112 protein-coding genes, 1 tRNA gene, 1 pseudogene and 1 riboswitch (1 of these 115 running past the window's edge) are annotated in these 112,547 nt (G+C 72.0%); of the genes and pseudogenes, 65 read left to right on the forward strand and 49 right to left on the reverse strand.

What is annotated here, in order from left to right:
• Positions 1–48: 48 nt before the first annotated feature.
• A complete protein-coding gene (locus RB614_RS19045) occupies positions 49–1,140 on the reverse strand; it encodes an ABC transporter ATP-binding protein (protein ID WP_308713898.1) in 1,092 nt (363 codons plus the stop codon).
• 311 nt (positions 1,141–1,451) lie between these two features.
• Here RB614_RS19045 and RB614_RS19050 point away from each other — a divergent pair.
• Both RB614_RS19050 and RB614_RS19055 read left to right on the forward strand, forming a co-directional pair.
• Positions 1,452–1,525: transfer RNA gene (locus tag RB614_RS19050), tRNA-Thr, on the forward strand.
• Between the two features lie 319 nt (positions 1,526–1,844).
• Positions 1,845–2,546 (forward strand): DUF4352 domain-containing protein, encoded by a 702-nt coding sequence (locus RB614_RS19055; protein WP_308713899.1) that lies wholly within the window; start codon positions 1,845–1,847, stop codon positions 2,544–2,546.
• Between the two features lie 22 nt (positions 2,547–2,568).
• Here RB614_RS19055 and RB614_RS19060 read toward each other — a convergent pair whose 3' ends face one another.
• The 4 genes from RB614_RS19060 to RB614_RS19075 all read right to left on the reverse strand — a co-directional run bounded on the left by RB614_RS19060 (position 2,569) and on the right by RB614_RS19075 (position 5,916).
• Positions 2,569–2,958, reverse strand: coding sequence for a DUF3263 domain-containing protein (locus RB614_RS19060; RefSeq protein WP_308713900.1), 390 nt, complete (start codon positions 2,956–2,958; stop codon positions 2,569–2,571).
• A gap of 50 nt (positions 2,959–3,008) precedes the next feature.
• On the reverse strand, positions 3,009–4,034 hold the full coding sequence (locus RB614_RS19065; RefSeq protein ID WP_308713901.1) for an ABC transporter permease subunit: 1,026 nt from the start codon (positions 4,032–4,034) through the stop codon (positions 3,009–3,011).
• Positions 4,035–4,101: 67 nt separating this feature from the next.
• Positions 4,102–5,073, reverse strand: coding sequence for an ATP-binding cassette domain-containing protein (locus RB614_RS19070; RefSeq protein WP_308713902.1), 972 nt, complete (start codon positions 5,071–5,073; stop codon positions 4,102–4,104).
• A gap of 57 nt (positions 5,074–5,130) precedes the next feature.
• Positions 5,131–5,916: a DeoR/GlpR family DNA-binding transcription regulator gene (locus RB614_RS19075; RefSeq protein WP_308713903.1), complete on the reverse strand. Its 786-nt coding sequence runs from the start codon at positions 5,914–5,916 to the stop codon at positions 5,131–5,133.
• A gap of 152 nt (positions 5,917–6,068) precedes the next feature.
• Here RB614_RS19075 and RB614_RS19080 point away from each other — a divergent pair, with 152 nt between their 5' ends.
• Genes RB614_RS19080 through RB614_RS19100 form a run of 5 tightly spaced genes read left to right on the forward strand, consistent with a single transcriptional unit; the run spans position 6,069 to position 10,162 of the window.
• Entirely contained in the window at positions 6,069–6,989 is a 921-nt protein-coding gene (locus RB614_RS19080) for an SIS domain-containing protein (protein ID WP_308713904.1), read from the forward strand.
• Positions 6,986–7,897 carry an ROK family protein gene (locus RB614_RS19085; RefSeq protein ID WP_308713905.1) on the forward strand — a complete coding sequence of 304 codons (912 nt, stop codon included), beginning with the start codon at positions 6,986–6,988 and terminating at the stop codon, positions 7,895–7,897. The genes RB614_RS19080 and RB614_RS19085 overlap by 4 nt, the downstream gene beginning before the upstream one ends.
• Positions 7,894–8,988 carry an N-acetylglucosamine-6-phosphate deacetylase gene (gene nagA / locus RB614_RS19090; RefSeq protein WP_308713906.1) on the forward strand — a complete coding sequence of 365 codons (1,095 nt, stop codon included), beginning with the start codon at positions 7,894–7,896 and terminating at the stop codon, positions 8,986–8,988. Before RB614_RS19085 ends, nagA begins: the two co-directional genes overlap by 4 nt.
• A gap of 50 nt (positions 8,989–9,038) precedes the next feature.
• Positions 9,039–9,725 (forward strand): DUF433 domain-containing protein, encoded by a 687-nt coding sequence (locus RB614_RS19095; RefSeq protein WP_308713907.1) that lies wholly within the window; start codon positions 9,039–9,041, stop codon positions 9,723–9,725.
• A 2-nt stretch (positions 9,726–9,727) separates the two neighbouring features.
• Positions 9,728–10,162, forward strand: a complete 435-nt coding sequence (locus RB614_RS19100; protein ID WP_308713908.1) for a PIN-like domain-containing protein — start codon at positions 9,728–9,730, stop codon at positions 10,160–10,162.
• A 49-nt stretch (positions 10,163–10,211) separates the two neighbouring features.
• Here the strand turns inward: RB614_RS19100 and RB614_RS19105 are convergent, their stop codons facing one another.
• Both RB614_RS19105 and RB614_RS19110 read right to left on the reverse strand, forming a co-directional pair.
• Complete coding sequence (locus RB614_RS19105) at positions 10,212–10,979, reverse strand: phosphatase PAP2 family protein (protein WP_308713909.1); 768 nt, start codon at positions 10,977–10,979, stop codon at positions 10,212–10,214.
• Positions 10,980–10,989: 10 nt separating this feature from the next.
• On the reverse strand, positions 10,990–12,294 hold the full coding sequence (locus tag RB614_RS19110) for a trypsin-like serine peptidase (protein WP_308713910.1): 1,305 nt from the start codon (positions 12,292–12,294) through the stop codon (positions 10,990–10,992).
• Between the two features lie 89 nt (positions 12,295–12,383).
• On the opposite strand from RB614_RS19110, the gene RB614_RS19115 reads away from it, so the two are divergent.
• Positions 12,384–13,610 carry a DUF4032 domain-containing protein gene (locus tag RB614_RS19115; RefSeq protein ID WP_308713911.1) on the forward strand — a complete coding sequence of 409 codons (1,227 nt, stop codon included), beginning with the start codon at positions 12,384–12,386 and terminating at the stop codon, positions 13,608–13,610.
• Here RB614_RS19115 and RB614_RS19120 read toward each other — a convergent pair whose 3' ends face one another.
• Entirely contained in the window at positions 13,611–15,374 is a 1,764-nt protein-coding gene (locus tag RB614_RS19120) for a potassium channel protein (RefSeq protein WP_308713912.1), read from the reverse strand. It lies immediately after the preceding gene.
• Between the two features lie 155 nt (positions 15,375–15,529).
• On the opposite strand from RB614_RS19120, the gene RB614_RS19125 reads away from it, so the two are divergent.
• Positions 15,530–16,744, forward strand: a complete 1,215-nt coding sequence (locus tag RB614_RS19125) for a hypothetical protein (protein WP_308713913.1) — start codon at positions 15,530–15,532, stop codon at positions 16,742–16,744.
• 23 nt (positions 16,745–16,767) lie between these two features.
• Here the strand turns inward: RB614_RS19125 and RB614_RS19130 are convergent, their stop codons facing one another.
• On the reverse strand, positions 16,768–17,175 hold the full coding sequence (locus RB614_RS19130; RefSeq protein ID WP_308713914.1) for a YkvA family protein: 408 nt from the start codon (positions 17,173–17,175) through the stop codon (positions 16,768–16,770).
• Between the two features lie 158 nt (positions 17,176–17,333).
• Here RB614_RS19130 and RB614_RS19135 point away from each other — a divergent pair, with 158 nt between their 5' ends.
• Both RB614_RS19135 and RB614_RS19140 read left to right on the forward strand, forming a co-directional pair.
• A complete protein-coding gene (locus RB614_RS19135; protein ID WP_308713915.1) occupies positions 17,334–17,645 on the forward strand; it encodes a type II toxin-antitoxin system Phd/YefM family antitoxin in 312 nt (103 codons plus the stop codon).
• The gene (locus tag RB614_RS19140; protein ID WP_308713916.1) at positions 17,642–18,034 is read left to right on the forward strand and encodes a type II toxin-antitoxin system VapC family toxin; all 393 of its coding nucleotides are present in this window, start codon (positions 17,642–17,644) and stop codon (positions 18,032–18,034) included. Before RB614_RS19135 ends, RB614_RS19140 begins: the two co-directional genes overlap by 4 nt.
• 13 nt (positions 18,035–18,047) lie before the next feature.
• Here RB614_RS19140 and RB614_RS19145 read toward each other — a convergent pair whose 3' ends face one another.
• Positions 18,048–20,225 (reverse strand): AAA family ATPase, encoded by a 2,178-nt coding sequence (locus RB614_RS19145; protein WP_428983062.1) that lies wholly within the window; start codon positions 20,223–20,225, stop codon positions 18,048–18,050.
• A gap of 211 nt (positions 20,226–20,436) precedes the next feature.
• Here RB614_RS19145 and RB614_RS19150 point away from each other — a divergent pair, with 211 nt between their 5' ends.
• The 4 genes from RB614_RS19150 to RB614_RS19165 all read left to right on the forward strand — a co-directional run bounded on the left by RB614_RS19150 (position 20,437) and on the right by RB614_RS19165 (position 26,923).
• Positions 20,437–23,160, forward strand: a complete 2,724-nt coding sequence (locus RB614_RS19150) for an alpha/beta fold hydrolase (protein ID WP_308713918.1) — start codon at positions 20,437–20,439, stop codon at positions 23,158–23,160.
• Entirely contained in the window at positions 23,157–24,026 is an 870-nt protein-coding gene (locus tag RB614_RS19155) for an ABC transporter permease (protein ID WP_308713919.1), read from the forward strand. Before RB614_RS19150 ends, RB614_RS19155 begins: the two co-directional genes overlap by 4 nt.
• Positions 24,027–24,108: 82 nt before the next feature.
• Positions 24,109–24,246: riboswitch (SAM riboswitch) on the forward strand.
• A gap of 9 nt (positions 24,247–24,255) precedes the next feature.
• Positions 24,256–25,557, forward strand: coding sequence for a threonine synthase (gene thrC, locus RB614_RS19160; protein ID WP_308713920.1), 1,302 nt, complete (start codon positions 24,256–24,258; stop codon positions 25,555–25,557).
• A gap of 346 nt (positions 25,558–25,903) precedes the next feature.
• The gene (locus tag RB614_RS19165; RefSeq protein ID WP_308713921.1) at positions 25,904–26,923 is read left to right on the forward strand and encodes a GNAT family N-acetyltransferase; all 1,020 of its coding nucleotides are present in this window, start codon (positions 25,904–25,906) and stop codon (positions 26,921–26,923) included.
• On the opposite strand, the gene RB614_RS19170 is transcribed toward RB614_RS19165, so the two are convergent.
• On the reverse strand, positions 26,862–27,341 hold the full coding sequence (locus RB614_RS19170) for a hypothetical protein (RefSeq protein WP_308713922.1): 480 nt from the start codon (positions 27,339–27,341) through the stop codon (positions 26,862–26,864). The genes RB614_RS19165 and RB614_RS19170 overlap by 62 nt on opposite strands.
• A 58-nt stretch (positions 27,342–27,399) precedes the next feature.
• On the opposite strand from RB614_RS19170, the gene paaN reads away from it, so the two are divergent.
• On the forward strand, positions 27,400–29,076 hold the full coding sequence (gene paaN, locus RB614_RS19175; RefSeq protein WP_308713923.1) for a phenylacetic acid degradation protein PaaN: 1,677 nt from the start codon (positions 27,400–27,402) through the stop codon (positions 29,074–29,076).
• Positions 29,077–29,143: 67 nt separating this feature from the next.
• On the opposite strand, the gene RB614_RS19180 is transcribed toward paaN, so the two are convergent.
• Together RB614_RS19180 and RB614_RS19185 are read right to left on the reverse strand one after the other, a co-directional pair.
• Positions 29,144–29,650 (reverse strand): GNAT family N-acetyltransferase, encoded by a 507-nt coding sequence (locus RB614_RS19180; protein WP_308713924.1) that lies wholly within the window; start codon positions 29,648–29,650, stop codon positions 29,144–29,146.
• A gap of 181 nt (positions 29,651–29,831) precedes the next feature.
• Positions 29,832–30,581 carry a serine hydrolase gene (locus tag RB614_RS19185; RefSeq protein ID WP_308713925.1) on the reverse strand — a complete coding sequence of 250 codons (750 nt, stop codon included), beginning with the start codon at positions 30,579–30,581 and terminating at the stop codon, positions 29,832–29,834.
• 338 nt (positions 30,582–30,919) lie between these two features.
• Between RB614_RS19185 and RB614_RS19190 the strand changes: the two genes are divergently transcribed.
• Together RB614_RS19190 and groL are read left to right on the forward strand one after the other, a co-directional pair.
• Positions 30,920–31,123 (forward strand): cold-shock protein, encoded by a 204-nt coding sequence (locus RB614_RS19190; protein WP_033342363.1) that lies wholly within the window; start codon positions 30,920–30,922, stop codon positions 31,121–31,123.
• A 323-nt stretch (positions 31,124–31,446) separates the two neighbouring features.
• Positions 31,447–33,069 carry a chaperonin GroEL gene (groL, locus tag RB614_RS19195; protein ID WP_308713926.1) on the forward strand — a complete coding sequence of 541 codons (1,623 nt, stop codon included), beginning with the start codon at positions 31,447–31,449 and terminating at the stop codon, positions 33,067–33,069.
• Between the two features lie 129 nt (positions 33,070–33,198).
• Here groL and RB614_RS19200 read toward each other — a convergent pair whose 3' ends face one another.
• Positions 33,199–33,552 (reverse strand): hypothetical protein, encoded by a 354-nt coding sequence (locus RB614_RS19200; protein ID WP_308713927.1) that lies wholly within the window; start codon positions 33,550–33,552, stop codon positions 33,199–33,201.
• Between the two features lie 201 nt (positions 33,553–33,753).
• On the opposite strand from RB614_RS19200, the gene RB614_RS19205 reads away from it, so the two are divergent.
• Entirely contained in the window at positions 33,754–34,365 is a 612-nt protein-coding gene (locus tag RB614_RS19205) for a dihydrofolate reductase family protein (protein WP_308713928.1), read from the forward strand.
• A 3-nt stretch (positions 34,366–34,368) separates the two neighbouring features.
• Here RB614_RS19205 and RB614_RS19210 read toward each other — a convergent pair whose 3' ends face one another.
• Positions 34,369–35,259: a GNAT family N-acetyltransferase gene (locus RB614_RS19210; RefSeq protein WP_308713930.1), complete on the reverse strand. Its 891-nt coding sequence runs from the start codon at positions 35,257–35,259 to the stop codon at positions 34,369–34,371.
• Positions 35,260–35,281: 22 nt separating this feature from the next.
• Positions 35,282–37,540, reverse strand: coding sequence for a S8 family serine peptidase (locus tag RB614_RS19215; RefSeq protein ID WP_308713931.1), 2,259 nt, complete (start codon positions 37,538–37,540; stop codon positions 35,282–35,284).
• Between the two features lie 40 nt (positions 37,541–37,580).
• On the opposite strand from RB614_RS19215, the gene RB614_RS19220 reads away from it, so the two are divergent.
• Both RB614_RS19220 and RB614_RS19225 read left to right on the forward strand, forming a co-directional pair.
• On the forward strand, positions 37,581–39,362 hold the full coding sequence (locus RB614_RS19220) for a glycerol-3-phosphate dehydrogenase/oxidase (protein WP_428983047.1): 1,782 nt from the start codon (positions 37,581–37,583) through the stop codon (positions 39,360–39,362).
• Between the two features lie 29 nt (positions 39,363–39,391).
• Positions 39,392–39,919 carry a hypothetical protein gene (locus RB614_RS19225; RefSeq protein ID WP_308713934.1) on the forward strand — a complete coding sequence of 176 codons (528 nt, stop codon included), beginning with the start codon at positions 39,392–39,394 and terminating at the stop codon, positions 39,917–39,919.
• A 505-nt stretch (positions 39,920–40,424) separates the two neighbouring features.
• Here the strand turns inward: RB614_RS19225 and RB614_RS19230 are convergent.
• A complete protein-coding gene (locus RB614_RS19230) occupies positions 40,425–41,819 on the reverse strand; it encodes an FAD-binding oxidoreductase (protein WP_308713935.1) in 1,395 nt (464 codons plus the stop codon).
• A 79-nt stretch (positions 41,820–41,898) separates the two neighbouring features.
• Between RB614_RS19230 and RB614_RS19235 the strand changes: the two genes are divergently transcribed.
• A complete protein-coding gene (locus RB614_RS19235; protein ID WP_428983063.1) occupies positions 41,899–42,174 on the forward strand; it encodes a DUF4031 domain-containing protein in 276 nt (91 codons plus the stop codon).
• 20 nt (positions 42,175–42,194) lie between these two features.
• On the opposite strand, the gene RB614_RS19240 is transcribed toward RB614_RS19235, so the two are convergent.
• Positions 42,195–42,818 (reverse strand): HD domain-containing protein, encoded by a 624-nt coding sequence (locus tag RB614_RS19240; RefSeq protein ID WP_308713937.1) that lies wholly within the window; start codon positions 42,816–42,818, stop codon positions 42,195–42,197.
• A gap of 29 nt (positions 42,819–42,847) precedes the next feature.
• On the opposite strand from RB614_RS19240, the gene RB614_RS19245 reads away from it, so the two are divergent.
• Both RB614_RS19245 and RB614_RS19250 read left to right on the forward strand, forming a co-directional pair.
• Positions 42,848–43,981, forward strand: a complete 1,134-nt coding sequence (locus RB614_RS19245) for an FUSC family protein (RefSeq protein WP_308713938.1) — start codon at positions 42,848–42,850, stop codon at positions 43,979–43,981.
• 17 nt (positions 43,982–43,998) lie between these two features.
• Positions 43,999–45,342: a PrsW family intramembrane metalloprotease gene (locus RB614_RS19250; protein WP_428983048.1), complete on the forward strand. Its 1,344-nt coding sequence runs from the start codon at positions 43,999–44,001 to the stop codon at positions 45,340–45,342.
• Here RB614_RS19250 and RB614_RS19255 read toward each other — a convergent pair.
• Positions 45,333–45,671 carry a GroES family chaperonin gene (locus RB614_RS19255; RefSeq protein WP_308713939.1) on the reverse strand — a complete coding sequence of 113 codons (339 nt, stop codon included), beginning with the start codon at positions 45,669–45,671 and terminating at the stop codon, positions 45,333–45,335. The genes RB614_RS19250 and RB614_RS19255 overlap by 10 nt on opposite strands.
• A gap of 113 nt (positions 45,672–45,784) precedes the next feature.
• Between RB614_RS19255 and RB614_RS19260 the strand changes: the two genes are divergently transcribed.
• Positions 45,785–47,062 (forward strand): AI-2E family transporter, encoded by a 1,278-nt coding sequence (locus tag RB614_RS19260; protein ID WP_308713940.1) that lies wholly within the window; start codon positions 45,785–45,787, stop codon positions 47,060–47,062.
• Between the two features lie 755 nt (positions 47,063–47,817).
• Here RB614_RS19260 and RB614_RS19265 read toward each other — a convergent pair.
• The gene (locus RB614_RS19265) at positions 47,818–49,851 is read right to left on the reverse strand and encodes an ATP-dependent DNA helicase (protein WP_428983049.1); all 2,034 of its coding nucleotides are present in this window, start codon (positions 49,849–49,851) and stop codon (positions 47,818–47,820) included.
• 440 nt (positions 49,852–50,291) lie between these two features.
• Complete coding sequence (locus RB614_RS19270) at positions 50,292–51,017, reverse strand: hypothetical protein (protein ID WP_308713941.1); 726 nt, start codon at positions 51,015–51,017, stop codon at positions 50,292–50,294.
• Between the two features lie 158 nt (positions 51,018–51,175).
• On the opposite strand from RB614_RS19270, the gene RB614_RS19275 reads away from it, so the two are divergent.
• On the forward strand, positions 51,176–51,679 hold the full coding sequence (locus tag RB614_RS19275; RefSeq protein WP_308713942.1) for a DUF402 domain-containing protein: 504 nt from the start codon (positions 51,176–51,178) through the stop codon (positions 51,677–51,679).
• 493 nt (positions 51,680–52,172) lie between these two features.
• Here RB614_RS19275 and sigJ read toward each other — a convergent pair whose 3' ends face one another.
• Positions 52,173–53,120, reverse strand: a complete 948-nt coding sequence (gene sigJ / locus RB614_RS19280) for an RNA polymerase sigma factor SigJ (protein ID WP_308713943.1) — start codon at positions 53,118–53,120, stop codon at positions 52,173–52,175.
• A 60-nt stretch (positions 53,121–53,180) separates the two neighbouring features.
• Between sigJ and RB614_RS19285 the strand changes: the two genes are divergently transcribed.
• Genes RB614_RS19285 through RB614_RS19295 form a run of 3 tightly spaced genes read left to right on the forward strand, consistent with a single transcriptional unit; the run spans position 53,181 to position 55,687 of the window.
• Complete coding sequence (locus RB614_RS19285; protein WP_308713944.1) at positions 53,181–54,059, forward strand: PPK2 family polyphosphate kinase; 879 nt, start codon at positions 53,181–53,183, stop codon at positions 54,057–54,059.
• Positions 54,056–54,682 (forward strand): DUF47 domain-containing protein, encoded by a 627-nt coding sequence (locus tag RB614_RS19290; protein WP_308713945.1) that lies wholly within the window; start codon positions 54,056–54,058, stop codon positions 54,680–54,682. The genes RB614_RS19285 and RB614_RS19290 overlap by 4 nt, the downstream gene beginning before the upstream one ends.
• 3 nt (positions 54,683–54,685) lie before the next feature.
• Positions 54,686–55,687 (forward strand): inorganic phosphate transporter, encoded by a 1,002-nt coding sequence (locus tag RB614_RS19295; protein ID WP_308713946.1) that lies wholly within the window; start codon positions 54,686–54,688, stop codon positions 55,685–55,687.
• Between the two features lie 6 nt (positions 55,688–55,693).
• On the opposite strand, the gene RB614_RS19300 is transcribed toward RB614_RS19295, so the two are convergent.
• Positions 55,694–56,671 carry a Gfo/Idh/MocA family protein gene (locus RB614_RS19300; protein ID WP_308713948.1) on the reverse strand — a complete coding sequence of 326 codons (978 nt, stop codon included), beginning with the start codon at positions 56,669–56,671 and terminating at the stop codon, positions 55,694–55,696.
• Positions 56,672–56,702: 31 nt separating this feature from the next.
• Between RB614_RS19300 and RB614_RS19305 the strand changes: the two genes are divergently transcribed.
• A complete protein-coding gene (locus tag RB614_RS19305) occupies positions 56,703–57,689 on the forward strand; it encodes an NUDIX hydrolase (protein WP_308713949.1) in 987 nt (328 codons plus the stop codon).
• Positions 57,690–57,801: 112 nt separating this feature from the next.
• Here the strand turns inward: RB614_RS19305 and pstB are convergent, their stop codons facing one another.
• The 7 genes from pstB to RB614_RS19340 form a co-directional block, all read right to left on the reverse strand.
• Positions 57,802–58,695, reverse strand: coding sequence for a phosphate ABC transporter ATP-binding protein PstB (gene pstB / locus RB614_RS19310; protein ID WP_308713950.1), 894 nt, complete (start codon positions 58,693–58,695; stop codon positions 57,802–57,804).
• A gap of 3 nt (positions 58,696–58,698) precedes the next feature.
• Positions 58,699–59,616 carry a phosphate ABC transporter permease PstA gene (pstA, locus tag RB614_RS19315; RefSeq protein ID WP_308713951.1) on the reverse strand — a complete coding sequence of 306 codons (918 nt, stop codon included), beginning with the start codon at positions 59,614–59,616 and terminating at the stop codon, positions 58,699–58,701.
• Complete coding sequence (gene pstC / locus RB614_RS19320) at positions 59,613–60,599, reverse strand: phosphate ABC transporter permease subunit PstC (protein WP_308713952.1); 987 nt, start codon at positions 60,597–60,599, stop codon at positions 59,613–59,615. The genes pstA and pstC overlap by 4 nt, the downstream gene beginning before the upstream one ends.
• 95 nt (positions 60,600–60,694) lie before the next feature.
• Positions 60,695–61,786 carry a phosphate ABC transporter substrate-binding protein PstS gene (gene pstS, locus RB614_RS19325; RefSeq protein ID WP_308713953.1) on the reverse strand — a complete coding sequence of 364 codons (1,092 nt, stop codon included), beginning with the start codon at positions 61,784–61,786 and terminating at the stop codon, positions 60,695–60,697.
• Positions 61,787–62,011: 225 nt separating this feature from the next.
• Complete coding sequence (gene mshD, locus RB614_RS19330; RefSeq protein WP_308713955.1) at positions 62,012–62,989, reverse strand: mycothiol synthase; 978 nt, start codon at positions 62,987–62,989, stop codon at positions 62,012–62,014.
• A 20-nt stretch (positions 62,990–63,009) separates the two neighbouring features.
• Complete coding sequence (locus RB614_RS19335) at positions 63,010–63,912, reverse strand: polysaccharide deacetylase family protein (RefSeq protein ID WP_308714083.1); 903 nt, start codon at positions 63,910–63,912, stop codon at positions 63,010–63,012.
• 174 nt (positions 63,913–64,086) lie between these two features.
• Positions 64,087–64,800 carry a winged helix-turn-helix transcriptional regulator gene (locus RB614_RS19340; RefSeq protein WP_173057698.1) on the reverse strand — a complete coding sequence of 238 codons (714 nt, stop codon included), beginning with the start codon at positions 64,798–64,800 and terminating at the stop codon, positions 64,087–64,089.
• A 177-nt stretch (positions 64,801–64,977) separates the two neighbouring features.
• Here RB614_RS19340 and RB614_RS19345 point away from each other — a divergent pair, with 177 nt between their 5' ends.
• The 7 genes from RB614_RS19345 to RB614_RS19370 all read left to right on the forward strand — a co-directional run bounded on the left by RB614_RS19345 (position 64,978) and on the right by RB614_RS19370 (position 69,879).
• Positions 64,978–65,967: a hypothetical protein gene (locus RB614_RS19345; protein WP_428983050.1), complete on the forward strand. Its 990-nt coding sequence runs from the start codon at positions 64,978–64,980 to the stop codon at positions 65,965–65,967.
• A 41-nt stretch (positions 65,968–66,008) separates the two neighbouring features.
• Complete coding sequence (locus tag RB614_RS19350; RefSeq protein WP_308713957.1) at positions 66,009–66,803, forward strand: LmeA family phospholipid-binding protein; 795 nt, start codon at positions 66,009–66,011, stop codon at positions 66,801–66,803.
• A gap of 67 nt (positions 66,804–66,870) precedes the next feature.
• Positions 66,871–66,948, forward strand: coding sequence for an Ms5788A family Cys-rich leader peptide (locus tag RB614_RS44165; protein ID WP_311202345.1), 78 nt, complete (start codon positions 66,871–66,873; stop codon positions 66,946–66,948).
• Positions 66,949–67,108: 160 nt separating this feature from the next.
• Positions 67,109–67,957, forward strand: a complete 849-nt coding sequence (locus RB614_RS19355) for a sulfurtransferase (RefSeq protein ID WP_308713958.1) — start codon at positions 67,109–67,111, stop codon at positions 67,955–67,957.
• A gap of 2 nt (positions 67,958–67,959) precedes the next feature.
• Positions 67,960–68,292, forward strand: a complete 333-nt coding sequence (locus tag RB614_RS19360) for a DUF1416 domain-containing protein (protein WP_308713959.1) — start codon at positions 67,960–67,962, stop codon at positions 68,290–68,292.
• Between the two features lie 187 nt (positions 68,293–68,479).
• Positions 68,480–68,911: a winged helix-turn-helix domain-containing protein gene (locus RB614_RS19365; protein ID WP_308714084.1), complete on the forward strand. Its 432-nt coding sequence runs from the start codon at positions 68,480–68,482 to the stop codon at positions 68,909–68,911.
• Positions 68,912–69,030: 119 nt separating this feature from the next.
• Entirely contained in the window at positions 69,031–69,879 is an 849-nt protein-coding gene (locus RB614_RS19370) for a hypothetical protein (protein WP_308713960.1), read from the forward strand.
• 76 nt (positions 69,880–69,955) lie between these two features.
• Here the strand turns inward: RB614_RS19370 and RB614_RS19375 are convergent, their stop codons facing one another.
• Genes RB614_RS19375 through RB614_RS19390 form a run of 4 tightly spaced genes read right to left on the reverse strand, consistent with a single transcriptional unit; the run spans position 69,956 to position 73,215 of the window.
• On the reverse strand, positions 69,956–70,900 hold the full coding sequence (locus RB614_RS19375) for an asparaginase (RefSeq protein WP_308713961.1): 945 nt from the start codon (positions 70,898–70,900) through the stop codon (positions 69,956–69,958).
• A complete protein-coding gene (locus tag RB614_RS19380) occupies positions 70,897–71,733 on the reverse strand; it encodes a beta-keto acid cleavage family enzyme (protein ID WP_308713962.1) in 837 nt (278 codons plus the stop codon). The genes RB614_RS19375 and RB614_RS19380 overlap by 4 nt, the downstream gene beginning before the upstream one ends.
• Before the next feature lie 4 nt (positions 71,734–71,737).
• The gene (gene ygfZ, locus RB614_RS19385) at positions 71,738–72,796 is read right to left on the reverse strand and encodes a CAF17-like 4Fe-4S cluster assembly/insertion protein YgfZ (RefSeq protein ID WP_308713963.1); all 1,059 of its coding nucleotides are present in this window, start codon (positions 72,794–72,796) and stop codon (positions 71,738–71,740) included.
• Positions 72,793–73,215, reverse strand: a complete 423-nt coding sequence (locus tag RB614_RS19390; RefSeq protein WP_308713964.1) for a Fur family transcriptional regulator — start codon at positions 73,213–73,215, stop codon at positions 72,793–72,795. The genes ygfZ and RB614_RS19390 overlap by 4 nt, the downstream gene beginning before the upstream one ends.
• A 38-nt stretch (positions 73,216–73,253) precedes the next feature.
• Here RB614_RS19390 and RB614_RS19395 point away from each other — a divergent pair, with 38 nt between their 5' ends.
• Positions 73,254–74,000, forward strand: a complete 747-nt coding sequence (locus tag RB614_RS19395) for an aminotransferase class IV (RefSeq protein WP_428983064.1) — start codon at positions 73,254–73,256, stop codon at positions 73,998–74,000.
• Here the strand turns inward: RB614_RS19395 and RB614_RS19400 are convergent.
• Together RB614_RS19400 and mtfM are read right to left on the reverse strand one after the other, a co-directional pair.
• Entirely contained in the window at positions 73,981–74,574 is a 594-nt protein-coding gene (locus tag RB614_RS19400; RefSeq protein WP_308714085.1) for a heme-binding beta-barrel domain-containing protein, read from the reverse strand. The genes RB614_RS19395 and RB614_RS19400 overlap by 20 nt on opposite strands.
• A complete protein-coding gene (mtfM, locus tag RB614_RS19405; RefSeq protein WP_308714086.1) occupies positions 74,568–74,672 on the reverse strand; it encodes a small membrane protein MtfM in 105 nt (34 codons plus the stop codon). Before mtfM ends, RB614_RS19400 begins: the two co-directional genes overlap by 7 nt.
• Before the next feature lie 30 nt (positions 74,673–74,702).
• Between mtfM and RB614_RS19410 the strand changes: the two genes are divergently transcribed.
• The 8 genes from RB614_RS19410 (at position 74,703) to RB614_RS19445 (ending at position 79,495) form a co-directional block, all read left to right on the forward strand.
• Complete coding sequence (locus tag RB614_RS19410; protein WP_308713966.1) at positions 74,703–75,077, forward strand: DsrE family protein; 375 nt, start codon at positions 74,703–74,705, stop codon at positions 75,075–75,077.
• An 81-nt stretch (positions 75,078–75,158) separates the two neighbouring features.
• A complete protein-coding gene (locus tag RB614_RS19415) occupies positions 75,159–75,689 on the forward strand; it encodes a helix-turn-helix domain-containing protein (RefSeq protein ID WP_308713967.1) in 531 nt (176 codons plus the stop codon).
• On the forward strand, positions 75,686–76,210 hold the full coding sequence (locus RB614_RS19420) for a hypothetical protein (protein WP_308713968.1): 525 nt from the start codon (positions 75,686–75,688) through the stop codon (positions 76,208–76,210). The genes RB614_RS19415 and RB614_RS19420 overlap by 4 nt, the downstream gene beginning before the upstream one ends.
• A 69-nt stretch (positions 76,211–76,279) precedes the next feature.
• A complete protein-coding gene (locus RB614_RS19425) occupies positions 76,280–76,594 on the forward strand; it encodes a DUF2516 family protein (protein WP_173040357.1) in 315 nt (104 codons plus the stop codon).
• Positions 76,591–77,478: an alpha/beta fold hydrolase gene (locus RB614_RS19430; RefSeq protein ID WP_308713969.1), complete on the forward strand. Its 888-nt coding sequence runs from the start codon at positions 76,591–76,593 to the stop codon at positions 77,476–77,478. Before RB614_RS19425 ends, RB614_RS19430 begins: the two co-directional genes overlap by 4 nt.
• A gap of 26 nt (positions 77,479–77,504) precedes the next feature.
• Positions 77,505–78,242: an alanyl-tRNA editing protein gene (locus RB614_RS19435; RefSeq protein WP_308713970.1), complete on the forward strand. Its 738-nt coding sequence runs from the start codon at positions 77,505–77,507 to the stop codon at positions 78,240–78,242.
• Positions 78,243–78,334: 92 nt separating this feature from the next.
• Positions 78,335–78,658 carry a hypothetical protein gene (locus tag RB614_RS19440; RefSeq protein ID WP_308713971.1) on the forward strand — a complete coding sequence of 108 codons (324 nt, stop codon included), beginning with the start codon at positions 78,335–78,337 and terminating at the stop codon, positions 78,656–78,658.
• Positions 78,659–78,673: 15 nt separating this feature from the next.
• Complete coding sequence (locus tag RB614_RS19445; protein ID WP_428983065.1) at positions 78,674–79,495, forward strand: EI24 domain-containing protein; 822 nt, start codon at positions 78,674–78,676, stop codon at positions 79,493–79,495.
• A 1,263-nt stretch (positions 79,496–80,758) separates the two neighbouring features.
• On the opposite strand, the gene RB614_RS19450 is transcribed toward RB614_RS19445, so the two are convergent.
• The 3 genes from RB614_RS19450 to RB614_RS19460 form a co-directional block, all read right to left on the reverse strand.
• Positions 80,759–81,775 carry a LacI family DNA-binding transcriptional regulator gene (locus RB614_RS19450; protein WP_308713973.1) on the reverse strand — a complete coding sequence of 339 codons (1,017 nt, stop codon included), beginning with the start codon at positions 81,773–81,775 and terminating at the stop codon, positions 80,759–80,761.
• A 76-nt stretch (positions 81,776–81,851) separates the two neighbouring features.
• Entirely contained in the window at positions 81,852–83,225 is a 1,374-nt protein-coding gene (locus RB614_RS19455) for a GH1 family beta-glucosidase (protein ID WP_308713974.1), read from the reverse strand.
• Between the two features lie 67 nt (positions 83,226–83,292).
• Complete coding sequence (locus RB614_RS19460; protein ID WP_308713975.1) at positions 83,293–84,063, reverse strand: maleylpyruvate isomerase family mycothiol-dependent enzyme; 771 nt, start codon at positions 84,061–84,063, stop codon at positions 83,293–83,295.
• 148 nt (positions 84,064–84,211) lie between these two features.
• On the opposite strand from RB614_RS19460, the gene RB614_RS19465 reads away from it, so the two are divergent.
• The gene (locus RB614_RS19465) at positions 84,212–85,276 is read left to right on the forward strand and encodes a UDP-N-acetylmuramate dehydrogenase (protein WP_428983055.1); all 1,065 of its coding nucleotides are present in this window, start codon (positions 84,212–84,214) and stop codon (positions 85,274–85,276) included.
• Here RB614_RS19465 and RB614_RS19470 read toward each other — a convergent pair.
• Positions 85,260–86,054, reverse strand: coding sequence for a class I SAM-dependent methyltransferase (locus tag RB614_RS19470; RefSeq protein WP_308713976.1), 795 nt, complete (start codon positions 86,052–86,054; stop codon positions 85,260–85,262). The two genes, RB614_RS19465 and RB614_RS19470, sit on opposite strands and share 17 nt — an antisense overlap.
• Positions 86,054–86,821: an SDR family oxidoreductase gene (locus tag RB614_RS19475; protein WP_308713977.1), complete on the reverse strand. Its 768-nt coding sequence runs from the start codon at positions 86,819–86,821 to the stop codon at positions 86,054–86,056. Before RB614_RS19475 ends, RB614_RS19470 begins: the two co-directional genes overlap by 1 nt.
• Before the next feature lie 245 nt (positions 86,822–87,066).
• Between RB614_RS19475 and mshA the strand changes: the two genes are divergently transcribed.
• From mshA to RB614_RS19490, 3 genes are all read left to right on the forward strand, one after another.
• Entirely contained in the window at positions 87,067–88,383 is a 1,317-nt protein-coding gene (mshA, locus tag RB614_RS19480; protein ID WP_428983057.1) for a D-inositol-3-phosphate glycosyltransferase, read from the forward strand.
• Entirely contained in the window at positions 88,380–88,916 is a 537-nt protein-coding gene (locus tag RB614_RS19485; protein ID WP_308713979.1) for a type III secretion system chaperone family protein, read from the forward strand. Before mshA ends, RB614_RS19485 begins: the two co-directional genes overlap by 4 nt.
• 268 nt (positions 88,917–89,184) lie before the next feature.
• A complete protein-coding gene (locus tag RB614_RS19490; protein WP_308713981.1) occupies positions 89,185–90,342 on the forward strand; it encodes a CaiB/BaiF CoA transferase family protein in 1,158 nt (385 codons plus the stop codon).
• A 430-nt stretch (positions 90,343–90,772) separates the two neighbouring features.
• Here the strand turns inward: RB614_RS19490 and RB614_RS19495 are convergent, their stop codons facing one another.
• The gene (locus tag RB614_RS19495) at positions 90,773–92,068 is read right to left on the reverse strand and encodes an MDR family MFS transporter (protein WP_308713982.1); all 1,296 of its coding nucleotides are present in this window, start codon (positions 92,066–92,068) and stop codon (positions 90,773–90,775) included.
• Between the two features lie 111 nt (positions 92,069–92,179).
• On the opposite strand from RB614_RS19495, the gene RB614_RS19500 reads away from it, so the two are divergent.
• Positions 92,180–92,938: a phosphoglyceromutase gene (locus RB614_RS19500; protein WP_428983058.1), complete on the forward strand. Its 759-nt coding sequence runs from the start codon at positions 92,180–92,182 to the stop codon at positions 92,936–92,938.
• 3 nt (positions 92,939–92,941) lie between these two features.
• Here the strand turns inward: RB614_RS19500 and phoU are convergent, their stop codons facing one another.
• Positions 92,942–93,601: a phosphate signaling complex protein PhoU gene (phoU, locus tag RB614_RS19505; protein ID WP_308713984.1), complete on the reverse strand. Its 660-nt coding sequence runs from the start codon at positions 93,599–93,601 to the stop codon at positions 92,942–92,944.
• A 143-nt stretch (positions 93,602–93,744) separates the two neighbouring features.
• Here phoU and RB614_RS19510 point away from each other — a divergent pair, with 143 nt between their 5' ends.
• Positions 93,745–95,079, forward strand: a complete 1,335-nt coding sequence (locus tag RB614_RS19510) for a sensor histidine kinase (RefSeq protein WP_308713985.1) — start codon at positions 93,745–93,747, stop codon at positions 95,077–95,079.
• A gap of 23 nt (positions 95,080–95,102) precedes the next feature.
• Positions 95,103–95,786, forward strand: a complete 684-nt coding sequence (locus tag RB614_RS19515) for a response regulator transcription factor (RefSeq protein WP_173040329.1) — start codon at positions 95,103–95,105, stop codon at positions 95,784–95,786.
• On the opposite strand, the gene RB614_RS19520 is transcribed toward RB614_RS19515, so the two are convergent.
• Complete coding sequence (locus tag RB614_RS19520) at positions 95,783–96,625, reverse strand: DUF3109 family protein (protein WP_308713986.1); 843 nt, start codon at positions 96,623–96,625, stop codon at positions 95,783–95,785. The two genes, RB614_RS19515 and RB614_RS19520, sit on opposite strands and share 4 nt — an antisense overlap.
• Before the next feature lie 104 nt (positions 96,626–96,729).
• Between RB614_RS19520 and RB614_RS19525 the strand changes: the two genes are divergently transcribed.
• Together RB614_RS19525 and RB614_RS19530 are read left to right on the forward strand one after the other, a co-directional pair.
• The gene (locus RB614_RS19525) at positions 96,730–97,674 is read left to right on the forward strand and encodes a Ppx/GppA phosphatase family protein (protein WP_308713987.1); all 945 of its coding nucleotides are present in this window, start codon (positions 96,730–96,732) and stop codon (positions 97,672–97,674) included.
• A 41-nt stretch (positions 97,675–97,715) separates the two neighbouring features.
• Positions 97,716–98,525: a sugar phosphate isomerase/epimerase family protein gene (locus RB614_RS19530; protein ID WP_308713988.1), complete on the forward strand. Its 810-nt coding sequence runs from the start codon at positions 97,716–97,718 to the stop codon at positions 98,523–98,525.
• On the opposite strand, the gene RB614_RS19535 is transcribed toward RB614_RS19530, so the two are convergent.
• Positions 98,512–99,048, reverse strand: a complete 537-nt coding sequence (locus tag RB614_RS19535; protein ID WP_308713989.1) for a CGNR zinc finger domain-containing protein — start codon at positions 99,046–99,048, stop codon at positions 98,512–98,514. The genes RB614_RS19530 and RB614_RS19535 overlap by 14 nt on opposite strands.
• Before the next feature lie 95 nt (positions 99,049–99,143).
• Between RB614_RS19535 and RB614_RS19540 the strand changes: the two genes are divergently transcribed.
• The 9 genes and pseudogenes from RB614_RS19540 (at position 99,144) to RB614_RS19580 (ending at position 107,398) form a co-directional block, all read left to right on the forward strand.
• The gene (locus RB614_RS19540) at positions 99,144–100,064 is read left to right on the forward strand and encodes a proline dehydrogenase family protein (protein WP_308713990.1); all 921 of its coding nucleotides are present in this window, start codon (positions 99,144–99,146) and stop codon (positions 100,062–100,064) included.
• Between the two features lie 24 nt (positions 100,065–100,088).
• Positions 100,089–101,372 (forward strand): hypothetical protein, encoded by a 1,284-nt coding sequence (locus RB614_RS19545; RefSeq protein WP_308713991.1) that lies wholly within the window; start codon positions 100,089–100,091, stop codon positions 101,370–101,372.
• A gap of 9 nt (positions 101,373–101,381) precedes the next feature.
• Complete coding sequence (locus tag RB614_RS19550) at positions 101,382–102,755, forward strand: efflux RND transporter periplasmic adaptor subunit (RefSeq protein WP_308713992.1); 1,374 nt, start codon at positions 101,382–101,384, stop codon at positions 102,753–102,755.
• Positions 102,752–103,480 carry an ABC transporter ATP-binding protein gene (locus RB614_RS19555; RefSeq protein ID WP_308713993.1) on the forward strand — a complete coding sequence of 243 codons (729 nt, stop codon included), beginning with the start codon at positions 102,752–102,754 and terminating at the stop codon, positions 103,478–103,480. The genes RB614_RS19550 and RB614_RS19555 overlap by 4 nt, the downstream gene beginning before the upstream one ends.
• On the forward strand, positions 103,477–104,661 hold the full coding sequence (locus RB614_RS19560; RefSeq protein WP_308713994.1) for an ABC transporter permease: 1,185 nt from the start codon (positions 103,477–103,479) through the stop codon (positions 104,659–104,661). Before RB614_RS19555 ends, RB614_RS19560 begins: the two co-directional genes overlap by 4 nt.
• A 223-nt stretch (positions 104,662–104,884) precedes the next feature.
• On the forward strand, positions 104,885–105,097 hold the full coding sequence (locus RB614_RS19565; RefSeq protein WP_173040309.1) for a helix-turn-helix domain-containing protein: 213 nt from the start codon (positions 104,885–104,887) through the stop codon (positions 105,095–105,097).
• Positions 105,098–105,231: 134 nt separating this feature from the next.
• A complete protein-coding gene (locus tag RB614_RS19570) occupies positions 105,232–105,333 on the forward strand; it encodes a 30S ribosomal protein bS22 (RefSeq protein WP_007465623.1) in 102 nt (33 codons plus the stop codon).
• Between the two features lie 48 nt (positions 105,334–105,381).
• Positions 105,382–106,428 (forward strand): annotated as a pseudogene (locus RB614_RS19575) (NAD-dependent epimerase/dehydratase family protein); the annotation flags it as partial.
• Between the two features lie 97 nt (positions 106,429–106,525).
• A complete protein-coding gene (locus RB614_RS19580) occupies positions 106,526–107,398 on the forward strand; it encodes a lysophospholipid acyltransferase family protein (RefSeq protein ID WP_308713995.1) in 873 nt (290 codons plus the stop codon).
• Positions 107,399–107,648: 250 nt separating this feature from the next.
• Here the strand turns inward: RB614_RS19580 and RB614_RS19585 are convergent, their stop codons facing one another.
• From RB614_RS19585 to RB614_RS19600, 4 genes are all read right to left on the reverse strand, one after another.
• Positions 107,649–108,809: a hypothetical protein gene (locus RB614_RS19585; RefSeq protein ID WP_308713996.1), complete on the reverse strand. Its 1,161-nt coding sequence runs from the start codon at positions 108,807–108,809 to the stop codon at positions 107,649–107,651.
• Positions 108,806–109,702, reverse strand: coding sequence for an HAD family hydrolase (locus RB614_RS19590; RefSeq protein WP_308713997.1), 897 nt, complete (start codon positions 109,700–109,702; stop codon positions 108,806–108,808). The genes RB614_RS19585 and RB614_RS19590 overlap by 4 nt, the downstream gene beginning before the upstream one ends.
• 114 nt (positions 109,703–109,816) lie before the next feature.
• Positions 109,817–110,917: a DUF5667 domain-containing protein gene (locus RB614_RS19595; RefSeq protein ID WP_308713998.1), complete on the reverse strand. Its 1,101-nt coding sequence runs from the start codon at positions 110,915–110,917 to the stop codon at positions 109,817–109,819.
• A 190-nt stretch (positions 110,918–111,107) separates the two neighbouring features.
• Entirely contained in the window at positions 111,108–111,986 is an 879-nt protein-coding gene (locus RB614_RS19600) for an ECF subfamily RNA polymerase sigma factor, BldN family (protein ID WP_428983066.1), read from the reverse strand.
• 549 nt (positions 111,987–112,535) lie between these two features.
• Here RB614_RS19600 and RB614_RS19605 point away from each other — a divergent pair.
• Positions 112,536–112,547: the 5' end (the start) of an AMP-binding protein gene (locus tag RB614_RS19605; RefSeq protein ID WP_308713999.1), read on the forward strand. 1,557 nt of this gene lie beyond the right edge of the window; 12 of the gene's 1,569 nt are visible here — the first part of the coding sequence; it begins with the start codon at positions 112,536–112,538; the stop codon falls past the right edge of the window.

A 112,547-nucleotide genomic window follows, 5' to 3' on the forward strand; every position in this document is an offset into this window, starting at 1 on the left:
GGGGGCGGCCCCCCCGGCCCCCCCCCCTCGATTGCCTGGCTGCGCGCGTCAGAGGCGCTGGCCGGTCACCGCGTGGAACGCGTGGTTTTGGCCGGTGCGCGGCTTGACGAAGACCGTGTCACCCATGTTGGGCATGTGGCGGCGGTCGGTGCGGACGACGAAGCGCTCGGAACCACCGTCGAGGGCCGCGTGGCCGTACACGTTGGCGTCGGAGCCGAGGTCTTCGACCAGCTCGACGACGACGGGCAGGCCGCCCTCGGTCGGGCTGACCAGGTCACAGTCCTCCGGGCGGAAGCCGACCGTGATCTTGCCGTTGCCGCCGTTGGCCTGGGCGGCCGCCACCTGCTCGCGGCTCAGCGGCACGATCATCTGGGCGAAGACGGCACCCTGCTCGGTGAGCGGCACGGTCTTGATGTTCATCGCCGGCGAGCCGATGAAGCCGGCCACGAAGACGTTGCCCGGGCTGTCGTACAGGGCGCGCGGGGTGTCCACCTGCTGCAGCACGCCGTCGAGGAGGACCGCCACGCGGTGGCCCATCGTCATGGCCTCGATCTGGTCGTGGGTCACGTAGACGGTGGTGATGCCGAGCTTGGCCTGGAGGGTCGCGATCTGCGTACGGGTCTGCACGCGGAGCTTGGCGTCCAGGTTGGACAGCGGCTCGTCCATGAGGAAGACCTGCGGCTCACGCACGATCGCGCGGCCCATCGCGACGCGCTGGCGCTGGCCACCGGAGAGCGCCTTCGGCTTGCGGCTGAGGTACTCCTCCAGCTGGAGCAGCGCGGCCGCCTCCTTGACCCGCCGGTCGATCTCCGACTTGGGGGTCTTGCGGAGCTTGAGGGCGAACGCCATGTTCTCGTACACCGTCATGTGCGGGTAGAGGGCGTAGTTTTGGAAGACCATCGCGATGTCGCGGGCCTTGGGCGGCAGGTGGGTGACGTCGCGACTGTCGATGTGGATCGAGCCCTCGTCGACGTCCTCCAAGCCGGCGAGCATCCGCAGGCTGGTGGACTTTCCGCAGCCGGACGGGCCGACCAGGACGAGGAACTCCCCGTCGCCGATCTCCAGGTCCAGGTGGTCGACCGCGGGACGCTCGGTGCCCGGGTAGATCCGGGTCGCCTTGGAGTACGTGACCGTAGCCATGGTGAAGCGCTTCCTTTCACCGGCAGGAACGTGCCGGACGATCCGAGTGAAAGAGCGACCGGCACACTTCGCACCGGTCAACGGGCGCGCACCAGGGTGTCGCCCGTGTCACGCAACGGTAAACGGTTTCCGCCTGCCTGCCAAGGTGGGAGCGGTTCCGCGCCCTCGCTGGAACGGATCATTCGGTCACCGGGGCACGAACGGCGCCGACGTCGCATGCTTACCCAGCGGGGGCCTTTCAACACGCCGCGTACGCTGCCCAAACGCGGATCACCAGGCATGCCCGTCGGTCGTTATGCTGGCGTCGACACGCCCCTGTAGCTCAGCTGGCCAGAGCACTCGCCTTGTAAGCGAGTGGTCGTCGGTTCGAATCCGACCGGGGGCTCAACCCAACACCCTATCTGCGCGTATGCCGCTGAGCCTCCACGGGAGGCGGGCCGCGCCGTGCTCCGACCACCCGGCGCCGCCGGTTTCGCGCCGCGGTCCCGGAATGCCTTGACGTGTGTCCGAGGCGAAGCGTCGAGAGCGCTCGAATCCACCCGTACGAACGGCCGCGGTGACCTGAATCCGACAGCGCCTCGCACGACGGCGTCGTTAGCGTGACCGCCTTCCCCAAGGCACGGCGGCCGGCCTCCGGCAGGGTCTGGCCGGCCGCCGTCTATCCAATTCGACCCTGCCGAAGACCCTGCATTGGAGAGATCACCGTGTCATACCCGAACGCGCCGGCTGGCCATGGCCCGCAGCAGCCGTACCAGGTCGGCCACGCCATGCCGCCGTCGAAGAAGAAGAGCAACGTCGGCCTGATCATCGGGATCGTCGTCGGGGGCTTCGTGGTGCTGTGCCTGGGCGGCGGCGTCATCGCCGCGGTCGCCGGCAATCCCGAGACCACCAACACCGCCGACAGCTCGAACGAGCAGCCCGCCGAAGGGGCTGCGCCGTCCGAGCGGGCGGCCGCCGCTGCGGAGGACAAGCAGGAGACGAAGCCCGAGGAGGGACCGAAGACATACCGGGTGGGCCAGACGGTCCGCGGTGGCGACTTCGAGTTCGTCGTGCACGGCTTCAAGTGCGGTATCGCCCAGGTCGGCAACGAGTTCCTCAACCGCAAGGCGCAGGGCACCTTCTGCCGGGTCGACGTCTCCGCCAAGAACGTCACCAAGAAGGCCCACTACTTCCACGCCGACGGCACGGTGACCGCCAAGGACACGGCCGGCCGGGAGTTCGACGCGGACGGCGAGGCCAACATCTACGGAAACAAGGACGGCGAAGGGTTTCTGGACGAGATCAACCCGGGCAACCAGGTGCGCGCCTTCGTCTACTTCGACATCCCCAAGGGTGCGAAGCTGACCACCATCATGTTTGACGCCGGACTCTTCACCCTCGCGGAAGACGCGGTGGTCAAGCTGTAAGCCGGCCGGCCGGCCGGGGCGGTCAGCGGCGGCGGGTGCGGGCGCGGGTCGAGCGGATGCGGCGCAGGCGACCGATCAGGACGGGGTCGTGGGCGAGCGCCGCCGGGTTGTCGAGCAGGCCGTTGAGGAGCTGGTAGTAGCGGGTCGCGGAGAGGTCGAACTCGTCGCGGATCGCCTGCTCCTTGGCCCCGGCGTGCTTCCACCACTTGCCCTCGAAGGCCAGGATCTGCCGCTCCCGCTCGGAGAGGGCCGGCGGCTCCTCGACGGCCGTCGCGGCGGGGCGGTCCTCGACCTCGACGTCGAGTGTGGCGTCCGAATCCAGGTCGGCGTCGGGCTCGACGTCGAGGTCGTCCTCCACAGTGGGGGATGCCTCGGCGTCGAGCTCACGAGCGTCTGCGGCGGGGTGCTTCATGAGGCGCCTCGCGAAGATATCGATTAGCACGGAAGTGCTAAGAGACTATCTCACGTGATGTCCCGGCTGCGCATCAGCCAGATCGCCGCGGCCAGTACCACCGCCGTCCCCAGGCCGAAGACCAGGGCGGACTGCTGCCAGGTGATGACGAACGTATCCGGCTCGCACTGGCCGCTGAAGCTGATGTTGCAGGCTCGCCAGTCCTGCAGCTCCCACCGCTTCTCAAACCAGGCCAGCGCGTACGTGGACAGTACCCAGCGCTCGGCGAAGCGGACCTGCGCGATGGCCAGCGCGATCCGCATGCCGATCTCGCTGACCACGCCCACGCCGATCGCCACGCCCAGCGCCATCGCCGTGTGGCGGCCGACCGACGCCAGGCCGAACGCGACCGCGGTGACCGCGAGCACCAGGCCGGCACCGCGCGCGCCACTGAGCGCGAACGACTCCCACGCTCCCTGCGTCATCTCGCCGGTCTGGCCGTCGAACGTGCCGATCAGCCAGAAGCCGACGGTCCACAGTGCACCCAGCACCACCGTGACCGCGAGTACCCCGCCGAGCAGCACGCCCAGCTTCGTGAAGAGCACCGAGAGCCGGCGGGGGCGCCAGAGCAGGAGGTTCATCATGCCGCCGCTGTGCCACTCGGCGCCCACGTAGGACGCACCGACGATGAAGCCGAACAGCGCCACGATCCCCGCGAACACCGAGATGAAGACGCCGAACTGGTCGCGGAAGTGGAACTCGTACGGCAGGTTCCACGTGGCGTCGAACTGCTCGCGCTGCGGCGCGTACCCGGGCTCGTTGCCGCAGTCGGGTGGGAAGCGCTGGGTGATGTCCTCGCCGCGCGCCTTGGCCGCCTCGCAGTCGGCCACCATCTGCTGGTGCCAGCGCAGCGCCTCCTCGTACTGCCGCTGTGCCTCCGCCTCGGCGGCGGCGACCTGGGCCGGCCCGACCTTCTGGCTGGCGACCGTGAACGCGACGCCGATCGCGCCGAGCCCCAGTACCAGCAGGATCACCATCAGGCGGGTGACGCGGCGCTTGGCGAGCCGGCGTACCTCCGCGCGGATCAGCCCGCTCATGCCCGTCCTCGCTTCGCTGCGGGCGGGCACGAGGCTCCAAGCCCGCTGCGTTTGATGATTCGCTCGCTCATGCCGGCACCTCCACGGACTGGTCGACCTGGCGGTGCTGCCCGGTCACCGGTGCGGTGCCGGTCAGCTCCAGGAACACGCTCTCGAGGTCGACGGTGACCGGGGCGAGCTCGCTCACGTAGAGGTCGTGGCCGGCCAGCGTACGGGTGACCCAGGCGGGCTTTTCGACGCCGGTGACGAGCAGGTGGTCGGGCTTGAGGTCGACCCGCGCGCCGGCCGCGACCAACACCTGCGCCGCCTTCGGGAGGTCGGCGGCGGACTCCAGCCGCACCACGACCCCGCCGCCGGAGTGCTGGGCGAGCACCTCGGCGACCGGACCGGAGGCCACTCGCCGGCCCAGCGAGATGATCGTGACCGAGTCGCAGATCTGCTGCACCTCGCCGAGGATGTGGCTGGAGAGCACCACCGTCATGCCGGAGGCGGAGAGCTGCCGCATCAGGTCGCGCATCTCCCGGATGCCGCCCGGGTCGAGACCGTTGGCCGGCTCGTCGAGGATCAGCAGCTGCGGGCTCTTGAGCAGCGCCGACGCCACCGCGAGGCGCTGCTTCATGCCAAGCGAGTACGTCTTGACCCGCTCTTTGGCCCGGTCGCGCAGCCCCACCAGCTCCAGCACCTCGGTCACCCGCGCCTGCGGCACCTCGCCGGCGTCGGCCAGGAGCGAGAGCGTGTCCTGCGCCGAGAAGTGCGGGAAGAACTGCGGACTCTCCACGATGGCCCCGACCTGGCCGGCGACCGCCGGCAGCCGGGCCGGCACCTCCTCCCCGAGGATCGCCATCCGGCCGCCGTTGGGGCGGATCAGGCCCAGCAACGTACGCAACGTCGTGGTCTTGCCGGACCCGTTCGGCCCGAGGAAGCCGTGCACCTGGCCGGCCTCCACCACCATGTCGAAGCCGTCGAGCGCCCGCCGGGCACCCTTTCGGCGGCTTCGGTAGGTCTTTCGCAGACCTTCGATCTCCAGTACCGCTGTCACGCCGACAACATACTGGGTATGCACAATGGTCCGCTGCCCCGTCGATCCTGACCTGAATTAGGCGGAGATGACCCGCACCCCGATCGCTTCGAACGCCGCCACGATCTCCGGCGGCGCGCCCGAGTCGGTCACCAGCATCTCGATCCGCTCGATCGGGCAGATCCGCGCGAACGCGTGCCCGCCCAGCTTGGACGAGTCCGCGATGATGACCACCCGCTTCGCCCGCGCGACCATCAGGTTGTTCATCGAGGCCTCGCCCTCGTGGTGTGCCGCGGCGCCGAGCTGCACGTCGATCGCGTCGACGCCGAGCAGCGCCACGTCGAGCGTGACCTCGCGCAGCAGCGCCCCGCCGAGCGGACCCACCAGCTCGTACGACTGCGGCCGCACCACCCCGCCGGCCACCACGATCTTCATCCGGGAACGGACGAGCAGCTCGTTCGCGATGTTCAGCGCGTTGGTCACGACGGTGAGCTGGGCGCCGTCGTTGCCGCTGTTGAGGTCGGGGCGGACCGCCAGCGCGCGGGCCACCTCGGTCATCGTGGTGCCGCCGTTGAGCCCGACCACCATGCCCGGCGACACCAGCGAGGCGGCGGCGGCGCCGATCCGCTGCTTTTCGGCCGAGTGCTTCGCGGTCTTGTACCGCAGGGGCAGGTCGTACGACACGCCGTTGGCCACCGCGCCACCGCGCGTGCGCGTAATCATCTGCTGCTGGGCGAGCTGGTCGAAGTCGCGCCGGATCGTGGCCTGCGAGACGTCCAGGCGGGTGGCGGCCTCTTCCACGCTGACCCGCCCGGTCTCGGTCAGGAGCTCGAGCAGGGAATTCCAGCGTGCATAGCGATCCACGTAGCCTCCGTTGCGTGCACAATAGTGCGCGAAACACTGGCACGCAAAACAGGCCGCTGCGCGAAGTTGCGCGCGGTTGCCACCAAGCGGCCGGACCGCGCACAATGACGCTCGAAAGCCGGCCAGTCCGAACCGTTACGCGCAGGAGAGTCATGGCTTACGTTGACGGGGAGATAGCCAGCCAGCCCGACTGCTGGCGCCAAGCGGCCGACCTCGCCGGCCGATCGGGAGGGCTGCCACGTCCGGGGGAGCGGGTCGCCGTCGTCGGTTGCGGCACGTCGTGGTTCATGGCGATGGCGTACGCGGCGCTGCGCGAGCGCGCCGGCCACGGCGAGACCGACGCGTTCCAGGCCTCCGAGTTTCTCACCACCCGGCGCTACGACCGGGTGGTAGCGATCACCCGTTCGGGTACCACCACTGAGGTGATCGACCTCCTCGGCGCCATCGACACGCCCACGACCGCGATCGTGGGTGACCCGGCCGCGCCCGCCGTGCACCTGGCGAGCGACGCGGTGCTGCTCCCGTTCGCGGACGAGCGTTCGGTGGTGCAGACCCGCTTCGCCACCAGCGTGCTCGCCCTGCTCCGCGCCCACCTGGGCGAAGACCTCGGGCCGATCGCGGTCGACGCCGAGGTGGCCGTGCGCGCACCACTCCCGGTCGACCCGACGACGACCGAGCAGGCCACCTTCCTGGGGCGGGGCTGGACCGTCGGCCTCGCCCAGGAGGCGGCGCTGAAGTGTCGCGAGGCGGCCACGCTCTGGGCCGAGGCGTACCCGGCCATGGACTACCGCCACGGCCCCATCTCGATCGCGGCGGTCGGCCGGGTGGTCTGGGCGTTCGGCGACGTGCCGGAAGGGCTGGCTGAAGACGTGGCGGCGACCGGCGCGTCGTTCGTGCACGGCAGCCTCGGCGGCGGCTACTCGGCGCTGGGCCGGTGGGGCGGCGGACGCAAGCCGCTCGACCCGATGGCCGACCTCATCCTCGCCCAGCGCTTCGCGGTGGCGATCGCCGCCAGCCGCGGCCTCGACCCGGACGCGCCCCGCCACCTGACCAGATCGGTCGTGCTGGCATGAACGAGGCGGTGGTGGCGCTCGACGTGGGCGGCACGGCCATCAAGTGCGCGCTGGTCTCCGCGGCCGGCGAGGTGCTGCGCACCGAGCGCCACGCCACCGGCGCCGCCCGGGGTCCGGACGCCGTCGTGGAGACCATCCTCGACCTGGCCGCGAGCCTGGCCGGCAAGGCGCGCGCCGACGGCCTCACCCCGGTCGCCGTCGGCGTGACCGTGCCCGGTGTCGTGGACGAGACGGCGGGCGTCGCGGCCTGGTCGGCGAATGTGGGCTTCCGCGGCGTACCCCTGCGTGATCTTGTGTCGGCGCGGCTCGGACTCCCCGCGGCGCTCGGCCACGACGTGCGTGCGGGTGGCCTGGCCGAGGCCAGGCTGGGGTCCGGGCGCGACTTCCGGCACGTGCTCTTCGTCGCGATCGGCACCGGCATCGCGGCCGCGCACGTGGTCGACGGGCAGGGCTTCGCGGGCGCGCACGGCGCCGCTGGCGAGCTCGGGCACATCGTGGTACGCCCCGGCGGTACCCCGTGCGGTTGCGGTGCCCGCGGGTGTCTGGAGGCCGAGGCCTCCGCGGCGGGGGTGAGCCGCCGCTACGCCGCCCTGGCCGGAAGCGAGGCGACGGCCGCGGAGGTCGTCGCCCGCGCGGCCGCCGGCGACCCCGTCGCCAGCCAGGTCTGGACCGAGACGATCGAGGTACTGGCGGACGGGCTGGTAACCGCACAGACGCTCTACGACACGGAGGCGATGGTGCTCGGTGGTGGCCTGGCCGAGGCCGGGGACGCGCTGCTCGAACCGCTGCGGCTGGCGATCCGCGAACGGCTCCGCTTCCAGCGCGAACCGGTCCTGGTGCGCGCCGCCCTCGGTGACGAGGCCGGCTGCGTCGGCGCCGCCCTGCTCGCCCTGGACGGCCGGGCATGAGGGTCGAAGGCCGGGTGGTGACGCCGACCGGCGTGGTCGACGGGTACGTGGAGGTGGCCGGCGACACCATCGTCACGGTCGGCACCGGCACGCCGGCGAGCGGCCGGTGGGTGGTGCCCGGGTTCGTCGACATGCACACGCACGGCGGCGGTGGGCACACCTTTACGACCGGTGACGCGGCGGACGCCCGCGAGGCCGCCGCGTTCCACCTGCGGCACGGCACGACCACGCTGCTGGCCAGCCTGGTCAGCTCGCCGTACGAGCTGATGCGCGACGCCACCGCCGCCTTCGCCCCGCTGGTGGCCGAGGGGGTGCTGGCCGGAATCCACTACGAGGGGCCGTACCTGTCGCAGTTGCGGTGCGGTGCGCAAAACCCGGCGTACCTGCGCGACCCCTCCGTCGAGGAGCTCGAGGCGCTGGTCGAGCTGGGTGGCGGTGCGGTCCGGATGGTCACCATCGCCCCCGAGCGGCCGGGCGCGCTGGAGGCCGTCAAGCTGCTGGTGTCGCACGGTGTGGTGGCCGCGCTGGGGCACACCGACGCCACGTACGAGCAGACGCTCGCCGGGATCGAGGCCGGGGCCACGGTCGGCACCCACGTCTTCAACGGCATGCGCCCACCCCACCACCGCGAGCCCGGCCCGGTCTTCGCGCTGCTCGGCGCCGACTCCGTGGTGTGCGAGCTGATCCCGGACGGCATCCACCTGCACGACGGCACGCTGGCGTTCGCGGCGCAGGTCACCGGCCCCGACCGCGCCGCCCTCATCACCGACGCGATGGCCGCGGCCGGCATGCCCGACGGCGAGTACGAGCTGGGTGGCCAGGCCGTCGTCGTCGCCGACCGCGCGGCCCGGCTGGCCCGCGACGGCGCGATCGCCGGCAGCACGCTGACGATGGACGCGGGACTGCGCCAGGCCGTACACGCCGGCGTCGCCATGGTGGACGCCGTCCGCATGGCGGCGACGACACCCGCACGGGCGATCGGCCTCGCCGGCGAGGTAGGCGCCCTGGCTCCGGGTCTACACGCCAACCTGGTGGTACTGACCGAGGATCTGCGGGTGGAAAGCGTGATGCGCGCCGGCTCCTGGCTCTAGCAGGTGGTTGTGGGACCGTTTCCGCCTCCCGGCAATGCGACACTGGCGAGGTGGTGACCGTCCTTGAACGCGAGATGTACACGGAGGCTGAAGCCGCCCGCCTGCTGAATGTGGCCCAGGGGACCTTGCACTATTGGCTTGAGGGCGGGACATCCCGGCGCAAGGCATACAAGCCGGTCCTACGGACAGAGCCCACCGGTAAGCGCACCGTGACCTGGGCTGAGTTCGTGGAGGCTGGGTTGCTCCGGCAGTACCGTCGCCACCACAAGGTGCCGATGGCGGAGCTTCGTGCCTTCATCGACCGGATGCGCGAAGACCTCGGTGTGCCGTATCCGTTGGCCGACCGCCGTCCATACGTGGTCAACAAGGACCTCGTGCTGAAGGCGCAGGTCTCCTCAGGCCTGGATCCGGAGTTTCACCTGGTCGCCGCGATCAGCGGGCAGTTGGTGCTGACCCCGCCGTCCCAGAACTTCTTCGACCGCGTCGACTGGGAGGGCGACCAGGCGGCTGGATGGCTACCGATCGCGGAAGAAGGCTCCACGGTGCGAATCCGCCCCGATGTCCGATTCGGTCGGCCGGCGGTCAAGGGCATCAGCACAGCGGCGATCTGGGAGCAAGAGGACGCCGGCGAAGACGTCGAAGACCTAGCAGCCTTGTACAGCTTGACGGTGGCCGACGTTCGATGGGCGCTCGCTTATGAGAACGCCGAGCGGGCGAAGAACTCGCGCACCGCGTAGTCATGCGTCCTGCCGAGGTCCGTTTCTACATCGACGCAGACATCTTGGGACTGGCGCGCGTCCTTGCCGGCCTTCGCGACGACGTCACATACCCCGGTGATCCGGGAGCAACGATCCGGAAGCGGCAACGGCCGCCTTGCCCGATCGAATCACCAGCGGTTAAGGATGTCGAATGGATCGGTCCAGTCGCGTCGCGCGGGTGGCTGATTCTCACGCGTGACGGCCAGATTCAGGCGCACACGCGGGAGCTGGCAGAGGTGCGAGATCATGGCGCCAAGATGGTGGCTCTCGACACCTCGCAGGCCCACGGCACCTTTGATCAGCTCGAGATAGTCATGTGCCGCTGGCGCCAGTTGGTCGATCTCCTGCAGCAGCCCGGTCCCTACATATACGTCGCCTCTCGTACGAGGCTGCGGCGAGTCGACCTCGGATCCTAGGCCCTGTTTCGAAAATCCTTGCCGGGCTGCGCCGGGTCCAGACGACGACCTACGCCCGACTTGCCGGCGAGCTTGCCGAGTCGCCGGCGCCGCGCGAGCATGAAGCCCGTACGGACGTGCCGGGGCGGGGGAGGGCCGGCCAGGGTACGCGGGTGAGCAGGCGGTCGAGCAGTAGCCCGAGCAGCAGGCCGGCCACCGAGTCGGTGACCCAGTGGAAGTTCAGGTAGACGGTCGTGCAGAAGACGATCGTCGGCGGGGCGATGCGGAGCCAGTGGCGCGCCGTGCGGCCGAGCCACGGAGCCAGCAGCAGCGCGAGTACGCCGTACCAGACGATCGTGTTGACCAGGTGGCCGGAGGGGTAGGAGAGGCTGTACTCGCCCGCCGGCAGGTGGTTGAAGATCTCGACCGCGTCGGGGAGGGTCGAGCGGGGCGCGGCGCGGTCGGTCCAGAGCTTGAGCGGCATGATGGCGAAGCCCGTGGCCAGAAACGCCGCCACCACCAGTGCGAACGGCCACGCCGACCGGCGCCGTACGCCCAGCCAGATCGCGATGAGGGCGCAGATGATGGTGAGCGGGCTGCCGCTGCCCAGGAAGTTGAGCGTGCGGGTGATCCAGTAGGCCGGGTCCCACTGGTGGCCGGAGACCCAGTCGGCGACCGCCTGGTCGAGGTCGAGGAGCCACCCGGCCGCGAGCGCGGCGGTCAGGGCGGCGAACCCGACCAGCAGCAGGCCGTCGAACCACCAACCGGCCGGCCACACGTGCCCGAGGCGGCGCCGGCCCGCCTTCGAGGTGGTCTCCTGGGCGCGAGTCTCCTGCACGACCCCCAAGCTACAGTCGAGACTTGATCTTGTTGTAGATCAGGTCGATGCGGACGCCGGAGTTGGGGCAGCCGCCGAAGTGGTGCAGCGCGAGCACCTTGTCCGTGCGCTTGGAGATGACCGGCGAGCCGGACGAGCCGCCCTCGGTGTCGCAGTAGTACGAAATGTCGGACGCGGCGGCGTACCCGGTGTAGCTGGGGTCGTCGACCGCGCAGTTGCCGTTGGCGTCCTCGTCGCTGGTCATGGCGATCTCGGTGGGGTCGCCGCCGGGGTGCTGCGGGATGTAGAGCTCCTCGCCCTTCGCCGGCCGCCGCACGTCGAACTCCAGGTAGCCGAACTTCTCCACCTGATCGAAGTCCTCGACCGTGAAGAGCGTGTAGTCCAGTTCTTCGTCGGTGCTGAGCACCTTGTCGCCCCAGACCTTCGTGGACCGGAAGACCGCGTGCCCCTCGCACTCGGCGCACTGGTAGTTGAACCACACCTCGGTCTCGTAGGCGTCCGCCGAGGTCACGATGCAGTGGTTGTTGGTCATCATCCGGTTGTTGGGGCCGACCCGCCACGCGGTGCACAGCTCGTTGCCGTTGATGAGCAGGCGGGCGACGGCCTTGGAGCGCTCGTACGCCACCGGGTCCTTCGACTTGTAGCAGACCGCGTCCGCCTTCTGGTCGCCGCCGCAGACGCTCTCCGGCGTGTTTCGCGGCTGCCGGGCCCGCTCGTCCGCGCTGAAGCCGTGGGCCACCTTGTCCACGCCGACGCCCAGGTTGGCGATCGTCGACTCCAGGCCGAGCAGGTCGGGGCGGAGCGAGTGGAGCTCGACCACGGCGGTGTCGCCGGAGATCGACATGCCCCACCGGCCGGGGCCGGGGAGCAGGCCGGACTCGACCCGGTGCACCTCGGCGCCGCTCGGGTCGGAGATGGTCAGGTAGTCGCCGGGCAGCAGCAGGACGCGGCTGAAGTGCGGCTTCACGTAGGCGGCGCCCGGGTACCGGAGGGTCATCTTCCGCTGGCCGTCCAGGTACCCGATGACCTTGTCGACCTGCTCGACGGAGCCGATCTGCTCGCGCCCGACGAGCCTGCGGCTCCGGTCGGCGCGTTCCTCGGTCCGGGGGGTGTCCGCCGCCTTCCGGGGCGGCGCGGCCTTGCCGGGCGCGCCAGCCGCGCCGGCCGGGCCGACCTCCGCGCGATCGACCGTGCGCGCGCTCACCGCGGCCGGTGCCGGCTCTTCTCCGGTACGCGCGTACGCCGTCGCACCGGCCACCCCCGCGAGCGCGACGACCGTGCAGGCCCCCACCGCCAGCGCCACAGTTCGCCGCATGGCACTACCTCACAGACACATTCCGTGACAATCCGTTCCGACTCTGTGTAACGAGCCACGGTTAGCGGCGACGCGCACGCCAACCCGTCATGCTTGTGTGCGTGCGGATCACATCGGCCCTCGTAGACCCGGCGCTGCTCGACCTTCCTTGGTCGACGCCGCTGGAGGAGTGGCCTGCCGACCACCTGGTGGCGCTTCCCCAGGGCATCTCGCGGCACGTGGTGCGATTCGTCAAGCTCGCCGGCACCGTCTACGCGGTGAAGGAGACCGGCGAGCGGGTAGCCGAGCGGGAGTACGACCTGCTGCGCGCCCTGGAGCGGATCGACTTCCCGGCGGTACAGGCGGTGGCGATCGTGGCCGACCGGGCGGCGCCGGACGGTGAGCCGCTCGACCCGGTGCTGATCACCCGGCACCTCCAGTTCTCGCTGCCGTACCGGGCGCTCTTTTCCCACACCCTCCGGCCGGAGACGATGAACCGGCTGCTCGACGCGCTGGCCGCGCTGATCGTGCGGATGCACCTCACCGGCTTCTTCTGGGGCGACTGCTCGCTCTCCAACACGCTCTTCCGGCGCGACGCGGGCGCGTTCGCCGCGTACCTGGTGGACGCCGAGACCGGTGCGCTGCGCCCCTCGCTCTCCAAGGGGCAGCGCGGCGAAGACCTGGAGATCGCCCGGGTCAACATCTTCGGCGAGGCGCTCGACCTGCAGGCCGCGGGGCTGCTGCACGAGTCGATCGACCCCGAGGTGGTGGCCGAGGAGGTCGTCGAGCGGTACGACCGGCTGTGGCACGAGATCACGTACGAGCAGGAGATCAAGCGGGAGGACCGGCACGACATCGAGGGGCGCATCCGCCGCCTCAACGAGCTCGGCTTCGACGTGGCCGAGGTGGCGATGTCGCTGGTGGACGGCGACGGCGGCTACCGGGTCCGGCCGAAGGTCGTGGACGCCGGCTACCACACCCGCCGGCTGCTCCGCCTGACCGGCCTGGACGCGGAGGAAAACCAGGCCCGCCGGCTGCTCAACGACCTCGACACGTACCGGGCGGAGAGCGACCTCTCCGACGAGCAGCAGGCGGCGCACCGCTGGCTGACCGAGGTGTTCGAGCCGGTGGTCCGCGCGGTCCCCACCCACCTGCGGCGCAAGCTGGAGCCGTCGGAGCTCTTCGTGCAGATCATCGAGCACCGGTGGCGGCTCTCCGAGGAGGCCGGCCGCGATGTGGGCCTCGCGCCGGCCGTGCAGTCGTTCCTCGCCGACGTCCTGGTGCACCGCCCCGACGAGCAGGCGGTACTCGGTGTCGAGCTGATGCCGTCGCTCTGATCAGGGAGCGTCCGGTGAGGGCTCCGGCTGCTCCTCCGTGCGTTTGAGCAGCCAGCCCAGGCCGGAGCGGCGGGCGACGACGGTGAGGCGATCACCGCCGCCCACCCGGTACGCCTCCGGCGGCGTCCAGATCGGGCGTGGCTCGCCGAACTTGGCGAGCGCGATGACCCGTACCTCGCCGGCCCGGCTGGCGTCCGCGACCGTAGCGCCGTCGAGGAGCGAGCCGCGCGCGACCACCACCTCGGAGACGAGCAGCACGTGGCGGTCGACCGGGATGGTGGCGATCACGTCGCGGTTCATCAGCGCGGCCACGAACGCCGGCGCGGCCAGGTACGACACGCTCCGCGAGGTGCCGATGTTGAACGCCCGCTGGATCCGGTAGGCCAGGTCGCCGTCGAAAAGGCGCATCACCACGCGTACGTCGAGGCGGATCGAGCGGCCGTTGAGCGCGGCCTGGAGGTTGCTCACGTCGTCGGTCGAGACCACGACCAGCGCCTGGCAGGTGCCGACCGAGGCGGCGCGGAGCACCGTCTCCTGCGAGGCGTCCCCGATGATCAGCGGGATGTTGAGCTGCCGCGCGACCGGAGCGCCGCGGGCGGCCGGGTCCTTGTCGATCGCCACGACCTCGATGCCGAGCTCGTACAGCTGGCGGATGATCCGGGTGCCGACGTTGCCGACGCCGACGACGACAACGTGGTTTTCCCGGGGCATCCGCAGGCGGCCGGCGTTGAGCGCGAGGCGGGCGTTGACGATCGCGTCGACCACGACGGCCGTGATCAGCGGCACCAGCGCGAGCCCGGCCAGCGTCAGCACGATCTGGATCAGCTGTACGCCGAGCGACTCGTTGAGGTCCACATCGGACCCGGTGATCGTGGTGAGCAGCGTGGAGTAGAGCGCCTGCCACGGTGACAGCCCCTGCGACCGGGCCAGCAGCGCCCCGAAGGTCGTCGACACCAGCAGTACCGCGATCGTGGCGATGCCCAGCTTGCGGCTGACGAACCACCGCAACCCCCGGAAGAGCACCGCGAACGGCCGGCGCCGCCGCCGCTTCTGGATGATCCGGCGGGCCGCGATGATCGTGCCGGCCTGCTGGCCGCGCACCTCGGCGAGCACCAGGTCGGCCCGGCTCTGGTCGGCCGGCAGTACGCGCGGGTTGTTGCGCTCGCGGGTGTCGGCGAGCCCGCAGACGATGCTGTCCGGCCGCACCTCCGATCGCCGGGCCACGTAGAAGTTGCGCCCAGCGTGGTGGAAGTCGGTCGGCGCCGGCTCGCCCAGCGCGGCGGCCACGAAGGCGGGTGCCGCCATCGCCGAGTCGGACATCACCTCGCAGTCGGCGAAGAGGCGCTTGACCCCCTCGGCCAGCCGCGGGGTGAACATCCGGATCACCAGGCGCACCCGGGGCTCGACCTCCTGCGCGCAGAGGGCGGCGTGGATGTTGCCCACGTCGTTCTGGTGCAGGAGTGCGAGCCCGTCCGCCCCGGCCAGGCCCGCACGCCGGAACGTGTCTTCGTCGAGCCGGTCGGAGCGGATCAGGTGGATGCCCTTGATGTCGGCGATGTCCGGCCCGTCGGTGCGGCGGCGGCTGGGCACGATGACGGTGATCCGCGCCTCGTACGACTGCGTCAGCTCGGTGACGACCCGGTAGGCCAGTGGGTCGTTGCCACAGATGACGTAGTGGGGCGCGTCGCCGTTGGTCCGAAGCCCTTCCCGCAGGCGGGATACCACCGCACGCCGGGCCCGGTTGCGCCACGGATCTAGCGACATGACCGGGATGGTAGCCAGACCGTTCACCCCGCCGCAGCCCTGGCGATCATGAAACTGCGTCCTGCCAGGAACCGTTTAGCCTGCGGCTCGTTGGAGGTTTTAGCGTACTTAGCACCAATTGCTCGGTGCTACCGGTAAGCACTGAATGGATGGACATGAACAAGTGGTTCTATCGCGCGGTGGGGACGGTCGGCATCGCTGGCGGCTTCCTGCTGCTCGGCGGCGGCGCGGCGCAGGCCGAGGATGTCGACGCCACCCCGCCCAGCGACCCGCAGCAGCTGCAGGGCCTGCTCGACGGCTTCTTCACCCCGCTCGGGGGTAAGGACTTCTCGCAGGTCAACCTCGGCTCGAACGGCAAGGGTGCCAGCTCGGACCTGGTGCTGGGTGGGCGGCTCGACTCGCTCGTCGGCGACGTCGCCCCGACCCGCGACCTCGGCTTCGTGGGCTCGGCGCCGTCGTCGCCCACCGCCTCGGTCAGCAGCGACGCGCTGGGCCACGGTTCACTCGACCGCGCGCTGGGACACGGTTCGCTGGACCGCGGGGTCGCTCGCGACTCGCTCGGCCGTTCGCTCGGCGCGGATGGCGAGGCGCACGCCGGTAAGCCGAGCCTGATCTCGGACCTGCCGGTCGCCGGTACGTTCACCGACACCGTGGGCGCGACCCGCGCGGTCGACTCGCTCGGCCTGGGCGGCACCACCGACACGCTGCTCAACGGTGCCAACGGGATGAGCGCGAACGCCGGCAAGATGGACGACCTGGTGCCCGCGACGTCCGACGTGGACACTTCCCGCGCCGGTGCGGCCGTCCCCGCCTCGCTCGGCCTGGTGCCGGCCGGCGCGATCCCGACCGTGGACACCGGCAAGGCGGTGCGCGGCAACACCAACGGGGTCACCCGCTCCACCCGCTCGCAGGCGCAGGACCTGGTACCCGCCCTGATCGGCGACGCCATGACCGCGCAGAACCCGGAGCTGTTCACCCGCTCCTTCGAGTTCGGCGAGCCGGAGGCCCTGCCGCCGGTCGCCACGCTTCCGCTGCTGGGCGACCTGAACCTCAAGGGTGTCCCCGGCGCCGCGGACAACCCGACGAACGACCTGCCGATCCTGAGCTCGCTGCGTGACCTGGGGCTGCCCGGCGCCGGCGCACCCGCCACGACGCTGCCGGCCCCCGCCGCGGACGACGCGGACGCCAAGGCGCCGTCGCACCGGCGGCACAGCACGAACGAGCGTCCGGTGGCCGGCGAGGACGCCGATTTCGCCGAGGGCGCCCAGGTCGGGCTCCCGCTGGTCGGTGACGTCGGCAACGTCACCCGCGTGCTGCCCACCAACGGCAGCCTGGCGGGCGCGCCCGGTCTGGCGTACCTGCCGTTCTGAGCGTTCCCTCCGAGGGGCGCGGGTCAATCCGATCCGCGCCCCTCCGCTTTTCCGAGTAGGCGCTCCAGCAGCCGTGGCTCGCCCGGCCAGGCGGCGAGGAGGACCTCCCGCGGCACCTGGCGACCCGCGTACCGGAGGGCGAGCGCGACCACGACGATGTCGTCGAGCGGGCCGATGACCGGCAGAAACTCCGGGATCAGGTCGATCGGGCTGGCCACCCAGAGCCCCGCCACGACGATCGCCACCCTGGCCCGGCGCGGCACGCGCGGGTCCTTGCGCAGCCGCCGCACGGTGGTCACACAGTCCGGGACGAAGGCGGCCAGGTCACGCAGGACCCCAGGCGGCAGCCGCCGGGCCAGCAGCACGAGCAACGCCCAGCTGGCGAGGAGACACCCGGCCGCGACAGCGAGCCCGAGCAGCCAGCTCCGCACGATCACAGGCTAGCGAACTTTCTTGACCCCAATTTCCCGGCAACCTCTGGCTTTCGGCTGCCGTAAGTCGTAGCTTTCCGGCGCACAAGACGAGGAGGACGCGATGACTGTGACGAGACCGCTTCCGGATCTACTAGATTTCTACTAAGATTTCTCCCGTGCCTGCATCGCCACTGCCCGCCGGTGACGCCGTGACCGTCACCGAGCTAAACCAACAGACCACCTCTGTGCTGCGACGAGTCAAGGAGGGCCAGGTGCTTCCCATCACCGAGCGCGGCAAGGTCATCGCTTTCCTCACTCCACCCCCACCTACCGTGACCGGCAACCCGACGATCGACCGTTGGATCGCCGAGGGCCGGCTGGTCCCGCAGGCCGTTCCGGGCACCGTGCTCGATCTGCTCCCGCTCGCCGAGAGCACCGGCACCAGCCTCGCCGACGCGGTCATCGCGGAGCGGGACATCGAGCGGTGATCTATCTCGACACGTCGGCCGCGGCCAAGCTCATCCACACCGAGCCGGAGTCGCTGGCGCTGACGACCTTCCTCGCGGAGCGCATCGACGTTCCGCTGGTCTCGTCGGCGTTGCTCTATCCCGAGCTGGTCCGCGCCGCCACCCGCCACCATCCCGACCAGGTCGGCCGCGTCATGGCCCTCACCCAGAGGGTCATGACGGTGCCGCTGGCCAGCGACATCGTCACGAGCGCCGCCACGATCGGGGGCCCGCTGGTCCGCACCCTCGACGCCCTGCACCTGGCGACGGCCAAGGCGATCGAGCCGGGCCTGCACGCCTTCGTGACGTACGACAAACGCCAGGCCGACGCCGCGACGGTCGAGGGCCTCCCGGTCACCATCCCCGCTTGACCGGGGGCCTCGGTCAGCGGGCGGCCTGTTGCTCGGCGTACGTCTCGAGCCAGGCGACCTGGCCCGGGTCGAGCGACGGGCGCACGCGTTCCCGCGCGGTCGTCACGTGAGCCGCCGTCACCGAGGAGGCCTCCAGCGACTCGCGCATCGCGGCCAGCGCGGCCTCGCGGATCAGCGCCGCGCAGTCGGCGGCGGAGAAGCCGTCGAGCGACGCCGCCAGCGCCTGCAGGTCGACGTCGTCGGCGAGGGGGACGGTGCGGGACGACGCGCGCAGGATCTCGCCGCGCGCCTCGGCGTCCGGCGGGGGGACGTAGACCAGGCGTTCCAGGCGGCCGGGGCGCAGCAGCGCGGCGTCGACCAGGTCGGGGCGGTTGGTGGCGCCCACCACGACCACGTTGCGCAGCTCTTCGACGCCGTCGAGCTCGGTGAGGAGCGCGGCGACCACGCGGTCGGTGGTGCCGCCGTCCGTGGCCTGGCCGCGTATCGGGGCGAGCGCGTCCACCTCGTCCAGGAAGACGAGCGTCGGGGCGGCCTCGCGGGCCCGGCGGAAGAGTTCACGGACGGCGCGCTCGCTGTCGCCGACCCACTTTGAGAGCAGCTCGGCACCCTTGACCGAGAGCACGTTGGCCTTGCCGGTGCCCGCGATCGCCTTGACCAGGTAGGTCTTGCCGCAGCCGGGCGGGCCGTAGAGCAGTACGCCGCGGGGCGGCTGCACGCCCAGCCGGGCGAACGTGTCGGGGTACGTCAGCGGCCAGAGCACGGACTCGGTCAGCACCTGCTTGACCTCGACCATGTCGCCGACGTCGTCGAGCGTGACGGCGGCCAGCTCCAGTGTGGACTGTGCCATCGAGGTGGGGCGGACGACCTCCAGCGCGGCCTCGAAGTCGGCCATCGAGACCGTCGGCGGGGCACTGTCCGGCGCGCCGGAGGAGCGGATGCGCAGCGCCGCCCGTACGCCGGCCTCGCGGGCCAGCGCGGCCAGGTCGGCGGCGACGAAGCCCGGGGTACGGCCGGCTACGTCGTCCAGCCGCACGTCTTCGGCCAGGGGCATGCCGCGGGTGAGCACGGCCAGCTGCTCGCGGCGCATCGCGGCGTCGGGGAGGGCCACCGCCAGCTGCACCGCCAGCAGGTCCGGGCCGCGCAGCGTGGGGTCGACCGATTCGGGGCGGCTTGTCGTGCAGACGACGGCGGCGCCGGCGCGGACCAGCTCGGCGATCAACTGGCGAAAGACCGTCGACAGTGGACCGGGCTGGTCACGCGGGGCGAGCGCCTCCACATCGGAGACGAGAAGCACGGCGGGGCCGCCCGAGCGCAGGCCGGCCGCCGCCGAGCGGAGGCGAGCCGCCGCGTCGTTGTTGGTGAGCGCGGCCACCTCGGGCGCCCATACGGTGGTGACGGTCGCGCCGACCGCGGCCGCGACCGCGCGTACCAGCGCCGACTTGCCCGAGCCGGCCGGACCGGTGACGAGCACGCCGAGCGCGACGGTGGTGCCGAGCTTGGTGAGCACCTCGCGGTGGTGGAAGCCGAGGTCGAGCAGCTCGGTCAGCTCCTGCGCCTGGGTGCGCAGGCCGGGCAGGTCGTCGACCGAGGGCGGCTCCTCGACGACGGCGGCGGGTGCCTGCACGGTCACCGACCCGGGCTCGTGGGTGGCCTGCCCACCCTCCCAGGCGACCACCGTGTCCATCGTGACCAGTGCGGAACCCGCCGGTTCCAGAGCGGTGACCGTGAGGAGGGTGCTCGTCCACGCGTACCCGACGGTGTTGGCGAGGCTGAGCCGCGCGGCCTGGATGAGCGCGCGGACGCCGGTCTCGGTCACCACGTCCTGGGGTAGGAGCGAGACGTTGTCACCGGCGGTGACCACCTTGCCGAGCAGCGCGAGGCGAAGCATCTCGGGGGAGACGGCCGCGACGATCTCGACCGGCCCGGCCAGCGTGACCTGGCGGGCGCCGACGACCGGCGCGGGCGCCACGGTGATCTGGCCGCCGTCGCGGACGCCGAGGTTGCCGAGGATGAGGTCGTCGGCGTAAAGCAGGGCGCGGCTGGCACCGGGCTCGGCGCGGGCCGCGATGCCGGCGGTGGCGCGCCGGCCGGTCAGCCGCACCGGGTCGCCGGGGTTGAGGTCGAGCGCGGTCAGCACCTCGGGATGGAGCCGCACCACGCCGCGGCGGGCGTCGAGTGCCGCCGGACGCATGCTGGCGGTCAGCGTGAGATCGCGTTCGGCCACCCGCCGAGAGTAGCCCGGGACCCTGCCGGTCCGCGCTCGCTCCACTCGCGCCCGGCCCCGGATGCCGGATCGGACCGTTCTCGTCGCTGCGCTCCTCCGGCCGGACCTCACCGGCCCGGCGCCGCATTCTGAGAGGCTTCTCAGCGATGCGAGTGCCGCGCGCCGTACCGTTTGCGTCATGCCAGCGATCCGGTCCGCGCGCGTGCGTCGTGCCCTGCCCGCGGCGGCGGTCGCGTCCGCCCTGCTCGCCGCCGCCGTGCTGTGGCTGGCCTGGCCGGAGTCGGCGGCGTACACGACCGAGGAGCAGGTGGTCAGCGTCCGCTCCGGCCCGGGCGGCGACGAGCCGGTCGACCTGGACACGACGCTCTACCTGCCCACCGACCGGAGCGGGCCGGTGCCGGCGGTGCTGCTCGCGCACGGCTTCGGCGGTACGAAGCAGAGCGTGCGCGCCGACGCGGAAGACCTGGCCGGGCTCGGCTACGCCGTCCTGGCGTACACGGCGCGCGGCTTCGGGCGCAGCGGCGGCGAGATCCACCTCGACAGCCCCGACTACGAGGTACGGGACGCGCAGCGCCTCCTCGACTGGCTCGCCGCCCGCCCCGAGGTCGGCAAGGACGCCGACGGCGACCCGAAGGTGGGCGTGGTCGGCGGCTCGTACGGCGGCGGCCTAGCGCTCCTGCTCGCCGCCCAGGACCAGCGGGTCGACGCGATCGTGCCCATGATCACGTGGAACGACCTGTCCCGCTCCTTCCTCCCCGAGTCGACCGGCGCCGACCCGGTCGACGGCGTGTTCAAGAAGGGCTGGGCGGGGCTTTTCTTCGGCGGCAGCGCCGGCATAGGGGCCGATCCCGCCTGTGGCCGCTTCGCGCGGGACGTCTGCGAGATGTACCAGCGGACCGCCACCACCGGCCGGGCCACCCCGGAGGCCGTCGACCTGCTGCGCCGCTCCAGCCCGTCCACCGTGCTCGACCGGATCAAGGCGCCCACCCTGCTCGTACAGGGCGAGACGGACACGCTCTTCCCGCTCTCCGAGGCGGATGCCAACGCGCGCGGCATCGCCGCCAACGGCACGCCGGTACGCGTCGCCTGGTACACCGGTGGCCACGATGGCGGCGAGGGCCCGCGCTCGGACCGCGACCGGGTGCGGTTCCTGACCGCGCAGTGGCTCGACTACTACGTCAAGGGCGAGGGTGAGGCGCCGGCCAACAGCTTCACCTGGTCACGCGTCGCCGGGTTCGACGCGATGGACCGCGGCCTGGTGACCAACGGCTACTCGGTCGACGACTACCCCGGCCTCTCCGGCACGGCCACCGAGCGGGTGGCGCTGGCCGGCCCGCCGCAGCCGATCGCCAACCCGCCCGGCGGCAACCCGGCCGCGATCTCCACCCTGCCCGGCGGGGGCGGCCTGGCGAGCGCGGCCTCCGAGGTGGGCGGGCTGATCGGCGACCTGCCCGGCCAGCACGCGATCTTCCAGTCCGAGCCGCTCGCCGCCGCGGTCGACATCGCCGGCGCGCCCACCGTCTCGATCCGAGCCGCCTCGCCGACCGGCGAGGCCGTGCTTTTCGTCAAGCTCTACGACGTGGACGAGGGCGGCGCGGCCACGCTCCCCGGCGGCATCGTCGCGCCGGTGCGGCTGACCGGGCTGCCGGCCGACCCGGCCCAGGCGCGGGCGGTCACCGTGACGCTGCCGGCGATCGTGCGGCGGATCGAGGCCGGCCACCGGCTGCGGGTCGTCGTGGCCACCTCCGACCAGGGGTACGCCACGCCGGCGGAGCCGGCCCTCTACACGGTCGCGCTCGGCGGTGACGGGATCACCGTCCCGACGGTCACCGGCGAGCCCATCCCCACGACCGCGGTGCTGTGGCGCTGGGTGCTCGCCGGGCTCGTCGCCGCGGTGCTGCTCGGGCTCGTGGTGGTCCTCCTGGTCGTGCGGCGCCACCACCGCCGCACCGATTCCAAAATCCACGAGGAGTACGCGCAGACGCCGCTCGTCGTTCGCCGGCTGCGCAAGGAGTACGCGGACGGCTTCGTGGCGGTATCCAATGTGGACTTCACGGTGGCGCGGGGTCAGGTCGTCGGGTTGCTCGGCCCCAACGGCGCGGGTAAGACGACCACCCTGCGGGTGCTGATGGGGCTGACCCAGCCCTCGGGCGGCGAGATCTACGTCTTCGGCCACCGCCTCGTACCCGGCTCGCCGGTGCTCTCCCGCCTCGGCGCGCTGGTCGAGGGGCCGGGCTTCCTGCCGCACCTGTCCGGGCTCGACAACCTCAAGGCGTACTGGCGGGCGACCGGCCGGCCGGCGGCGGACGCGCGGCTGGACGACGCGGTCGAGATCGCCGGCCTGGGTGACTCGATCCACCGCAAGGTCCGCAAGTACAGCCACGGCATGAAGCAGCGCCTCGCGATCGCCCAGGCGATGCTTGGCCTGCCCGAGCTGCTGGTGCTCGACGAGCCGACGGACGGGCTCGACCCGCCACAGATCGCCGAGATGCGCCGGGTGCTCAAGCGGTACGCCACCGACGGCCGGGCGGTGCTCGTCTCCAGCCACCTGCTCGCCGAGGTGGAGCAGACCTGTACCCACGCGGTGGTGGTCAACAAGGGCGAGATCGTGGCGTCCGGCCCGGTCGAGGAGATCGTCGGTGACTCGCCGACGGTACGGCTGGACGTCTCCGACGTGGATGCCGCCGAGGCGGTGCTCCAGCGGCTCGCCGGCGTCCGCTCGGTCGCCGGCGACGGCACCAACGGGCTCGTGGTGGACATCAACGGCACCGCGCGCAGCGAGGTCGTGGCCGAGCTCGTCCGCGCCGGCGTCGGCGTCGACCGGGTGGTGCCCCGGCGGCGGCTCGAAGACGCGTTCCTGGCCCTGGTGGGCGACAACTCACGGGGGAGTGGGGACCGATGAGTTCGACGGCGACGATCGGCGCGGCGGCGGGCTACCGGCCCGGCCGCACGCTCTCGGTCTGGCAGGAGTGGCGGCGGCAGGCGACCCGGCGGCGCACCCAGCTCGCGCTCGGCTTCATGGTGCTGCTGCCGCTGATCGTGCTGATCGCGTTCCAGTTCGACAGCGGGGGCGACGACGACAACGGCGGCGGGGAGTTCGCCAGCCTGATCGACCTGGCCACCTCGGGCGGGCTCAACTTCACGCTGTTTACGCTCTTCGTCTCGGCCGGCTTCCTGCTCACCGTCGTGGTGGCGCTCTTCTGCGGCGACACGGTGGCCAGCGAGGCGAGCTGGGGCAGCCTGCGCTACCTGCTGGCGGTACCGGTGCCGCGGGCCCGGCTGCTCGCGGTCAAGCTGGTGGTCGCGCTCGGGTACTCGGCCGTCGCCCTGGTCCTGCTCGCCGGCACCGCCCTGCTCGTCGGCACGCTCCGGTACGGCTGGTCGCCGCTGCGCAGCACGGTGGCCGCCGAGATCCCGGCCGGCGAGGGGCTGCTACGGCTGCTCGGCGTCCTCGGCTATCTCGCGGCGGGGCTGCTGGTGGTGGCGGGGCTGGCGTTTCTGCTCTCGGTGCTGACCGACGCCCCGCTCGGCGCGGTCGGCGGCGCGGTGCTCCTCTTCATCCTCTCCAGCATCCTGGACCAGATCACCGCACTTGGGAGCATCCGCTCCTTCCTCCCCACCCACTACAGCGACGCGTGGCTGGGGCTGCTGTCGACACCCGTGCAGTCCGACGACATCGTCAAGGGATGCATCTCGGCGGTCGCGTACGCCACGCTCTTCTGGTCGCTCGCGTTCTGGCGCTTCACGCGCAAAGACGTGGTCTCCTGATCGCAGAGGGTGAACCAGATCACCGGAAAGGCGCGGTAGGCGGTTTCGCCCCGTACACTGTGGCGAGTACGCACAACTGAATACCTCATCCAGAGGGGCTGAGGGATACGGCCCGACGACGCCCCGGCAACCACCCCGCATGACTCGACGACGAGGCCATTCGCGGGACAGGTGCCAATTCCGTCCCCGCCGCACGGTGCGGCGCTGGGAAAGATGAGAGGACGCCTCGATGCCGTCGACCCTCGACGCCACTACCGCCACCTCCGACGCCCCGGCCCCGGCCAGCCCCGCACGCGCGCTCGTCTGTCGCGGCTGCGGCAAGGAGTACCCGCTCGCCGCCCAGCACGCCTGTTACGAGTGTTTCGGCCCGCTCGAGGTGGCGTACGACCAGGCTGCTCTCGCGCGGGTGACCAGGGCCCAGATCGAGGCGGGCCCGCACAGCATCTGGCGCTACGCGGCGCTGCTCCCCACCGGGCAGGACCCGGCGAGCCGGGTGACCCTCGACCCCGGCCTCACCCCGCTCGTCGCCGCGCCCCGGCTGGCCGAGGAGCTCGGCGTACGCGGGCCGCTGTGGGTCAAGGACGACAGCGCCAACCCGACCCACTCGTTCAAGGACCGGGTGGTCTCGGTGGCCCTCACCGCGGCGCGCGGGCTGGGCTTCAGCCGCTTCGCCTGCGCCTCCACCGGCAACCTGGCCAACTCGGTCGCCGCGCACGCGGCCCGGGCCGGCGTACCGTCGATCGTCTTCATCCCCGGTGACCTCGAGCCGGGCAAGGTCGTCACCACGGCCGTGTACGGCGGCGAGCTGGTCGCGATCGAGGGGTCGTACGACGACGTCAACCGGCTCTGCAGCGAGCTCGTGGAGACCGACGAGTTCGAAGACACCGCGTTCGTCAACGTAAACGTGCGGCCGTTCTACGCCGAGGGCTCCAAGACCCTCGGGTACGAGGTGGCCGAGCAGCTCGGCTGGCGCCTGCCCGAGCAGGTCGTCATCCCCATGGCGAGCGGCGAGCTGCTCACGAAGGTCGACAAGGCGTTCAGCGAGCTGGTCGAGATCGGCCTGGTCGAGGCGCCGGCCAACGGGTGGCGGGTCTTCGGCGCCCAGTCGTCCGGCTGCAACCCGATCGCGGTCGCCCTGCACAACGGCGTCAGCGAGATCATCCCGGTCAAGCCGACCGGCATCGCCAAGTCGCTCAACATCGGCGACCCGGCCGCCGGGCTGTACGCGCTGGAGGCCGTGCGCCGCTCCGGCGGGTGGATGGACTACGCGACGGACGACGAGATCCGCGACGCGATCCAGCTGCTCGCCGCCACGACCGGGGTGTTCGCCGAGACGGCCGGCGGGGTGACCGTCGCCGTGCTCAAGAAGCTCGTCGAGTCGGGCAAGCTCGACCCGGACGCCGAGACGGTCGTGTTCAACACCGGCGAAGGGCTGAAGACCATCGAAGCGGTCGCCGAGCAGGTCGGCCCGACGCACCGGATCAAGCCCTCGCTCCGCGGCGCCCGCGACGCCGGTCTCCTCGGGTCCTGACCCCGCGCTTCCCGGTGCCCTGGGCGATTCCCGGTTACTGCGAGCGGGAGCGTGACCACGGAGGGAAGTGCAGGTAGCGGAGGTTTGGTCGGGATGGGAGTTGCATTCCGTAGTCGGGATTTTGCCGTCCGTCGAGAAAACACCGCTCCGGGGACTTGACGGCGCCATCTGGACGACGCAGGATGCTCCGTGCGGGAGGGCGGTCGCCGTAGGCTTTGTTCTAACGTCCCAGCGCCGGAGGCGCTGTGCGGCTGTCCCTCCCGACCAACTTGTCCGGGCTGATCCAGCCGATCCGAGCGGCTAAATTCGGTCGCGGAGAGCGGCCCGAAAAGGGACCCTCGGTGACATGGACATCGCCGTCAGACCCATGGATCCGGCCGACGAGAAGGCCGTCGAGCAGGCGTACCAGATCGTCGAAGCCGCGTTGGCCGCGGACGTGCCGGACTTTCCGCCCGTGGGCCGGCAGCGCTTCCTCGCCGAGCTGCGCTACCCGTGGCCCGGCGCCACGCACGAGCGGTTCCTGGCCACGATCGACGGCGTCGCCGCCGGTTACGTGACGGTCGAGCTGCCGCAGCTGGACAACCTCGAAAACGCCGAGGCCGACCTCAGCGTGCACCCCGAGCATCGCCGGCGCGGCGTGGGCCGCGCGCTGTACGAGCACGTCCAGGCCATGGTCCGCGGCGCGGGTCGCAAGCGGCTGATGGGCATGTCGGTCGAGTCGCTGCCCGGCGGCGTGGCGCGCGACGAGGCGGGCGGCGCGTTCGCCACCGCGATGGGTGCCAAGGGTGCGCTGACCGACGTGCGGCGCCGCCTCGACGTCACCAAGCTCGACGAAGACGGCCTTCGCCAGCAGCTGGCCGCCGCCTGGGAGCGCGCCGCCGGCTATTCGCTGGTCAAGTGGCGGGGCGCCACGCCCGACGAGATCATCGACGACATCGCGTACCTCGACGGCCGGCTGCTCTCCGACGCGCCGATGGGCGACCTCGACTGGGAGGCGGAGAAGGTCGACGCCGACCGCATCCGGGCAAACGACGCCGTCGCGGCCGCGCGTGGCCGCCGCCGGTACAACACGGCGGTACGGCACGACGAGAGCGGCAAGGTCGTCGCGTTCACCACGATCGACTTCCCCGGTACGGTCGACTGGCACGCGTTCCAGCAGATCACCATCGTCGAGCCGACCCACCGCGGCCACCGCCTCGGCACCGTCGTCAAGCTGGAAAACCTCGGCTACACCCGGGCGCACGAGCCGGGGCTGCGGGCGATCGACACCTGGAACGCCGGGGTCAACGACCACATGATCTCGATCAACGAGGCGATGGGGTTCCGCCCTGTCGACGGCTGGCAGAACTGGCAGCACGACCTATAAGACGGCCGGTCCGCGCGGCCCACGGACGCAGCGGGAGCTGGCGGTAGCCACCGGCCGCCAGCCCCGCGTCCCGCTCGAAGAAGTTGCGGCAGCCGTAGCCACCGGTCAGCAGGTACGAGTACGCGGAGGCGGCGCCGTAGAGCGGGAAGAAGAAGAGGCCGAGCACCGCGTACTGGCCGACGTGCCGGGTCTCGTGGCCGAGCAGCTCCGCCCGATCGGGGTCGAGCAGCCAGCCGGCCGGGCGCTTGGTGAAGACCACCGTGCCGACCGTGAAGCAGGACTGCTTGGGCACGCGGAGGCGGTAGCCGCCCGCCACGTACAGCCCGCCGGGGCCGCGCACGAGCCGGGTGCGCGTGGCGGTGGCGAGCAGCAGCGCCGCGAGCGTGGTGCCGTTGACCCACGTCAGAGTGGTGCGCACCGCCGGCCACCTGGGCATACCTGTTAGCTTCTCACCCCCGCTGGGGGATGATGGCGGGATGACGGACTCCCCGCGCCATCTGTACGACAAGCACGCCGACACCCTCGCGCGTGCGCTCGCCGCGATCTCCGAGCGCGGCTACTGGTCGGCCTACCCCGAGTCGCCCAGCCCCCGCGTGTACGGGGAGACGGCCGCCGCCGACGGCCAGGCGGCCTTCCAGGCGTACCTCGACAACCGCTTCCCGCTCGACCAGCCGGGCACCGACGGCTGGATCGCCACCGAGGCGAGCCCGTTCGGCGTCGAGCTCGCGGTGACCTACCCGCACGTCGAGGCGGGCGAGCTGATCGCCGCGGCGACGGCCGCCCTGCCCGCCTGGCGCGACGCCGGCCCGCAGGTCCGTGCCGGCGTCTGCCTGGAGATCCTGGCGCGGCTGCACGCGAACGTGTTCGAGCTCGCCAACGCGGTGCAGTTCACCAGCGGCCAAGCGTTCGTGATGGCGTTCCAGGCGGGCGGGACGCACGCGCTCGACCGTGCGCTGGAGGCGCTGGCGTACGCGTACGCGGAGATGACCCGGCACCCCGGCGAGGCCGCCTGGGAAAAGCCGGCCGGCAAGGGCGACCCGCTGCGGATGACCAAGCGGTTCCACGTGGTACCGCGCGGGATCGGCCTGGTCATCGGCTGCAACACCTTCCCGACCTGGAACTCGTACCCAGGGCTCTTCGCCTCCCTCGTCACGGGCAACCCGGTGATCGTCAAGCCGCACCCGCGGGCCGTGCTCCCGCTCGCGATCACCGTCCGGTACGCCCGCGAGGTGCTCGCCGAGGCCGGCTTCGACCCCAACCTGATGCTGCTGGCGCCCGAGGCGCCGGGGGAGGCGCTCGCCTCCACGCTGGCACTGCGCCCCGAAGTGAAGATCATCGACTACACCGGCTCGACCGCGTACGGCGAGTGGCTGGAGGAGAACGCCCGCCAGGCCGTCGTCTACACGGAGAAGGCCGGCGTCAACACGATCGTGATCGACTCGACCGACGACTTCGCCGGCATGTGCCGCAACATCGGCTTCTCGCTCGTCCTCTACAGCGGGCAGATGTGCACCACGCCGCAAAACGTGCTGGTACCGGCCGGCGGCATCGGCACCGACCAGGGGCACAAGTCGTTCGACGAGGTGGCGGCCGGCATCGCGGGCGCGGTGGGCAAGCTGACCGGCGATCCGGCCCGCGCGGTGGAGCTGACCGGCGCGATCGTCAACGACGGCGTGCTCAACCGGCTCGACGAGGTCAAGTCGGTCGGCGAGCCGGTGCTGGAGTCGCGGGTCGTCGAGCATCCGGCGTTCGAGGGCGCGGTCGTCCGTACCCCGGCGATCCTGAAGCTGCCCGCGGACGCCGCGGAGACCTACGGCATGGAGTGGTTCGGACCGATCTCGTTCGTGATCGCCACCGACTCCACGGCGGAGAGCCTGGAGATCTTCCGGTCCACTGTGGGCGAACGGGGCGCGATCACCGCATCCGTGTACTCCACGGACGAGAAGGTGCTGGACGCCGCCGAGGCGGTCGCGCTCGACGTGGGCGTGCACCTGTCCTGCAACTTGACCGGTGGCGTCTTTGTCAACCAGTCGGCGGCCTTCTCCGACTTCCACGCGAGCGGCGCCAACCCGGCGGCGAACGCGGCACTGACCGACGGCGCGTACGTGGCCAGCCGCTTCCGGATCGTCCAGTCCCGCCGCCACACCGCGTAGCCCCGTGATCGAAGCTCCCGTCAAGTCGCTAGAACGACTTGACGGGAGCTTCGATCACCGAGTGGGGTCAGGCCAGCCGGCGCATCTGGAGCTCCCGGAGCACCGGGACGACCGGGTGTGGCACGCGGATGCCGGTGTCGACGAAGCCCAGCCGCTCGTACGCCCGTCGCGCCCGTTCGTTGCCGACCACGACCTCCAGCATCAGCTCGGGGCGGCCGACGCTCCGCGACCAGGCGGCCACCTCGTCCACGAGTTGCTCCAGCATGCCGGTGCCGCGCCGGGCCGGCGTGATGTAGACGGCGAAGATGATCGTGAGCTTGGGCTCGTCGGGCGACATGATCCCGCCGGCGTGCCCGACGAAGCGCCCGTCCACCTCCGCCACGAACTGCGCCCGGAAGTGGCCGAACGCGCTGCCGGCGATCCGCTCCGCGAACTCGGCGTGCGGGATCTCGGCCGCCTCGGCCAGCGTCTCCAGGAAGGCGAGCGGGGTGTCGGCGAGCATCTCCAGGCGCAGCGCCCGCATCCGGGCCGCGTCCTGCAGCCGCACCCGGCGCACGGTCGCTCGCGTCGTCATCCCGTCACCCTAGAGGGCTTTCAGAGCCTGGGTGCGGCGCGTCCCGCGCTCCCCACGGTCGGGGGGGGGGGGGGGCGGCCGCGCGGTCGTGGGGCGGGGGGGGGGGGGGGGTGCCACGCCCCCCCCGGGCGGTGATCGAAGCTCCCCCCACGTCGTTCTCGCGACTTGAGGGGAGCTTCGATCACACGACGGCTTGCCTGCCGACGTTTTCGCAGAGGTCGGTGCCGTACTCGAAGCCGAGCTCGGCCGGGTAGCGCAGGAGCACGCCGAGCACCCAGCGCTCGGCGATCGCGAGGCAGCTGATGTGCCACAGCCGGTCGTCGTCGCGCAGGAGCCAGCCGTTCTTGATGGCCACGCGGCCGGGGTCGGGGAGCGCCAGCCGTACGCCGAAGTCGCCGGCCCCGCGCACCTGCCGCATCTCGTCCAGCAGCCAGCCGGTCCACCGGGGACCCGCCGCGCGGCCGTCCGCGATGCAGGCGCCCAGCCGTACGGTGTCCCGCGCCGAGACGGTGGTCCGGCTCCACCAGTTGCCGTACGCGCTGCTCTCGGTGAGCCCGCAGGTGGCGATCAGCCGCTCGATCGAGGCCCGGCGCCCGACCAGCTCGAACAGCGCCTGGGCGGCCGTGTTGTCGCTGTCCCGGATCATGATCCTGAGCTGCCGGAGCCGGTCTTCGCTGATCTCCTCGTCCGCCGCCGTCCGCAGGTAGTCGGCGGCGATCCAGGCCTTGACCATCGACATCGTGTCGCTGGGGGCGGTCAGGTTGCCCGAGCCGCTGATGCTTCCGCTGCGCCGGTCCAGCAGCGCCCAGGAGAGGAAGCCGGTGTGGTCGACACGGACGCGGACCGGCGGCGGTGGCTTGGCCGGCGGGCTGGACGCCACCGGTCGCTGACCCGCCACCCAGTGCGCCGCCGAGCCCTGACTCGTACTCACGGTCGCGATCAGGGTCACGACGGTTAGCGCGGCGCTCACGTACGCCGTCGCGAGCCATCCCTGGCCCATTCCGGCCCGGTGCCGGCCTCGTCCGTTCGGTCTGCGTGAAACCACGTTCGTTCAACGAGGCAGGAGTGCAGGTCGAGGCGGCAGGATGCCGGGTGACGACCCGGGTGTCCGGTTTGGGGTAGTGCGCGGGCGGGGGTCCTCGTGTAGCGTGCGATTTCGGCCGCTGTGTTCGACGGACCACCCCGGACCACGGATCGGCGGCCCCGGCCGGCAAACGGCGCGGCCGGGGGTTGTCGAACCCAGCACCATCGAAGTGAGGGAAGTGCACCGTGGCACAGGGCACCGTCAAGTGGTTCAACAGCGAAAAGGGCTACGGCTTCATCGCGGTCGACGGCGGGCAGGACGTCTTCGTCCACTTCTCGGCGATCGAGATGGACGGCTACAAGGCGCTGGACGACGGCCAGCGCGTGGAGTTCGAGATCGCTCAGGGCCAGAAGGGGCCGCAGGCCGAGAAGGTTCGGGTCATCGCCTGAGCCCTCAGTGACGCGTTGAGGCGGGGCATCCGGGTTTCCGGCCCCGCCTCCAGCTATTGCGGGCCAGGTTTCGCCAGCCCTCATCACCCGTTCACCCGACGCGCTTGCACTCCCTAGGGGAGAGTGCTAAACAGGTGATTGGCACTCGCGGCATGTGAGTGCCAATGGTCGGGGCGGTGGGGCCACGGTCGTGATCATCGCATTGATGGCGCGGCACGGGCCGGTCGTCGCGGGCTATCCGGCCCGGCCGGACGGAAGGTCGCTGCGCGCTTCGGGCTGACCGCTCGAAGTGCCGTGGATGTCCAGCTGGAGGACAACGCCGTATGGCCAAGATTATCGCGTTCGACGAGGAGGCGCGCCGCGGCCTTGAGCGGGGCATGAACACCCTCGCCGACGCCGTAAAGGTGACGCTGGGCCCGAAGGGCCGCAACGTCGTGCTCGAGAAGAAGTGGGGCGCGCCCACCATCACCAACGATGGTGTGAGCATCGCCAAGGAGATCGAGCTCGAGGACCCCTACGAGAAGATCGGCGCGGAGCTGGTCAAGGAGGTCGCGAAGAAGACCGACGACGTGGCCGGTGACGGCACGACGACGGCGACCGTCCTGGCCCAGGCGCTGGTCCGCGAGGGCCTGCGCAACGTGGCGGCCGGCGCCAACCCGATGGCCCTGAAGCGGGGCATCGAGGCGGCCGTCGCCAACGTCGCGGAGGAGCTGGCGAAGCTCGCCAAGGACGTCGAGACCAAGGAGCAGATCGCCTCCACCGCGTCGATCTCGGCCGGTGACGCCACCGTCGGCGAGATCATCGCCGAGGCGATGGACAAGGTCGGCAAGGAAGGCGTCATCACCGTCGAGGAGAGCAACACCTTCGGCCTGGAGCTCGAGCTCACCGAGGGCATGCGCTTCGACAAGGGCTACATCTCGCCGTACTTCTGGACCGACGCCGAGCGGATGGAGGCCGTCCTCGACGACCCCTACATCCTGATCGTCAACAGCAAGATCTCGTCGGTGAAGGACCTGCTGCCGATCCTCGAAAAGGTCATGCAGTCGGGCAAGCCGCTGGCGATCATCGCCGAAGACGTCGAGGGCGAGGCGCTCGCCACCCTCGTCGTCAACAAGGTGCGTGGCACGTTCAAGTCCGTCGCGGTGAAGGCGCCCGGCTTCGGCGACCGCCGCAAGGCGATGCTGACCGACATCGGCATCCTCACCGGCGGCCAGGTCATCAGCGAGGAGGTCGGGCTCAAGCTCGACGCCGCCACGCTCGACCTGCTGGGCCGCGCCCGCAAGGTCGTGGTGACCAAGGACGAGACCACGATCGTCGACGGTGCCGGTGACGCCGACCAGATCCAGGGTCGGGTCAACCAGATCCGCGCCGAGATCGAAAAGAGCGACTCCGACTACGACCGTGAGAAGCTGCAGGAGCGCCTGGCGAAGCTCGCCGGCGGTGTCGCGGTGATCAAGGTCGGCGCGGCCACCGAGGTCGAGCTCAAGGAGCGCAAGCACCGTATCGAGGACGCGGTCCGCAACGCCAAGGCCGCAGTCGAGGAGGGCATCGTCCCGGGTGGTGGCGTCGCGCTGGTCCAGGCCGGCAAGACCGCCTTCGACAAGCTCGACCTGGCTGGCGACGAGGCCACCGGCGCGACGATCGTAAAGATCGCGCTCGACGCGCCGCTGCGCCAGATCGCCGTCAACGCCGGCCTCGAGGGTGGCGTCGTGGTGGAGAAGGTGCGCAACCTGGAGACCAACCACGGCCTCAACGCGGCCAGCGGTGAGTACGTCGACCTGCTGTCGGCGGGCATCATCGACCCGGCCAAGGTGACCCGTTCGGCGCTGCAGAACGCGGCTTCGATCGCGGCCCTGTTCCTGACCACCGAGGCTGTGGTGGCGGACAAGCCGGAGAAGGAGAAGGCCCCGGCGGGTGCGCCCGGCGGCGGCGACATGGACTTCTGATCTCTGATCAGTCCTGTCCACAAGGGAGGGGCGAGCCGGGTTTCCGGCTCGCCCCTTTCGTTTGTCTATCTACTCAGCGGCCTCGTCGCTTGCGCGGCGGCCGTGCGCCGCGGCCGGTTCGCACCGGTGTCAGCGGCGTGGCTGGTTGCGCTGCTTGTCTGCCCGCGACATCGGCTTCGGCGGCAGGTCCTCAGTGGACGACTGAGGGCCGCTCATCTCGTGCGGCTGTCCGGGCCGCGGCTGGTTGCGCTGGAACTCGTTGTGCTGGTGCTGGTTGTTGCTGTGCTGGCCGGGCTGTGGTGCGCCCGGGTCCCGCCGGTTCGCCAGGTCCGGCCGCTCCGGGCGGTCCGACCGGTCTGGTCGGGCCGCGCCGGGTGAGAGGCTCTGGTCGAGCCTGCCCCCGGCTGTCTCGGCCGGCATCTGGGCCATGCGGGACTTTGCCACGGTCTGGAGATCGTCCTTCGGTCGCTTTTCCTTGGCCATGATCTCCTCCTTCCAGGGGCAACGTTATGGGCCGGTCAAGAGGCTCGCGGTGAAAAGAGAGTATTAATCCGTATGCGTCGGTTGCCTGGTATGAGCTCCGATAGGTTCGGCGGAGAGAACCGGGCGCAGGACCGATGAGTTCAGCGGGTCCGGTCCGTCCTACCTGGCGATAGAGCGTTCAGCCGCTACCTGGGAGACGTCATGAAGAAGATCACCGCTGGCCTGTTCATCTCGCTCGACGGGGTCGTCGAGGCGCCGGATCAGTGGCACTTCCCGTACTTCAACGACGAGATGGGCGCGGCCGTCGACGGCCAGCTCGGCTCGGCGGACACACTGCTGATCGGCCGCGTGACGTACGACAGCTTCGCCGGCGCGTGGCCCGATCGGGAGGCCGCGGGCGACGAGGACGCGCACTTCGCCAAGAAGCTCGGCGACATGCGCAAGATCGTGGTGTCGCGGCAGCCGCTGGAGTTCACCTGGCGCAACTCCGAGCTGCTCCAGGGCGACCTCGTGGAGGCGGTCACCGCGCTCAAGAACGAGCCGGGCGAGGGGACCATCGGCATGAGCGGGTCGGTCTCGATCGTGCGGCAGCTGCTCGCCGCCGGCCTGCTCGACGAGCTGCACCTGCTGGTGCACCCGATCGCCGTACGCAAGGGGATGCGCCTCTTCGACGAGGGCGACACGACGATGCCGCTCACGCTGCTGTCGTCCACGCCGTTCCAGACCGGCGTGCTCTACCTCGTCTACGGCCCGGCGACCCAGGCGCCCGAGGGTGGGTACGAGGAGGCCCGGACGCACCTGCCGGCCGAGTAGGGGCTACAACTGCTTGCGGTACAGGAAGAAGACGCGCTCGATCCGGGCACCCACCGCCGACGCGTAGAACGGCACCGGCCCCACCCAGCCGATCTGGGCCTGCTGGAGGCCGGTGTCCCGCAGGTCGCGCAGGCATCGGCGGAGCAGCAGGCCACCGATGCCGAGCCCCTGCGCGGCGGGCGCGGTGCCCATCGGGCCAAACCAGCTCGGCCGCGACGAGCCGTACGCGGCGAAGCCGAGCACCTCGCCGTCCCGGAGCGCGATGTGGCAGCCGGCGCCGGGCCGCCCCACCGAGTCGGAGACCTCGCCGGCCCAACCGTCGCTGAAGTTGGCGCGGGCGAACTCGACCAGCGCCGGTAGGTCGCCGGTGTCCGCGCGCCGGACGGCGACCCCGTTCGCCGCCAGCCGCTCCTGCGCCGCCTCGGTCGGGCGGAGGGCGGTGAGGTCGGCGGTCATGTTCCACGCGGTGCGGTCCTGCTCGTACCCGAGCGCGTTGGCCGCGCAGACCGCGGGCGTGTAGCGGACGTCGATGCCGGGCCAGGCGTAGTACGGCGGGTTGCCGGCCAGCAGCACCTCGACCGCACCCCGGCCGGCCAGCGCCCCCTCGGCCCGGGTCAGCAGCGCCCGCCCGATGCCCTGGCGGCGTGCGGCCGGCCGGACCGCGACGAGGTCGACGTGCCCGATCGAGTCGTCGCGGTGCGAGATCGACCCGAGCACCACCCCGGCCAGCTCACCGTCCGCGGTGGCGGCGAAGCCGATGCCCGGCTGCTCGCGCAGCCGGGCCACGATCTGGTCCGCCTCCGCGGCGTCGTCGGGCAGGTCCAGCGCCTCTCGGCAAAGGTCAACCACGGCGGGTACGTCGGCGTCGGTCAGCGCGGCGATCGAAAACTCCACGGTCGCCGACACTAACCGGCGGTCAGGACGCCGTGCGTGCCGCCTGCACCGCCGCGTACGCGTCGACCATCCCGGCGCCGGTGACGTCGGCCGGCGCGCACTCGCCGGAACTGTCGCCAGGGTTCGCGGGCGTGGCCGTGTCGCGCAGGATCTCACGGGTACGGGCGAGGTCGCCGATCAGCCGCGGGTTGGCCGACCACATCAGCGCCACCACACCGGCCACGTGCGGTGCGGCCATGGAGGTGCCGCTCTGCTCGGCGTACCCGCCGCCGGGCATCGCCGAGAGCACGTCCTGGCCGGGCGCCACGATGTCGGGCTTGGCGAGATCGGCGTCGGTCGGTCCGCGACTGGAGAACTCCGTGACCTCCTTGAGCCGGTCGACCGCGCCGACGGTCTCCACGTCCGGGTACGGGGCCGGCGGGTCGTCGACCGATCCGCAGAACGGGCCGGTGTTGCCGGCCGCGACCGTGAAGAAGATGCCGGCGGCCGCGAACGCCGCGGTGGCCGCGCGCAGCGAACCCTCGTCGCAGCCCTCGATCCGCGGGCAACCCCACGAGTTCGTGAGGACGTGCGGGGCCCGCTCCGGCCGGCCGTCGGTGAACGCGTCGCCGCCGAACGGGAACGGGGCCAGCATGAACTGCATGCAGTCCAGGTAGTGGGCCGGGTTGCCGAGGTTGCGGTCGAGGTTGACGCAGCCGACCCAGCGGGCGCCGGGTGCCACGCCGACGGTACGGCCCACCGCCGAGCCGAGCGTGTGGGTGCCGTGCCCGCCCCGGTCGGTCGGGGTACGGGTGTGGTTCCACGGGTCGTACCAGGAGTCGTCGCCGCCCCGGAAGTTGCCGGAGAGCGCGGGATGCGCACCGTCCACACCGGAGTCCGAGGTGCCGACCACGACGCCCGAGCCGTCGACGCCGAGCTGGGTGGCGGCACGGTCGGCGCCGATCAGCGAGATGTTCCACGGCGGGGCGGAGGGGGCGGGCGCGTCGCCGTGGGTCACGCCGGGATCGGCGGGCAGCGGGCGCAGCCGCTGGCTGAGCAGCACCCGGTCGACGTCGTCGCGCCGGGACAGCCAGGCACGGATCGCCGGCCCGCCGTCCACCTCGACGGCGTTGACCAGGTAGTACGGCGTGTAGTCGAGGTGCCAGCGGTCGAGCGTCCGGCGCAGATCGGCCTGCGTACCGTTGGCGTGTTCGACGAGCCGGCGGTAGACCTCGGTGACCCGGGCCTCGCGGCTGGCGGTGGTCACCCCGCTCAGGTCGGCCTGGGACTTGAGGATGACGAAGAGGCGCTCGCCGAAGAGGCCGGGCTGACCGGGGCCCAGGTACATCGCCGCACCGGTGACCAGCATCAGCACCACCGCCCCGGCCCCGATCCACCGTCCGGCGAGGCGGGCGCGCGCCAAGCCGTACCCGATGCCGACGACGAGCGCGACGGCGAGTGCGACGGCGGCGGCGATGGACGCCCAGACGGGCAGGTCCCGCCCACCTCCGACCAGCAGCAGCGTGATCTCCTCGGGATCGGCGAAGGCCAGCGGTCCCAGCGCCGCGACCGCGACCAGCGGTCCGGCGCTGCGCAACGCGGCGGCCGCGAAGCCCAGCGGCGGCAGGAGCAGCATCGCGGCGAGCTGGGCGCCGGCCTGGCCGACCCCGGCGGCGAGCAGCAGCAGCGCCACGCCGGCGACGAAGCCGCCGAGCACGACGCCGTACCGGGCCCAGAAGGCGGCGTCGAGGATCGCGGCGGCGAGCCAGCCGAGCGCCGCGGCCGCGAGCACGGCCAGCACGGTCTCCGCCAGCCCGCCCAGCGCGCCGATCCAGAGCCAGGGCAGGAGCACCGCGAGCCCACCGGCGAAGCCGAGAGCGGGCAGCGAGGGGCGGCCGCGCAGCAGGACCGCGCCGCCGGCCGCGGCCAGGGCGAGGAGCGCGAGGTAGAGCTCGTTGCGCGGCTGGGGTACCGCGCGCAGCAGGCCGAGGCCGCCGAGCGCCGCCGCGCCGAGCAGCCACACCCGGCCGGCGGCGCGTACGGCCGGGGAGCGCGGCACGAACGCGAGGATGACCGCGGGCGTGGCGGCCAGCACGGCGTTGACGATCGCGACGACCGGCCAGGTCCACGTCGGGGTATCCAGCCCGGTCACCAGCAGCACCTGGTCGGCCAGCCAGCCGACCGACTGGCACAGGACGGTTATCGCCACCGCCCACACGCCGACCGACGCGGCGGCGAACACCACCCACGGGCTGGTGGAGCGCTCGGGGACCGGGTACGCCGGGTGTGAGGGATACGCCATGCGCGAAACACTACGACCGGCCTGCGGTTACCGTGGACAGGTGCGAGACCCTGCCGTATCCCGGTACACCGCCAGCGAGCTCTCCCCCGAGCGCCGCGCCGCCGACCTGCGCCGGCTGCGGAGCGAACGCTTCGACGTCCTCGTCATCGGCGGCGGCGTCACCGGCGCGGGCGCCGCGCTCGACGCCGCCTCGCGCGGGCTCAAGGTCGCGCTGGTCGAGGCGCGTGACCTGGCCTCGGGTACCTCCAGCCGGTCCAGCAAGCTGATCCACGGCGGCCTGCGCTACCTGGAGCAGCTCGAGCTGCACCTGGTGCAGGAGGCGCTCACCGAGCGTGGCCTGCTCGCCACCCGACTCGCCCCGCACCTGGTGCGCCCGGTGCCGATCCTCGTGCCGCTCCCCGGTGGCCACTCGCCCCGCGAGTTTCCCGGCCGGGCGTGGCGGCGGGCGTACTACGGCGCGGGGGTCGCGGCGTACGACGCGTTCGCCGGGCTCTTCGGCCACGGGCGGGGCATGCCGCTGCACCGCCACCTGTCCCGCGACGGCGCCCGGCACGTCTTCCCGAGCCTCCGTCCGGACGTGGTGACCGGGGCGATCCGCTACTACGACGGGCAGGTCGACGACGCCCGCCTGGTGGTCACCCTCGCGCGCACCGCGGCCAGCCTCGGCGCGGCCGTCGTGACCAGCGCCCGCGCCGTCGGCATGGTGCGGCAGGCGCGGGAGGTGACCGGGGTACGGGTACGCGACCTGGAGTCGCGGGCGGACGAGTTCGAGGTGCGGGCCCGTACCGTGATCGCGGCGACCGGCGTCTGGAGCGACGACATCTCCGCGATGCTCGGCGACGTCGGCGTACGGCCGGGGCTGCGGGTGCGCGCCTCGAAGGGCGTCCACGTGGTGGTGCCCCGCTCGGCGATCACCGGCGACGCCGGGCTGATCCTGCGCACGGCCAGCTCGGTGCTCTTCGTGCTGCCGTGGGGCGGCCACTGGATCATCGGTACCACCGACACCGACTGGCAGCTCGACCGCGACCACCCGGCCGCCTCCGCGCGCGACATCGAGTACCTGCTGGATCAGCTAAATACCGTGCTCGACCGGCCAGTGTCCACATCGGACATCGAGGGTGTGTACGCCGGGCTTCGCCCGCTCCTGTCCGGCGAGGCCGAGCCGACCTCCAAGCTCTCCCGCGAGCACGCCGTCGTCGAGCCCATGCTGGGCCTGATGCTGGTGGCCGGCGGAAAGTACACGACGTACCGGGTGATGGCCGCCGACGTGGTCGACCGCGCGGCCCGCCGGCTGGGCGTGCGCGTGCCGTCCCGCACCGCCGACCTGCCACTGCTCGGCGCCGACGGGTACGCGGCGATGTGGCGGGACCGGCTCGACCTGGCCCGGCGGCACGGCGTGCAGGCGGGTGTGCTGGAGCACCTCCTGGAGCGGTACGGCACGCTGGCACCCCAGCTGATCGCGATGATCCACGCCGAGCCGGCACTGGCCGCCCCGCTCGCCGGCGCGCCCGAATACCTGGCGGCCGAAGTGGCGTACGCGGCCCGGGTCGAGGGCGCCCTGCACCTCGACGACGTGCTGACCCGGCGCACCCGGATCTCGTTCGAGACGCCTCACCGGGGCACCGAGTCGGCCCAGCACGCGGCCGAGATCATGGGCTCGGTGCTGGGCTGGGACGCGGACGTGCGGGCCCGCGAGGTGGAGCACTACCTCGCCCGCGTCGAGGCGGAACGCCAGTCGCAGAAGATGCCCGACGACGCCACGGCGGACGCCGCCCGGCTCGGCGCGCCGGATGTACGCGGCGCGAGCCCGCTCGCCTTGTAGGGGAACCGATCGGGCGTACTCTCCGTCGCATGAAGATGGCGTACGCGCGTCTATGTGTCGTCGTCGCGGGGCTGCTCGCGTTCGCCGCCTGCGACTCGCCGTCGCCCTCCACGGCCCTGCCTCCTCCTACAGCCGTGCCCTCCACTGGTGTGCCGGCGCCCTCTACGGCCGTGCCGTTGCCCGCCACGGCCGCGGCGCCGACGACGGTCGCCGCGGCTGGGGTGACGGTCGAGCGGACCGGCGGCTTCGTCGGGATCGACCAAAACATCACCGTGGAGCCGGACGGGCGCTGGACCTACTACCGCAGCCGCGTCGGTCAGGGCGGCGGCACACCGGTGCGCGGGCGGCTCAACGACGCCCAGCTCGCCGACCTGCGGGCGCTCCTCGCCGACCCCCAGCTTGGTCGCGAGGTGGGTGAGTCGTCGGACTGCGCGGACGGCTTCGTCTACACGCTGGTGACCGGCCCGACGAAGGTGGAGTGGGCCGACTGCGGCACCGGCTCCCCACCGACCGCCATGCGCGTGGTCGATCTGCTCTCGACCAGCACCCCGTTCTAGGCGGATTTCCCGCGCGCAGCCGCCGGGCCCACCACAGGGCACTCCCGCGGCCTCACCCTCCGCGGTTGGCATATCGGTCCCGCAGGCGGCGCCTGCGCTCGATGGTTGTGAATCTAGAACGCTTAGGGCGGATATGGAGCCCTAAACGTTCTAGATCGGCTTCAGCTCCCGCCGGAGGCAATGGAGCGGTGACCGCGACCAGACACGGAGGGTGAGGCCGCGGTTGGGTCGGTCCAGAACCATTGCCACTCGCCCAATCTTGATCAAGGTCAGGCGACTGCGCACCGCGGACGACCGGGACGGTCCATGATTCCCGCGGGCACCGCTGCGGCCGGCGGCGGGTTGGCGCTCGCCGAGATCCCCGGCCTCCACTGCCGGCTCCGCGACGCAAGCCCACCTCACGGGAGGCTCCCCGCAGGGGCCGGGGTGAGATCGCCGACGGCGGAGGGTGAGGCCGCGGGAGCAACGGTCTGGACCACGACGGGCGTCGCGGTAGCCCATCCCTCTAAAGGACCTTGCCGGGGTTGAGCAGTCCCTGCGGGTCGAGCGCGGCTTTGATGGCCTGCTGCACGCGGATGCCGACCGGGCCGAGCTCGCGGGCCAACCACTCGCGTTTGAGCAAGCCGACGCCGTGCTCGCCGGTGCAGGTGCCGCCGAGCGCGAGCGTGATCTCCACGATCTCGTCGAACGCGCGCTGGCACTTCGCCACGCTCGTCGGGTCGGCGCGGTCGACCACGATGTTGGGGTGCATGTTGCCGTCGCCGGCGTGGCCCACGACGCCGATCGCGACGCCGTTTTCGACCGCGATCCTCTCGATGCCGTCGAGCAGGGCGGCCAGGGCCGAGCGGGGTACGGCCACGTCGTCGATGATCAGGCCGCCGCTGCCCTGGGGAAACATCTCGGCCGCGTACTTCTCCATCGACGCGTGCGCCAGCCGCCGCGCCTGGAGTAACTGGGCCGCCTCGATCGCGTCGGTGGCCGCGTACACCTCGTCGGCGCCCGCCTCCTCGCAGAGCGCGGCGATCCGCTCCAGGTCGGCCGCGGCCCGGGCGCCCGTGTCGGTGGCGGCCAGCAGCAGCGCCTTCGCCTCCGTGCGCAGCCCCATCGGCTGGTACGCCTCCAGCGCGATCAGGTGGGTCTGGTCGAGCAGTTCCAGCAGGCTGGGCGAGAGCCCCTGGGCGGAGATGGCGGCGACCGCGGCGCCGGCGGCGGCCGTGGACGGGAAGAGCGCCACGAGCGTGAGCGACTCCTCGGCGACCGGCCGCAGCGCCACGGTGATCTCGGTGATCACGCCGAGCGTGCCCTCCGAGCCGACGAAGAGCTTGGTCAGGTCGTAGCCGGCCACGCCCTTGGCGGTACGCCGGCCGGTGCGCAGCACCTCGCCGGAGGCGAGCACGACCTCCAGCCCCAGGACGTACTCGACGGTGACGCCGTACTTGACGCAGCACATGCCGCCGGCGTTGGTGGCCACGTTGCCGCCGATCGTGGACGACTCCCACGAGCCGGGGTCGGGCGGGTAGCGCAGGCCGTGCTTGGCCACCTCGGCCGCGAGCGCCGAGTTGACCACGCCGGGCTGGAGGACGGCGATGCGGTTGACCGGGTCGACTTCGAGGACGCGGTCCATCGCCACGGTGGAGAGGACGATCCCGCCCTCCACCGCGTTTGCGGCGCCGGCCAGGCCGGTGCGGGCGCCCTGCGGCACGAGCGGCACGCGGTGCTCGGCGGCGATCTTCACGACCGCGGCCACCTGCTCGGTCGTCCGCGGGCGTACCACCACGGCCGGCAGGCCCGCGTCGACCATGTCGGCCTCGTCGCGTGAATGGCCCTTGAGCAGGTCGGGATCGGTCAGTACGGCTTCGGTGGGGAGGGCGTCACGCAGCGCGTCGAGCAGGTCGGCCATGTCTGGCAGGCTAACCGCCGCGCTACGGTGACGCCCATGGGCAGCACGCGAGCGGTGAGCTAGGGGAGCGGCAGGCATGGTGGTGTACGTCGACCCGCCCGCCTGGCCGGCCCGTGGGCGGCTCTGGTCTCACCTGATCAGCGACGTGTCGTTCGAGGAGCTGCACGCGTTCGCCGAGATGCTCGGCCTGCCCCGGCGCGGCTTCGACCGCGATCACTACGACATGCCGGCCGAGCGGGTGCCGGTGGCGGTGTGGCTCGGCGCCCGGCCGGTGTCGAGCCGCGAGATCGTCCGCCTGCTCCACGCCGCCGGCCTGCGCCGCCCCAAGCACCTCTTCTCGTGCCAGCGCGCGTAGTCCCGGCCCAGCGCCTCTTCTCATGCCAGCGCGCGTAGCTCCCGCTCCAGGTTGGCGCGGGCCGGGCCCTCCCAGCGCTCGGCCAGCGCCGGCCGGCGGTAGAGCGCGGGCAGGTCGAGCAGGCTCCGCAGCACGGCCGCCCGGCCGGCCCGAAAAAGCTCGTCGGGCACGTGGGCGTACTCCCGGCGGACGGCGGCGGCGTACGCGTCGTACTCGGCCGGCGGCCGGGCCAGCACCGCCAGGTCGGCGTCGCAGAGCAGCTCACCGTCGCCGTCGCCGGGTGCCACCACGTGCCCGGCGGTCAGCAGTACCAGCCGCTCCACCTCGGCCGTGACCGCCGCCGGTACCCCCAGGCCGGCCAGCTCGGTCCGGGCCAGCGCGGCGCTCTCCCGCTCGTTGGCGTCGCCGGGGGAGCGCGGGTCGTAGACCGCGTCGTGAAACCAGGTCGCCAGGCGTACCGGGTCGCTCCCGCCCTCGGTGTCCACGATGGACAGCATGGCGGCCAGGTGGTCGACCGTGTGGTAGTGCCGCTGCGGCTCCCGCCACCGGTCCAGCAGGGCCGTACCGGCCGCGACCAGGGCTTCGTCGCCGGCGGTGGCACCGGCACCGCGGGCCGCCACCCTCCAGCGCTCGACAAGCGTCATGTCCCGATCATGCCGGTAGTCTCGCCCGCATGGTGCTCGCGACCGACGAGCTGGCCCGGCGCACAGGCGCCCAGCTGCGGGACCGCGTCCGCCGGGTGCGCATGAACGTGCTGCTCGCGCTCCAGGCCGGCGTCGCCGCTGGGCTCGCCTGGCTGGTGGCGCACGAGCTGATCGGCCACCGCGCGCCGTTCTTCGCCCCGATCGCCGCGGTGATCACGCTCGCGGTGTCGGTGGGGCAGCGGCTGCGGCGCGCGTTCGAGCTGGTCTTCGGTGTGGCCATCGGCATCGCGGTCGGTGACCTGCTGATCTACCTGATCGGCACCGGAGCGTGGCAGATCGGGCTGGTGGTCACGCTCGCGATCGTGACGGCCATCTTCGTCGGCGGTGGGTCCGCGCTGATCACCCAGGCCGCCTCGTCGGCCGTGCTGGTCGCCACGCTCACCCCGCCGACGACGTCCGGAATCTCGTACGAGCGCTTCGTGGACGCGCTGGTCGGCGGGCTCGTGGGGCTCGGCGTGATGGCGCTGCTGCTCCCGGTCAACCCGCTGACCGTGGTCGGACGTGCGGCCCAGCCGGCACTCGACGTACTCGCGGAAGGGCTGACCGGGACCGCCGAGGCGCTGGCCGCGCGCGACGTCGAGCGGCTGGAGGCGGTGCTGGCGCGGCTGCGGGCGGCGGAGGGTGACCTCCGTGCGCTGCAGGAGGCGATCGGGGCGGCGAGCGAGACGGCCGCGCTGGCGCCGGCGCGGTGGCGGACGCGGGGAGCGCTCGGCCAGTACATCGACGCGGCCGACCACGTCGCGCACACGCTGCGCAACAGCCGCGTGCTGGTGCGGCGGGCGCTGGCGCTGGTCCGGGACGGCGAGGCGCTGCCAGCCGCGCTGGTCGAGGCGGTGGAGGCGCTCGGCGAGGCGGTGGGCTGGCTGCGGCGCGAGCTCGCCGACGGGATCGAGCCGGTCGCCGCGCGGGAGCGCGCTCTCCGGGCGGCGAGCGAGGCCGGCATCGCGTACGCGGAGGGCGTCGACTTCTCCGGCAGCGTGATCGTCGCCCAGGTCCGTTCGGCGGCGATCGACCTGGTCCAGGCCTCCGGTCTGGACGCGAACGAGGCCGGCCGCCGGGTCCGGCGGGCGGTCGGCCGGCACATCCCACCTGATCGCCGCTGACGGCTAGGCTGGGCGGCATGAGCGAGGTCGCGCTGGCGCCACCGCCGCGCCGGTCGGCGGTCCGGCGTGGCCTTCAGGTCGGCGCGGTCATCGCATTCATCGCGCTGTGCGCCATCGGGATGCTCGGCTTCCTCGGCTACAACATCGGCCTCACCGCGCTGATCATCGGGCTGGTCGCGGCCGTGCTGCCGGTGCCCGCGCTCGTCGCCTGCTTCCTCTGGCTCGACCGCTACGAGCCGGAGCCCGCCAAATACCTGGTCTTCTCCTTCGCCTGGGGCGCGTTCCCGGCGACGCTGACCGCCCTGCTCGTCAACTCCGGCGCGGCCGCGCTCTTCGAGCGGTGGGGCATCCCGGACGCGCTGGTGGCGGTGCTGGTCGCCCCGTTCATCGAAGAGCTGGGCAAAGCGCTCGGCCCGTTCCTGCTGCTGTGGCGGCGGCGCCGCGAGTGGTCCGGCATCACCGACGGCATCGTCTACTGTGGCCTTTCCGCGCTCGGCTTCGCGATGGTGGAAAACATCCTGTACCTCGGCGGCCACGGCTACGCGGCCGGCGCCGACCAGTACGGGCCGGCCACCGGCGCGCAGATGGTCTTCGCCCTCTTCATCGGGCGCATCCTGCTCTTCGGCTTCGCCCACCCGCTCTTCACCTCGATGACCGGTGTCGGGCTCGGCATCGCGGCCCGCACCGGCGACCGCCACGTCCGGTGGATCGCGCCGCTCGCCGGCCTGCTGCTCGCGATGATCCTGCACGGCTCGTGGAACCTGATTCCCACGCTCGCCCAGGCCACCGGCGAAAACCTGATCCTGCTGTACGGGTTCATCGGCGTGATGGTGCCGGTCTTCTTCGGCATGGTCGGCTTCGCGGTGTGGCTGCGCAGCTGGGAGGGGCGGCTGACCGAGCGCACGCTCCCGGAGTACGTGCGGGCCGGCTGGCTCTCCCCGCCCGAGGTCGCCGCGCTCGGCAGCCTGGGGCGGCGGCACTCGGCCCGGCGGTGGGCCCGGCGGGTGGCCGGCGACGCGGGGCTCAAAGCGATGCGCGGGTACCAGTTTGCCGCGACCCGGCTCGCACTGCTCCGCGACGGGATGCGGCGCGGCCTCTACCGCGATCCCAAGGAGGCCGGGCGGGCGCTGGCGGAGGAGCGGCAGCTGCTGGAGGCGATCACCGGGTACCGCCAGACGTTCGCGGGGCGCGACCCGCAGGCGCCGGTGGCCCGCTGGGACGGCGCCCGCTACCAGGTGACCTTTCCGGACGGGGTGGCCCGCACGATCGAGCAGCCCGACCAGCCGGTGGTGCCGGTCCCGGTGGTGCTGGCCCCGCCGCCACCACCGCCGTACTACGGGTACTACCGGCCCTACAGGTAAAGGCCGGTCGCGTCCGGCTCGACCCGCTGGGCGGCCACGGCGTGCACGTCCCGCTCGCGCAGCAGCACGTACCCCCGGCCGTGCAGCTCGACCTCCGAGCGGTCGTCCGGGTCGAAGAGCACGCGATCTCCGGCCACTATCGAACGTACGTGCGGCCCGACGCCGACCGCGGTGGCCCAGGACAGGCGCCGCCCCACGGCCGCGGTGGCCGGAATCACGATGCCGGCGCTCGACCGGCGCTCGCCTTCGTTGCCCTCCAGGCGGACGAGAACCCGGTCGTGCAGCAGCCGGATCGGCAGGCCCTGGTCGAGATCGGGATCGGCGTTCACCCACGGAACGGTACAGCGTGCCAATGTGGGGGAGAACTCAGGGACGAATGGGCCGGGCTGAGAGCTTCGTGCCCGATACGGTAAAGGACGTCGCGACGGCGGGAGGGGGTTGCGTGAGTCGGGTCGAGCGGGTGCGGGCCAACCTGCGCCGGGCGTACGAGGCGGGTCGCGAGACCGTGCGCGCCCGCCGCGAAGAGGCCCGCCGCGCCGCCGAGTCGGGAAACGGCAACAGCTCGTTCCGCGAGATGGATGAGCCGCCGCCCCCCACGCCGTCTGACGTGCACCCCTCGACCGCCAGCCGCGACGACGTCGAGGTGCCGCGCGGCCTGCGTATCGCGGCGGCCTGGTCGTGGCGGCTGATCGTCCTCGGCATCGTGGCCTGGGCACTGATCCAGGTCATCAGCCGGGTCCACATCGTCATCATCCCGCTGGTGATCGCGCTGCTGCTCTCCGCGCTGCTCTCACCGGCCGTGCGGTGGCTGCTGCGCCTCGGGCTGCCCCGGTCGCTGGCCACCGCGGTCGTGCTCATCGGCGGCCTCGCCGCCGTCGCCGGCACGCTGACGCTGGTCATCACCGAGTTCATCGACGGGCTGCCGCAGCTCAGCGACAGCGCGACCCAGGGCATCCGGCAGATCCAGGACTGGCTGCAGACCGGCCCGCTGCACCTGTCCGACAAGCAGATCGACAGCTACGTCGATACGGCGGAAAAGTGGCTCGATGACAACACCGAGTCGCTGACCAGCGCCGGCGTCTCCACGGCCACCACCCTCTTCGAGGTGCTCACCGGGATGTTCCTGGTGCTCTTCTCGACGTTCTTCTTCCTGCGCGACGGCGGGCGGATCTGGCGCTTCATGGTGCGGCTGCTGCCGCTGCGGGCCCGGTGGCAGGTCGACGACGCGGGCCGGTCCGGCTGGCTGACCCTGGTGGCGTACGTGCGGGCGACCGTGCTGGTGGCCTTCATCGACGCGGTTGGCGTCGGCATCGCGGTCTGGATCCTCGGCGTGCCGTTTCCGCTGCCACTGGCCGCGCTGGTGTTCCTCGGCGCGTTCATCCCGATCGTCGGTGCCACGCTCTCCGGCGCGGTCGCGGTGCTCATCGCGCTGGTCGACCGCGGCTGGGTGAGCGCACTGATTCTGCTCGGCGCGGTGATCGCGGTGCAGCAGCTCGAAGGCCACGTGCTCCAGCCCCTCATCATGGGCCGCGCCGTGGCCATCCACCCACTCGCCGTGATCGTGTCGATCGCCGCCGGCGTCGTACTGGCCGGCATCGTCGGCGCGCTGGTGGCGGTGCCGCTGGTCGCGGTGCTCAACACGGCCGTCCGCCGCCTCGGCAACCCCCGCCGCCCCGAGGTGCCCCCCGATGCGGTCGTGGTCAAGGCGACCCCACCATGAGCCTTTAGCGACCTGCGCATTTGTCCCGGTCCGCGCCCAGCTGCGGACCGCTTGCGCGGGGTCCCCGGGGAACGTGGAGCGTTTTTCTAGGGGTGCTTTCCCACGGGCACCGCTGCGGCCGGCGGCTCGCAGGGCTCGCCGATAGTCCCGGCCTCCACTGCCGGGTCCGCGAGACAAGCCCAAATCTCGCGCCGCCCGCCGGATGCCCCCCGGCTCGAACTGCCCGCACATCGACCGCCGCGCGGCGCGAGCCGCGCGCACCGCGACCAACGGCGGGCGCGCGCCAGACGATTCGTTCCGAGCGTGTGGTCGATCCGGTGGCGGTCGTGCGTGGCGGCGGACGGCGCGGCAGTGGGCAATGTCGGGGACTTTGCCCACTGAGCGCGGGTCGCAGTGGGCAAAGTCCTGGACATTGCCCACTGTTGGCGGCGGGCGCTCTCCCGTCGAGGCCGCTCGGCCTCTGGGGCCGGGGTTCGCGGCGGCGGTCGGCGCGGGCCGGCCGACGGCCGACCGGCGGGGGTTTGTCAAGCGCGGAGGGTAAGGCCGCGGGAACGCACCCCAAGAAAACGCTCCGCTGCGCTCCACATTTCCCCGGGGGCCCCGCGCAACGGTCTGGACCACGACGAACGTCGCGGTAGCCCATCCCTTGGAATGGATCCGCTAGGGCCTGTATCGGTGTTGTATGTGGCCTTGCGCCCAACGCCGCATGGCGTCGTCTGGGCCCGGCGCAGCCCGGCAAGGAATTCGATCAGGCCCTAGGTCTCGCTGAGGCGTTTGAGCGCGCCTAGGGCGGTGTCGCGCTTCGTCGTGTACCAGAACGGGGGGAGCGACCGGCGCAGAAAGGGTCCGTAGCCGCGGGCGGTCTCCAGCCGGGAGTCGAGCACGGCCACGACACCCTTGTCGCCGGTCGAGCGGATCAGCCGTCCCACGCCCTGGGCCAGCCGGATCGCCGCGATCGGCACGCTCACCGACGCGAAGCCCGAACCGCCGGCCGCGTCGACCGCTGCCGCGCGTGCCGCCGCCAGGGGCTCGTCGGGCCTGGGGAACGGCAGCCGGTCGATGACCACGAGCTGGCAGGAGTCGCCGGGCACGTCGACGCCCTGCCACAGCGACATGACGCCGAAGAGGCAGCTCGCCCTCTCCTCGCGGAAGCGGCGGACGAGCAGCGGTAAGGCCTCTTCGCCCTGCAGGAGCACGGGCAGGTTGGTCTTGGACCGCAGCAGCTCCGCCGCCTGCTGTGCGGCCCGGCGCGAGGAGAAGAGCCCCAACGTGCGGCCGCCGAGCGCCTCCACCAGCGCGAGCAGCTCCTGGCCCGCGGCGTCGGGCAGGCCGGAGGCGGCGGGGCGGGGCAGGTGGGCGGCAACGTAGAGGATGCCCTGCCGGCCGTAGTCGAACGGCGAACCGACGTCGAGCGAGTGCCAGTCGCCGTCGTCGCCGTCCTGGGCGTCGGGGGCCGCCAGGCCGAGCGTCTTGGCGACCGTCTCGAACTGGCCGCCCAAGGTCAGCGTGGCGGAGGTGGCGACGACGGTGCGTTCGTCGTACAGGTGGGTGGCGAGCGTGCCCGCCACGGAGAGCGGCGCGACCACGAGGGCGCGGCGGCCACCGACGTCCGGCTTTTCCACCCAGGCAACGTCGTGGGCCGCCTCCTCCAGCAGCCGCTGTGCGGTCTTGGAGAGCTCGTCGAGGACCGCCTTGGCCTGCTGCTTGCGCACCGGATCGGGGTCGTCGGCCTTGATGTCACCGATCGCGTCGAGGCTGGTGCGGGTGGCGGCGTCGAGGAGCGTGCAGGCCCCGCTGAGGGCCGGCGGCAGCCCGGTCGTGATCCGCCCGGCCGGCGCCTCGGCCAGCCCGACGGTGAGCGCGTCACCCGCCTCGGCCAGCGCCTCGTAGGCCTCGGGCGAGATGAACGTGCGCGCCCGCCGGGCCGCCCGATCGATCATGTCGGGCGTCAGCTCGGCCTGCGCGGCGGACGAGACCCGGTCGGCCAGCTCGTGCGCCTCGTCGACCACGAGCAGCTTGTGTGGCGGCACGATGTGGCGCCCAGCCAGCATGTCGACGGCGAGCAGGCTGTGGTTGGTCACCACGATGTCGGCCTCGCGGGCCCGGGCGCGGGATGCCTCGGCGAAGCAGTCTCCGCCGTACGGGCAGCGGTTGGCCCCCACACACTCCCGCGCCGGCATCGACACCTGCCGCCACGCGGTGTCGTCTACGCCCGGGTCGAGCTCGTCACGGTCGCCGGTGGCGGTCTGCAGCGCCCACTCGCGCAGCCGCTGGACCTGCTTGCCCAGCCGCCCCGCCTCGCCCAGCCACTTGGTCGCACCGGGTGCGGGCGCGTCGAAGAGCGCGTCGCCCGGCTCCTCTTCGGCGGAGTTGTCGAGGCGGGCCAGGCACAGGTAGTGGTGCCGCCCTTTCAACACCGCGAACGTGGGTCGCCGCCGCAGCACCGGCTCGACCGCGTCGGCCAGGCGCGGCAGGTCGTGGTCGACGAGCTGGGACTGGAGCGCGAGCGTGGCGGTGGAGACCACGACCGGCCCGTCCACCAGGAGGGCGGGGGTGAGGTAGGCCAGTGACTTGCCGGTGCCGGTGCCCGCCTGGACCAGCAGGTGCTCGCCGGTCTCGATCGAACGCTCGATGGCCAGCGCCATCTGCTGCTGCCCCGGTCGCGCCGCACCGCCCGGCACCGCGCCCACCGCCGCCGCGAGCAGGTCGGTTGCCGTCGGCTGGTCACCGCTTGACCGGGGCTTTGGCGCCGTGGGGGGTGACGGTGGTGCGTTGGTCGCGGTGGTCACCGTGCGACGGTACCCGTCCCCGCCGACGCATCCGTGCTTATCCACAGGCGCCGCGCGTTGTCCACAACCCGCACCGCGAGCGCGGTGACCGGATCACCCGAAAGACCGCGTCGGCCGGCGAAGCGACCAACACGAGCAGCAGGACCATGTTGACAGCAAGGAGGCTCCAGAACGGGCCGTCGGCGAAGGCCACTGCGCTGATCGCGGTCGCGGCAGCGCCTCCGGATGCCGCACCGACAGGACGACCGCTACACACAGCAAACCTATGGCGCGAGTCGTCATCGGTAACCCGGGCGCCGGAGAGGTCGCTGGTCTTGGGCGGCTCCTAGCTCGGCTGCCGCGTCACGCCACCCGGCGCCCGTCGGAGCGGAGGCTGGCAATCGCCACGGAGACACTCCGCGGGCTGGGCGGTGGTGCCATGTGCTCCCCGGAAAAGGTGATCAGGTGCGGAAGCCGAGCTGACGCAGCATTCGCTCGGGATCCGCGGTAAACGACATCAGGTCGCTCAACTCCCGTGGTAAAAGGTCACCAATTCCGGTCCACGCACGGTCGTGTGCATCCTGGAGAAGTCGGCACACGTGACGTGCCACTTCCTCGGCGCCGGCAGGGGCGATCCAGCGCTCGTCGAATTCGATCGCGCTCACCTGGCCGCCTTGAGTCGCAATGGTCAACTCGCCACCCGGACTGGAGAGCGTCGACTGCCCGGCGAAATGACTCTCCAGTTGGTGGCGTGCTTCGTCGAGTTGCCCCTCGGCCCGATCGAGCAACGACAGCAGATCGTGAACCAGATCCGGGCCGGACAGATCGAGCGGGCCGTCACCGGGCGGGGTGGCGCGATCGAGGAGCGTGGCGTCCGGCTGCGTCTGCGCGTGCTCACCACCAGAGGCCCAGGCCTCCAGGCGGCGGCGCTGTGCCTCGGCCGCCGCCTCCACGAGAGCCTGAGCCAGTCCTGCGGCGTCCGTTTGCCGTCGCCATTCGCGTGAGACCACCACATCGGTGGCGCGTCCGCTGCTATCGACGGTCACTTGTGCCAAATCGAGTCGGTCACCACCGGAGTGGCGGAATCGCGGATCGATCGGGGCGGACAAGCGGGTGGCCAACGCCTCCGCTTGCGCATGCAGCTCCGCAAGCTCGGCGAGCAGCCGTGCACTGTCTTCTCCGGACATGGGGGTCTGCCTCACCACAGAAAATTGTGCGGTCGAATGGCGGTGGCGCTGTCGAAATACTGTACAACGAAGCTTTTCGATCTTAGATTGCCGTCTCCCGGCTAGGCCGGACAGAGGATGTGGCATCCGCCGATCGGGGTATCGGCTAGGGTGCGGGCATGCCGAGCGACATGGTCCGGGTCGTCTACCGCAAGTACGACGGCTCGGCGCACCGTGACTACCCGGCGCGCCGGCTGGCCGAAGACGACCTGGGCACCTGGCTCGGCGTGACCGCCGGCACCCGCTCGGTCTACCACGGGCGTCCCTCGGTGGAGCAGATCCCGTTCGTGCTGCTGGTGCCGCACGACGCGTGGTGGACCGGCATGTTCAACCCACCGCCGCGCACCAGCGAGGTGTACTGCGACATCGCCACCCCGGCCGAGTGGGAGGGCGACACCGTGCGCATCGTCGACCTCGACCTCGACGTGGTGCGGCGGCGGGCGACCGGCGCGGTGGAGCTGCGCGACGAAGACGAGTTCGCCGAGCACCGGGAGCGGTTCGGCTATCCCGACGACGTCGTCGCCAACGCCCAGACCGCCGCCGGATGGCTCCTCGACGCGCTCGGTGACGGCACCGAGCCGTTCGCCTCCGCGTACCGCAAGTGGTTGGCCCTGGTCGTTTAGGGCCTGTATCAAATTCCTTGCCGGGCTGCGCCGGGCGTAAGGCCACATACAACACCGGTATGCGACCTTGCGCCCGCCACCACCTGACGCCGCCTGGACTCCGGCTCGCACCGACAAACTCTTCGATACAGGCCCTAAGAGGGATCGGGGCGCTCAGACAGGATTAGGCCCCGGTCCGCCCCAGCTACGGAGGGTAAGGCTGCGGGAGCAACGGTCTGGACCCAATGCCACTCACGCTGATTCGATCAAGGCCCTGTGAGCTGGGCGCACTCGGGAGCGTCAGGCCGTCGCCCGGCAGACCCATCCGCGATCACCACCGCACGGGGTGGTCGAGATCGTGGTATCCAGGTGCCCTCGGAGGGGCACTGAAATACCACGATCGCCGCGCGTTGACCGGTTTTGGGGTGTCGCCTAGGACGGGATGATGCTGTGATCGACTGGGCTGAGTGGCATTGGGGCCGGATCAGCACGGACGTCGCGGTAGCCCAAATCTCTAAAGCTCGGGCGGCCAGTGGCTCGCGTCCGGCCGCAACGGTGCGATCGATGCCACCTTTTCGGGGCTCAGCTGGTTGAAGATGCCGGTGATCCGGCCGTCCGCCACGGCGAACGACATCACGATCCGCATCGGCCGGCCGTCCTTGTACTCGCCGTCGACCTGGATGCCGAACCCGCCGTTGACCTCCATCGGGGCGGCCTGGATGCGGCGCATGTCCTTGCCGGTCCGGCTGAAGAGGCCGAGCGCGAAGCGGGCCACCTCGGCCGCGCCGGACAGGGGGCGTCCGGCGGCGGGGAAGACGCCGCCGCCGTCGCCGATCATCACGGCGTCCGGCGCCAGTACGGCGAGAAGTTTGTCGATGTCGCCCGACTCCACGGCGGTGAAGAACGCGGCCGCCAGGCGGCGCTGCTCGGGCAGGCCGGCGGTGTGCTTCGGCGGTCCGTCAGCGACCGCGCGGCGGCCCCGCGAGGCCAGCTGCCGGGCGGCCTGGACCGTCGTGCCCAGGGCGGTCGCGATCTCGTCGAACGGCACCGCGAACACATCGTGCAGCACGAACGCGACCCGCTGCTCCGGGGTGAGGCGTTCGAGCACGACGAGGAGCGCCATGCTCACCTCGTCGGAGCGGGCCGCCACCTCCGAGGGGTCTGGGCCGCCGTCGGGCAGGCGGTTTACCAGCGGCTCCGGGAGCCACTGCCCCGGGTACGCCTCGCGGCGCACCCGCGCCGACCGCAGCACGTCGAGGCAGATGCGGCTGACCGTGGTGGTGAGCCAGCCGCGCAGGTCGCGGACCTGGGCGCGAGCGGCCGGGTCGGCGAGCGCGTCAGCGTACCGCAGCCAGGTCTCCTGCACCGCGTCTTCGGCCTCGGCGCGGCTGCCGAGCATCCGGTAGGCGACCGCCGTCAGGTGGCTCCGCTCGGCCTCGAACTCCGTGGCGAGATCCCGCACCCGTCCAGTGTTACCTACCCTTGAGCGGCGTATACGTCCCGGGTAAGCGATGATCGGTAAATGACTTCTCTGCGCGAGCTGCTGCGGGTCGGTCCGGCTGTGGATCTCAAGGACATCGACCCGGGCACCACGCCCGGCCTGCCCGGCCGCAAGGTGACGGGCAAAGACCCCAAGGCCTGGGCCCGGGAGCAGCTCGCGTCGATCGGCGGCGAGGTCGCGGTGCACCAGGAGATGCTGTACGCGGGTGCGAAGGCCTCCGGCGACCGCCGCCGGGTGCTGCTCGTGCTCCAGGCGATGGACTGCGGCGGCAAGGACGGCACCGTCAAGAAGGTGGCCGGCTCGATGAACCCGCTCGGCCTGCACGTCGTCGCGTTCGGACCGCCGACCGCGGAGGAGCTTAAGCACGGGTTCCTGTGGCGGATCCGGCGCGCGCTGCCCGAGCCGGGCGTGGTGGGTGTGTTCAACCGCTCGCACTACGAGGACGTACTGGTGGCCCGCGTCGACTCGCTCGTACCGGAGCGCACCTGGCGGTCGCGGTACTGGCAGATCAACGGGTTCGAGCGTGAGCTGACCGACGCCGGATTCACGCTCATCAAGGTGATGCTGCACATTTCCTACGACGAGCAGCGCGAACGGCTGATGGAACGGTTGACCGACCCGACCAAGCGGTGGAAGTACAATCCGGCCGATGTGGACGCCCGGGGCCGCTGGACGGACTACCAGGCGGCCTACAACGATGCGTTGAGCCGGTGCTCGACCGACCACGCCCCGTGGTACGTCGTGCCGGCCGACCGGAAGTGGTACCGCGACTGGGCAGTGGCCAACCTCGTGCTGGAGGCGTTCAAGGAGATGCGCTTGTCGTACCCGGAGCCTGTTTTCGATTTCGACGCTGAGCGTCGGCGGCTGGAGGCGGACCGCGCGCCGGCGATGGCCTCGTGAGATTTTCCTTCCGGCCCACCGAGGGCGCCTTCTACGAGCTGTTCACCAAGGCGGCGCAAAACCTGGTCCGGGGCACCGAGCTGCTCAACGAGCTCGCGCTGCCCGGCGTCGACGTGCAGTCGGTGAGCGAGCGGCTCACCGAGGTGGAGCACGACAGCGACCAGCTCACGCACGAGCTGTACCAGAAGATCAACTCATCGTTCATCACGCCCTTCGACCGGGAGGACATCTACCGGCTCGGCTCGCAGCTCGACGACGTGATGGACCACCTGGAGGCGGTCGGGAGCCTGCTCTACCTGTACGGCCTGACCCGGCTCCCCTCGCTGCCGCGCGAGATGCACGAGCTGATCGCGGTCCTCGACGAGCAGGCCAAGCTCACCGCCGACGCGATGCCGCGGCTGAGGTCGATGAAGGCGCTCGAGGACTACTGGATCGAGTGCAACCGGCTGGAAAACAACGGCGACCGCGCCTACCGGATGCTGCTGGTGCGGCTCTTCTCAGGTGAGTACGACGCGTTGACGGTGCTCAAGATGAAGGAGGTCGCCGACGAGCTGGAGGCGGCCTGCGACGCGTTCGAGCATGTGGCCAACACCGTCGAGACCATCGCGGTCAAGGAGTCGTAGTCCTTGAGCGGGGAGCTCGTCGCCGTCCTCGCGGTGATCTTCATCGCACTGGCCTTCGACTACACCAACGGGTTTCACGACGCGGCCAACGCGATCGCGACGAGCGTCTCGACGCGCGCGCTCACACCGCGGGTGGCCCTGGCGATGGCGGCGGTCGGCAACTTCGTGGGCGCGCACTTCGGCGCCGGCGTCGCCAAGACCGTCGGCGCCGGGCTCGTCGCGCTGCCCACCGGGCGCGACAGCCTGGGTATCGTCTTCGCCGGCGTGCTCGGCGCGATCCTGTGGAACCTGATCACCTGGTACTTCGGCCTGCCCTCGTCGTCGTCGCACGCGCTGATCGGCGGCCTGGTGGGGGCCACGATCGCCGCGAGCGGCACGGTGCTGTGGCGCGGGATCGTCGAGGACGTGATCCTGCCGATGATCCTGTCGCCGCTGGTCGGGTTCGTGCTCGGCTTCCTGGTGATGCTCGCCGTCCTGTGGATCTTCCGGCACGGGCATCCGGCCAAGCTCAACCGCGGTTTTCGGATGGCACAGACCGTCTCGGCGGCCGCCATGTCCGTCGGCCACGGCATGCAGGACGCCGCGAAGACCATCGGCATCGTCGTGCTCGCGCTCTACGTGGGCAACCGGCAGAGCAGCCCCGAGCACATTCCGGAGTGGACGTTCTGGGCCTCGGCGACGGTGCTGGCGCTGGGCACTTACGCGGGTGGCTGGCGGATCATCCGTACCCTCGGCCGGAAGATCGTGGACCTGCGCCCGCCGGAAGGCTTCGCGGCGGAGACGGTGGCGAGCTCCGTGCTGTACTTCAACGCGCTCGTGCTGCACGCGCCGATCTCCACCACCCACACCATCACCTCCGCGATCATGGGCGTGGGCGCCACCAAGCGCCTCTCCGCCGTCCGCTGGGAGGTGGCGGGCACGATCGTGGGTGGCTGGATCCTCACGTTCCCCGCCGCCGGGGTGATGGCCAGCGTCGTGTACCTGGTGGTGCGGCCGCTCTTCTGAGCCGCCTCAGCTGTACTCGAGTCCGATCTGCTCACGGATCTTGTCGAGCAGCTCCATGACCTGGATCGTCACCGCGTGCGGTACGAGCGGGCTCTCGGTCAGCCCGGCGCGGAGGCAGCGCTGCACCTCGGCCGCCTCGTACAGGTAGCCGAGCCCTTCGCGGGTCACCCCCACGACCTCGGGCTCCGCGCCGTCCCGGTGCAGCGTGAACCGGTCCGGGCGGAAGAACGGCGGGTCCAGGACGATCCGCCCCTTGGTGCCGCTCACCGTGGCGCCGAGCGCGGTCTGGCCGAGCATGCCGCTGGTGAGGGCCGCGATGGCACCCGAGTCGTACCCGAAGATGATCCCGGTGTTCTCGTCCGTGCCCTCGGGTCCGATCTTGGCCCAGGCGCGCACGTGCTCCGGCATGCCGAGGATCAGGTGGGCGAAGCTGACCGGGTACACGCCGAGGTCGAGCAGCGCGCCGCCACCCAGCTCCGGCGCCCGCATGCGGTGGGTCGGCTCGAACGGCCCGGCCACTCCGAAGTCGGCGTGGACGCTGGTCACCTCGCCGATCGCACCGTCGCGGATCAGCTCGACCAACCGCAGCACGCTCGGGTTGCACCGCATCCACATGGCCTCCATGAGGAAGATGCCACGTTCGCGCGCGATGTCGATCAGCTCGACGGTGGTGGTGAGATCCAGCGTGAACGGCTTTTCGCAGAGCACCGCCCGCCCGGCCTCCAGCAGGATGCGGGTGGCGGCGTAGTGGGCCGAGTGCGGTGTGGCCACGTAGACCACGTCGAGGTCGCCGTCGTCGGCCAGCTCGCGCCAGGACCCGTAGGCCCGCGGGATCTCGTGCTTGCCCGCGAACGCCTGCGCCGACTCCGCCGACCGCGAGCCGACGGCCAACACCTCCGCGTCCGGCAGCAGCTTCAAATCCTGCACGAACGAGGTGGCGATGCCACCGGTGGACAGGATGCCCCAACGCGTGCGCTCACTCATGACTCCGGATCGTACGGGCATACTGGGGGCGATGAACGTGACGGAGGGGTGGCGGCTGCCGGAGGCGTTCGAGGAGCGGGCGCGGCGTTACCTGGCCGGGGAAGGCCCGCCGCCGGTGGTGCCGCGGGTGGCGGCGACCGTGGTGCTGTTGCGGCCGGCCGACGCGGGCTTCGAGGTGTACGTGCTGCGGCGGGCGGCGTCGATGGCGTTCGCGTCCGGGGTGTATGCCTTTCCGGGCGGTGGGGTCGACGCGGCCGACGCCGGCACTGACCTGGACTGGGCGGGGCCGCCGCCGGAGGAGTGGGCACGGCGCCTTGGGCGGCCGGCGGGTGAGGCTCAGGCGGTGATCTGCGCGGCCGTCCGCGAGGTCTTCGAAGAGGCCGGCGTGCTGCTCGCCGAAGGCGCCCCGGACCGTGGCATCGACGGCGCCGAGGGAGCCCCAGCCCGCGGCGGCGACGGCGCCAGGGGAGCCCCAGGCCACGGCGCCGGGGGAGCCTCGGGCGGTGGCTTCGACGGCGTCGAGGGAGCCCCAGGCGGCGGCATCGACGGCGCTGGGGGAGCCGAAGGCGGGGACGGTGGCGCCGAGAGTGGGCTGGAGGCCGACCGGCAGCGGCTCGTGCGGCGGGAGGTGCACCTCGCCGAGGTGCTGGCGCGGCGCGGGCTCGTGCTCCGGTCGGATCTGCTCGGGGCGTGGGCGCGCTGGATCACGCCGGAGTTCGAGGCGCGGCGCTTCGACACGTACTTTTTCGTGGCCGCCCTGCCCGAGCGCCAGCTGCCCCGGGACGTCTCCGGCGAAGCGGACCACACGATGTGGGTGCGGCCCGCGGACGCGGTCGCCGGCTTCGAGGCGGGGCGGATCGCCATGCTGCCGCCCACGGTGATGATCCTGCGAGAGCTCTCCGCGTACCCGGATATCGCTGGCGTGCTGGCCGCGGTGGGCGACCGGGACGCGGCCACGGCCGTGACGCCGCGTCCGGAGATCGCCCCCGACGGGACCATCCGGCTCCGGGCCCGCTGACCGCGAGCCCAGCCCCAAACGACCCGGGTACGCACAATGTGGCCGGGGCCAAAGGCGGGCGCGACCCAAAGCGGCCCGGCGGCGCGGAGCCGCCGGGCCGTCGGAGCAGACCTCAGCCGAAGCGGCCCGTGATGTAGTCCTCGGTGCGCTTGTCGGAGGGGTTGGTGAAGAGCTTGCCGGTCTCGCTGAACTCGACCAGCCGCCCATGCCGCACCTGCTTGTCGTCGACCTCCGCGGTGAAGAACGCCGTGTAGTGGCTCACGCGGGCGGCCTGCTGCATGTTGTGCGTGACGATGACGATGGTGTACGTCTTCGCCAGCTCGTGCATCAGGTCTTCGATCTTGCCGGTGGCGATCGGGTCGAGGGCGGAGCAGGGCTCGTCCATCAGGATCACGTCCGGGCGGACGGCGATCGTGCGGGCGATGCAGAGCCGCTGCTGCTGGCCGCCGGAGAGGGAGAGGCCGCTCATCTTGAGCTTGTCCTTGACCTCGTCCCACAGGGCGGCACCGGTCAGCGCCTCCTCGACCTGGTCGTGCAGGTTGCCCTTGATGCCGTTGATGCGCAGGCCGTACGCCACGTTGTCGAAGATGGACTTCGGGAACGGGTTGGGCTTCTGAAACACCATCCCGATGCGGCGGCGCACCTGGATCGGGTCGACGTCCTTCGCGTACAGGTCCTGGCCGTGGTAGGTGACCTTGCCGGCCACCCGGGCGCCGGGGACGAGGTCGTTCATGCGGTTGAGCGACCGCAGGATCGTCGACTTGCCGCAGCCGGACGGGCCGATCATGGCGGTGATCTGGTTTTGCCGGATCGGCATCGAGGTGCCGCGGACGGCCTCGTAGTTGCCGTAGAAGACGCTGACGTCACGCAGGTCCATGACGGGAGCGCCGGCTGCCTGCGGGGTGTCCACACCGACGGCACCCCACCCGCTGGTGGGTGCGTTGATGCTGACGGACGGGCGGTCGCTGGCGGTCACTGTCTCCACCTTGGGGTCGGGTGCGGTCATGGGTCAGCGCTCCTTAATCGCGAAGCGGTTGGCGATAATGCGAGCGATGATCGTGAAGACCAGCACGATCACGATCAGCGTCAGGGCGGAGCCCCAGGCCCGCTCCTGCGCCGGTTCGAACACCTGGCTGGCGTTGCGGAAGATCTGCGCCGGGAGCGCGGTGTTTTCGCCGCTGAAGAGGTTCCAGTTGGGTGCGGTGGTGACGCCCACGACGAAGACGATCGGGGCCGTCTCGCCGGCCGCGCGCGCGATGGCCAGCAGGACGCCGCTCGTGATGCCGGAGATCGCCGCGGGGAGCACGACGGTGAGCGTCGTACGCCACTTGCGGGCGCCCAGCGCGAGGCTGGCCTGGCGCAGCTCGTCGGGGACCAGGCGGAGCATCTCCTCCGTGCTGCGGATGATCACCGGGAGCATCAGGCAGGCGAGCGCGAGAGCGCCGGCGAAGCCGGTGCGCGCGTCGAAGAGCAGCACCCAGGCGGAGTAGATGAACAGGCCCATCACGACCGAGGGGACGCCCGTCATGATGTCGGCCATCGTCCGGATCAGCCGGGCGAGCGGCCGCTGCTTGCCGTACTCGTTGAGGTAGATCGCGCCGAGCACGCCGAGCGGGACCGCCATCAGCGCGGCCATGCCGGTGATGATCAGCGTGCCGATCACCGCGGGGCCGACGCCGCCACCGGAGCGGCGGAACGAGTTGGGGATGTCCTCGGTGAGGAACTCCCAGCTGATCACGCTGCCGCCCCGGCTGAGCACCGACCAGACGACCAGGCCGAGCGGGATGACGGCGACGAACAGCGCCAGCACGATCAGGCCGAGCGCGACCTGGTTGGTGACCCGGCGGCGGACCGAGAGCGCGCTGCGGGTCAGGTTGGGCGCGCCCGCGGCGGGCGGGCGGGTGACCGGGTCGACTGTGGTGGTCACGACCGCGCTCCCTTCATCCGGATCTCGGCGCGGCGGACGATCGTCTGGGCCGCCGTGTTGATCAGTACCGTCATGACGAACAGCACCACGCCGAGGCCGATGAGGGCGGCGGTGAAGGTGCCGGTCGACTCGCCGATCTGGTCGACGATGACGGCGGGCATCGCGTTACCGCTGGCGAAGATGTTGGCGGTGATCTGGGTCGAGCTTCCGATGATCAGTGCTACCGCGATCGTCTCACCCATGGCGCGGCCGAGGCCGAGAATCACGGCGCCGACCAGGCCGCCGAAGCTGTGCGGGAAGACCGCGCCGGTGATCATCTCCCAGCGGGTGGCGCCGAGGGCCAGCGCCGCGTCCTTGTCGGCCCGGGGCACGGTGTCGAAGACCTCGCGGGCGATGGAGGTGATGATCGGCGTGATCATGATGGCCAGGATCAGCCCGGCGGTCATGAAGCTGCGACCGCTGCCCACCGGCTCGCCGAACACGCTGCCGATCACCGGGATCCCGCCGAGCACGTCGTTGAACCACTGGTAGATCGGGACCAGCTTGGGGGCTACCACGAGGACGCCCCACAGGCCGAAGACCACGGAGGGCACCGCGGCGAGCAGGTCGATCACGGTGACCGCCGGCGCGCGCAGCCGCCGGGGCGCGAGCTCGGTGAGGAAGAGTGCGATGCCGATGGACACCGGCACGGCGAAGATCAGCGAGATCAGCGACACGATCGCGGTGCCGTAGATGAACGCGAGCCCGCCGAAGACGTTGCTCGGCGGGTCCCACCGGTTTTCGGTGATGAAGCGCAGCCCCATCTCGCTGAGCGCCGGCCAGGCCTCCCTCGTCGTGGTGATGAGGATCAGCGCTAGTACGGCGAGCACGAGAAGGCCCGCGACGAGGGTCAACACCTGGAAGGAGCGGTCGGCCCTCGGGCCACCACCCCGGCTGGAGAGTGCTGTTTTCGGGTCGGGCCCGGTCTGCGTCTGGGTCGTCAAGGTCTCAACTCCGGTGGGCTAGGGCGCCCGTAGGGGCGGGATCGACTCGCGATCCCGCCCCCGGAAGGCTGCCCGTCCGTTGTCTCAGCAGTCGGTCACTGGATCTTGTCGAGCTGGGCGAGTGCCTTGGTCTTGAGCCCGTCCGGCAGCGGAGCGAAGTCCACCTCCGGGGCGAGCGCCTGACCCTCGGTCAGGATGTAGGTCACGAAGCCCTTGACCGCGTCCTTCTTGGCGGCGTCCGGGTACGACGGGCGGACCAGGATGTAGGTCGGCGCGGTGATCGGGTAGGTGGTCGCGCCCGCGGCGTTCAGCGGGTCGTACGTGAGGTCGTCCTTGATCGTCGCGCCGTTCAGAGCGGCGGTCGCGCCGTCCAGGCTGGCCTCGACGAACTGGCCGTCCTTGTTCTTGATCGCGGCGAACTTGAGGCCACTGGCCTTGGCGTCGCTGAAGTCGACGTAGCCGATCGCGCCGTCGGTCGACTTGATCAGCTGGGCGACACCGGAGTTCTTCTGGGCGCCCTGGGTGCTGGCCGGCCAGTCGACGGTGTCACCGCTCTTCAGCTTCCACGTCTCGGGAGCCGCGGCCACCAGGTACTTGGTGAAGTTGTTGGTGGTGCCGGAGCCGTCGGCGCGGTGCGCGACCGTGATGTTCTTGTCCGGCAGGGTGACCCCCGGGTTGTCGGCGGCGATCGCGGCGTCGTTCCACTTCTTGATGTCCGTCTGGAAGATCTTCGCCAGCGTGTCGGCGCTCAGCTGGAGCTTGTCCACACCGGAGACGTTGAAGGACACCGTGATGGGGGCGGCCACCGTCGGCACGTACAGGTAGGAGCCCGCGGCGACGCCGTCGGTGTCCTTGACCGTGCTGTCGCTGCCGGCGAAGTCGTTGAGGTTGGCGCCGAAGTCCTTCTTGCCCTGGCCGGAGCCGGTGGCGTTGTAGGTGACCGTCAGCTTCGAGGCCACGCCCTTGAACTCGGTGATGACCTCTTGGTAGTAAGCGTCCGGGAAGCTGGCACCGGTCGCCTTCAGCTCGCCGGACAGGTTGCTGTAGTCGGTGGCGCCAGCGCTGGCGTCAGTCCCGGTGTCCGTGCCGGTGTCGCTGTCGTCATCTCCGCCACCGCAGCCGGCAAGTGCGAGCGCGGCGACCGCGACGCCGACGAGGGCACGCCGCGAGAGCACGTTGCGGTTCACCTCAGGTAAGCCTCTCTGTTGGGATGCATCGGCCATGAGCGGGCCGAACACCCGCGACGCTAAGAGCGGCAGGTAGCCGGCTTCCACGGCGTGGATGAACGAGGAGTGAACACGTCTACCAGGCAAGATTGCGCGATGCTGAGGGAGAGTTGTCCGTTCCGTGAACCCGGGGGCTTGTGCCGGAAATATCCGATATTGGCGGTCGGCTGTTACCGCTACGCGATGTCACCTTGATGTAGCCGTGACCGGGTGAACAACCCGGCGGTAACTCACGTCCGTGGACCAACGGGCAAAGCCCAGCCGGCTGTAGAGCGCCACCGCCCGTACGTTCGACTCGTCGACGTAGAGCATCGCCTGATCCAGTCCCCGCCCGCGCAGGTACCGCAGGCCGGCCACGGTCAGCGCGGAGCCGAGGCCGGTGCCGTTGGCGTCCGGGTCGACGCCGAGCACGTACACCTCGCCGATCGGCTCGTGCTGATGCTCGTGGTGGTGCCCCAGGTCACCGTGCACCTTCGTCCAGTGGAAGCCGAGCAGCCGCCTGTCCCGCGCGTCCACCGCGAGCAGGAAGCCGTCCGGGTCGAACCACGGCTCCGCCATCCGCAGGTGCAGGTCGCGCAGCGTCCAGCGGCCCTGGTCCGGGTGGTCGGCGAAGGCCCGGGCGTTGACCGCGACCCACGCCTCGTCGTCCACGCCGGGCCGGAACGGGCGCAGCGCCACTCCCTCGGGCAGCCGCGGTTCGAGCAGCGGGGCGAAGAGCGAGCGGCGCATCTGCAGGAGCACGCGGGCGCGGGTGAAACCGAGGCCGAGCGCGAGCGCGCCCGCCGACGGGTGGTCGCCGTGCGCCCAGAGGCGCAGGCGCCCGCGCGGGTCGGTCTGGTCGGTCACGTCCATCGCCGCCCGCACAAGGGCCCGCCCGAGCCCGTGGCGGCGGTGCAGCGGATGCACCACCAGCTCAGCGGCCGCACCCTCGACCTCGTCGGTGGTGTCCAGGTGGGCATAGCCGGCGAGCGCGCCGTCGTGGTCCCGCGCCAGCAGGTGTACGGCCGGAGCGTCACCGCCGTGGCGAAGGTGGAGCACTACGTGCTCGGAGAGGGGGTACGCCCCGTCGGTGTCGCCGGCCGCCTGGGCGAGGGCGAGCACCTCCCGTACCTCTTCCCCCGTCAGTTGATCGGTCCGTGCGGCGACGGGATGAACGGAGGTCACCAGCTCACCGTATATCTGGATCAGATCTGCCCTGGCTTGAGTGGCCACTCGCGGCCGTGCATGCGGGGCGGGTCGATGCCGGGCGGGAGCGCGCAGAGCTGGAAGCGGCGACCCAGGTTGGGCAGGATCGAGCGGAGCGCCGCGAGCGTGCCGCGACGGTCGCCGCCGGCGTCGTGCAGCAGGATGATCGCGCCGCGGGTGGTGCCGGAGTTGACCGTGCTGGCGATGCTCCCCGCGCCGGGCTTGCGCCAGTCCTGCGGGTCCACGGTCCAGTGCAGCGGCGTCATGCCGAGCTCGCGGGAGACCGCCACCACGGACGCGGTCCACGCGCCGCCCGGCTGCCGGTAGTACGACACCCGGGCGCCCGGGGCGGCCTTGCGGATCGCGTCGTTCGTGCGTACGAGGTCGGCCCGGATGCTGGCCCGGGAGCGCGCGCCCAGCCCCACGTCGTGCTCCCAGGAGTGGTTGCAGAGCGTGTGCCCCTCGCCGACGATCCGCCGTACCAGCGCGGGGAACGCCTTCACGTTGACGCCGACCAGGCAGAACGTCGCCTTCACGCCGTACCGCCGCAGCAGCGCGAGCGCCTGCGGGGTCTGCGAGGGGTCGGGGCCGTCGTCGAAGGTGAGCGCCACCTCGGGCGTACCCGTGGTGAGGCGGCTGCCGAACGGTCCACCCCGCTCGGCGGGCAGGGGCGGGCGGCCCGGGCCGGTGAACGGCTGTACGGCCATCGGAGGCGGTGGCGGCGCGTCCGGCGGTCGGGGCGCGGCCGCCACGTGCTGCGGCGCTCCGGCGGCCGGCTCGGCGGTCGGCTCGGCCCGCGGCTTTGCGGTGTCGCTGCCCAGGCGGTGCCCGATCAGGTAGGCGCTGGCCACGATCGCGGCGATCACACCGGCGACGATGACCACGGTACGCACGTTGGACAGTGCGGCACCGGTGCGCTCGCCGGCCTCGGCGGTCTCGTTTGCCTCCTGGATAACAGGCACGGCCTGAGGATAAAACTCACGTAAGACCCTTAAGGTCAAAATCACCCAAGTACCGCGCACAAGACGAAGCGCCACCCAGCCTCAGCCGGATGGCGCTTCGGGGCAGCTAGCGGATCAGACGGGCAGCGGGGCCGGCTCGCTGTCGGGCAGCGGGCGGCTCGGCGGCACCACGAACTTGTAACCGACCTGGCGGACGGTGCCGATCATCGACTCGTACTCCGAGCCGAGCTTGGCCCGCAGGCGCCGGACGTGCACGTCGACCGTGCGGGTGCCGCCGAAGTAGTCGTAGCCCCAGACCTCGCGCAGCAGCTGGTCGCGGGTGAACACCCGGCCGGGGTGCTGGGCCAGGAACTTCAGCAGCTCGAACTCCTTGTAGGTCAGGTCGAGCGGGCGGCCCTTGAGCTTGGCCGCGTAGGTGTCCGGGTCGATGCTCAGCTCGCCGGCCCGGATCAGGCCGCCGGCGCCGGAGGTGGCGTTGGTGAGCCGGCCGACCGCGAGGCGGAGGCGGGCCTCGACCTCGGCGGGACCGGCGCTGGCCAGGATCACGTCGTCGACGCCCCAGTCGGCGTTGAGCGCGATCAGGCCGGCCTCGGTGACCACCGCGACCAGCGGCACGCCCAGCCCGGTGGCGTGGAGCATGCGGCAGGTGGCGCGGGCCTCGGCCAGCTCCGAGCGGGCATCGACCATGACCGCGTCGGGGCTCGGGCCGGAGACGAGCGTGCGCACGTCGCGGGGGGCGGTGCGCACCGAGTGCGGGAGCAGGTCGAGCGCGGGGAGCACCGCGGACGGCTCACCGGCGCGGGCTGTCACCAGCAACAGGATTTCCACTCTGACCTCCGTCCTCGCGGCGCTTGGGCCGCGCGGTGACCGGCGGCAATCCGGATGACCGGCTTACCGTTGTGACTCTGCGTCGGTCCCGGCGTCGCTGACGGGCGGGTGCTGTTGACTTCGGAAGAGCTTAACCGATGGTCAGTCGGAAACGCTCCCGTGCCCACCCGTTCATCTGTGTCATCGACCATAAAATCGACGATTTCGATCGAGTTCCACTCTCCGGGCGGGGTGGCGGGGCGGCCTAGTATCGGTGGCGTGTTCCCGTCCGCTTCCGAGACCGCCCCGCGCGCCGCCGCCACGGCCGACGACGAGGACGAGCTCGAAGAGGTCGAGGTCGTCCCGGTCCGCCCCGTGCTCTCGATCGCCATCGCCGGCTTCGCGGCGCTGCTCGCGATCGGGCTGGTCTTCGGCGCGCAGACGGCCGGCCCGGGGAGCGCACGGATTCCGTACGCGATAGTGATCTTCGGGGTGCAGCTCCTCTTCGTCCTCGCCTGGACGATGGCCGTCCGGCCGCCCGCGCTGGCGGCCGTGGCCGGTGTCTGCGTGGCCGCGGCGCTGCTCGCCGACGTGACCGCGGTCTGGCCGCGGAGCGCGACGATCGTCCCCCTGCTGTACGTGTCGGTCGGCGCCTTCGCGGTCGCCGTGCTGAGCCAGCTGATCCGCCCACCGGACCGCGCCCGGGCCAAGGACTCGCTCGGCTCGACGCTGCTCATCGTGGTCGGCGTGGTGTCGTTCGCGTCGCTGATCGTGCTCGGCCGCGAGCCGCTCGGCACCCAGACGATCTTCGTCTGCCTTACCGCCACCGGCGTATCCCTGATCGTGGCCCGGCTGACCGACGCGGTGCTCGCCTGGCCGCGGCTCGCGCCGCAGGTGCCCCGCGGCGCCGCGGGCGTGGTCTTCGGGGCGATGGGCGGCACGCTCACCGCGGCGGTCATCGGCAGCTACGTGGTCGGCTTCACGCCCACCAGCGCCGCCATCGCCGGCCTGGTCGCGGCCGGCCTGGGCGCGCTCGCCGACCTCGCCGTGGGCTATGCCGAGGCCGGGCGCCAGATGGCCGGCGAGCCGCCGACCCTGTGGATCGCCCGGCACATGCAGGGGCCGCTCGGCGGGTTCGCGCTCGCCGCACCGGCCGCTTACACCATGTGCGTCCTGTTCCTGACCTGAACGACGACTCGCGAGCTGGAGAGCGGGGTATAAGGGCCGCCGTGACGACGTACACGCATGAATATGAAGCGGCACCCCCGCGCCGCCGGCGCCGTTGGGGGCGGCGGCTCCTGATCGTCTTCATCGTCCTGCTGGTGATCCTCGGCGGGCTCCTCGTCGTCGCCGACCGGGTGGCCGCGAGCGTGGCCGAGCGCACGATCAGCGACGAGATCGCCAAGGAGCTCGTCGCGCAGGACATCAAGTCCTCCCCGCCGGAGGTCTCCGTAGGCGGCTTCCCGTTTCTGACCCAGGTCCTCTCCGGCGAGTACCAGTCGATCAAGATCAGCCTCCGCGACCTGGAGGGCAACGTCGAGGGCGACGGCGTGCGCGTGCCCCGGCTCGACGTGGACGCCCGCGACGTCTCCGCGCCGCTCGACACGCTCCGCAGCGGCCAGGGCGAGGTCGTGGCGCAGACCCTCGACGGCACGGCCACCATCTCGTACGCGAGCGTCGTCGACCTGATGGACCAGCCCGGCCTGCGCCTCTCCGAGCGCGACGGCAAGCTCGTCGTCGACGCCCAACTCGACGTGGCGGGCCAGCGGGTCGACCTCAGCGGCACGGCCGACCTCAGCATCGCCAACGGGAGGGTGCAGATCCGCGTCCGCGACCTGCAGGCCGAAGGGGTGTCCCAGCTGCCCGGCGTCCAGGCGCTCGTCAACCAGTTCGCCCGGCAGATCTCGATCAGCATCGCGCTGCCCGAGCTTCCGTTCAAGCTGGACGTTCGCGGTGTCCAGGCGCGGCCGGACGGGCTCGCCGTGGATGCGCAGGCCCTCGACGTCGCGCTCAACCAGTGGTAGCCGTTCCGTCCCGGATGGTGAGTCGGCCCTGTCACGATCAGAAGAACGGCTGGTAAGCTGCCTGCTCATGGGGACGCTCCTCACCAAACGGCGCGCGGTCGACCTGTGCCGCGTGGCCACGTGCCTGTGTCGCCCCGTCATCTGACGGCGGGGCCGGTTTTGCGTACCCTCTGATCCATTACGCCCGGCAGTGGCGCCGTCGCACGTACCCGTGATCCGTCCAAACCCATGGGTCGCGCGCTACGGCGAAAGTCTTGAGCGCCTGCGCGCCGACCTCGAATCAATCCTCACAAGGAGTTCATTCGATGAGTCGCGACACTGCACTCGTATCAGCCGACTGGGCCGAAAAGAACCTGGACGCCCCGGGCGTCGTCTTCGTGGAGGTCGACGAAGACACCACGGCGTATGACGCGGGCCACATCCCGGGCGCCATCAAGCTCGACTGGAAGACCGACCTGCAGGACCCGGTGCGCCGGGACTTCGTCAACAAGCAGCAGTTCGAGGCGCTCCTGTCCGAGCGTGGCATCGGCAACGACGACACCGTGATCCTGTACGGCGGCAACAACAACTGGTTCGCCGCCTACGCGTACTGGTACTTCAAGCTCTACGGCCACCGCGACGTCAAGCTGCTCGACGGCGGCCGCAAGAAGTGGGAGCTCGACGCCCGTACGCTCACCAAGGACCCGGTGACCCGCCCCGCCACCCAGTACGTGGCGCAGGAGCCCGACCTGACCATCCGCGCGTTCCGCGACGAGGCTGTCGCCGCGATCGGCACCAAGAACCTGGTCGACGTCCGCTCGCCCGACGAGTTCGCCGGCCGCCTCCTCGCCCCCGCCCACCTGCCGCAGGAGCAGGCGCAGCGGGCCGGCCACATCCCCACCGCGGTCAACGTGCCGTGGAGCAAGGCGGCCAACGAGGACGGCACCTTCAAGTCCGACGACGACCTGCGCCAGATCTACGGCGACGCCGGGCTCGACGACAGCAAGGCCACGATCGCGTACTGCCGGATCGGCGAGCGCTCCTCGCACACCTGGTTCGTGCTGAAGGAGCTGCTCGGACACCAGGACGTCAAGAACTACGACGGTTCGTGGACCGAGTACGGCTCGCTGGTCGGCGTGCCGGTGGTGCTCGGCGACGAGCCGGGGAAGGCGTGACCATGACTGCCGTGACCTCCGCCAACACCGCTGCGGGCTGCGCCGCGCCGGACCAGTCGGCTCCCATCCCGGCCAGCGTCGACCTGGAGAAGGAGACCGTGATCACGGGTACCGTCGTGGCCGACTCGGGCGAGGCGGTGGCCGGGGCGTACGTGCGGCTGCTCGACTCGACCGGCGAGTTCACCGCCGAGGTCGTCACCTCCCCGGAGGGCCTGTTCCGCTTCTTCGCGGCGCCCGGCACCTGGACGCTGCGCGCCCTGTCCCGCCACGGCAACGGCGACGCCACCGTGACCGCCAGCCAGGGCATCAACCAGGTCGGCGTCACCGTCGCCTGACCGCGTCTCGACGAAAGGCCGCCGGAGTCCGCTCCGGCGGCCTTTCCGCGTTTGCGACGTTTCGGCGACATCCAGTTGACTTCGTCAATTTCGGGGCGTTGGCTGTGCTTCACGCGACACTGTGGGCCTGGGGAGGGATGCGGTGGTCAGCGGAGAGGTGCCGTTTGTCGTCTGCGTGTCGTCAGACGTGGCGGTGCGGGAGCGGGTGGTGCGGCGGCTGGATGACTGCGGAGCGGTGGTGCTCTGCGCCGACCTGTCCGAGCTGCGGGCGATGCTCTTTCCCGCGGTGGTCGCCGCGCCGGTGGCCGTGCCGGCCAACGGTCCGGTGCGCTTCGGCGAGCTTGTCGTCGACACCGCCGGCCACCTGGTCACCTGGCGGGAAAAGCCGCTGGCGCTGACCCGGCTCGAGCGTGAGCTGCTGGCTCGCCTGGCAAGCCCGCCCCTGGCCGTGTGGACGTACGAGCGGCTGTTCGACACGGTGTGGGGCGGCGCCTACCTGGGCGACACCTCGATCCTCCACTCCGCGGTGAAGCGGTTGCGCCGCAAGCTGCGCGCCGCGCCGGACGGCCCGTCGGTCGAGACGGTACGCGGCGTCGGCTACCGGCTGACCCCCGTCTGAAAGCCACCAGGGCTCCGCGCCCGGGCCCGCGCAGCCCGCCGAAGCCCCAGGAGACAGGCCCAGGAGGCAGACCCAGGGTCGCGGGCCATGGGCTGGCCGCCGCCTGGCACCATGACCGGGTGACCGGACCCGTCGCCGCGCCCCCGCGCACCCCGCCCAGCCGCCGCGGTCGATGGCTGGTGGCGGTCGCCGTGGCCTGGGCGGTGCTGCTCGGCGTCCTGGCGTACGTGTCGGTCCGAAACGACCCGCCGACCGTCCGCGACCAGCGCACCATCGGCGAGGCCAGGCCGCGGGTCGACCGCGCGGTGGGCGAGTTGGCCGTCGCCGCCGGCTCCGACGCGGTGCTCTCCATCTCCGGGTACGAGGTGACGGGCGGCTGCCGCATCACCCCGATGCGCTCGGGCGAGACGCTGGAGCGCGACGTCACCGCCTACACGAGCCAGACCGACGCGCCGGTCCTGCTCGACCGGATCGCCGACCGGCTGCCCCGCTCGTACCAGGCCGGCGTCCGCCACGGCCAGGAGCACGACACGCTGCGCGCGGACGCGGGCGAGTTCGTCTCGGTGCGCGGCGGGGTCACCGCGCCCGGCGTCGTGATCCTCACCGTCGGCACCGGCTGCCGCCCGCCCGCCCCGCTCGGCGTGGAGTTGCCGGCCCCCGGCGACGAGGACCGCCGGATCGCCGACCGCATGCTGGTGGCCCTCGGCGGCACGCTCGACGGCGTCGCGGTGGCCGAGGCACCCTGCCCGTCCGGCGGCACGGTCCGTACGGTCGCCGCGTCCGGGTCCCGCTCCGGCTCCGGCAAGCCGCTCGGCGACGTGCTGGTGCCGGTCTTCGGCAGCGCGCAGGCCGGCCCACCCCTGGTCGACACCGTCGAGCGGTACGCCTATCGCGGCGACGAGGCCATGGTCGCGGTCGACGCCGACAAGGACGGCACCCTCGACGCCCGGCTCACCACGCCCTGCTGAGCACGCGGGGCGAACGCGAAGCCGCGAGCATCGACCTTCGCCCGGCCCGGAGCAGGCGCCGCGCCGGGCAGGCCCCTCACCAGACCGGGCGGATCGCGCCGACCGGCTCGCCGCCGCCCAGGACCGGCACCTCGGCCACGCCGGCGGGTGCGTCGACGCCGAGCCGGCGCAGGGCCGAGAGCAGCACGGGCAGGCGCGGGCGCGGCGCACCGTCCTCGATCTTCATGGCCACCGCGCCAACGTCCGGGATCGCCACGGCCAGCACGCCTTCGGCGCCGCCCTTCGACAGCAGGCCCGGTACGGCCCGCATGATCCGGGTGTCCTCGGCGCCCGTACCGGCGACCACCTCCGGGTTGGCCCGCATCGCGTCGGCGACCGTCCGCTCGATCGAGCCCTGCCCGCCCGACACCAGTCGCAGGTAGGCGGAGGCGAGCCCGGCCAGCGACGCCGAGAGCACCGGCGCGCCGCACCCGTCCACACCCACCGCCGCGGCCGGCTCGCCGGTGAGTTGCTCGACCGTCGCCCGTATCCGGATCTGCAGCGGGTGCTCGGGCAGCCAGTACTCCTCCAGCGACCATCCGGACGCCACGCAGGTCAGGAGCATGCCGGTGTGCTTGCCGGAGCAGTTCATCTGCACCCGCGAGCGCCCACCCCCGGCCCGCAGCACCGCCTCGGCGGTCGGCTGGTGCAGCGGCAGGTCGGGCGGGCAGCGCAGCGCGCTCTCGTCGAGCCCGGCGCTGCGCAGCAGGGCGCGTACCCGGGCCACGTGAAAGTCCTCGCCGAAGTGGCTGGCGCAGACCAGCGCGAGGTCGGCCGGGTCGACCAGGCGCAGCCCGGAGCGGAGCATGCCGATGGCCTGCAGCGGCTTGCTGGCGGAGCGCGGGAAGATCGGCGACTTTACGTCACCGGCCGAGTCGAGCACCGCCCCGCCCGCGTCGAGCACCACCACCGAGCCGCGGTGCAGGCCCTCCACGAACCCCGATCGAACGACCTCGGCGAGCGGCACCCCGCCGCCGGTCATGCCCGCCCCGGTACGCCGAGCAGGGCGCGGGCCTGCGCGGGGGTGAGCGGCGGGCGCTGGGCGAGCTGGGCGAAGCCGACGGCGCGGGCCACGAGCTGCATGTTGGACTCGACCGGGCGGCCCTTCGCGTACGTGATCGTGTCTTCCATCCCGACTCGCAGGTGGCCGCCGGTCGAGAGCGAGGCGAGCATGACCGGGACCGTCGAACGCCCGATGCCGGTGGCCGAAAACGTCGTGCCCTCCGGCAGGTCGCGCATCGCCTGGCGGCAGGCGACCAGCGCCTCGGTGGTGCCGGGCATCCCGCCGGGCACACCCATCACCAGGTCGACGTGCACGTGGCCGCCGGCCGGCAGGCCGTGCTTGTCGAGCAGGCGCTGGAGTGCGGTGAGGTGGCCGAGGTCGAAGATCTCGTACTCCGGCACGATGCCCCGATCGCGCATCCGCGTGTGCAGCTCGACGACGAACTCCCAGCGGTTCATGAAGACGTCGTCGCCGAAGTTGACGGTGCCCATCGTGCACGAGGCCATGTCCGGGTCGGCGTCGAGCACGGCGAGCCGGTCGGCCTCGGGATCGGTCACGGCGCCACCCGACGACAGCTGCACGATCAGGTCGGAGGTGTCGCGCAGCGCCGCCACGGTGGCCCGCAGCCGCCCCAGGTCGAGCGTCGGGCGCGCCTCGTCGTCGCGGATGTGCACGTGGATCACGCTCGCGCCGAGTGCCTCGCACTCTTTAGCCGTGACGACCAGCTCTTCCAGCGTCACCGGCAGCGCCGGTACATCCGCCTTGGACGACTCCGCGCCGGTGGGCGCGACCGTGATCAACGTTCCCGTCATCCGCTCACTCTAGGTCGATCGCGGCGACCGATTCGCCGATCCGCAGGACCGCGTCGTCGGGCACGTTTCGCTTCAACACGGCGAGGGCGATCATGCCGAGCTCGAAGTGGCGCAGCGCGGTGCCGACGAAGCCGACCGCGCGCCCCTCCTCGTTGGTCACGGCCGTGCCCGGCGCCGGCGGCTGGTCGGTGGCCACGCCATCCAGATGCAGGAGTACGAGCCGGCGCGGCGGCCGCCCCAGGTTGTGCACCCGGGCGACGGTCTCCTGCCCCCGGTAGCAGCCCTTGTCGAGGTGGACCGCCGGCGCGAGCAGGTCGATCTCGGCCGGGATCGTGCGGTGGTCGGTCTCCAGGCCGAGCCGCGGCACCCGGGCGGCGACGCGCATCGCCTCGTACGCCCACAGGCCGGCGAGGGGCACGCCGAGCCGCTCGACCACATCGCCGACGGAGTCGCGCGGTACCAGCAGGTCGATGCCGAGGCGGCCGCGGCGGGCGAACCCGCCCTCGGGCAGCTCACGAACGTCGTACACCGTGGTGGGTGTGGCCGGCACGGAGCCGGCGCTGAACTTCGGGCCCGGCACCGCGCGGACCTCGGGCTCCTTGAGGTCGGGGACGACCTCGGCGGCGCGCGGCCCGACCAGCGTCAGCACCGCGAGCTCGGCGGTGGCGTCGCGCGGCTCGACCCGGGTGAGGAAGCGCATCCGGTCCAGGAACGTGAGCAGCTCGCCGGCCGCGCCCGGCTCGGTGTCGAGCCAGGTGGTGGTGCCGTCCTCGGCGACCTGGGCGTGGTGCTCGACGTGGCCGTGCGGGGAGAGGACGAGCAGCTCGGTGCCCTGTCCGGCGCGGAGGTCGGCGAGGTGCTGGGTGGTGATGCTGTGCAGCCAGCTGGCCCGCTCCGGCCCGGGTACGGCGACGACGCCCCGGTGCGAGCGGTCGACCAGCCCGACGTCGGTGGCGAGCGTACGCTGCTCGCGCATCGGGTCGCCGTAGTGCGCCGCCACGCCGGCGTCCCGCGACTCCGGCTCCAGCGCCTCGACGGCGACCGCCCCGGCAGTGTCGATCATTTCGTCTCCCCACAATCCCCGCAGGTGCCAAATAGCGCCACGTGACCGATGTCCAGCCGGAACCCGCGCTCCTTGGCCAGCTCGCCGGCCAGCGGCGCGAGCACCTCGGGCTCGATCTCGCTCACCGCACCGCAGTCCCGGCACACGAGGTGGGCGTGCTGGTCCTCGCCCACCGGGTGGTACGTCGGCGACCCGTGCGACAGGTGCGTATGGGTAACCAACCCGAGGTCCTCGAGTAGTTCCAAGGTGCGGTAGATCGTGGTGATGTTCACGCCGGCGGCCACCTCGCGCACGGCGGTGTGCAGCTGCTCGGGGGTGGCATGGCCCAGCTCGTGGACGGCCTCCAACACCAGTTGTCGCTGGGCGGTCAGCCGCAGTCCACGGGCCCGCAGGATCTCCGGGAGGGACGTTTCCGACACCGCACGATAATAGTGCGGTGCAGGCTTCGGTCGTCGCCGTGCTCGGCCGGGGGGTCGTCCCCTCCGGCTCGCCGGTCATGCGTGCGGATGATCCAGGAGTCCTCGGCGAAGGGCTCTTCGAGACGATGCTCGTTCGCGGCGGGCGCCCCTGGTTGCTCGACGAGCACCTGGCGCGCCTCACCGCCTCCGCGCCGGCGCTCGGGCTGGCGGTGCCCACGAGCCTGGCCGAGTTCGTGCTCTCGGCCTGCGCCGAGTGGCCGGCCGAGGTCGAGGGCGCGCTGCGGCTGGTCTGTACGCCGATGACGGCGTTCTGCACGATCAGCCCGGTGCCGCCCCGGACGCTCTCGCTCCGGGTGCGGACCCTGCCGGCGTCGTCCGGGCTGCCGTTCAAGTCCCTCTCGTACGGCCCGAGCATCATCGCGCGCCGCCAGGCCGCCGCGAGCGGGGTGGACGACGCGCTGTGGATCTCCCCCGACGGGTACGCGCTGGAGGGGCCGACGGCCAGCCTGGTCTGGCTGGACCGCGACGTCCTCTGCACCGTGCCGCCCTCGGCCGGGGTGCTGCCTGGCGTGACCGCGGCCTGGCTGCTGGCTCAGGCGCCATCGCTGGGCTGGCGGGCCGAGCAGCGCGTGATCAGCCTCGCCGACCTGCACGCGATGTCCGGCGTCTGGCTGGCGTCGTCGGTGCGCGGGCTGGCCGAGATCCGGGTGCTGGACGGGATCGAGATGCTCCCGTCGCCGCACACCGAGCTGCTGCGCTCGCTGGTCAGCCACCCACCCGGATGAGCCGGGCGGACAGGTGCGGGGAGAGGCCGTGGCCGACGGCGGCCATGTCCTGGGCGTACAGCAGCGCGCCCTCGACGATGCCGTAGAGCCGGTGGCCGGCGGTGACCTCCTTGGCCGTGGAGGTGCGCAGCACCGCGTCGGTCGCCATCTCGAGCTGGGTGCCGTTGACCCGGCCCAGGTAGAGCTCCATGATCCCGGTGGGGTTGGTGATCAGCGCCTCGACCTCGTCGGTCGCGCGGCCGTCTTCGAGCACCGGCCGCAGCCAGCCGACCTCGCGCATCGCCGGGCGCACCGGCTTGCTCTGCTCGTCGAGGATCCAGGCCCGCGCCGCGTAGTGCAGGAACGGCCGCCCGTCGTGGCTGATCCGGATCTCCTGCGCGTAGTCGAAGTCTTCGATCGTCGGGAAGCCGCCCTTGCCGCGCCCGCGCCACTCGCCGACGTACGGCAGGAGGGCCAGCAGCGCGGGATGCAGATCGGGCCCGGTGCGCAGGTCGTGGGTGTCCTCGAACGGGTACGGGTCGACCGGTGGCGCGTTGAGCCAGGGCGGGGGTCCGAGCGGGTTGTCAGTCACCAGCGTCCTCTTGAGATGCGCACGGCCAGGTAGACGAGGCCACCGGCGAGCAGCCCCAAGCCCGCGACCAGCAGGCTGACGAACCCGATCTCGGTAACCATGACTGGGCCATCTTATGACCAGCACTGCCTATGCTGATCGGCATGGCTCGTTCTCTGGTCGTGAAAGTAACCGCGGGGACGGATTCGCCCGAGCGGTGCGCGCAGGCCTTTACGGTGGCGGCCACGGCGGTGGCGGCCGGGGTCGATGTCTCGCTCTGGCTGACCGGCGAGTCGGCGTGGTTCGCGCTGCCCCTGCGGGCGGCGGAGTTCACACTGCCGTATTCGGCGCCGCTGCCGGACCTGCTCGACACCGTGCTCGCCGGCGGCCGGGTGACGCTCTGCTCCCAGTGCGCCGCCCGGCGCGAGATCACCGAAGAGGACGTGCTGGACGGCGTGCGGATCGCCGGCGCCGCGGTCTTCGTCGAGGAGGCGCTGGCCGAGGGGGCCCAGGCGCTCGTCTACTGAACGACTCCGCGCCCCGGTGAGTTAGCCCACAGTTAGCAGTTTGCTTGCAAAAGCAAGCGCGGCGGGCGTACGGTCGGGTGCATGGCCACTCCGAAGGATCTGCCCCGCGACATCGGCGGGTTCATCCGTGACCTGCGGCGCAATGCCAAGATTTCGCTGCGGCAGCTCGCCGACCAGGCCGGGGTCAGCAACCCTTACCTGAGCCAGGTCGAGCGCGGCCTGCGCAAGCCGAGCGCCGAGGTGCTCCAGCAGTTGGCCAGCGCCCTGCGCGTCTCCACCCCGGTGATGTACCTGCGGGCCGGGCTGCTCGACGCGCTGGACGCCAAGGAGGGGCAGGGCGTGCTCGCCGCGATCGCGGCGGACCCGGACCTCACGCTGTCGCAGAAGCAGTCGCTGAGCCAGATCTACGAGACGTTCCGCCGGGAGAACGCTCGCACCGCCGACGAGTCCGGGCCGGACGCGGCGGATTCGCCGACCGCCACCCCCGAGTCCGGCTCCGACTCGCCGATCGCCCCGCCCGCGCAGACCGCCACCCCCGAGCCCGCGAAGAAGACCGTGAAGAAAGCGGTCAAGAAGACGGTCGCAACCGCGGCCAAGGAGGAGAACCAATGACCGAGCAGACCAAGCAGACCCGCATCCCCGGGCCGCTCTACGCCGCCGCCGGCGCCGGTGACCTGGCGTACCAGCAGCTGCGCAAGCTGCCGGCCGTGGTCAACGAGCTGAGTGGCAAGGCCGCCGCCGGCAGCGTCGACCTGCGCGCCCGGGCGGTCGCCACGCTCCGGGCCGCCAACACCACCGCGACCAGCCTGCGTGACCGGGCCGCGACGACCGACTTCGACGCCGACCGCCTGCGCGCGGTCGCCCGCCGCAACGTCGCCGCCCTCGCGGCCGGTGCGCACGCCGCCCAGGAGCGCGCGATCGCGCTCTACGACCAGCTCGTCGCGCACGGCGAGCGCGTGGTCGGCACCGGCGTGGTCCGCACCGCCGACGCGGTCAACTCCGACATCGAGGCGACCGAGCCGCCGGCCGAGGTGACCGCCGCTCCGGCCAGCGAGCCCGCGGACGAGACCGAGGAGAAGCCGGCCGCCAAGGCGGCCAAGGCCACCAAGCGCACCCGCCCGGTCGCGAAGTAACTCAGCGCAACGTTCGACGGGCGCCGGCAGGGCATGGCCCGGCCGGCGCCCGCGGCTAAGCTTTGACTCATGGCCATCACCGCGCCGCTGTTCTACCTCGACGTTCGGTACGTCATCGACATGGCGCTGCTCATCTTCGCCCTGGTGATCGAGGGCGTGGCGCTCGTGCACTGCCTCACCCAGCGGTCCGACGCGTTCCCGGCGATCGGCACGATCCCGAAGGGTGCCTGGCTGGCCATCCTCGGCGTGTCCCTCCTGCTGACACTCTTCTTCTTCAGCGCGGTCAACATCTTCGGCCTGATCGGCATCGCCGCCGCCTCCGTCTACCTGCTCGACGTACGTGTCGGCCTGCGTGACCTGACGGACGGTAAGGGCTTCTGGTGAGAGACTTCCGCTGGCCGCCGCCGCCCGACGGTGGCCCGCGGACGTACGGTCCGGGGCCCTCGGCGCCGCGCACCGGCCGCCCCGCCCTGCCCGAGCCGGCGACCGAGCTGGTCACCACCCCGCACGGCGTACGGCTGGAGCGGCTCGTATCGGGCTCGGGCGACCCGGCGACCGTCTTCGCGCACGGGTTCGCCACCGGCATCGGGGCCACCCGGCCGCTCGGCAGCGCGGTCAACGGGCGCAAGGTCTTCTTCCAGTTTCGTGGCCACGGGCGGTCAGATCCGCCGAGCGCCCCACTGACGTACGGCGACCTGGCGCGCGACCTGCGGGCGATCGCCGACCTCTCCGGCGCGACCCGTGCGGTGGGAGCCAGCCTCGGCGCCGGCGCGCTGTGTCACCTGCTGGCGCAGAGCCCGGAGCGCTTCGAGCGGGTCGTGTTCTTCCTCCCGGCCGTACTCGACGAGCCCCGGACCACAGCGGCGCGCGAGCGGCTGACGGCGCTGGTGGAGGCGGTGCAGTCGGGCGATGTGTCCACTGTGGCCGACGCGGTCTCGGCCGAGACGCCGCCGGCCGTGCGCAACACCCCCGCCGGCTGGGCCTACCTGCGGCAGCGCATCGACCAGCTGATGCGCGACGGCCTGGCGCCGGAGCTGGCCGGCCTGGCCGACCAGGCCGCGGTCGCCGACCGGGCCGACCTCGGCGCGGTGACCGCCCGCGCGCTGGTCATCGGCAGCGGCGGTGACGACCTCCATCCGGCCGCCGTCGCCGAGCAGCTGGCCGCCGCGCTGCCCCGTGCCGAGCTGCACCTCTACGACCGGCCCGGCATCCTCTGGACCGAGCGGGCCGACCTGCGCGACCGGATATCAACGTTCCTGAACGACTAGGGTCTGTATCGAAGAGGGACCGCATCATGGGCGTCACGCATCACGGCCGCACGCAGCGGCTCGACCTGGCCGACCCGACCCTGCGCGAGTGGGAGTGCACGGTGCTGGCCGCCGACCCCGAGCAGGGCATCGTGCTGGACCGCTCGGCCTTCTACCCGGGCGGTGGCGGGCAGCCGCCGGACCACGGGGTGCTGCTCTGGCAGGGCGTGCAGACCCGCATCGTCGGCACCCGCAAGGGCGACGACCTCTACCTCCTGCCCGCCGAGGGCGACCCGCTGCCGCCGCCCGGCACTGCGGTCACCGGCGCGCTGGAAGACGAGCGGCGCAGCCTGCTGATGCGCACCCACAGCGGCCTGCACGTGCTGTGCGGCGTGGTCTTCCGCGACTTCGGGGCGCTGGTGACCGGCGGCAACATGGAGCCCGGCGAGGCCCGCATGGACTTCAACCTCCCGCAGGTCCCGCCCGACTTCAAGGCGTCGCTGGAAGACCTCGTAAACGCCGAGGTCGTGGCCGACCGTGCGATCGAGGTGCGGGTGCTGCCCCGCGCGGAGGCGCTCGCCATCCCGGACATCGTGCGCACCCAGACCAACCTGATCCCGCCGGACGAGCAAGAGGTCCGCATCGTCGACATCACCGGCCTGGACGTACAGGCTGACGGCGGCACCCACGTGGCCGCGACGGCGCAGATCGGCAAGGTCCAGGTCGTCAAGGTCGAGAGCAAGGGCAAAGCCAACCGGCGGGTGAGGATCCGGCTCATGGCGTAACCTTTTTGCCGTTTGCGCGGTGAAAAGGCGTGGACAAGACGCCGAAGGTGGTTTTTGCGGCAATCGTGGTACTTGGGCTGCCGATCGCCATCTTGGCGGGGTGGCGCCTCGCCGCCGGTGCACCCCCGCCGGCCCTGCGGCCCGAAGGGGCGGCCAACTTCGGCACCGCCGCGCCCGACGCGTCGGCGCCCGCCCGTGGCCTGCCGGGCCGGGGACCCGCCTCGCTGCCCGTGGCCGCGAGCCAGTCGGTGACCCCGTCGCCGTCCGCGCCCGCCTCGGCGGAGCCGTCCGCGACGCCTACCGCCGAGCCCTCGCCCACGCCCACCCCGACGGCGACTCCCGAGGCGACCGCCGAACCCACCCCGCCGGCCTCCACCTCGCCGTCCGCCAGCCCGGATCCCACCCCGACCGCATAGCGCCGCTGAGCGGTACTGGGCGGGGTGTTCTACGCTCCCGGCGTGGTTGGTGAGTTCCTCGCGGGCGTCGGGCTGCTCGGTCGGGGCATCGGCATGTACGCCCGCAGCCCTCGCCTGGTCGTCCTCGGCATCATCCCGGCGCTCATCTCAGGACTGGTGTTCCTCGCGGCGTTCGCCACGCTGATCTACTTCGTCTCCGACCTCGCCGAGCTCGCCACCTGGTTCGCCGACGACTGGTCCGAGGGGCTGCGCGACGCGGTGCAGTTTCTCGCCGCGATCGGCATCCTCGGGCTCGGCGGCCTCATCGGGGTGCTGACCTTCACCGCGGTCACGCTGCTCATCGGCGACCCGTTCTACGAGAAGATCTCGGAGATGATCGAGGAGCGCTTCGGTGGCGTGCCCGGCGAGGTCGAGGTGCCCTGGTGGCGCTCCCTGCGGCGCAGCCTGTGGGACTCGATCCGGCTGATCGCCCTCTCGCTGGCCATCGGCATCCCGCTCTTCTTCCTCGGCCTGCTGCCGCTGGTCGGCCAGACCGTCGTCCCGGTGATCGGCGCGCTCGTCGGAGGCTGGTTCCTGGCGCTGGAACTGGTCGGCGTGCCATTCTTCCGCCGCGGCCTCCGCCTGCCCGACCGGCGCCGGATCCTCGCCGCCCACCGCCCCGTCGCGCTCGGCTTCGGCGTGAGCGTCTTCGTCTGCTTCCTCATCCCGCTCGGCGCCGTGCTCGTCATGCCGGCCGCCGTCGCGGGCGGCACGCTTCTCGCCCGCAAGGTGCTCGGTCTGCCCGTCGACGTGCCAGCCCCGACCGCGCAGCCCGCCAAGGACCTGAGGCCGCGATAGATATGCCCCGGCCCGCCTCACCCGCGGACCGCACGCGCACCGCTCCGGCCGGCGGCTCGCAGCGCTCGCCGAGACCCGGCCTCCACTGCCATGCCCGCGGCCACAAGCCCCACCGCGCCCGCTTCCGACGCGCGGAGGCACGCGTGGTGCGGTGGCCGGTAACCCTTGCCGGCTTTGCCAGCGCCGGTGACCAGCGGCCGAAGGCCGCCGGTCACCCGGCGAACGTTAGTGGCCACCGCACCAGCGACAGCGCGGAAGCTCTCAAGCTGCACGCACAGACGGGGCACTCGCCGGAGCCCATCGGCCGGCCGCCTTCCTGGTGGAGGCCCCGCGCCTATCCGCACTGGCCGGCCAACGACGCCGCCCTTCGCTGGTGCCCCCGTGTGGAGCGCCATCGTCGCGAGCGCCCTGATCCGGGCGGGCCTTGGTGGTCCCGCGCCACAATCTCGGTCATGCGCCGCAACCGGCCGACCGGCCGGCCTGTGCGGTCGGGCTTGAGGGCGGGTGCGGGGGTGCCTGCCTGGCGCGGCCGTCGTTGCCTGCTGCCGGACCGCGACGTGGGCGTCATCAGTGCGGTGGCCACTAACCTTTGCCGGCTTCGCCGGCGCCGGGTGACCAGCGGTCGAAGGTCGCCGGTCACCCGGTGAACGTTGGGGCCACCGCACTAGCGTCGGGTTGGGATGTGCGGCACGGATGGGCGCGGCAGCTCAAGACTCGTCTGCGGGATCGCGGGCGCTCTCCCACCGCCTTGTCCTCCGTCGCAGGGCTGGCCCCTCAGGCGCAGCGGCCGGGTCTCTCGTCGCAGCGGCCGGGTCCTTCCCAGGCTCTGGGGGTCCGAGAGCGCCTCGGGTCCTTGATCGAGGAGTAGCTGAGCCGTCCGTGGCGAATACCTGCCCCTCGGGGGGCGGCTCTTCGCCACGGACGCGCCGCGATCCGCGCTCCTACGCGTCGATCAAGGAAACGGCCTACGGCGCGGTTTCGGGCGGTCCCGGGCGGGAACGCCAAGATCGATCTCAAACTCGCAGTCGGGGTGATGGGCGGTGATCGAAGCTCCCCCCCCGAGGGGGGAGCGCCTTGGGGGGGGGGGGGAGCACCCCCCGGGGGTTCCGGTGATCGAAGCTCCCTCCAAGTCGTTAGAACGACTTGGGGGGAGCTTCGATCACCGCCGTGGGGAGGTGCAGCGAGCTACCACGATCGCGGGCCTGAGCCCGCGCGAGCCGGGTTCTGCCCAGGCCGGACCCCCAGCGCGGGCGACGCAGCGGCTTAGGCGCTCTGGCGGATCACCAGCTCGGTCGGGAGGATCAGCGCCTCCTCGACCTCCTCGCCCTGGGCGATACGCAGGAGCTGGCGCACCATCTCGCGGCCGATCTCGATGATCGGCTGGCGCACGGTGGTGAGCGGCGGGTCGGTGTAGCGGGCGATCTCCACGTCGTCGAAGCCGACCACCGCTACGTCGTCGGGCACCCGGCGGCCGGCTTCGCGCAGGGTGCGCAGCGCGCCGTGTGCCATCAGGTCGGACGCCACGAAGACCGCGTCGAGCGCCGGGTCGTCGTCCAGGAGCTGGCGCATCGCGACCGCGCCGGACTCGCGGGTGAAGTCGCCGTTGGCCACGATCGAACGCCGGCGCGAGCCCTTGAGCTCGCTGCGGTAGCCGGCCAGCCGGTCGACGCCGGCCACCATGTCCTGCGGGCCGGCGATCGTCGCGATCCGCTGCCGCCCGGCGTCGAGCAGGTGGCGTACCGCGTTGGCCGCCCCACCCACCGAGTCGACGTCCACGTACGGCACGGGGGGTGTGCTCCGCCCCATCGGGCGGCCGCTGCACACGACCGGGATGCCGATGCGGGCGAGCGTGCCGGGCAGCGGGTCGACGCCATGCATCGAGGCGAACATGACGCCGTCGACGTGCCGGCCGGTCGTGTACCGCTCGACCCGGTCGTAGCTGGCTGCCGAGCCCGCCATGATGAGCACCAGCTGCTTGTCGGCCGCCTCCAGCTCCTGGCTGACGCCCCGCACGATGCCGGGGAAGAACTGGTCGTCGGAGAAGACCCGGGTCGCCGACTCGGGCAGGATCAGCGCGATCGAGTCGGTGCGCTGGGTGACCAGGCTGCGGGCGGCGAGGTTGGGCACGTACCCGAGCTCGCGCACCGCCTGCCGCACCGCCTCCTGGATCGGCCCGGCCACGGTGGTGGAGCCGTTGACGACGCGCGACACCGTAGCGCGGGAGACCCCGGCACGGCGCGCGACCGCTTCCAGGGTGGGGCGTTCCCGCGCGATGGTCATGGCTTCTCCTCGTTCGCACGGCTCACGAAGGGAAGCCATGCCTTCCTGCCTGCTGTGCCCTCACGCAAGCGCTCGGTCATGACGGCAGTCCGTTGCGGGCGATGACGTCCCGGTACCAGAGCGCGCTGTCCTTGGGTGTGCGCCGCTGGGTCTGGTAGTCGACGTGGATGATGCCGAACCGCTTGCGGTACCCCTCCGCCCACTCGAAGTTGTCCATCAGCGACCACACCAGGTAGCCGCGCACGTCGACGCCGCGCTCGATCGCGGTGTGCACCGCACGGAGGTGGCCGTCCAGGTAGGAGATCCGGTCGGCGTCGGCCACCTGCCCGTCCGGCCCGGCCTTGTCGTCGAAGGCGGCGCCGTTCTCCGTGATGTACAGCGGGGTGCCGGGGTAGTCGCGGCCGATCCGCTCCAGCAGCGCGGTGAGGCCGGCGGGCTCGATCTGCCAGCCCATCTCGGTGAGCGGGCCGGCCGGCGGCAGGAAGAGGATGCCCTCGGTGCCGGGGTGGGCGGGGCCGCCGCCGGGCGCGCCGGGGCGACCCGCGACGTACGTGGGGGAGTAGTAGTTGATGCCGAGCAGGTCGATCGGCGCGGCGATGGCCTTTTCGTCGCCGTCCTGCAGGAACGCCAGGTCGGTGAAGCGGCGCATGTGCTCCAGCACGTCGGGCGGGTAGCCACCGGCCAGGATCGGGTCGAGGAAGATGCGGTTGGAGAGGCCGTCCACGATCCGTACCGCCTCGGCGTCGGCGGCGCTCTGCGGGTCGGCGGGCAGCACCGCCGCCGGGTTGAGCGTGATCCCCACCTTTTCCGCGCCCGCCGCGCGCAGCGCTCGCGTGGCCAGGCCGTGTCCGAGCAGCAGGTGGTGCACGGCGGCGAACGCGTCCGCCGGGTCCCGCCGCCCGGGCGCGTGGACACCCGCGGCGTAGCCGAGGTAGGCCGAGCACCACGGCTCGTTGAGCGTGGTCCAGGTGGAGACCCGGTCGCCCAGCCGGGTGTACGCGGCCGCCGCGTACTCGGCGAACCAGGAGGCGGTGTCGCGGCTGGCCCAGCCACCCCGGTCTTCCAGCGTCTGCGGCAGGTCCCAGTGGTAGAGCGTGACGATGGGGTCGATGCCCCGGCCGATCAACTCGTCGACCAGGCGGTCGTAGAAGTCGAGGCCGCGCGGGTTGACCGGGCCGGTGCCGTCGGGCCGCAGCCGTGGCCACGAGATCGAGAACCGGTAGGCGTGCAGCCCCAGGTCGGCCATGAGCCGCACGTCGTCGGGGTAGCGGTGGTAGTGGTCGCAGGCCACGTCACCGGTGTGGCCGGCGAAGACCTTTCCCGGCGTACGGGAGAAGGTGTCCCAGATGGAGGCACCCCGCCCGTCGTCGTGGGCCGCCCCCTCGATCTGGTACGCCGCGGTGGCCGCACCCCACACGAAGCCGTCTGGAAACTGCAAGCCCACCGTCATCCCCTTACCACTCCCTGGCACGGTCCTTACGATTATGTGCCAAGTGGCGGGTGGGCGCGGACCGGCGTCAGCCCGTGCGGAGGCAGTCGAGCAGCGTCGGGTCGCCGGTGACCTCGAGGACGTCGAAGCCCACCCGGCCGTAGAGGGCCAGCAGGAGGTCGCTCGCCGTGCCCGCCGCGTACACCCGGGCGGGGTGCTCGTCGGTGTCCAGGAGCGTGCCGGTGTCGAGCAGCGCGACGCCCTCGCCCCGCAGCCGCAGAAACCACTCCTGCGCCGCGTCGGTGGCCACGAGGTGCACCACGCCCTGCCGGGAGGTGGGGTTGTGCCGGCGGCCGGCGGGCAGCCAGGTGTCGAGCACCTCGCTCACCCCGTCGACCGCGAGCTTGGCCTCGACCGGCTCGCCGGCGCCGATCGCCATCTGCGCGTCCCACCGGTGCACGGCGGTCTCGTGCGCCATGCGGCGGTGCCAGAAGCCGGCCTTCTTGGCCTGGGGCGCCCAGTTCCACGCGGGAAGCTCGGGGTCGAGGGCCTCGAGCGTGTCGACGAGCGCCGTGAACTCGTCGTGCCACCACTGCGCGGCGGCCGGCCCGCTGGGGAGTCCCTCGGGAATGGGCGCGTGGCGGGGCTCGGGCGGACTGGTGACGCCGCGGGTGGCGTGGCCGCGCACCCAGCGGTAGATCGAGCCCAGGTGGTGGACGAGGTGGGTGACGGTCCACTCGGGGCAGGAGGGCACTGGCGTGTCCGGAGGGGCCTGGGTGACGGCGTCGCGAAACTGCGGTCCCTCGGCTCGGAGCCCCGCGATCCAGAAGTCTTTCGACCCGTGCAATCTGCTGCTCATGCCCGTCCTCGCTTCACTGCGAGCGGCCCCGCGGCTCCACCCGGACTGTGCCCGATGGTTCGCTCGCTTCGCCCGCTCATGACACCCTCCCGACGTGGCCGGGCGGCCCTTGGGTTGCCCCCGTGCAGTCCAGCCTAGGGTGATTAACGTGCCCGACGTTAGCGCCGAACTGCCTATCACCGCCCAACCGTCCGTGCCCGATTCGCTCTCGGCGTACACCACTTTGCGTCTTGGCGGCCGAGCGCAGCGAGTATTGATTGCCACGAATGCGGATGAGCTGGCCCAAAGTCCCGCGAACTCGTTCATCCTTGCGGGTGGCAGCAACGTCGTCGTCGGCGACGGCGACTACCCCGGCACCGTGGTCCTGGTCCGCTCGACCGGCGTGACGGTGCGCGGGTCCGACGCCGAGACGGTCACCGTGACGGTCGAGGCCGGCGAGCCCTGGGACGCCGTGGTCGCCCAGGCCGTGGAGGCGGGCTGGTCGGGCATCGAGTGCCTGTCCGGCATCCCCGGGTCGGCCGGGGCCACCCCGATCCAGAACGTCGGGGCGTACGGCCAGGAGGTCGCCGAGACCATCACGGCGGTACGGGTCCTGGACCGGACCACCGGCGAGCGGCTGGTGCTGACGCCCGAGGAGTGCGGCTTCGCGTACCGGGCCAGCGTCTTCAAGCACAGCGACCGGTGGGTGGTGCTCTCCGTCGACTTCCGCCTGGTCCGCTCGGCCGAGTCGGCACCCGTGCGCTACGCCGAGCTGGCCCGGGCGCTGGGCGTGGAGGTCGGCCACCGGGTGCCGCTGGCGGACGCGCGGGCGGCGGTGCTGGCGCTGCGGGCCGGCAAGGGCATGGTGCTCGACCCGGCCGACCCGGACACCCGTTCGGTCGGCTCCTTCTTCACCAACCCGGTGCTGGAGGCCGCGGCGTACTCGGCGCTCCGTGAGCGCGCCGCCGAGCTGGGCGAGCCGCCGTCGTGGCCGAGCCCCGACGGCGTCGTCAAGGTCAGCGCGGCGTGGCTCATCGACAAAGCGGGGTTCGCCAAGGGGTACGGCTCCGGCCCGGTCGGCATCTCCACGAAGCACACGCTCGCCCTCACCCACCGCGGCGGCGGCTCCACGTCCGATCTGCTCGACCTGGCGCGGGAGATCCGGGACGGGGTGCGGGAGCGGTTCGGCGTCACGCTCCACCCCGAGCCGGTCCTGGTCAACTGCGAGTTGTAGCCGGCGCGACGGCGGACCACCCGACCGTCACCTCGCCGAGGCGCCAGCGCGCGGGCCGGTCCAGTACCGGCCAGCCGCCCGCCCGTACCGCGGACACGGCCCGTAGCCACCGCTGCCGCGGGCCGAACGTGGCGTACGGCGCGGCGTCCCGCCAGGCCCCGTCCAGCGCGGACACGAACGCGTGGATCGGCTCGCCCGGCACGTTTCGGTGGATGAGGGCCTTGGGCAGCCGTTCCGCGAGTGTGGCCGGCGTGTCCAGGGTGGCGAGCCGGGCGGCGAGCGTGAGCGTACGCGGGCCGGCGGCGTCGAGCAGCACCCATGTGGAGAGGCGGCCCAGCTCGTCGCACGTACCCTCGACCACCGCTCCGCCCGGGGCGAGCGCGGCGGTCATCGTCTGCCAGGCGGCTGCCACGGCCCCCTCCTCGTACTGGCGCAGCACGTTGAACGCGCGTACGACGGCGGGGCGCAGGCCGGCCAGCTCGAAGCCGCCGCGCGCGAACGTGAGCCCCGGCGGGTCGGCCATCGGCGCGGCGGCGGCCACCCGGGCGAGGTCGATCTCCAGCCCCACCACGCGCACGTCCGGGCGTACGGCGCTCAGCCGGGCGCGCAGCTCGACGGCGGTCACCGGGCTCTCGCCGTACCCGAGGTCGACCACCAGCGGGTCGGCCGCGTCGCCCAGCGTGTCGCCCAGCGTGGCCGCGATCCAGTTGTCCACCCGGCGCAGGCGGTTGGGGTTGGTGGTCCCGCGGGTGATCTCACCCTGCGGCCGGGCGGCCATCAGAGCGCCCGGTGCACCTTGTGCTGGGCGGCCTGGGCGAGCGGGCGTACCACGATGCGGTCGATGTTGACGTAGTGCGGGCGGGTCACGGTCCACGCGACGCAGTCGGCGATGTCGTCGGCGACCAGCGGCTCGGCCACGCCCGCGTACACCGCGTCGGCCCGCTGCGCGTCGCCGGCGAAGCGGGTCAGCCCGAACTCCTCGGTGCGCACCATGCCCGGGTCGATCTCGATGACCCGGATCGGCCGGCCGCTGAGCTCCAGCCGCAGCGTCTCGGCGACCGCGGTCTGGGCGTGCTTTGCCGCGGTGTAGCCGCCCCCACCCTCGTACACGATGAGGCCGGCCGTGGAGCTGAGCACCACGACGGAGCCGGCGCCCGACGCGTCCAGGGCGGGCAGGAAGGCCTGCGTCACGCGGACGGTGCCCAACACGTTCACGTCGAACATCCACTGCCAGTCGGGGATCGACCCGGTCTCCACCGGGTCGAGGCCGCGGGCGCCGCCGGCGTTGTTGACCAGGACCGTGACCGGCCGGCCGAGCGCGCCCACCGCCTCCGCCAGCGCCGCCACCGACTCGTCGGAGGTGACGTCGCAGGTCAGGGCCGTGGCCTCGCCACCGGCCGCGGCGATCTCCTTGACCAGCGCGTCCAGCCGCTCGGCCCGGCGGGCGGCGGCGACGACGTGGAAGCCCTCGGCGGCCAGCCGGCGGGCGGTGGCGGCGCCGATCCCGCTGGAGGCACCGGTCACGATCGCGATCGAGGAGGTCATGCGGCGATTCTTCCCTATGGCGGGCGGGGGAGCGGGGGGTTGCGGACCCCGGCACCCGCGGCCGCGCGCCCCCGGGCCGGTCCGGAGATGAGAACCCGGGCCCGGAAGAGAGGTGGATCACGTCTGGTGCCGCGTTAGGTGCGCGCTCAACTGGTGATCGGGAAGATGAGTCCGGCGACGGGGGTTGCAATGCCGGGGGCGTAGAGACCCGGGCGTAGAGATCCGCCGTCGTGGAAGGAGCACGCGTGTCGCACTGGCCGACGCCGCGGCGCATCGCCACCCTGTCCGTGCACACATCACCGCTGGACCAGCCGGGCACCGGCGACGCCGGCGGCCTCAACGTGTACGTGGTGGAGGTCGCCCGCCGGCTCGCCGACGCCGGGGTCGAGGTGGAGATCTTCACCCGGGCCACCACGAGGGAGCTGCCGGGGTGCGTGGAGATGTCACCAGGGGTGACGGTCCGGCACATCATCTCGGGGCCGCTCGAAGGGCTGGCCAAGGAAGACCTGCCGGGTCAGATGTGCGCGTTCACCAACGGGGTGCTGCGCGCCGAGGCCGCGCACCCGCCGGGCTACTACGACCTCATCCACTCGCACTACTGGCTCTCCGGGCAGGTCGGCTGGCTGGCCAAGGAGCGGTGGGGCGTGCCGCTGGTGCACACCGCGCACACGCTCGCCAAGGTCAAGAACGCCCAGCTCGCCGCGGGCGACCGCCCCGAGCCGCTCGCCCGGGTCGTCGGCGAGGAGCAGGTGGTCGCCGTCGCCGACCGGCTGGTCGCCAACACCCAGGTCGAGGCCCGCGACCTCATCAGCCGGTACGGGGCCGACCCGGCCCACGTCTCGGTGGTCCAGCCCGGCGTCGACCTCGACCGCTTCCGTCCCGCCCCCGGTGGCCGGGCTGCCGCGCGGCGCCGCCTCGGGCTGCCCGAGCGGGGACACATCGTCGCGTTCGTCGGCCGGATCCAGCCGCTCAAGGCGCCCGACGTGCTGCTCCGCGCGCTGGCCGCGCTGCGCGACCGGGAGCCGGAGATGGCCGAGCAGGTCACGGTCGTGATCTGCGGCGGCCCGAGCGGGAGCGGCCTCGACCAGCCGACCGCGCTCATCGACCTCGCCAACTCGCTCGGCGTCGCCGACTCGGCCCGGTTCATGGCACCCTGTACCGGCGAGGACCTGCCGGCGCTCTACCGCGCGGCCGACCTCGTGGCGGTGCCGTCGCACAACGAGTCGTTCGGGCTCGTCGCGCTGGAGGCGCAGGCCTGCGGCACGCCGGTGGTGGCGGCCGCGGTCGGTGGCCTGGTGACCGCGGTGCGCGACGGCGTGAGCGGCGTACTCGTCGATGGGCACTCCGCGGCCGATTGGGCGATCGTGCTCGGCAAGCTGCTGGCCTGCCCCGGGCGGCGCGAGGAGCTGGCCGCCGGCGCGGTCGGACACGCCCGCAACTTCTCCTGGACCCGCACGGCGTCCGGCCTGCTCGCGGTCTACCGTGAGGCGGTGACCGAGCATCGCGAGCGGCTGACCTCGTCGCTGGGTGGCGCCGCCGAGGCGTTGCGGGCCCTGGCGTGAGCGCATCCCGGGCCGAGGTCGGCGCGCTCATCGAGCGGGTCTGCGCGGAGCGGGAGCTGCCCTGCGAGGCGACCGGCGAGCTGTCGTACGCGGTGACGCTGCCCGGCACCCACAAGCTCAAGACGGTCTGCAACCTCATCGTGGGCGAGCACGCGCTGCGCGTCGAGGCGTTCGTGATGCGCCAGCCGGACGAGCGGCGCGAGGAGCTGTGGGCCTGGCTGCTGCGGCGCAACGCCCGCATGTACGGGGTGGCCTTCTCCATCGACACCGTCGGCGACGTCTACCTGACCGGCCGGGTGGGACTGTCCGGACTCGACGAGGACGAGCTCGACCGGCTGCTCGGATCCGTCCTGACGTACGCGGACGAGTCGTTCGACACGATGCTCGAAATCGGCTTCGGCACGGCGATCCGGCGCGAATGGGAGTGGCGGGTGAAGCGCGGGGAGTCACTGGCAAACCTGCGCGCCTTTGCCCACATGTTCCCTGCTGGCCAGCAGCCGGACCTTCCCGACAACCGGCCGCGAAACGTGTGACGGGCGAGACAACGTAATCGCCTTGTGTCAAGAAAGTGTTGCGCCGTAACGTGATCTACACGCGCCACACCTGGCAAAGCAGTTCGGGGGAACTCTGGTCCGTCGTCGGGACCCGCCAGGATCGGTGCTGGGGGATGGGTGGCAATCAAACGCCGTTGGGGGACGGCGCCACCTAAAGACCGGCGGCGAGAGCGGGCGACGCTTACGGGGGTGAGTGTCGTCCGCCGCCGCCGGGCCGAAGACCCCGTCCCAGCCTAGAGTCGACACCATGACCGGTCCGCTCGCTGGGTTGCGCGTCATCGAGATGGCCGGGCTCGGCCCCGCTCCCTTCGCCGGCATGGTCTTCGCCGACCTCGGCGCCACCGTGGTCCGCGTCGACCGCCCCGGTCAGTCCGCGGTGCCGCTCCCACCCCGCGACGACCTGCAGGGCCGGGGCAAGCGCTCGATCGCCGTCGACCTCAAGCGGCCCGAGGGCGCGGCCCTGGTACGCGCGCTCGCGGCCCGCGCCGACGTGCTCGTCGAGGGCTTCCGGCCGGGCGTCGCCGAGCGGCTCGGCATCGGGCCGGGCGAGTGCCACGCGGTCAACCCCCGCCTCGTCTACGGCCGGGTCACCGGCTGGGGGCAGGAGGGTCCGCTCGCCGGCACCGCTGGGCACGACATCACGTACCTGGCGCGCACCGGTGTACTCCACGCGATCGGCCCGGCGGGCGGCCCACCCGTGCCACCCCTGAACCTGCTCGGCGACTACGGCGGCGGCGGGATGCTGCTCGTGGCCGGGGTGCTGGCCGCGCTGTGGCAGGCCCAGCGCACCGGCGAGGGACAGGTGGTGGACGCCGCGATCGTAGACGGCACAACGCTTCTGGCCACCCAGCTGTACGGCCTGCTCCACAGTGGAGCCTGGCAGGACCGGCGCGGCGCCAACCTCCTCGACGGCGGCGCCCCCTTCTACGGCGTGTACGAGACCGCCGACGGCCGTCACCTCGCGGTGGGTCCGCTGGAGCCCAAGTTCTACGCGGAGTTCACCGCCCGGCTCGGCCTGGACCCGGCGCTCGCCCCGGACCAGCTCGACATCGCCTCCTGGCCCCGCCTCCGCACGCTCATCGCGGCCCGCCTCGCCACCCGTACCCGTGCCGAGTGGGTCGAGGCGTTTGCCGACGGCGACGCCTGCGTGGCCCCGGTGCTGTCGCTGGCGGAGGCGCCCGAGGACCCGCACCTGCGAGCCCGCGGCACCTTCGTCGAGGCACACGGCGCCCGGCAGCCGGCGCCGGCCCCGCGCTTTTCGGCCACGCCCGCTGCCGCGCCGTCGCTGCCACCGCCGCTCCCCGGCGAACACACCCGCGCGGTGCTGGCCGACTGGTCCATCCCCGACGCCGAGGCCCTCCTCGCCGCGGGCGTGGCCCACCAGGCCGACCCACCGCCGGCGTAGCGCCGCGTCCAGCCCTGACGATCCAATCCAAAAGACAGATCCGAGCTACCGCTCTGTCCGCCGTGGTCCCGACCGTCGCGAATCGCTGCCCCCGGAGAGCCGAGCGGCCGGCGATAGAGAGACGTCGACGTACGGACGTGATCGGATGCCAGCCTTGCCCGATATGTCCGCTGGTGAATGTAGACCTAGATCTGATCTAGAACGTTTAGGGCTCTATATCAGCCCTAGATGTTCTAGATCTACTTCGATCCGGTCCTACGACCAAGCCGGCGGAGCTGACGAACAGCGCACCGCCAATTATGCGAGCGGCTCTGGAGGGGCGGTGTTTCGCCACGGACGCGCGCGAACCGCGCTTTCGCGCGCGAACCGCGCCTTCGCGCGTCGATCAAGAAACGGCGCGCGGGGACGTCGCGATCCTCGATGGGTCTTTCTAGGCCCTGACCCGGGCGCGCTCCTCGGGCATGGGTGGGGCCCCGTCCGGCGCGGGGGTGCGCGGCGCGGGAGATGGGGGAGCCGTGGTGAGGGCGGCCACGCGGCGTTCGCGGGAGGGGCCGGAGAGGAGCTGGCCAACCGAGACGGTGGCGGCGACGGCCGCGGCGCCGAGCCAGAGGGCGGCGTTGCCGACGTGCTGCATCACGTATCCGCCCAGCGTCGGCGCCAGGAACGCGGCGGCCGACCAGGAGAGCGAGAAGACGCCCTGGTAGCGGCCGCGGGTGGCGGCCGGCGACAGCTCGGCGATCAGGGTGGCGTTGGAGGGCGAGGTGAGCATCTCGCCGACGGTCCAGATCAGGACGGTGACCGCGTACAGCCAGGGGACGTCGGCCACGGCGGTCAGGCCGAAGCCCAGGCCGGTGACGAGCGAGGCGACCGCGAGCGTGCGGGAGCGGTCGCGGCCGTGGATCAGGCGGGGGACGAAGAGCTGGCCGGCGACGATGAGCACGCCGTTGAGCGCGATGATCCAGCCGAACGTCGACGGTGACAGGCCGTCCTGCCCCATCGCGATCGGCAGCATCGAGATGTGCTGCAGGAAGACCAGGGCGGTGAGCAGGTTGAGCAGCAGGAAGCCGAGGAACACGCGGTCGGCGAAGACGGTGTGCAGGCCGGTCGCCGGCGCGCCGGTGTCGCGGCGGCGGGCGAAGCCCTGCGGGCGCCGCGTCTCCCGCACCTTGACGAAGACGATCCCGGCTGTGATCAGCGTGGTGGTCGCGTCGACCACGAAGAGCAGCAGGAAGTCGGCCTGTGCGGCGAGGCCGGCGAGCACCGCCGCGAAGGCGAAGCCGAGGTTGATCGCCCAGTAGTTGAGCGAGAAGGCGCGCAGCCGGTCGCGCTCCGGCACGACGTCGACCATCATCGCCTGGAACGCGGGGCGGGTCGCGTCCATGAAGAAGCCGAGCACCAGCGCGCCCAGCGTGATCGTCCACCGGTCGCGGGCGAAGCCCATCACCAGCAGCATGGTCGCCGCGCCGAGGTGGGCGGTGAGCAGCGTCGGGCGGCGTCCCCAGCGGTCGGCCAGGACGCCGCCGACCGTCACGCCCATCGCGCTGCCCACGCCGAAGAGCCCGATCACCAGGCCGGCCTCGGTCTGGGTGAAGTGCCGCTCGCTGGTGAGGTAGATCGCCATGAAGATCATGACGAACGAGCCGAGGCGGTTTACCAGGGTGCCGGTCCAGAGGTACCAGAAGGTGGTGGGTAGCCCGCCCGCGGTCTCCCGTAACCAGCTCCGCACGCCCGATACCTCCCCCGTAACGGCTGTCGCGCTAAGCAACCCTTACACGCTAGTCCGGCGTACGAGCGGCACGCATCCCGATTTCAATGTGGCGGCGGTCACGGTGGCAGGATGAGGGGCATGACTCTGGGGACACTCGTGCTGCTGCGGCACGGTGAGAGCGAGTGGAACGCGAAGAACCTCTTCACCGGGTGGGTCGACGTCGACCTGTCCGCCAAGGGCGAGGCCGAGGCGCGGCGCGGCGGCGAGCTGCTCCGCGAGCACGAGCTGCTGCCCGACGTGGTGCACACCAGCGTGCTGCGCCGCGCCATCCGCACAGCCGACCTCGCGCTCAACGCCGCCGACCGGCACTGGATCGCCGTGCGCCGGTCGTGGCGGCTCAACGAGCGCCACTACGGCGCCCTTCAGGGAAAGAACAAGAAGCAGACCCTGGAGCAGTACGGCGAGGAGCAGTTCATGCTCTGGCGCCGGTCGTACGACACGCCGCCCCCGCCGATCGACGACAACGACGAGTGGTCGCAGGCCGGAGACCCGCGCTACGCCACGCTCCCGCCGGAGCTGATGCCGCGCAGCGAGTGCCTCAAGGACGTGCTCGAGCGGGCCCTGCCGTACTGGTACGACGCGATCGTGCCGGACCTGCTCGCCGGCCGCACCGTGCTGGTCGCCGCCCACGGCAACTCGCTGCGTGCCCTGGTCAAGCACCTCGACGGCGTCTCCGACGAGGCGATCGCCAAGCTCAACATCCCCACTGGCATCCCGCTGCGCTACGACCTGGACGCCACGCTGCGCCCGGTGACGGTCGGCGGCACCTACCTCGACCCGGAAGCGGCCAAGGAAGCCGCCGCCGCGGTCGCCAACCAGGGGCGCTAGCGGTTACGCGAGGCCGGGCGGCTCGGTCGGCTCACCCGTGACCAGGTAGACGACCTGCTGCCCGGCGTTGACCGCGTGGTCCGCGTACCGCTCGTAGAAGCGGCCCAGCAGTGCGCCGTCGATCGCCGCCTCGGCGCCGTGCGGCCAGTGCCGGTCCAGCAGGATGTTGAAGAGCTGCCGCTGCAGCTCGTCCATCGCGTCGTCGTCGCTCTCCAACTCGGCACCGAGGAGCGCGTTTTGCGTGGTGAGCACCAGACCCACCTTGCCCGCCATCCGGTCGGCCACCGAGCCCATCGAGGTGATCACCTCGCGCAACTCGGGCGGAACGGCCGGTGCGGGGTAGCGCCGCAGCGCGGTCTTGGCCACGTGCTCGGCGAGGTCGCCCATCCGCTCCAGGTCGGCGGCGATCTGGATGCCGGTGACCACGAGCCGCAGGTCGGTGGCGACCGGCGCCTGGCGGGCCAGCGTGTCGTACACCTGCTGGTCAACCTGCCGGCGCAGGTCATCGACCTCGTTGTCGCGGGCGATGACCGCCTCGCAGATCTCACGGTCGGCGGTGAGCAGCGCCTGGGTGGCATGCACCATCGCGGTGCGCACGGCTTCGGCCATGGACACCAGGAGGCGGCCCACCTCGAGGAGGTCTGCCCGCAGATCGTCACGCATCGCGTCGATGCTAGCGATGTTTCACGATCTCCGGCGTACCGGGGTGAACGACGCTCGGCCGGGCGGTGAACTCTATTGGAAGGCGGCCGGGTTTGTCCTATTCTGCGAATCAGTTGGGTTAACAATGACCCTACGATCGCGACGTGGAGTGGGCGGTCGGAGCCGGGGTGGTCGGCAGCGTTCTCGGCCTGGTGGCCGGGGCTGCCGCGCTGCTAGCCGTGCGCGGCCGCGCGGGGATCCGTAGTCTGCTCGTCCCAGTCGGCGGTCGACCGCCGCGGGGCGAGGCCGCGACTGCCGGGGGCTTCGGAGGAGCCGCCCGCGACAACGGGAGGCCGGCTATCGCCAAAGAGCAGCAGGGCCAGGTCTCCGGGCTGGGCCGCAAGAGCCTCGACGCGCTGCGGGTCGGGGTGGTCGTGCTCGACCAGGACGACGTCCCCGTGCTGGTCAACCCGGCGGCCCGCGCGATGGGGCTCCTGCGCGCCGGACCCCAGCCCGGCACCATCGCCGCGCACCCCATCGTGCGTACCCTGGCCGGCCAGGTCCGCCGCACCGGCGTGCGCCGGGAGGTCGAGCTCGACCTGCCCCGGGGGCGCGAGGGCGGGCCGCAGTCGCCGCTCGGCGTCCACCTGCGGGCCGTCGCGCTGGGCGGCAACTTCGTCTCCGTCGAGGCCGCCGACGTGACCGAGTCGCACCGGGTCGACCGGGTGCGGCGTGACTTCGTGGCCAACGTCAGCCACGAGCTGAAGACCCCGATCGGTGCGCTGCAGCTGCTGGCCGAGGCGCTGCTCGACGCCACCGACCCGGACAGCGTCACCACCGACCCGGCCGAAGACGTGGCGGCCGCCCGGCGGTTCGCCGAGCGGATCCAGTCCGAGTCCACCCGCCTCGGCCGCCTCGTCAACGAGCTGCTGGAGCTGACCCGCCTGCAGGGCGCCGAGCCGCTGCCCGCGCCCGAGCCGGTCGCGGTCGACTGGGTCGTGGCCGAGGTGATCGACCGCACCCGTACGGCCGCGTCCGCCCGGAGCATCGAGGTCGACGTGAGCGGCGCCCGCGGCCTGACCGTGTACGGCAGCGACAGCCAGATCGCCACCGCCGTCGCCAACCTCGTGGAGAACGCGATCGCCTACTCGGCCGAGCACACGAAGGTGGACGTGGTCACGCGCGGTGACGACGAGTACGTTGAAATCGCGGTGACCGACCAGGGCATCGGGATCGGGCCGAGCGACCTCGACCGGATCTTCGAGCGGTTCTACCGGGCCGACCAGGCACGCTCCCGGGCGACCGGCGGCACCGGCCTCGGCCTGGCGATTGTCAAGCACATCGCGACGAATCACGGTGGCCGTGTGGAGGTGACGAGCAGGCTGGGTGGAGGGTCGACGTTCACCATCCGGCTGCCCGCCCGTCCGCCGGACGCCGTACTGCCGCTACCACCGTCGGTTGAGATCGAGGCCGGTCCGGCCGAGCTTCGACAGGCCTGACGAGCAATAGGAAGGAAAGTCTGTTGGCCCGCGTGCTCGTGGTCGAGGATGAGGAGTCGTTCTCCGACGCCTTGTCCTACATGCTCCGCAAGGAGGGTTTCGAGGTCTCGGTCGCCGCGACCGGCACCTCCGCCCTCACCGAGTTTGACCGGACCGGTGCGGACATCGTCCTACTCGACCTGATGCTGCCCGAGATGTCGGGCACCGAGGTCTGCCGCCAGCTGCGCCAGCGTTCGCACGTCCCGATCATCATGGTGACCGCGCGAGACAGTGAGATCGACAAGGTCGTCGGGCTGGAAATAGGAGCCGACGACTACGTGACCAAGCCGTACTCCCCGCGTGAGCTGGTCGCCCGCATCCGGGCGGTCCTGCGCCGGCAGAGCGTCGACGCGGTCGAGCTCTCCGCGCCCACGCTGGCCGCCGGCCCGGTGCGGATGGACGTGGAGCGCCACGTGGTGACCGTGGCCGGTGCCGCCGTCCAGCTGCCGCTCAAGGAGTTCGAGCTGCTGGAGCTGTTGCTGCGCAACGCCGGCCGGGTGCTCACCCGGGGCCAGCTGATCGACCGGGTGTGGGGCGCCGACTACGTCGGTGACACGAAGACGCTCGACGTGCACGTCAAGCGCCTGCGCTCCAAGGTCGAGCCCGAGCCGAGCACGCCGCGCTACATCGTCACGGTCCGCGGCCTGGGCTACAAGTTCGAGCCCTAGGGCTGCTGGCGTTGCCGCCTCGCGGCCTTCGGAGGCGCAGCGGCCGTCGTCGCCGGGTGCGGCGCGACCAGGCCGCTCTTGAGGCGTGCCGCGCACAGCTCGGCCAGCTTCGCGTACGCCGCCTTGCCGACCAGCGCGGTCAGCTCCGGCTCGTACGACAGGTACATCGCCTCGGTGCCGACGTGTGCCTCGGGCGACGAGGTGCACCACCAGTCGAGGTCGTGCCCGCCCGAGCCCCAGCCCCGCCGGTCGAACTCGGTCAGCGTCGTCACCAGCACCTTGGTGCCATCTGGCCGCTTCGACCACTCCTGCTCGCGCCGCACTGGGAGCTGCCAGCAGACATCCGGCTTGTACTCCAACGGGTGCACGCCGTCGCGGATCGCCTGGGCGTGCAGCGCGCAGCCGCCACCGCCGGGAAAGTCGGCGTCGTTGAGAAACACGCACGGCCCGTCTTCGCCCTGCGTGGCGGTGCGGCGGGCCGGGCTCTTGCCGTCGATGGTGTCCATCTCGGTGTACTGCTTGAACCCGCGCCGGTAGTGCTGCCAGGTCTCCGGCGTCAGGCGCTTGACCGCCGCCTTGACCCGGGTCTCGTCGTCGGAGTCGGTGAAGAAAGCGCCGTGCGAGCAGCACCCGTCGGATGCGCGGCCGGCGATGATCCCGTGACACGCCTTTCCGAAGACGCAGGTCCAGCGGGACAGCAGCCAGGTGAGATCGGCACGTACGACGTGCTTGGGGTCCTCCGGGTCGACGAACTCGATCCACTCGCGGGGGAAGTCGAGCGCGACTTCCTTGCTCCGCGGGTCCTGAGGGTCGTCGACGAGGACGTGCAGGCTTGCCACCCGGCCAGCTTACGCGCGCGGTACGCGTTCCCGGCGCTGGTCGCCGTGTCGCGAAGGCGTGACATAGCGGCCACTCATCCCCGTCCCCGACTTAAGGTTTTGGTATGCGCCTCGGTGTCCTTGACGTCGGTTCCAACACCGTGCACCTCCTGGTCGTGGATGCCCACCACGGCGCACACCCCTGGCCGGCCCACTCGGAAAAGGCCGTGCTCCGCCTGGCTGAGCAGATCGGCAAGGACGGCGCGCTCACCAAATCGGGCGCCGACGCGCTGGTCAAGGCGGCCGCGGACGCCATGACCGCCGCGGCCCGGCTGGTCACCGAAGACCTGCTGGCCTTCGCGACCTCCGCGGTCCGCGACGCCACCAACTCCGCCGCCGTGCTCGCGCGGGTCCGGGAGGAGACCGGGGTACGGCTGCAGGTGCTCTCCGGCGCCGACGAGGCGCGGGCCACCTTCCTCGCGGTACGCCGGTGGTTCGGCTGGTCCGCCGGGCGCCTGCTGGTGATGGACATCGGCGGCGGCTCGCTGGAGCTCGCGGCCGGCATCGACGAAGATCCGGACCTGGCGATGTCGCTGCCGCTCGGCGCCGGGCGGCTGACCCGCGACCGGCTGCACATCGACGGCAGCACGGCCACGCCGCCCTCCGCGCACCGGGTCGACGAGCTGATCGAGTACGTGGACGAGATGCTCGACCCGGCCGTGCGAAAGCTCTCCGAGGTCGGCTGGGACCGGCCGGTGGCCACCTCCAAGACGTTCCGCACGCTCGCCCGCCTCGCCGGCGCCGCCCCCTCGACGGCCGGGCTGTGGGCACCCCGGCGCCTGCACCGCGACGGGCTCCGCCAGGTGATCGGATTCATCCGCCACATCTCGCCCCGCGAACTGTCCGGTTTGGAGGGTGTGAGCGCGCGCCGGGCCCACCAGCTGCTCGCCGGCGCGGTGGTGGCCGAGGCGACCATGCGCCGGCTCGACATCGACGCGGTGGACATCTGTCCCTGGGCGCTGCGCGAAGGGGTCATTCTTCGCCGCCTCGACCAGTTGGAGCCGGCGTAGCGCCAAAGCGCATTTACCACCGTGGCGATACCCTGGCAAACGTGAGTTCCCGCGTTCCAGTGCTCCTGTCCAGCTCCTCCGTCTTTCCGGAGCCGACGGCGGCGGCGTTCGAGATGGCCGCCACCCTGGGCTACGACGGCATCGAGGTCATGGTCTGGACCGACGCGGTCAGCCAGGACGCCGGTGCCCTGCGCGGCCTGGCCGCGCATTATGGCGTGCCGGTGCTCTCCGTGCACGCACCATGCCTCCTGGTCACCCAGCGGGTGTGGAGCTCCGACCCGTGGGAGCGGCTGCGCCGGGCGGCCGTGCTCGCCGAGACGCTGGGCGCGCCCACGGTGGTGGTGCATCCGCCGTTCACCTGGCAGCGCGACTACGCCAGGGGTTTCGGCACCGGATTGGCGCGCTTGGCCGCTAAGCACCCGGATGTCACGTTCGCGGTTGAAAACATGTACCCGGTGCGGATGGCCGGCCGCGAGTTCGTGCCGTACGTGCCGGGTTGGGATCCCACCGTGACCGGCTACGACGCCTACACGCTCGACCTGTCGCACTGCGCCGCCTCGCGCAGCGACCCGCTGGCCATGGCCGACACGATGGGCGCCCAGCTCGCCCACGTGCACCTGGGTGACGGCACCGGCGAGGGGCGCGACGAGCACCTGGTGCCCGGGCGCGGTAACCAGCCCTGCGGCGAGCTGCTGGCCTCACTGGCCGGGCGCGGCTTCACCGGGTCGGTGGCGGTCGAGGTGGCGACGCGCAAGGCGAGCAGCCGCGCGGTCCGCGAGGCCGACCTGCGCGAGTCTCTCGCGTTCGCCCGGGAGCATCTCGCCACCCCGACGCCGGTCACACCGCGGTAAGCAGCTTTTCCTTCTTGCGCGCGCGGTGGGCGGCCACGTGGGAGCGGGTGGCGCACCGCTCCGAGCAAAACCGCCGGCAGTTGTTTGACGAGGTGTCCAGGTAGACGTTGCCGCAGCGCTCGTCGGCACAGACCCCGAAGCGGGCGCTGCCGTACTCACACAGCCACACGGCCAGACCCCAGACGGCGCCGGCGAGGTACTCGGCGCTGACGGACGCGCCCCGGCTGGTCACGTGCATGTGCCAGTCGTTGGCGTCGTGGCCGGAGATCCGCGGCTGGACCGGGAAGGTCTCCAGCAGCGCGTTGAGCTCGGCGACAGCCTCGATGTCGCGGCCGGACGTGCCGAACTCGAAGACATCTCGCAGGCGCTTTTGCGCCCGGCGGAAGATGGCCAGGTCGCGCTCCACGACCTCGCCGCCCATCCAGGAGTGTTCCTCGTTGAAGAGGCCCCGGAGGCCGTCGAGGTCGTCCAGCGACGCGTTGACAAGGTCAACGGCGGTCCTGGCGTACGCGTCGAAGTTCACTCGACAACCGTAGACGACCGGGGCCCTCCGTGGCGCGTCGCGCTCGTGCGGACGGTAACCGGGTCACTCCGGGAGGCGGGCGTTACGCTCGCCTCATGCTGCGATCGGTCATCCTCGCCGCCTCCCGGTCGTCCGGGCTGGAGCGGCTCGTCGAGACTGCGCCGCTCACGCGTGGTGTGGTGCGGCGGTTCGTCGCCGGCACGTCGCCCGACGACGCGCTCCGCGCGACCGGTGAGCTGGTCGCCGACGGCCTCGCGGTGAGCCTGGACGTGCTGGGTGAGGACACCGAGACGGCTGAGCAGGCCGTGGCGACCCGCGAGGCGTACGTGTCGCTGCTGGCCGCCCTCCGCGACTCCGCGCTGACCCCGGCCGCGGAGGTGAGCGTCAAGCTCTCCGCGCTGGGCCAGAAGTTCGACGAGCAGCTGGCGTACGAGCAGGCCCGGGCGATCTGCGCGGCCGCGTCCGAGGCGGGCACCACGGTCACGCTGGACGCCGAGGACCACACCACCACCGACTCCACCCTCGACATCCTGACCAAGCTGCGCACCGACTTTCCGACCACGGGCGCGGTGCTCCAGGCGTACCTGCGGCGCACCGAGGCCGACTGCCGGGAGCTGGCGACCGCGGGCTCGCGGGTGCGGCTCTGCAAGGGGGCGTACAAGGAGCCCGAGTCGGTCGCCTACCAGTCCACTCTGGACGTCGACAAGTCGTTCGTGCGCTGCCTCAACATCCTCATGTCCGGCGAGGGCTACCCGATGCTGGCCACCCACGACCCGCGCCTGATCGCGATCGGCGAAGACCGGGCCCGGTGGTTCGACCGCTCGCCGGACGAGTTCGAGTTCCAGCTGCTGTACGGGGTGCGCCCGGAGGAGCAGGCCCGCCTGGCCGCCGAGGGGTACACGGTGCGTGTCTACGTCCCCTACGGCACGCAGTGGTACCCGTACCTGATGCGCCGCCTGGCCGAGCGGCCGGCCAACATGGGCTTCTTCCTCAAGGCAGTGAGCCGGAAGAGCTGAGAAGAGCTGAGCTAGTCTCCGCGTGTGACGGAGGCACCCGGACCGCGCCGGTGGCCGCTCTGGGTAGTCCTCGGGGTGGTCGGCGCACTGCTGTCCTGCGGGGTGCCCACGGCCGTCATCGTCGCGCTTCGCGAGCAGGGGCCGGGCGCGGCGGCCAGCGCCAGCCCGGTCGCGATCCACAGTCCCGAGCCGGGCGACCCGGAGCAGGTGACCCAGCTCTGGCTGCGCGAGCGGATCGCGGAGGTGCTCACCCAGCAGGCAGGGGCGCTGCTCCGCGGCGACGAGCGGGGCTTCCTCGCGGTCGCCGAGCCGAAGTCGGCGGCGGTGGCCGCGCTGCGCCGGCAGTTCCGGTCGCTGCGCGCGCTGAAGGTCACCGCCTGGCAGGTGCGGATCACCGACATCCCGGACCGCGTCGGCTCGCAGTGGCGGGTCACCGTGACGTACGAGCACTGCTTCGTCGACCCCGGCTGCCTCACCGGTCCGGTGTCGATCGAGACGACCTGGGCGGACCGCGCCGGCGTACCCCGCATGGTGGCGCTGGCGCCCTCGCCCTCGGGGCAGGACGGGCCGCGGCCGTGGGAGGCCAGCGATCTGGTGGTGGCCGTGGGCCAGCGGGCGGTGGTCGCGACGACCGCCAAGCAGAAGGGCCGCCTCACCGAGGTGCTGCGCGAGGCCGAGCGGGCGGCCGAGGTCGCCGACCGGTACGCGGTGGACGGCACGCCGCCCCGGCACTACCAGATCTTCTACGCGGGTGAGGCGGAGTGGCGCCGCTGGTACGGCGGTGACCGCCCGGAGTGGACCGCCGGCTACGCGGTGCCGGTCGGCGGCGGCCGCTTCGACGTCGTGCTCAACGGCAAGGACCTGCACGTGAGCGTCCTCGACGACCTGCTGCGGCACGAGATGACGCACGCCGCCTCGCTGCCCGGCGGCGGCTACCGCACCGGCGACAACTGGTGGCTGGTCGAGGGCGTCGCCGACCTGGCCGCGGCGGGCGGGCGCCCGGTCGGCCGGTACGAGAGCCTGCCCGACGTGCGGCGGCTCGTCTCCAGCGGGTGGAACGGGCCGCTGAGCGCCGCCGAGCCGGGCGCGCGGGCCACGGACTGGCAGGTCAGCGCCGCCTACGGGATCGGGTACCTCGCCGTGCGGCACCTGGTCGACCGCTTCGGCGAGCAGGCGATGCTGGCGTTCTTCAAGGCGGTCGTGCACGAGCGGAAGTCGCCGGACGAGGCGTCCCCACTGGTCTTCGGCGAGCCCTGGCAGTCCCTCCAGGACGACTGCGTGTCGTACGTCCGGACCGCCGCCTCGTAACATGACTGCGTGTCTGGCGTCCCCCCGCCACGAAGACTGATCCTGCTCGCCGGCGCCGCCCTCGTCGCGCTCGGCGCGACAGCCGCGTCCTGTGGCGACGGCGAGTCGGCCGTGGCACTCGGCAGTGCGTCCCGCGGCGAGGTGACCGAGGTGGTCGACGCGCCCGCCTCGGTAACCGCGAAGGCGGCCGCCACGCTCACCTCCCCGGCCGACGGCACGCTCGCCTCGCTGCGGGTGCGGCCGGGCGACTCCGTGCGGCGCGGGCAGGTGCTCGCGGTGATCGACTCGCCCGGCGCCAGGCAGCGGCTCGCCCAGGCCAAGGCGGCGCTCGACGCGGCCAAGCGGGCGGGTGGCGGCTTCGGCGGCGGCGTCGACCTCACGACCGTGCAGCGCAACACCGACAAGGCCGCCGCGGCCGCCTTCGACGCCGCCCGCGTCGCCGCTGGCAAGATCACAGACCAGCGGGTACGCGGCGCGCTGCTCGCCCACGTCGACGCCGCGCAGAAGCAGTACGAGGCCGCCGCCCGTGCCGCTGGGCAGGCGGTCCGCGCGGTGCAGCGGGGCGTGGCGGGACTGAGCTCGGCGGTCAGCGCGCTCTCCGCCGCCCAGCGCCTCCAGGCACAGCAGGCGTACGACCTGGCGAAGTCCACAGTAGACGCGTTGACGCTGCGGGCGCCGATACCCGGCGTGGTGCAGCTCGGCGGCGCGGCCTCGCCGGCCGGTGGTGCCTCGGCCGAGGCGCTGGCCGGGCTGCTCGGGGGTGCCGGTGCGCAGCTCCCCGCCGGCACGCTCACCCCGCCCGCGGCGGCTCCCGGCCCGGCCGCCGGCGTCGATGTGGCCGTGCCGGTCGGCGGGCTGGTCACCGCGGGCGCCGCGATCCTCACCGTGGTGGACGTCTCCGCGCTCGGGGTGGTCGCCGAGGTCGACGAGACCGACGTGCTGCTGGTGCGCCCGGGGCTCGCCGCGACCGTTGAGCTGGACGCGGCGACCGGCGCCACGTACTCGGGGGAGGTCCGCTCGGTCGACGTGCTCCCGACCTCCTCGGCGCGCGGCGGCGTCGCCTACCGGGTGCGGCTCGCCCTCGGCACCGGAGAGTTCGGCGACGGGCGGGACGCGCCACCGCCCCGCCCGGGCATGAGCGCGGTCGTCCACCTCCAGGTGCGCGAGGCGGCCGACGCGGTCACGGTGCCCGCGGCAGCGGTCTTCTCGGCCGGCGGGCGCGACGCGGTCTGGGTGGTACGCGGCGGGCGCGCCGAGCGGGTCGAGGTGACCGTCGGCGTGCAAGGGCAGGACGTCGTGCAGATCGTCACCGGGGTGGCGCCCGGCGACAGCGTGGTCGTACGCGGCACCGACCAGGTCAGCGCCGGCCAAGAGGTGCCGTGAGCGAGGCGCTGGCGGTCGAGGCCACCGACGTCACGCGGACGTACGAGCTGGACGGCGTCTCCGTGCCGGCCCTGCGCGGCGTCTCGCTGGTCGTCGAGCCGGGCGACTACCTGGCGATCGTCGGGCCGTCCGGCTCCGGCAAGTCCACGCTGATGCACCTGCTCGGCGGGTTGGACCGGCCGAGCGGCGGCCGCCTGGTCATCGGCGGGCGGGACGTGTCGACGCTCTCCCCGCCCGAGATGGCGCGGCTGCGCAACGAGACGATCGGCTTCGTCTTCCAGGCGTTCCACCTGCTGCCCCGGACCTCCGCGGTGGACAACGTCGCGCTGCCGCTGGTGTACCGCGGCGTGGGTGCCCGGCAGCGGCGGGCGCGGGCGGCGGAGGTGCTGGAGCGGGTGGGGCTCGGCCACCGCCTGCACCACCGTCCCAACCAGCTCTCCGGCGGCGAGCAGCAGCGGGTGGCGATCGCCCGTGCGCTGGTCACCGATCCCGCCGTGCTCCTCGCCGACGAGCCCACCGGCAACCTCGACACCGCGACCGGCGCCGCCGTGCTGGCCCTGCTGGAGGAGCTGAACACCACCGCCGGTGTGGCCCTCGTCCTGGTCACCCACGACCGCGACGTGGCGGCCCGGGCCCGCCGCCAGATCGTGATGCGCGACGGCCTCGTCGTGCCGCCGGCGGGGCAGTCGATCCCCGGCCAGCGGCGGCCGGAGGAGGAGTCGTGAGGCTCGCGGAGGCCTGGCGGGTGGCCCTCGACGCCCTGCGCGCCAACCGGTTGCGCAGCGCGCTGACCATGCTCGGCGTGGTGATCGGTGTCGCCGCGGTGGTGGTGCTCGTCGCGATCGGCACCGGCGCCAAGCGCGAGGTGGAGCAGCAGGTGGAGGGGCTCGGCTCCAACCTGCTGGTGGTCGTGCCGGGGCGGCTGGAGTTCAACTCGGCGCCCTCCGTCTCCCGCCTCTCACTGTCTGATGTGGACGCTGTCGGCCGGGTGGTCGGTGACCCGTCGCGGGTGGCGGTCACGGTGACCTCGGGCGAGACGGTCCGCGCCGGCAACCGCTCCACGTTCACCACCGTGCAAGGGGTACTCGAGACGACGCCGCAGGTCTTCGTCCGGAACGTGGCGCGCGGCAGCTACCTCACATCGTCCGATGTGGACACAGCGCGCCGGGTCGCGGTGCTCGGGGCCACCGTCGCCCGTACCCTCTTCGGCGACCGTGACCCGGTGGGGCAGCAGGTGTCGGTCGCGGGCGTACGGTTTCGCGTGATCGGCGTCTTCGCCCCGCTGGGCCAGAGCCTCGGGGTCGACCGGGACGACGAGGTGCACATCCCGGTGACCACCGCCCACCGGTTGTACGGCACCAACCGGATCGACGGCATCGCGGTCAAGGCGCCCGACCGGGAGCGGATCGACGTGCTCGGCGAGCGGATCGTGGCCGAGCTCAGCGAACGCCACCCGGACACCGAGTTCAGCGCGGTGACGCAGGAGCAGATCCTCGGGGTACTCGGCGACATTCTGGGCGTGCTGACCGGTGTACTCGCCGCGATCGCGGGCATCTCGCTGCTCGTGGGTGGAGTGGGGGTCTCCAACATCATGCTGGTCTCGGTCCGCGAGCGGACCCGGGAGATCGGGCTGCGCAAGGCGGTCGGCGCCCGGCCGCGCGACATCGGCGTGCAGTTTCTGCTGGAGGCGGTGCTGCTCACGACGATCGGCGGGGTCACCGGCATGGCGCTCGGCGTGGGCGGGGCGCTGCTGGTGGGTGAGCTCTCCCCGGTACCGGCGGCGATCACCTGGTGGTCGCTGGCGCTCGCGTTCGGGGTATCGGCGGCCGTGGGCATCGTCTTCGGCGTGGTGCCCGCCCAGCGCGCCGGCCGCCTCGACCCGGTGGTCGCACTCCGCACCGAGTAGCGGTTCTCGCACTGGTCGACCGAGTCGGCAAACGTCCGATATACCCCCTTGGGGTGAATTATGCTTATCGCCCGGAGTGGCGACTTGACTGATCATGATCATCTGGCTGAAGGGATCGCGTGGGTCACAGCCGTCCCGGTACCGTACTAGTTACACGCGCGTTGCCCGCCGCGGCGCATCCCGCCCGGCGGCGCGCGCCGGGGATGGGATGGGTTGGTGAGCCATGGCAGGATCACCACAGTCCGAGAGCAGACTGTCGGAGGTCAAGTTCCTGACCGTCGCGGAGGTGGCGACACTGATGCGGGTCTCGAAGATGACCGTTTACCGGCTGGTGCACTCAGGCGAGTTGACGGCGGTCCGGGTCGGCCGGTCCTTCCGGGTCCCGGAGCACGCGGTGCACGAATACCTTCGGGGGGCGTTCCAAGAGTCGGCGTAACAGGGGCTACCCTGGTGGGCGACCGTGAGTCCGACGGGCGTCGGCGCCCACCAGGCAGCTCCGGTCCGCTGTCCAGATTGGTCGCCGGTTGGCGACCGGCTGTAGCCGAGGAATCGCAACGGGAAGGCTTTCGTATGGGCTCGGTCGTCAAGAAGCGCCGCAAGCGCATGGCTAAGAAGAAGCACCGCAAGCTGCTGCGCAAGACCCGCGTCCAGCGTCGTCGTCTCGGCAAGTAGCCACGTCCGGTCCTCCACGCCGGACGAGCATCGAAACGTGAGGTGGCGGTGACTGCCGCCTTGAGCGTCGTCGTGGTAACCGGCATCAGCCGGTTCCTCGGCGCGAACGTCGCCGCCCGCCTCGCCGCCGACGATCGCGTCGGCCGCGTGGTGGGCCTCGACCCCAACGAGCCCGCCGCCGAGATCCAGGAGCTGCTCGGCGGCGTCGAGCAGGTGCGCGCCGACGCCGGTTCGGCCCCGACCGTGGTGGCCGAGCTCGACGCCGAGGTCGTGGTGCACCTCGCGCTGATCACATCGCCAGAGCCGGGCGGCCGGTCGGCGATGAAAGAGCAAAACGTCATCGGCACGATGCAGCTCCTCGCCGCCTGCCAGCAGGCACCCCACCTGCGCAAGCTGGTGATGCGCTCGTCCACCGCGGCATACGGCGCCTCCTTCCGCGACCCCGCCGTCTTCACCGAGGAGACCGAGCCGCGCCAGGTGCCCCGGGGCGGGTTCGCGCGCGACATCCTCGACATCGAGGGCTACCTGCGCGGCTTCCGCCGCCGGCGGCCCGACATCAGCGCGACCGTGCTCCGTTTCGCGCCGTTCATCGGCTCCACGGCCGACACCACCCTGACCCGGTACTTCGCCCAGCCGATCGTGCCCACCGTGCTCGGGCGCGACCCGCGGCTGCAGTTCCTGCACGTCGATGACGCGCTCGAGGTGGTGCACCGCTCGGTGGTGGAGGATCACCCCGGCACCTACAACGTGGCCGGCGCCGGCGTGCTCGCGCTCTCCCAGGCGATCCGGCGGGCGGGGCGGCTCGCCGTACCGGTCTTCGAGCCCGGCCTCTCCGCCGCCGCGACGCTCGCCGGCGGGCTGCGCCTCGGTCGCTACGGCCTCGACCAGCTCGACCTCTTCGTGCACGGCCGGGTGGTCGACACCACCCGCCTGGTCGAGGAGTTCGGCTTCGAGCCGCGCACCACGGCGGCCGCCTTCGACGACTTCATCCGCCGGCACGCCGACCGCGCGCTGGTGTCCGCCGACCACCTGGCGGCTGCCGAGCGGACCATCCTCGACGGCATCCGGCGAGTCCGGGCCGCCACCGCGAAAGAACTCCCGCTTGGAGCCTCGTGGCCGCCCGCGGCGAGGGAGTCATTGGGCTCAGCGCGTGCGGAGCCTCGCGGCCGCCCGCAGCGAAGTGAGGACGGCCATGAGTGACCCGGCTGTCCAGGACGTGCCCGGCGACCCGTGGGACAAGCGGGTGGCCTCGGCCCTGTCGTTCCTGCGCCGCCGCCTCTCCGGGCAGTACGAGGTGGACGAGTTCGGCTTCGACCCGGAGCTGACCGACCACGTCTTCTACCCGGTCCTGCGCCGGCTTTATCACGACTGGTTCCGCACCGAGGTGTTCGGCCTGGAGAATCTCCCCGACGACGGCGCCGGCCTGGTGGTCGGCAACCACTCGGGCACCGTCGCGATGGACGCGCTGATGCTCTCGATCGCCATCCACGACGGCCATCCCAAGGCGCGCCACCTGCGGCTGCTCGGCGCCGACCTGGTCTTCCGCGTGCCGGTGCTCTCCGAGCTGACCCGCAAGTCAGGCGGCACCGTGGCCTGCAACCCGGACGCCGAGCGGCTGCTGAGCGGCGGCGAGCTGGTCGGCGTCTTCCCCGAGGGCTTCAAGGGCGTCGGCAAGCACTACCGCGACCGGTACAAGCTGCAACGCTTCGGCCGCGGCGGCTTCGTCTCGGCCGCGCTCCGCACCGGCACTCCGATCGTGCCGGTGGCGATCGTCGGCGCCGAGGAGATCTACCCGATCCTGGGCGACCTCAAGCCGGTGGCCCGCCTGCTCAAGCTGCCGTACTTTCCGGTCACGCCGACCTTCCCCTGGCTGGGGCCGCTCGGCCTGGTGCCGCTGCCGAGCAAGTGGCTGATCGAGTTCTGCCCGCCGATCCCCACCGCCGACCTGGTCGACCAGGCCGACGACCCGATGGTCATCTTCAACCTCGCCGACCAGGTGCGCGAGACGATCCAGCACACCCTGCACCGCCTGCTGGCAAAGCGCCCAGACCCCTTCGGCCGCTAGTCCCTGTTTCGAAAATCCTTGCCGGGCTGCGCCGGGCCCAGACGACGACCGGCTGCGCCCGCCACCACCTGACGCCGCCTGGACTCCGGCTCGCACCGACAATCCCTTTGAAACAGGCCCTAACGCCCGGCCGCGACGGTTCGGATCCGGTCCGAACCTGATGATCGTTCACCCGAAACCCGCGTCCTTCCCGGCGTTTCACGCGGAAACCGGGCGAACGATCACCACCACCAGGGTGGGGCGGTGCGGGCTACTTCAGGGTGCGGAGGTCCAGGGTGTGCCAGGCGGTGGTTTCGTTGTCGCCGGTCGACCACCAGAGCAGGCCGCCGCGGCTCTGGACTATCCCGACGCCGTCGGCCACCGCGACCACGCGCTTTTCCTTCAGGTCGTAGAGGAGCAGCTGCTGGGAGCTGATCGGGGCGCTCTGGTCGCCGCCGCTCTGGGAGAGCACCTCGAACCGGTCGAGCAGCGCCACGTCGATCACCGAGGCGGTGGCGGCGCCACCGGCCACGCGGCGGCGGTCGCTGCCGTCCGGGCGCATCAGGTCGATGCGGGACGGGCCGTCGCCGGCCAGCACCAGTACGCGGCACCAGGTCGGGCCGCAGGTGGCCAGCTCGGTGGCGGAGGCCCCGACGGTAGTGACCTGCCGGGTGTCCAGGTTGCGGAGCTGGACCGGGCCGGTCTGCCCGCTGCCCGCGCTGACCAGCCACGGCCAGGCCGACAGCGCCCAGGCGCCCGGTTCGGTGCGGACCGATACCGTGCCGCCGCTGAGCGGGACCGAGCGGACCTCGGTCGAGGTCTCGTCCTGCGGTGATACCGACACCCAGTGCAGGCGACCGCCGGCGATCACCATGTCGTACTCGGAGTTGAAGAGCACCACGTCGCCGGTGTCTTCGGTGAGGAGTCGGGCCGGTCCGCCGCTGGCGACGTCGGCGATCCACATCCGGGTGCGGGCGATGCCCTCGGCGTCGCTCACCGACTCGGCCCAGGCGACCTCGTCGCCGGACCGGACGAACCCACCGAACTGCGGGGTCCCGTCGACCGGCAGGCGGCGCAGCTCCCGTACCGAGCCGTCGGCCGCGCGCAACACCAGCCGCTGGTGGGTGCCGCCGGGCTCGGGCGCGGTGCCGAGCGAGGTCTTGGCGTCCAGGAAGTAGACCGGGCTGTACAGCGGGCCTTCCGGCAGCCCGCCCGTCAGGTCGGCGCGCTCGGCGTCCGGCCACACCTCGGCGACGGTACGTGGCTGCTGCGGGCCCGTGGGCTGCTGCTTCTGGCCGGGGGAGAGCGCGAGGAGCGTGCCGGCGGCCGCCAGCGCGACGCCGAGCGCGGCCAGTCCGACCGTCCGCCGGGGGCGTGGGTGCCGGCCGGGTCGCGGCGCGGGCACCACCGGTCGCCCGGCGGTGAGGGTCATCGGCGAGACCTGCGGCGGCGCAGGGCCATCCCGGCGGCGACGGCACCGATCAGCACCGCCGTGGCGGCGGTCGTGGGTACGGCGATCTTGGCGGCCTTGCGTCCGGTGCGGAAGTCGCGGACCTCCCAGCCACGCTCGCGGGCCTCGGCGCGCAGCGCGCTGTCCGGGTTGACCGCCACGGCGTTGCCCACGATCGACAGCATCGGGATGTCGTTGGACGAATCGCTGTACGCCGTACAGCGGGACAGGTCGAGCCCTTCGACCTTGGCGAGCTGCTGGATCGCGTCGGCCTTGGCCGGGCCGTGCATGAGGTCGCCGACCAGGCGTCCGGTGTACGCACCGTCCCTGACCTCGGCGACCGTGCCGACCGCCCCGGTCAGGCCGAGCCGCCCGGCGATCACCCGGCCGAGCTCGACCGGCGCCGCGCTGACCAGCCAGACCCGCTGGCCGGCGTCGAGGTGCAGCTGGGCGAGCGCCCGCGTGCCGGCCCAGATCCGCTCGGCCATCAGCTCGTCGAAGATCTCCTCGCTGAGCCGCTCCATGTCTTCGACCCGCCAGCCCTCGACGAACGCGAGCGCGGTGGCCTTGGCCCGGGACATGTCGCCGGCGTGCTCGCGGGAGAGCAGCCGGAAGCGCGCCTGCTGCCAGGCGAAACGGGCCAGGTCGCCGGTCGTCAGGTACTTGCGGGCGGCCAGCCCACGGGCGAACCAGTAGATCGACGCGCCCTGCATCATCGTGTTGTCGACGTCGAAGAACGCCGCCGCCGCGCTGTCTGGAGGAACGGCCAGGGCCGCCTCCAGGTCGGTGGCGGCCCAGCCAGCGGTGTGGCCGTAGGCGTCGGTGCTGACAGTCACCTTCTTGGACTTTCCGCCGACCCTGCGGGTGCGCGCCACGCGTGGACCTCCCTCTGGCTCCCTCCTAGGGAGGGTAGCCAACGAGGCCCTGAATGACCCCTAAAGCGGAGGCCGCTCCGGGCGCGCGTGCCAAGCGCTGTTTCAAAACTGGGCTTAACCCAGCAGGTCACCGAGGATGCGTCCCAGACCATCGAGAAGACCGCCCTCCGTACTGGTCGGTGTCGGCGCGGGCTGGTCGGCCGGCGTCGATCCGTCCGGTGCGGGAGTGCCCGGGGGCGTGGTCGTACCGGCGCTACCGGCCGGCTTGGGGTCGGTGCCCTCGGTGCGCTCCGGCGCCGGCTTGGCGTCCGTCCGCTGCGAGGAGTCGGGGTCGGACGCCGGACCCGAGCGCCCTTGGCTCGGTGCCGACCAGCAGGTGCCCGGCTTCGGGCCCAAGACGTCGGCGCCAACGGTCGCCGCGTCGCCGCAGTCGAGCGTAGCGCGCAGGGACTTGGAGCGCTGGCTCACCTGGTCGAGCACCGCGAGCGACGCCACCGCGCGGTCGCGGCTGGCAGCCGGCAGGCGGTCGAGCATCTTGGTGATCTGCTGGCGCTGCCCGCTCACGAACGTGTCGACCGCGTCCAGCGGGGTCGCGTCGCGTCGCGCCACGGCGGCCGTGTGCAGCAGCTTCGCGCCCTCGCGGGTGTCGCTGTCCATGTCGTCGAGCACGCCGGAGAACCCGGTGGTGTCGCCTACCGCGCCGGCCTCGGCGAGCCGGGTGCGGGCGAAGTCGAGGAAGAGCTGCCCCCGGGTGACGTCCGAGCTGGCGAGCGCGAGCTGGGCCCGCTCGGTGGAGCGCTTGACCCCGTACAGAGCGTCGCCGGGCATCGCGTTTTCGCTGGCCGCGGACATGCCGGAGACGGCGATCGCGCCGACCGCCACACCGACGATCACGGCGCCGCGGGCGCGGATCCGGCGGCCGGTGAACCGCGGGCGCGACTCGGACGCGAAGCCAGGCTCGGGTGCCTCGACCGCGGTCGCGCCGATCCCGTCCCGCTCGGCCTTCGCCACGAGCATCGCGCGCAGGCCGGTACGGAAGTCCGGGTCGATCTCGACCTGCGGCTTCACGGCGGTCAGATGGTCACTGACCGCGATGAACTCGGCCAGCTCCTCCTCGGCACGGTCGCGCACGTGGTGCCGGCGACCGCCGCTGGCCTCGTCGAGGAGCTGCGCGAAGCGCTCGGCGCGCCGGCGGTAGAAGACGTTCGTGGTCACCGCGGGCACCTCCCTTCGCTGGTCACGGCTGTGCGGTCGGCGTCCTCGCCGACCGGTGCGACGGCAGCGGAAACCGCGGGATGAGCCAGGGGGGATGCCAGGGCCACCGCCGGTCGCACCAATACAAACGGTCGGTGGGCACGACCGGTTACGGGTAGGCGGGAGGCGTAATTACGAAGAGTGAGGAGTGTCACGGTTGGAACCCGTCCGGCAGGAGCCGGGCGAGTGCGCGTACCGCACGGTACTGGAGGGCCTTGATGGCCCCTTCGTTCTTGCCCATCGCCTGGGCGGTCTCGGCGACGGAGAAGCCTTGCAGGAAGCGCAGGACGATGCACTCCTGCTGCTCGGGGTTGAGCTGCTTGACGGCGCTCAGGAGGGCCACGTTCGTGATGTGGTCGACGACGGCGGCTTCGGGGCTGCCCTCGGGCCCGCGGTCTTCACGGTCGGCGTCCAGGACGTCGCCGGTGGTGACCTCGAGGCGGTAGCGGCCGGACTTGAAGTGGTCGGCGACCAGGTTGCGGGCGATGGTGACGAGCCAGGCGCCGAGGTCGCGGCCCTGCCAGGTGAAGCTGCCGATGCGCTTGAGCGCGCGCAGGAAGGTGTCGGAGGTGAGGTCTTCGGCGAGCTGGCGGTTGCCGACCCGGAAGTAGACGAACCGGAAGACCGTGTCGACGTACCGGTCGTAGATCAGCCCGAACGCCTCGGCCTCGCCGGCCTGGGCCCGCTCGACCAGTGCCCACACCTCGGCGGCCGCGTCGGTCGGGTCGGGGCGGCTCGCGTGTCTGGTGGGTGGCGCGCTGCTCGGGCCTGGTGGCCCGGACTGGACGACCGGCAGTACCGCCGTGTCGGTGTCGCCACCCGTGCGTAAGCCCGGGTCGGCCGGGTTGTGCCCCGGGGCCGGCTGGGCCGGCATGGACGGGCGCCCGGGCGCGACGACGCGGCCACCGACCGGCTTGGCGTTGGAGCCCGGCACGTGGCGGGCCGGCGCCGGCGCCTCGTTGACGTGGGGCGTCCGGTTGCGGGTGTGGCGGGTGCTCATGTCGTTCATGGCGAAGCGCCATGTCCGCATCTCGTTCATGGCCTGGCGCAGGGCTCGCAGACCGTCGGCGAGTGCCACCCGCGCGTACAGCTCCTGGTACGTGTAGGCCGTCACTGCCCCTCCTCCGTGACCCCGCGCAGCGCCAACATCGGGTATGTGCCGGGTCTGGCACGCTCCCCTACCAGCCGGACAGGGCGCGCCATCTGGCGACACACACCCTTGAGGTGCTGGTGCGGTGCGTTATCGGGCACGGCGGCCTCCTCGGGGTGAGGGGTGTCGACTCACGGCAAAAGGGGTGAGCCGACCCAGAGATAATAGGGCCAACATCACCCACGTGTGCGGAGTCCGTTACACAGAGCCGAATTATTTACCGATCGTGGGCGAATCTGTCGCACACCGTGTGCGGCGTCGGACACCCGACAGGGGTAACGCCAACCCCCATTCGAGTGACACGGGTGCGACACGCCGCACCGAGCCCAGGAAAGCGTTCGGCGCTCGAACAGCGGCATCGTACGCAGGTGGGGACGAACTGAACATCAGGCGACACCGAAGTAAGGCGCGTCACACTAACCTGTGACCGTGCACGAACCA

Origin of the sequence: Phytohabitans maris (assembly GCF_031085175.1) — a bacterium.
Classification (GTDB): Bacteria; Actinomycetota; Actinomycetes; order Mycobacteriales; family Micromonosporaceae; genus Phytohabitans; species Phytohabitans maris.

Bases quoted from the DNA above. Each gene is read 5' to 3' on its own strand.
- nagA (WP_308713906.1), top strand. From the start codon at position 7,894: ATGAGGGTCGAAGGCCGGGTGGTGACGCCGACCGGCGTGGTCGACGGG.
- RB614_RS19500 (WP_428983058.1), top strand. From the start codon at position 92,180: ATGAGGGGCATGACTCTGGGGACACTCGTGCTGCTGCGGCACGGTGAG.
- RB614_RS19110 (WP_308713910.1), bottom strand. From the start codon at position 12,294: ATGCGGCGAACTGTGGCGCTGGCGGTGGGGGCCTGCACGGTCGTCGCG.
- RB614_RS19225 (WP_308713934.1), top strand. From the start codon at position 39,392: ATGAAGATGGCGTACGCGCGTCTATGTGTCGTCGTCGCGGGGCTGCTC.
- pstB (WP_308713950.1), bottom strand. From the start codon at position 58,695: ATGACCGCACCCGACCCCAAGGTGGAGACAGTGACCGCCAGCGACCGC.
- RB614_RS19415 (WP_308713967.1), top strand. From the start codon at position 75,159: ATGGCCACTCCGAAGGATCTGCCCCGCGACATCGGCGGGTTCATCCGT.
- groL (WP_308713926.1), top strand. From the start codon at position 31,447: ATGGCCAAGATTATCGCGTTCGACGAGGAGGCGCGCCGCGGCCTTGAG.
- RB614_RS19120 (WP_308713912.1), bottom strand. From the start codon at position 15,374: ATGTCGCTAGATCCGTGGCGCAACCGGGCCCGGCGTGCGGTGGTATCC.
- RB614_RS19205 (WP_308713928.1), top strand. From the start codon at position 33,754: ATGAAGAAGATCACCGCTGGCCTGTTCATCTCGCTCGACGGGGTCGTC.
- RB614_RS19450 (WP_308713973.1), bottom strand. From the start codon at position 81,775: ATGACCATCGCGCGGGAACGCCCCACCCTGGAAGCGGTCGCGCGCCGT.
- RB614_RS19045 (WP_308713898.1), bottom strand. From the start codon at position 1,140: ATGGCTACGGTCACGTACTCCAAGGCGACCCGGATCTACCCGGGCACC.
- RB614_RS19375 (WP_308713961.1), bottom strand. From the start codon at position 70,900: ATGACCGGCGGCGGGGTGCCGCTCGCCGAGGTCGTTCGATCGGGGTTC.
- RB614_RS19425 (WP_173040357.1), top strand. From the start codon at position 76,280: ATGGCCATCACCGCGCCGCTGTTCTACCTCGACGTTCGGTACGTCATC.
- RB614_RS19125 (WP_308713913.1), top strand. From the start codon at position 15,530: ATGAACAAGTGGTTCTATCGCGCGGTGGGGACGGTCGGCATCGCTGGC.
- RB614_RS19580 (WP_308713995.1), top strand. From the start codon at position 106,526: ATGAGTGACCCGGCTGTCCAGGACGTGCCCGGCGACCCGTGGGACAAG.
- RB614_RS19435 (WP_308713970.1), top strand. From the start codon at position 77,505: ATGGGCGTCACGCATCACGGCCGCACGCAGCGGCTCGACCTGGCCGAC.
- RB614_RS44165 (WP_311202345.1), top strand. From the start codon at position 66,871: ATGGGGACGCTCCTCACCAAACGGCGCGCGGTCGACCTGTGCCGCGTG.
- paaN (WP_308713923.1), top strand. From the start codon at position 27,400: ATGACGGACTCCCCGCGCCATCTGTACGACAAGCACGCCGACACCCTC.
- RB614_RS19305 (WP_308713949.1), top strand. From the start codon at position 56,703: ATGAACGTGACGGAGGGGTGGCGGCTGCCGGAGGCGTTCGAGGAGCGG.
- ygfZ (WP_308713963.1), bottom strand. From the start codon at position 72,796: ATGATCGACACTGCCGGGGCGGTCGCCGTCGAGGCGCTGGAGCCGGAG.
- RB614_RS19525 (WP_308713987.1), top strand. From the start codon at position 96,730: ATGCGCCTCGGTGTCCTTGACGTCGGTTCCAACACCGTGCACCTCCTG.
- RB614_RS19460 (WP_308713975.1), bottom strand. From the start codon at position 84,063: ATGAGCAGCAGATTGCACGGGTCGAAAGACTTCTGGATCGCGGGGCTC.
- RB614_RS19285 (WP_308713944.1), top strand. From the start codon at position 53,181: ATGACTTCTCTGCGCGAGCTGCTGCGGGTCGGTCCGGCTGTGGATCTC.
- thrC (WP_308713920.1), top strand. From the start codon at position 24,256: ATGCCGTCGACCCTCGACGCCACTACCGCCACCTCCGACGCCCCGGCC.
- RB614_RS19570 (WP_007465623.1), top strand. From the start codon at position 105,232: ATGGGCTCGGTCGTCAAGAAGCGCCGCAAGCGCATGGCTAAGAAGAAG.
- RB614_RS19085 (WP_308713905.1), top strand. From the start codon at position 6,986: ATGAACGAGGCGGTGGTGGCGCTCGACGTGGGCGGCACGGCCATCAAG.
- mtfM (WP_308714086.1), bottom strand. From the start codon at position 74,672: ATGGTTACCGAGATCGGGTTCGTCAGCCTGCTGGTCGCGGGCTTGGGG.
- RB614_RS19455 (WP_308713974.1), bottom strand. From the start codon at position 83,225: ATGACGGTGGGCTTGCAGTTTCCAGACGGCTTCGTGTGGGGTGCGGCC.
- RB614_RS19065 (WP_308713901.1), bottom strand. From the start codon at position 4,034: ATGAGCGGGCTGATCCGCGCGGAGGTACGCCGGCTCGCCAAGCGCCGC.
- RB614_RS19490 (WP_308713981.1), top strand. From the start codon at position 89,185: ATGACCGGTCCGCTCGCTGGGTTGCGCGTCATCGAGATGGCCGGGCTC.
- RB614_RS19585 (WP_308713996.1), bottom strand. From the start codon at position 108,809: ATGACCCTCACCGCCGGGCGACCGGTGGTGCCCGCGCCGCGACCCGGC.
- RB614_RS19540 (WP_308713990.1), top strand. From the start codon at position 99,144: ATGCTGCGATCGGTCATCCTCGCCGCCTCCCGGTCGTCCGGGCTGGAG.
- phoU (WP_308713984.1), bottom strand. From the start codon at position 93,601: ATGCGTGACGATCTGCGGGCAGACCTCCTCGAGGTGGGCCGCCTCCTG.
- RB614_RS19420 (WP_308713968.1), top strand. From the start codon at position 75,686: ATGACCGAGCAGACCAAGCAGACCCGCATCCCCGGGCCGCTCTACGCC.
- RB614_RS19600 (WP_428983066.1), bottom strand. From the start codon at position 111,986: ATGCGGACATGGCGCTTCGCCATGAACGACATGAGCACCCGCCACACC.
- RB614_RS19270 (WP_308713941.1), bottom strand. From the start codon at position 51,017: ATGTCCGGAGAAGACAGTGCACGGCTGCTCGCCGAGCTTGCGGAGCTG.
- RB614_RS19155 (WP_308713919.1), top strand. From the start codon at position 23,157: ATGAGTTCGACGGCGACGATCGGCGCGGCGGCGGGCTACCGGCCCGGC.
- RB614_RS19200 (WP_308713927.1), bottom strand. From the start codon at position 33,552: ATGGCCAAGGAAAAGCGACCGAAGGACGATCTCCAGACCGTGGCAAAG.
- RB614_RS19410 (WP_308713966.1), top strand. From the start codon at position 74,703: ATGCTGATCGGCATGGCTCGTTCTCTGGTCGTGAAAGTAACCGCGGGG.
- RB614_RS19275 (WP_308713942.1), top strand. From the start codon at position 51,176: ATGCCGAGCGACATGGTCCGGGTCGTCTACCGCAAGTACGACGGCTCG.
- RB614_RS19475 (WP_308713977.1), bottom strand. From the start codon at position 86,821: ATGACCTCCTCGATCGCGATCGTGACCGGTGCCTCCAGCGGGATCGGC.
- RB614_RS19230 (WP_308713935.1), bottom strand. From the start codon at position 41,819: ATGGCCGACCTGCTCGACGCGCTGCGTGACGCCCTCCCCACCGAAGCC.
- RB614_RS19245 (WP_308713938.1), top strand. From the start codon at position 42,848: ATGGTGCTCGCGACCGACGAGCTGGCCCGGCGCACAGGCGCCCAGCTG.
- RB614_RS19380 (WP_308713962.1), bottom strand. From the start codon at position 71,733: ATGACGGGAACGTTGATCACGGTCGCGCCCACCGGCGCGGAGTCGTCC.
- RB614_RS19115 (WP_308713911.1), top strand. From the start codon at position 12,384: ATGCTTGTGTGCGTGCGGATCACATCGGCCCTCGTAGACCCGGCGCTG.
- RB614_RS19240 (WP_308713937.1), bottom strand. From the start codon at position 42,818: ATGACGCTTGTCGAGCGCTGGAGGGTGGCGGCCCGCGGTGCCGGTGCC.
- RB614_RS19180 (WP_308713924.1), bottom strand. From the start codon at position 29,650: ATGACGACGCGAGCGACCGTGCGCCGGGTGCGGCTGCAGGACGCGGCC.
- RB614_RS19360 (WP_308713959.1), top strand. From the start codon at position 67,960: ATGACTGCCGTGACCTCCGCCAACACCGCTGCGGGCTGCGCCGCGCCG.
- RB614_RS19355 (WP_308713958.1), top strand. From the start codon at position 67,109: ATGAGTCGCGACACTGCACTCGTATCAGCCGACTGGGCCGAAAAGAAC.
- RB614_RS19300 (WP_308713948.1), bottom strand. From the start codon at position 56,671: ATGAGTGAGCGCACGCGTTGGGGCATCCTGTCCACCGGTGGCATCGCC.
- RB614_RS19100 (WP_308713908.1), top strand. From the start codon at position 9,728: ATGCGTCCTGCCGAGGTCCGTTTCTACATCGACGCAGACATCTTGGGA.
- RB614_RS19060 (WP_308713900.1), bottom strand. From the start codon at position 2,958: ATGAAGCACCCCGCCGCAGACGCTCGTGAGCTCGACGCCGAGGCATCC.
- RB614_RS19215 (WP_308713931.1), bottom strand. From the start codon at position 37,540: ATGGCGTATCCCTCACACCCGGCGTACCCGGTCCCCGAGCGCTCCACC.
- RB614_RS19145 (WP_428983062.1), bottom strand. From the start codon at position 20,225: ATGCGTCCGGCGGCACTCGACGCCCGCCGCGGCGTGGTGCGGCTCCAT.
- RB614_RS19470 (WP_308713976.1), bottom strand. From the start codon at position 86,054: ATGGCCGCCCGGCCGCAGGGTGAGATCACCCGCGGGACCACCAACCCC.
- RB614_RS19080 (WP_308713904.1), top strand. From the start codon at position 6,069: ATGGCTTACGTTGACGGGGAGATAGCCAGCCAGCCCGACTGCTGGCGC.
- RB614_RS19165 (WP_308713921.1), top strand. From the start codon at position 25,904: ATGGACATCGCCGTCAGACCCATGGATCCGGCCGACGAGAAGGCCGTC.
- RB614_RS19250 (WP_428983048.1), top strand. From the start codon at position 43,999: ATGAGCGAGGTCGCGCTGGCGCCACCGCCGCGCCGGTCGGCGGTCCGG.
- RB614_RS19150 (WP_308713918.1), top strand. From the start codon at position 20,437: ATGCCAGCGATCCGGTCCGCGCGCGTGCGTCGTGCCCTGCCCGCGGCG.
- RB614_RS19565 (WP_173040309.1), top strand. From the start codon at position 104,885: ATGGCAGGATCACCACAGTCCGAGAGCAGACTGTCGGAGGTCAAGTTC.